A 115,343-nucleotide genomic window follows, 5' to 3' on the forward strand; every position below is an offset into this window, starting at 1 on the left:
CCTGATACATGGCGACATACATCATGTCCCAATCATCCGCCAGAGAAACCGCGCCGTGGTCAAGCACACGCCACATGGAGCCATCGTTGTTAATGCTGCCGCCCTGCGGTACGCCTTTACCATTGGAGGTCATGGCATCGGTCGCGTATTGCAGCACAAACTTGTTGTAGCCTTTCAGGATGCTCTGGGTGTGTTCAGCGGTGAACATCCAGCCATCTTTAGACGCACCCGGTTGCAGGTAGTAGTCGTCAGGAATGTTCGTGTGGCCATAGTCCACGCCCAGCTCCAGCGTACCGCCTGGGTTGGTTTCCATTTGCGCTAAACGCACGTCGAATACGTCGTTCGGTACCAGATGATCGTAAACACGGTCGCCAGTCAGCGGATCGCGGTCTGCATAAGTTGCCGAGCCACCGGATTCAGAAGAACGGGTCGCTGCCAGAGAGAGTTTACCGAAGCCCAGATCAATGTTTTCAATACCGGCGCCCGGACCGGAGATATCCCAGTAGTAGAAGTCGATCATGTGAACGTCATGACGCTGATAGAAGCGCTTACCTGCCCACAGCGTGGAGCCCGGCAGCCAGTCAATCAGGTTTTTACCCTGTACGTTCACCTCACGGAAAGCGGGGTTAGTGGATTCCCAGTCGTTCTGTTGCGATACCGAGTAAGCGACGTTGGTGTCAAAGTAGAAGCTCTTATCACCTTCTTTCCAGACTTCCTGGCCCAGTTTCAATTCGGCGTAAGTTTCACATTCGTTACCAAGACGGTATTTACTTTGGGCGCCGGTAGCCTGGAAACACTGCTGTTCGCCGCCGCTGCCGGTCCAGCCAATACCAGAACGAGCATAACCGTGGAAATCGACAGCCAGCGCCTGAGCAGACATTACGCCTGCTGCGACGGCGACCGCCAGTGGAAGTTTGCGCAGAGTAATCATCATTCTATCTCCTGAGATCATTGCTTTTCTTTGCACGCTTCGCCGGTGTACCGCCAGCCGGGTTCGCGCCTTTTTTTAATGGGAAGCCTTACACGCCCGGCTCTTTATGCAGCCGACGACAAGCGGTGCCATCCTCACGGAATAAGTGGCAACGTTCTGGCGGCAAACCGATGGCGAATGTGGCTCCCTCTTCTACCAACACCACGTCGTTCTGGCGGTAAACCAGGTTCTGACGGATGGCGGGGATCTGGATATGAATTTGCGTTTCGTGGCCGAGCTGTTCGACGACCTGGACCTCGCCTTCGAGGGTTACATCGGCGATATCGCTGGGCAGTAAATGCTCCGGACGGATACCTAAGGACATGTTGGAGCCCGCCTGCACGTTGGCGCTGTCCACTGGCAGCCAGATTTGCTGACGGTTCGGCAGTTCAACCTGTACCTGATCGATAGCCGTCGCGGTGACTTTGACCGGCAGGAAGTTCATCTTCGGTGAACCAATGAAGCCAGCAACGAAGCGGTCAGCCGGATAGTGATAGAGCTCCAGCGGTTTCCCAACCTGCGCCACACGGCCAGCGTCGAGGACCACGATCTTGTCGGCGAGGGTCATCGCTTCCACCTGATCGTGAGTCACATAGATCATGGTGCGGCCCAGTCGCTTATGCAGACGAGAGATCTCGATACGCATCTGAACGCGCAGCGCGGCATCGAGGTTGGAAAGCGGCTCATCCAGCAGGAAGACGCTTGGCTCTGCCACCAGCGTACGACCAATCGCCACGCGCTGGCGCTGACCGCCGGAGAGGGCCTTCGGTTTACGCTCCAGCAGATGGGCCAGCTGCAGTACTTCCGCAACCTGGGTTACCCGCTGGTTAATCAGATCTTTTTTCGCGCCGGCCAGCTTCAGGCCAAACGACATATTTTCCGCAACGGAAAGGTGGGGATAGAGCGCATAAGACTGGAATACCATCCCAACGCCGCGTTCTGCCGGTGGGATCTCGTTCATGCGGGTGTCACCGATAAACAGGTCCCCGCTGGTAATAGTTTCTAACCCGGCAATCATACGCAGCAGGGTAGATTTGCCGCAGCCCGATGGCCCGACAAACACGACGAATTCCCCTTCGTGGATATCGAGATTGATATCTTTCGATACCACCACGTCACCCCAGGCTTTCGTTACATTTCGCAGCTGTACGCTCGCCATGCCCTTCTCCCTTCGTTACAACCTGTCACTAACAGTCACATTCAAGATGGGTCGACTATGCGGCATTCATTACGCGGACAAATCCTCCACCCCCCGGCTTTTTTATGGGGGAGGAGATGGGAGGATGAGAGATTGGCTCTCGCCGCGGGGGATGGCGGATGGCGGGTGATTTCGTGATGGAGGCAACAAAATTGGGCACTTTTTTCTGTGCTCCAGGACGCAATACGGCCGTTTTTGCAATGGAGATCACACAACCAGCGGGTGGGGCGTAGACCCGGGGAGGATGGAAAGGGGTTGTTAAAAAAGGAAACTCATCATCGTTAAGCCACCGAAGTGTATCCACGAGTACATCACCAAAAAGGACGGGTATATGAAAATCAAAACTGGCGCTCGCATCCTCGCGCTGTCGGCACTGACCACGATGATGTTTTCCGCCTCTGCCCTCGCGAAAATTGAAGAAGGTAAGCTGGTTATCTGGATTAACGGCGATAAAGGCTACAACGGCCTCGCTGAAGTGGGTAAAAAGTTTGAGAAAGACACCGGCATTAAAGTTTCCGTAGAACACCCGGACAAGCTGGAAGAAAAATTCCCGCAGGTTGCGGCAACCGGCGACGGCCCGGACATCATCTTCTGGGCACATGACCGTTTCGGCGGCTACGCACAGTCCGGCCTGCTGGCGGAAATCACCCCGGACAAAGCGTTCCAGGACAAACTCTACCCGTTCACCTGGGATGCGGTTCGCTATAACGGCAAACTGATCGCCTACCCGATCGCGGTCGAAGCCCTGTCCCTGATTTACAACAAAGACCTGGTGCCGAACCCACCGAAGACCTGGGAAGAGATCCCGGCGCTGGATAAAGAACTGAAAGCGAAAGGTAAGAGCGCGCTGATGTTCAACCTGCAGGAACCGTACTTCACCTGGCCACTGATCGCTGCCGACGGTGGATACGCGTTCAAGTTTGAAAACGGCAAGTACGACGTGAAAGACGTCGGCGTGGACAGCGCAGGCGCGAAAGCGGGCCTGACTTTCCTGGTTGACCTGATCAAGAACAAGCACATGAATGCCGACACCGACTACTCCATCGCGGAAGCGGCCTTCAACAAAGGCGAAACTGCGATGACCATCAACGGTCCGTGGGCGTGGTCTAACATCGATAAGAGCAAGGTTAACTACGGCGTGACCCTGCTGCCAACCTTTAAAGGCAAACCATCTAAACCGTTCGTTGGCGTGCTGAGCGCAGGGATCAACGCCGCCAGCCCGAACAAAGAGCTGGCTAAAGAGTTCCTCGAAAACTACCTGATGACCGATCAGGGTCTGGAAGCCGTTAACAACGACAAACCACTGGGTGCCGTGGCGCTGAAATCCTTCCAGGAAAAACTGGAGAAAGACCCGCGCATCGCTGCCACCATGGCGAACGCCCAGAAAGGCGAAATCATGCCTAACATCCCGCAGATGTCTGCCTTCTGGTATGCCGTTCGTACCGCGGTTATCAACGCCGCCAGCGGTCGCCAGACTGTCGATGCTGCACTGAAAGATGCACAGAGCCGTATCACTAAGTAAGAAAACGGCGGGTGGCGCGTGCGCCTACCCGCCCTACCACTACGGCTCGGACCGTAGGTCAGGTAAGCGAAGCGCCACCTGACAAATAAGTTTTCACCGCTGTAGAGGATGATCCCCATGGATGCCGTTAAAAAGAGACACTGGTGGCAAAGTCCGCAACTCACATGGTCTGTGATTGGCTTACTGTGCCTGCTGGTGGGTTACCTTGTTGTTTTGATGTACGCCCAGGGGGAGTACCTGTTCGCCATCATGACGCTGATTTTAAGCTCAGTTGGCCTGTATATTTTCGCTAATCGCAAGGCTTATGCCTGGCGCTATGTTTATCCCGGCCTTGCCGGCATGGGCCTGTTTGTCCTGTTTCCGCTGATCTGCACTATCGCTATCGCGTTTACCAACTACAGCAGCACCAACCAGCTGACCTTTGAGCGTGCGCAGCAGGTGCTGATGGATCGTTCCTTCCAGGCCGGCAAAGCTTATAATTTCACGCTGATCCCGGCGGGTGACGAGTGGAAGCTGGCGCTGACCGACGGCGAAAGCGGTAAAAACTACCTTTCTGACGCCTTTAAATTTGGCGGCGAGCAGAAACTGGCGTTAAAAGAAACCGACGCCCTGCCGGAAGGTGAGCGCGCCAACCTGCGCGTGATTACCCAGAATCGCACCGCGCTGAACCAGCTGACCGCTGTGCTGCCGGATGACAGCAAAGTCATCATGAGCTCGCTGCGCCAGTTCTCCGGTACCCAGCCTCTGTATACCCTCGGCGAAGACGGGGTACTGACCAACAATCAGACCCATGTTAAATACCGCCCGAACAACGACGTCGGCTTCTACCAGTCAATTAACGCCGACGGCAGCTGGGGCAATGAGAAGCTGAGCCCTGGCTACACTGTGACTATCGGCTGGGACAACTTTACCCGCGTCTTCCACGATGAAGGCATTCAGAAACCGTTCTTCGCAATCTTTGTCTGGACGGTAGTGTTCTCGGTACTGACCGTAGTGCTGACCGTCGCGGTGGGAATGATCCTCGCCTGCCTGGTGCAGTGGGAAGCGCTGAAAGGCAAAGCGATTTATCGCGTCCTGCTGATTCTGCCGTACGCCGTACCGTCGTTTATTTCGATTCTGATTTTCAAAGGGCTGTTCAACCAGAGCTTTGGTGAAATCAACATGATGCTCAGCACGCTGTTCGGCATTAAGCCGGCCTGGTTTAGCGACCCGACCACCGCGCGCACCATGATCATCATCGTCAACACCTGGCTGGGCTACCCGTACATGATGATCCTATGCATGGGGCTGCTGAAGGCGATTCCGGACGATCTGTACGAAGCGTCGGCAATGGATGGCGCCGGCCCGTTCCAGAACTTCTTTAAAATTACCTTCCCGCTGCTGATTAAGCCGCTGACGCCGCTGATGATCGCCAGCTTCGCCTTTAACTTTAACAACTTCGTGCTGATTCAGCTGTTGACCAACGGTGGCCCGGACCGTCTCGGCACCACCACCCCGGCTGGTTATACCGACCTGCTGGTGAGCTACACCTATCGCATCGCCTTTGAAGGCGGCGGCGGTCAGGACTTCGGCCTGGCGGCGGCTATCGCAACGCTTATCTTCCTGCTGGTTGGCGCGTTAGCGATTGTGAATCTGAAAGCCACGCGCATGAAGTTTGATTAAGGGAGATAACGACAATGGCTATGGTCCAACCCAAATCGCAGAAGCTACGTTTATTTACCACGCATCTCCTGCTACTGATTTTTATCGCCGCGATTATGTTTCCGCTGCTGATGGTTATCGCTATCTCGCTGCGCGAAGGCAACTTCGCCACCGGCAGCCTGATCCCGGAGACCATCTCCTGGGAGCACTGGCGCCTGGCGTTAGGCTTCAGCGTGGAGCATGCGGATGGCCGCGTCACGCCGCCGCCGTTCCCGGTGCTACTGTGGCTGTGGAACTCGATTAAGGTCGCCGGGATCACCGCGATCGGTATCGTCGCCCTCTCCACCACCTGCGCTTACGCTTTCGCCCGTATGCGCTTCCCGGGGAAAGCGACCCTGCTGAAAGGGATGCTGATTTTCCAGATGTTCCCGGCGGTGCTGTCGCTGGTAGCCCTGTACGCGTTGTTTGACCGTCTGGGCCAGTACATCCCGTTCGTCGGCCTCAACACCCACGGCGGCGTCATCTTCGCGTATATGGGCGGTATCGCGCTGCACGTCTGGACGATTAAAGGCTACTTCGAAACCATCGATGGTTCACTGGAAGAAGCGGCGGCGCTGGATGGCGCGACGCCATGGCAGGCTTTCCGTCTGGTGCTGTTGCCGCTGTCGGTGCCGATTCTGGCAGTCGTGTTTATTCTGTCGTTCATCGCGGCCATCACCGAAGTGCCCGTCGCCTCGCTGCTGCTGCGCGATGTGAACAGCTATACCCTGGCGGTAGGTATGCAACAGTATCTCAACCCGCAGAACTATCTGTGGGGCGACTTCGCCGCCGCGGCGGTGCTCTCCGCCATTCCGATCACGGTTGTCTTCCTGCTGGCGCAGCGCTGGTTGGTTAACGGCCTGACGGCGGGTGGGGTGAAAGGTTAAGTTTTTTTGTAACACCGGCCCCAAATTTCAGATGAGGGCCGACGGTCTAGCCGCAATACACGACCCCAACCGGGTATTGTCGCCGTCGCCCTCAGCTGAAAAAGTAAGGTCAATGCCACTGCTATCCTCAACTGGACCCTACATAAATTTTATTTGTGACTGTTGGTCAGCGGCCCTGGAGGCCGCTTTTTTTTTATTCGCGTTTCAGGCGATTGGAGTTACACAGCCAGAGCGTAATCACCAGGATCAGGATCGCCGCGGAGTAAATGAGCACCGCCAGCGGCGATTCATGATCGATGATGATCAGACGCACAATCGCGGTGATACCGATATAGACGAAATAGCGCAGCGGGAAGTGGAACCCCGACTGAAAATACTTGACGATCAGCGCGATAAACTCGAAGTAGAGGAAGTAAACCACCAGACCTTCCACCAGCCGGTATTTACTGGTTGGCTCCGGGGTAAAGAGGACATCGGCCAGATGCAGCGTCTCTTTCCCGAGGAAGACGATCAAAATAATCCCCAGACACAACAGCCCAAGATTTAAAACCGTTTGCATCGCAGTGGCGATAAAATTCACCAGAGGGCGATAAACCGACGACATACATTCACCTCATCATTATGATTCTTTGAGACCTGTATAACGCAAAAATGTGATCCAGATCGATATTATTCGCTAACTTTTTGCCACCCTCGGCCAGGATGTAACAATCACAGGCCAGACGGACGGGGTAAAAAGGAAACAACCATGCTAAAAATTCGTACCGCACTGGCAGAGGATGCGGCTTTGCTCAACGAAATGGGTAATGCCAGCTATCGCCATCACTTTGCTCACCACTGGCATAACGCCAATGAACTGGCGCATTACCTGCAACAAGAGTATTCCCTGGCCTCGCTGCAACGTAGCCTGACCGATTCGCAGTGCTGTTGGTTGATTGCTGAAGCCCCCCACCCTGTCGGCTTTGCTAAGTACACCTGTTGTCAGGCGTTGAGTGCCGAAGGTCCGTCCGGCACGCTGCTGCACAAGCTCTATCTGCTGCCGGGTGAGACCGGCCACCGCTACGGCGAGCAGATATTTCACGCCGTCGAGACGCGAGCAAAAACGGCCGGTGAAAGCTGGCTGTGGCTGGAGGTACTCGCTGATAATCCCGCCGCGCGCCGTTTTTACGAACGCCAAGGGATGCAGCACGTGAAAGATGTCACCTTTCATTCCGCCAGCCAGCGAAGCACCTTACATATTCTGGCCAAACCAATCTGAGAGGCAGTATGCATATCCTTCGGGAAACGGCGATCCGCAACGTCACCAGCGGCGAAAACGTGGTGATCTACCAGCCCGCCAACCTCTACGACTGTATCCTTGGCGATAACGTGTTCGTCGGGCCATTCGTTGAGATCCAGGGCAATACCCGCATCGGTGCGAACAGTAAAATTCAGTCCCACACCTTTATCTGCGAGTACGTCACCATCGGCCAGCGCTGCTTTATCGGTCACGGCGTGATGTTTGCCAACGATCTGTTTCGCGAGGGTAAACCAAACGCCGACCGCGCCAGCTGGGGGCGGATCGAGATTGGCGATGACGTGTCGATCGGCAGCGGCGCCACGATTCTGGCCGTCAGCATCTGCGACGGTGTGGTGATTGGCGCGGGCAGCGTGGTGACGAAGTCCATCACCGAGAAAGGCGTGTGGGCGGGGAATCCAGCCCGCCTGCTGCGGCGGCTGTAAAAAAATGCCGACCATAAGGTCGGCATTCCGTCTTAGCTGCGCAAGCGTTAGGCGCGCCAGGCTTTATAACGGTTAATCAGACCGTTAGTGGAGCTGTCGTGGCTGCTGACTTCGCTGCCGTCTTTCAGTTCCGGCAGGATGCGGTTAGCCAGCTGTTTGCCCAGCTCAACGCCCCACTGGTCGAAAGTGAAGATGTTAAGGATGGCACCCTGGGTGAAGATTTTGTGCTCGTACAGAGCAATCAGCGCCCCGAGGCTGAACGGGGTGATCTCACGCAGCAGGATGGAGTTAGTCGGGCGGTTGCCTTCGAACACTTTGAACGGCACCACGTGCTCCAGAGTCGCCGGATCTTTACCCTGATCGCGATATTCCTGCTCTACCACTTCACGGGATTTACCGAAAGCCAGGGCCTCGGTCTGGGCGAAGAAGTTGGACAGCAGCTTCGGATGATGGTCGGACAGCGGGTTGTGAGTGATAGCCGGAGCGATGAAATCGCACGGTACCATTTTGGTGCCCTGGTGGATCAGCTGGTAGAACGCGTGCTGGCCGTTGGTGCCCGGCTCGCCCCAGATAATCGGGCCAGTCTGGTAGTCCACCGCGTGGCCGTTACGATCAACATACTTACCGTTGGACTCCATGTTGCCCTGCTGGAAGTAAGCGGCAAAGCGGTGCATGTACTGGTCGTACGGCAGAATCGCTTCGGTTTCTGCACCAAAGAAGTTGTTGTACCAGATACCGATCAGCGCCAGCAGCACCGGCAGGTTTTTCTCCGCCGGAGTGGTGGAGAAGTGCTTATCCATCGCATGCGCGCCGGACAGCAGCTCAACAAAGTTGTCGAAGCCCACGGAGAGAATGATGGACAGACCAATCGCTGACCACAGGGAGTAACGGCCGCCCACCCAGTCCCAGAATTCGAACATGTTGGCGGTGTCGATACCGAATTCGCCAACCGCTTTCGCATTGGTGGAGAGCGCCGCGAAGTGTTTGGCCACGTGCTTGTCGTCGCCCGCGGTCGCCAGGAACCAGTCGCGCGCGCTGTGGGCGTTGGTCATGGTCTCCTGAGTGGTGAAAGTCTTGGACGCCACCAGGAACAGGGTGGTTTCCGGGTTGACGTTCTTCAGCACTTCGGCGATGTGGGTGCCATCGACGTTAGAGACAAAATGCATGTTGAGGTGGTTTTTGTACGGACGCAGCGCTTCGGTCACCATGAACGGACCAAGATCGGAGCCGCCGATGCCGATGTTAACCACATCGGTGATCGGTTTGCCGGTGTAGCCTTTCCAGCTGCCAGAGATAATCGCTTCGGAGAACGTTTTCATTTTCTCCAGCACAGCGTTCACTTCCGGCATCACATCTTTGCCATCAACCACAATCGGCGTATTGCTGCGGTTGCGCAGCGCGACGTGCAGTACCGCGCGATCTTCCGTACGGTTGATCTTCTCGCCAGAGAACATCGATTTAATGGCGCCTGCCAGGTCAGTCTCTTTCGCCAGGTCCTGCAGTTTAGCCAGCGTCTCTTCGGTGATGCGGTTTTTGGAGAAGTCCACCAGCATCAGATCGTCGAACGTCGCGGAAAACTTGGAAAAACGGTCGCTATCTTTGGCGAATAGCTCGCTGATAGTGACATCTTTCATTTCGTCGAAGTGTTTCTGTAATGCCTGCCAGGCAGAGGTCTGCGTTGGGTTGATGTTTTTCATTAGCAATACTCTTCTGATTTGAGATTGTGACTTCGGTCGATTGTAGCGCCGGTGGCGGAAAATTGTGATGATTTTTGTGACTTGTCCCTGACCCGGGTCAGGAATCGGTTCAAAACGGAGTAAAAAAGCCCCATTAGTATAGCTATCATAAGGCTTTTTTCTGTTAGCCGCAGGGGCATGAAAAATCCGCATAACCGCAGCGTTGACATAGCTGGTGTTAAGCCTTTATATATCCGCAGTGCTTACGTATTGGTAGGTATCTATTGCTCGCGCATTTCACGCTACAGCGAAAGGGTATTCGTGGGGGATATAATGTCCCGGCTCCCCCGGCCAGGTGAAAGACGTCGGTAATTGCCAGAAGAGGTGCGTTGCCCAGGTAACCGTATTGGAGGAACCAGTCCGGGGAAAATACGTGAGGGGGAGCAACGCCGAGGTGAAAGAGCGTCTGGTCGCGCTCCTCACCGGCCACAGGGGCTGAATCCCCTGGGTTGTCACCAGAAACGTTCGCAGTCGGGCGTTTCATACCCGAACACCTCAGCGCCCAAAGCGGTGAGTCGGGTCTACAAGGTGGAGCACTTCTGGGTGACATCGTAGTTGTTTATCACTCTGCGCCACCCTGTTTATCGCTCTTCCCTTGTGCCATGGCTGAATAATTTGGCCTGGCTTATTAAGACATTTTGTTGCGATCCGGCGGCGTCCAGCCCCTGCCAGGATCGGTGGTCAGGAATCGTTTTAATAAGTCAGGCCCCCTGACACGAGGTTGTTATGACAGATCTAGTCGTCGCCAAATTCGGCGGCACCAGCGTTGCTGATTTTGACGCTATGAACCGCAGCATCGATGTAGCGCTGCTCGATGCCAATACCCGTATTGTTGTGCTCTCCGCCTCTGCCGGCGTGACCAACATTCTGGTGGCCTTAGCGGGAGGGCTGGAACCTACCGAACGTTTTTCCCAGCTGGATGCCCTGCGCCAGATCCAGTTCAATATTCTGGAGCGTTTGCGCTATCCCAACGTGATCCGCGAAGAGATTGAGCGCCTGCTGGAAAATATCACCACGCTGGCGGAAGCCGCCGCGCTCGCCTCCTCCACCGCCCTGACCGACGAACTGGTCAGCCATGGCGAACTGATGTCTACCCTGCTGTTTGTGGAAATTCTGCGTGAGCGTGGGATTCAGGCGCAGTGGTTTGACGCCCGTAAGGTGCTGCGTACCAACGATCGTTTTGGCCGCGCCGAACCGGATATCGCCGCCGTCGCCGAACTGACTCAGCTGCAGCTGGCGCCGCGCCTGGCGGAAGGCCTGGTGGTGACCCAGGGCTTTATCGGCAGCGAAGCAAAAGGCCGCACCACCACCCTCGGCCGCGGCGGCAGTGATTATACCGCCGCACTGCTCGGCGAAGCGCTGAATGCCACCCGCGTCGATATCTGGACCGATGTCCCGGGGATCTATACCACCGATCCTCGCGTGGCGCCGGCGGCGAAACGCATCGACGTCATCGCCTTTGAAGAGGCGGCGGAAATGGCCACCTTTGGTGCCAAGGTACTGCATCCGGCGACCCTGCTGCCTGCCGTGCGCAGCGATATCCCGGTGTTTGTCGGCTCCAGTAAAGAGCCGAAAGCGGGCGGTACCCTGGTGTGTAAAACCACTGAGAACCCGCCGCTGTTCCGCGCGCTGGCGCTGCGTCGTCGTCAGACGCTGCTGACGCTGCACAGCCTGAATATGCTGCACTCCCGCGGCTTCCTCGCCGAAGTGTTCGGTATTCTGGCGCGCCATAATATCTCCGTCGATTTGATCACCACCTCCGAAGTGAGCGTGGCCCTGACGATGGACACCACCGGCTCGACCTCTGCAGGGGACACCCTGCTGACTCAGGCGCTGCTGACCGAGCTCTCTTCGCTGTGTCGCGTGGAAGTGGAGGAAGACCTGGCGTTGGTGGCCCTGATTGGCAATGCGCTGTCGAAAGCCTGCGGCGTCGGCAAAGAGGTCTTTGGCGTCCTCGAGCCGTTTAACATTCGCATGATTTGCTATGGCGCCTCCAGCCATAACCTCTGCTTCCTGGTGCCTGGCGCCGATGCGGAGAAGGTTGTGCAGAAGCTGCATCATAATTTGTTTGAATAAAATTCATTAGCACGATAAACAATACCTATAGCCGGGCTCGAACCCGGCTTTTTTATAACAACATCAACACAACCAGCTGACCTGCTCGCCGCCCCATCGGGATGGCGCGGCCCGGTTCGCGTATCGCAAGGAACACAACATGCTCGCAACTCTGACGCGGCTGTTCCCGTTATGGGCACTGCTGCTCTCCGTTCTGGCTTATTACACCCCCACCACCTTCACCCCAATTGGCCCATGGGTGACCACCCTGCTGATGCTGATCATGTTCGGTATGGGCGTACATCTGAAGCTGGAGGATTTCAAACGCGTCCTGTCGCGACCAGCGCCGGTCGCTGCGGGGATCTTTCTCCATTATCTGGTGATGCCGCTCGCCGCCTGGCTGCTGGCGCTGCTGTTTCACATGCCGCCTGAGCTTTCCGCCGGGATGGTGCTGGTCGGCAGCGTCGCCAGCGGGACTGCCTCCAATGTGATGATCTTTCTTGCCAAAGGGGATGTGGCGCTGTCGGTGACCATCTCCTCGGTCTCCACCCTCGTCGGCGTCGTAGCGACACCGCTGCTCACCCGTCTGTACGTCGACGCCCATATTCAGGTCGACGTCATGGGCATGTTGCTGAGCATTCTGCAAATTGTGGTCATTCCCATCGCGCTGGGACTGATTGTCCATCATCTGCTGCCGAAGGTGGTGAAAGCGGTAGAGCCGTTCCTGCCCGCCTTCTCGATGGTGTGCATTCTGGCGATCATCAGCGCGGTGGTGGCGGGTTCCGCCGCCCATATCGCCTCCGTCGGCCTGGTGGTGATTATCGCGGTGATCCTGCATAACACTATTGGCCTGCTTGGCGGCTACTGGGGCGGACGTCTGTTTGGTTTTGATGAATCCACCTGCCGTACGCTGGCGATCGAGGTGGGAATGCAGAACTCCGGCCTGGCGGCCGCGCTGGGTAAAATTTACTTCGGCCCGCTGGCGGCACTGCCGGGCGCGCTGTTCTCCGTCTGGCATAACCTGTCCGGTTCGCTGCTGGCCGGGTACTGGTCAGGGAAACCTATCGCCAGAAAAACCGACAAACGCTAAGCGTGATACGTCCGGGCGCAGGCCCGGACGTGTGCGTTATCCAATCTGCAAACGTACTGGTTTACCTAACTTCATTAACATCATGACTAACGCATCCAGGGTAAACTTACTGGTTTTCTGGTTGACCACATCTGAAATACGCGGGCGCGAAATGCTCAACTTCGCGGCAGCATCGGCCTGCTTCAATTGATGTTCATCTATCCACTCAGCGATTTCCTGCATTAACTGTCGTTTAAGCGCTATCAACTGCTCAACTTCTTTTTCCGCTTGTCCCCGAAGCTGCTCTGCGTCAGCATCATCAAAGCCCAGTTCACTGAATATATTGCTCTCTTCAGAGGTCACATGACGGATACCATCCACACTCTTACGATTCATTTATGACTCCTGTGTTCCTGCTGTATAACCTGCAAACGGCTTCTGACAATCTGTTTTTCGTGTTCGGCGGTACGTCGCGTCTTTTTGTTAAAACAGTGCAGGACATATATCGCCTCTGCAAAACGGGCCAGATAAATTACCCGATATGTACCGGAAAAGTGGCGCAGGCGGATTTCTTCAACGCCCCGCCCCAGTTGAGGCATCGCTTTCCAGTCCGCAGCCTCTAAACCCGACTGTAAACGATAAAGCTGGAATCCGGCATCTCTGCGGACGTCCTCAGGAAACTGGCGCAGATCGTCAAAGGAAGAGCCCATCCAGACGATACGCCTTAATCTCTGTTGCTGATTGAGCATACCACATCCTTGTATAAAATTTTATACATCACCCACCCAAAATATGTCGTCGTTGGACGGAAGACGTGCCATTACCCTAAGCCAGACCCGCTCACTGGTCACGAACGAGGGAAATATTCTGCGAGGCGCTTTCCGGATGCGTTCTATTTTGCGCTGATTGCCTTACACTGGGTGCTCTGGTCTGACTGAGGGCACCACCATGGCACTCCCCCGTATTACACAAAAAGAGATGACCGAGCGCGAACAGCGCGAATTGAAAACGCTGCTTGACCGCGCGCGTATTGCGCATGGCCGCCCGCTGAGCAATGCGGAAACGAACAGCGTGAAAAAGGAATATATCGATAAGCTGATGGCGCAGCGTGAAGCGGAAGCGAAGAAAGCCCGCCAGCTGAGAAAACAGCAGGCGTATAAAACGGATAAGGAAGCGACCTTTTCCTGGTCGGCGAATACGCCGACCCGCGGCAGGCGTTAACGCCCTTTCTTTTTACGTCCCGGCTGGGTGAAACGTTTCCCGTTACCAGCCGGGCGACTCTTATCGTTGCTATTTTCCATCTTCACCACCGGGCGCTTAATCCCGGGAGTCGCCGCTTTGGCCTTCGGCCTGGCTTTCGGCTTCGCTTCGGAAGAAGAATTTTCAATCAGTTTGAACAGGTCGATCAGCTCGTCATCGGTCAGATCGCGCCACTCTCCCAGCGGGATCCCCGTCAGGCTGACATTCATAATCCGCGTACGCTCAAGCTTCGTCACTTCATAGCCAAAGTGCTCGCACATACGACGGATCTGGCGATTCAGCCCCTGCACCAGAGTGATGCGGAAAACGAACGGCGCCTCTTTCTTCACTTTACATTTTTTCGTCACCGTCCCGAGAATCGGCACCCCCGCGCCCATCCCGCGAATGAACTCATCGGTCACCGGCTTATCGACCGTCACCAGATACTCTTTTTCATGGTCGTTGCCGGCGCGCAGGATTTTGTTTACCAGATCGCCGTGGTTGGTGAGGAAGATCAGCCCCTGAGAATCTTTATCCAGACGGCCGATAGGGAAGATACGCTTGCTGTGGTTGACGAAATCCACAATGTTGTCGCGTTCGCCATCTTCGGTGGTGCTCACAATACCGACCGGCTTATTCAGCGCAATCAGCACCAGATCATCCGCTTCACGCGGCTCAATCAACCGTCCGTTAACTTTGACTAAATCACCAGGCTTCACCTGATCGCCAATGGTGGCGCGCTTGCCATTAATAAAGACGTTGCCTTGTTCAATAAAGCGGTCCGCTTCGCGACGCGAGCAGATGCCGCTTTCACTGATGTATTTATTTAATCGGGTTGATGAGTCGGGCAGCATAGATTCTCCTGTAAAAGCGAAATATACCCTACCTTGTGGGCGAGAAAAAAGATGTGCCTTTGCGCCCGCCGGCGCAAGGTGTGATCGACTACGCCTTTTTTCACAAAAGTGTCCCGCTCAACGCCTGGCAACTTTGCATGATGAAATATCACAGAATCAGCGATTTAGCGTGCAATGCACAAAGGTGCCAACAACCCGCTATTGATAACGCAAATGTGCAAGATTATTCGCCAGATTAGGGTGATGAAATAAAAGAAAATCCCTTTAAACGGCGGCTCTAATAGGGTTATATCAGATCAACAGCACAAACCCGCGATTTGCACAAATGTGCAGGAGCCAGCAGATGACTATGGAAAACAGCGATGATATCCGGTTGATTGTTAAAATCGCCCAGCTCTATTACGAGCAGGATATGACCCAGGCGCAAATCGCTCGCGAGCTGGGGATCTATCGCACCACCATTAGTCGCCTGCTGAAGCGCGGCCGTGAGCAGGGCATTGTCACCATCGCCATCAACTATGACTACAACGAAAACCTGTGGCTCGAACAACAGCTCAAGCAAAAATTTGGTCTGAAAGAGGCGGTGGTTGCCAGTAGCGATGGGCTGCAGGAAGAAGAACAGCTGAGCGCGATGGGCCAGCATGGCGCCCAGCTTGTCGATCGGTTGCTGGAACCCGGCGATATCATCGGTTTTTCATGGGGCCGCGCCGTACGTTCGCTGGTGGAGAACCTGCCGCAGGCCAGCCAGTCACGCCAGGTGATCTGCGTCCCCATCATCGGCGGGCCTTCCGGTAAACTGGAGAGCCGCTACCATGTGAACACGTTAACCTACGGCGCGGCAGCCAGGCTGAAAGCGGAATCCCACCTTGCCGATTTTCCAGCCCTGCTGGATAACCCGTTGATCCGCAACGGCATCATGCAGTCCCAGCACTTTAAAACCATCTCATCCTACTGGGACAGCCTGGATGTCGCGCTGGTGGGTATTGGTTCACCGGCCATTCGCGACGGCGCAAACTGGCACGCCTTCTACGGCAGCGAAGAGAGCGACGATCTCAACGCCCGCCACGTCGCCGGGGATATCTGCTCGCGTTTCTACGATATTAACGGCGGGTTAGTCGATACCAATATGAGCGAAAAAACGCTGTCGATCGAAATGGCGAAGCTACGCCAGGCTCGTTATTCCATCGGCATCGCCATGGGGCAAGAGAAATACTCGGGCATTCTTGGCGCATTGCATGGACGCTATATTAATTGTCTGGTGACAAACAGAGAAACGGCTGAATTATTACTGAAATAACACACAGGATATGATTTCACGCAGCACGCGCTGCGGGGGATCCCTTTATCTAAAGAAATGGGAGAGCATAATGAACACTTGGTTAAATTTAAAAGATAACGTCATTATCGTAACCGGTGGCGCCTCAGGAATTGGGCTGGCTATTGTCGATGAATTATTATCCCAAGGCGCACATGTCCAGATGATTGATATTCATGGCGGCGATCGCCATCACAATGGCGATAATTATCATTTCTGGCCGACGGATATTTCCAGCGCGACAGAGGTACAGCAGACTATCGATGCCATTATTCAGCGCTGGTCGCGTATTGATGGCCTGGTCAATAACGCCGGCGTGAATTTTCCACGTTTATTAGTCGACGAAAAAGCACCGGCCGGCCGCTATGAATTAAACGAAGCCGCTTTTGAAAAAATGGTCAATATCAACCAGAAAGGGGTGTTTTTCATGTCGCAGGCGGTGGCGCGTCAAATGGTCAAACAGCGTGCCGGGGTGATAGTAAATGTTTCTTCGGAGAGCGGCCTGGAAGGCTCTGAAGGTCAAAGTTGCTACGCCGCGACCAAGGCCGCGCTCAATAGCTTTACCCGCTCCTGGTCCAAAGAATTGGGTAAATATGGGATCCGCGTGGTCGGCGTTGCGCCGGGGATCCTCGAAAAAACCGGCCTGCGGACGCCGGAATATGAAGAAGCGCTGGCCTGGACGCGCAATATCACCGTCGAGCAACTTCGCGAGGGATATACCAAAAACGCCATTCCCATCGGACGGGCAGGAAAGCTCTCGGAAGTGGCTGATTTTGTTTGCTATCTCTTGTCAGCGCGCGCCAGCTACATCACCGGAGTCACCACTAACATTGCCGGCGGAAAAACGCGCGGTTAAGGAGGAAGTATGGTTCACGCTATCTTCTGCGCCCACGGCCAGCTGGCCGGGGCCATGCTTGATTCGGTACGCATGGTCTATGGCGAGGTTAACGTCAGCGCCGTCGCGTTTGTCCCCGGTGAAAACGCGGCGGATATCGCCGTTAACCTGGAAAAGTTAGTAAGCGCCCACACCGATGAGGAGTGGGTAATCGCGGTAGATTTACAGTGCGGAAGCCCATGGAATGCCGCAGCCGGTCTGGCAATGCGTCACCCGCAGATCCGGGTGATTAGCGGCCTGTCGCTGCCGCTGGCGCTTGAGCTGGTGGATAACCAGCATACCCTGAGCGCCGATGACTTATGTCAGCATCTGCAAACCATTGCCAGCCAGTGCTGTGTGGTCTGGCAGCAGCCAGAAACCGTTGAGGAGGAGTTCTGATGCATATTACGCTCGCCCGTATTGATGACCGACTCATTCATGGCCAGGTCACCACCGTCTGGTCAAAAGTCGCTAACGCCCAGCGGATAATTATCTGCAATGATGAGGTATTTAACGATGAGGTTCGCCGGACCTTGTTGCGCCAGGCGGCCCCGCCAGGCATGAAGGTAAATGTTGTCAGTTTGGAAAAAGCGGTAGCGGTCTATCATAACCCGCAATATCAGGATGAGACCGTCTTTTATTTATTTACCAATCCACACGATGTTTTAACGATGGTGCGCCAGGGCGTGCAGATCGCCACGTTAAATATTGGTGGCATGGCCTGGCGACCCGGAAAAAAACAGCTAACCAAAGCCGTTTCTTTGGATCCGCAGGATATTCAGGCATTCCGTGAACTCGATAAACTGGGCGTAAAACTTGATTTACGCGTGGTCGCATCAGACCCGTCAGTCAATATTCTCGACAAAATTAACGAAACGACTTTCTGCGAATAAAAAATAGCGCCTGTTGTGATATGCCGTAGCAGGCAGGTTAACTCACACCTTAAAGGTCAAAATTATGGAAATTAGTACCCTACAGATAATAGCCATATTTATTTTTTCCTGTATTGCCGGAATGGGCAGCGTGCTGGACGAATTTCAGACCCATCGACCCCTTATCGCCTGTACCGTGGTTGGCCTCATCCTGGGTGATTTAAAAACCGGGGTTATGCTTGGCGGCACGCTGGAGCTGATCGCCCTCGGCTGGATGAACGTGGGGGCAGCGCAGTCGCCAGATTCGGCGCTGGCCAGCATTATCTCCGCCATTCTGGTGATTGTGGGCCACCAGAGTATTGCCACCGGCATCGCCATTGCCCTGCCGGTGGCCGCCGCCGGGCAGGTGCTGACCGTTTTCGCCCGCACCATTACCGTGGTGTTCCAGCACGCCGCGGACAAAGCGGCCGAGGAGGCGCGCTTTCGCACCATCGACCTGCTGCATGTCTCCGCGCTGGGGGTGCAGGCGCTGCGCGTGGCGATCCCGGCACTGGTGGTTTCGCTGTTCGTTAGCGCGGACATGGTCAGCAGTATGCTTAGCGCGATCCCGGAATTCGTCACTCACGGTCTGCAGATCGCCGGCGGTTTTATTGTCGTCGTGGGCTACGCGATGGTGCTGCGAATGATGGGCGTGAAGTACCTGATGCCCTTCTTTTTCCTCGGTTTTCTCGCTGGCGGTTATCTCGACTTCAGCCTGCTGGCTTTCGGCGGCGTGGGCGTCATCATCGCGCTGATCTACCTCCAGCTCAATCCACAGTGGCGTAAGGCTGAACCCGCCGCCTCCACCGCCCCCTCTGCACCCGCCCTTGACCAGCTTGACGACTAACGGAGCCGAAAATGGAACAGAAAAAAATCACGCAAGGCGACCTGGTAAGCATGTTTCTCCGCTCCAACCTTCAGCAGGCCTCCTTTAATTTCGAACGTATTCATGGCCTGGGATTTTGCTACGACATGATCCCAGCGATCAAACGCCTGTATCCGCTCAAAGCCGATCAGGTCGCGGCGCTGAAGCGTCATCTGGTGTTCTTTAATACCACGCCGGCGGTGTGTGGCCCGGTGATCGGCGTCACCGCCGCCATGGAGGAGGCCCGGGCCAACGGCGCGGCCATTGACGATGGCGCTATCAACGGCATCAAAGTGGGTCTGATGGGCCCGCTGGCCGGCGTCGGCGACCCGCTGGTCTGGGGCACGCTGCGGCCGATTACCGCGGCCCTCGGCGCCTCGCTGGCCCTCTCCGGCAATATTCTGGGGCCTTTGTTATTTTTCTTTATTTTCAACGCAGTGCGATTGGCAATGAAGTGGTATGGCCTGCAGCTGGGCTTCCGTAAGGGGGTCAATATCGTCAGCGATATGGGCGGTAACCTGCTGCAGAAGCTGACCGAAGGCGCCTCCATTCTCGGCCTGTTTGTCATGGGGGTGCTGGTGACCAAATGGACCACCATCAATGTGCCGTTGGTGGTGTCCCAAACGCCCGGTGCAGACGGCGCCACCGTCACCATGACCGTCCAGAACATCCTCGATCAGCTCTGCCCCGGCCTGCTGGCGCTGGGCCTGACGCTACTGATGGTGCGTCTGCTGAATAAGAAAGTGAATCCAGTCTGGCTGATTTTCGCCCTGTTCGGCTTAGGCATTATCGGCAACGCGCTCGGCTTTCTATCCTGATTATTCCGCCCCGGCGATGCCGGGGTGACGTCAACAACATAGCCCCGAAAGATGAAGGGGATGAGGTGGTTTATGCAAACAACAACGGCTCTGCGCCTGTATGGCAAACGTGACCTGCGCCTGGAAACCTTTACCCTCCCGGCGATGCAGGACGATGAGATCCTCGCTCGGGTGGTCACTGACAGCCTGTGCCTTTCTTCATGGAAAGAGGCCAATCAGGGTGCCGATCATAAAAAGGTGCCAGATGATGTGGCCACCAGGCCTATTATTATCGGTCATGAATTCTGCGGCGAAATCCTTGCCGTCGGTAAAAAGTGGCAGCATAAGTTTCAGCCAGGGCAGCGCTACGTGATCCAGGCCAACCTACAGTTGCCCGACCGGCCCGACTGTCCCGGCTACTCGTTCCCATGGATCGGTGGTGAAGCCACCCATGTGGTGATCCCCAACGAGGTGATGGCGCAGGACTGTCTGCTCACCTGGGAGGGGGATACCTGGTTTGAAGGATCGCTGGTCGAGCCGCTCTCCTGCGTCATTGGCGCTTTCAACGCCAACTATCATCTGCAGGAGGGGAGTTACAACCACGTGATGGGGATCCGTCCGCAGGGACGCACCCTGATCCTGGGCGGGACGGGGCCGATGGGGCTGCTGGCCATCGACTATGCGCTACACGGCCCCATCAATCCTTCACTACTGGTAGTGACCGATACCAATAAGCCGAAGCTCAGCTACGCCCGCCGTCATTACCCCTCTGAGCCGCAGACGCTGATCCACTACCTCGACGGCCATGAGGCCAGTCGCGATACGCTGCTGGCGCTCAGCGGCGGCCATGGCTTCGACGATATCTTCGTGTTTGTGCCAAACGAACAGCTGATCACCCTGGCCTCCTCGTTGCTGGCCCCGGACGGCTGCCTGAATTTCTTTGCTGGCCCCCAGGATAAGCAATTCAGCGCCCCAATCAACTTCTATGACGTGCACTACGCCTTTACCCACTACGTCGGCACCTCCGGCGGCAATACTGACGATATGCGCGCCGCGGTGGCGCTGATGCAGGCGAAAAAGGTCCAGACGGCGAAAGTGGTCACCCATATTCTCGGCCTGAATGCCGCGGGCGAAACCACCCTCGATCTGCCTGCCGTCGGCGGGGGGAAAAAGCTGGTGTATACCGGAAAAGCTTTCCCGCTCACGCCGCTGGGCGAGATCGCCGATCCCGAACTGGCAGCGATTGTGGCGCGTCACCATGGGATCTGGTCCCAGGAGGCTGAGGCGTATCTGCTGGCCCACGCAGAGGATATTACGCATGATTAACCGCGATACGCTGCTGTGTATCTCTCTGGCGGGTCGCCCCGGCAACTTCGGCACCCGCTTTCATAACTATCTGTATGACAAGCTGGGGTTGAACTACCTCTACAAAGCCTTTACGACAACGGATATTGAGGCGGCGGTAAAAGGGGTTCGCGCGTTGGGTATCCGCGGATGTGCAGTCTCCATGCCGTTTAAAGAGAGCTGCATACCGTTTCTTGACGCGATCGATCCGTCGGCAAAAGCCATCGACTCCGTCAACACCATTGTCAATGACGACGGGAAGTTAACCGGGCTAAACACCGATTACATCGCGGTTAAAAGCCTGATCGCCAGCCATCGGCTCGATACCAACGCCAGAGTAATGATTCAGGGTAGCGGCGGTATGGGGAAAGCCGTCATAGCTGCCTTCCGTGATGCCGGTTTTCGCGACGTGATCATTGCGGCCCGCAATCGCCAGCGCGGCCTGGCGCTGGCAAAACAGTATGGTTTCCAGTGGCAGCCCCTGCCGGAAGGGATCGCAGCTGAGATTCTGGTCAATGTCACACCGCTGGGCATGGCGGGGGGAGAGGAAAGCACCACGCTGGCATTCAGTCCGGCCATGGTGGCCCAGGCCAGCGTCGTGTTTGACGTGGTCGCATTGCCGGCAGAAACTCCGCTGATTCGCCTGGCGCAGCAACGGGGTAAGCAGACCATTAGCGGCGCGGAAGTCATTGCCCTGCAAGCTGTCGAGCAGTTCGCCCTTTATACCGGCGTACGGCCGGATAATGCGCTGGTGGCAGAAGCCTCGGCGTTTGCCAGAAGCTAGTATATCCCTCCCGGGAAAGACGTCAGCCACCTCCCGGGAGGGCTATCGCGCCACAAAAGAAGCGACAAAAACGGGGAAAATAATCCGTCTCAGTAGTCATCCCGTTCGTCGTCTTCATCCGGCTGCTCCATCACGCTGTAGGCCACTGAACAAAACAGGCTGTTCAGGCGCTTCATATCCCCCAGCAGCGCCAGGTGCAGCGTACTGGTTTCGATACTCTGCACGTTCTGCTGATGCAGACGGTCAACGTGCGCATGTGAGTAGCGGCGGTTAAGAATGCGGAACCGGTGTTTGCTGCGTCGCAGGCGACGGGCGCTGGGCACATCGCTGGAGAAGAAGACCGACATCGCCAGCTGCAAATTGCTGAGCAGCAGATCGTACAGCGCATCCAGCTCCTTTAACCCTTCCACCGAGAAAGCGCGTCGCGCCGCCAGCGATTTATCGGCGATCTCGCTGCCCATCCGCTCGACGATATCGGAGGCCTGCTCGAGGTTTAGCGACATCTCAATAATTTCCGCCCAGCGCCGGGATTCCTCTTCCGCCAGCTCATCCTTTGGCATCCGAGCCAGATAGAGCTTAATGGCGGTGTAGAGGACGTTGATATCGTCCGCCATGCGGCGCAGCTCTTTCTCCTGACGCGGTTCGCCATGCATCACCTTATGCAGGCTCTCCAGCATCTGCTCCATCGCATCACCAATGCGCAGCGTCTCGCGCGCGGCATTGGCCAGCGCCAGCGCCGGGGTATCCAGCGCCGACGGGTCGAGATGCTTGGGTTTGAGATGGTTATCCAGCTCGGGCTCATCGCGGATCAGACGCTGGCACAGCTTCGCCATCGGCCCGGCGAAGGGCACCATCGCGATGCAGCGCAGCAGGTTGTAAAAGACGTGGAAGTAGATAACCAACTCGGACTCCGCCAACGGCAGCTTGTGCATCACCGCGGCCAGCGGATGGACGAACGGCAGAATAATCAGGCTCCCCACCAGCTTAAACAGCAGGCTGCCCAACGCCACCCGGCGCGCTGCCGCGTTGGCCGCGCTGTTGTTGAGCATCGCTAACAGCCCCGATCCCAGGTTGGCGCCAATCACCAGACACAGCGCCACCGGGAAAGAGATCGCTCCCGCCGCAGTCAGCGTCGCGGTCAGCAACACCGCCGCCAGGCTGGAGTAGCTGATGATCGCAAATACGGCGCCAATCAAGGCATCCAGCATGATATCTCCGGTCAGCGAGGCAAAAATCACCTGCACGCCGTTGGCCTGGGTTATGGGATGTACGGCCTGGACAATCAGCTCCAGGGCCAACAGGATCAGCCCCAGACCGATCCCCACTCGCCCCAGCTGCCCGGCGCGGGTCTGCTTGCGGCCAAGGAAGAAAATTACCCCGATAAATATCAGCAGCGGCGACAGCCACGACAGGTCGAAGGTCAGTACCCTCGCCATCAGCGCCGTCCCGACGTCGGCCCCCAGCACCATCACCAGCGCTGGCGTCAGGCCCACCAGATCCTGGGCGACAAACGAGGTCACCAGCATGGTGGTGGCATTGCTGCTTTGCACCAGCGCAGTGACGCCAAGACCCGCGCAGAAGGCGAGCGGCTTTTTCTCTACGCTGCTACTGAGAACGGTACGCAGGCGAGCGCCATAGACGCGCATCACCCCGGTACGCACGATATGCGTGCCCCACACCAGCAGAGCAACCGCGGACAACAGGTGTAGCAGAGTTAACACGGAATCAGCTTCTCCTTATCGTTATAGGTTTTCCGAAGATCAGGAACCTCTCTCAGTATAAGGGGTTAACCTCAATAAAGAGACAAGGCGCTCACAGAGCGCCTTGTTTGTTGTAAGGAAAGGTGACGATTTAGTCGGCATCATAGCCCAGATTAGGCGCTAACCAGCGTTCGACTTCCGCCGGCGTCATTCCTTTACGCAGCGCGTAGTCTTCGACCTGGTCGCGCTGGATCTGCGCCACGGCGAAGTACTTGCTGTCCGGATGGCTGAAGTACCAGCCGGAAACCGATGCGCCCGGCCACATGGCGAACGATTCGGTGAGCTTCATGCCGGTATGGGCTTCCACGTCCAAAAGCTGCCAGATGGTCCCTTTTTCGGTGTGCTCCGGACAGGCCGGATACCCCGGCGCTGGACGGATCCCTTGGTAGTTCTCGCGAATAAGTTCCTCATTGCTGAGGTTCTCATTGGCCGCATATCCCCAGTAGACCTTGCGCACTTTCTCGTGCAGATACTCGGCGAAGGCTTCCGCCAGACGATCGGCGATGGCTTTGATCATGATCTTGTTATAGTCGTCGTGCTGCGCTTCATAGGCGTCCGCCAGCGCGTCCTCTTCCAGGCCGCCGGTGACGGCGAAGGCACCGATGTAGTCCGCTTTGCCGCTCAGCTTCGGCGCGACAAAATCGGCAAGGCAGTAGTTGGCAAAGCCGACCTTCTCCGTCTGCTGGCGCAGGTGATGGCTCACCGTCAGTACGTGGGTGCGGGTTTCATCGCGATAGATTTCAATATCGTCGCCCACGCGGTTGGCCGGGAACAGACCCACCACGCCGCGCGGGTTCAGGGTTTTCTCTGCGCTCAGCTTATCCAGCAGCTCGTTAGCGTCTTTGAACAGGCGCTGCGCCTCTTCCCCTACCACTTCATCTTCCAGAATGCGCGGATATTTACCCGCCAGCGACCAGGTCATGAAGAACGGCGTCCAGTCGATGTAGTTGCGCAGGGTCTCGATACTGGCTTCCACCGTCTGTACCCCCAGACGATGAGCCACCGGCGGTGTGTAGCTCTCCCAGTCAAAGGCCAGATCGTTTTCCCGTGCGGCGGCCAGGGTCACCGGCGGCGTGCGCGGTTTTTTACGTCCATGCTGGATACGCACGGTCTCATACTCTTTGCGCGTGCGGGCGACAAACTCATCGCGCTGCGTATCCGAGAGCAGCGCAGCCACCACCCCGACGGTGCGCGAGGCGTTCTGTACGTAAACGGTCGGGCCGCTGTAGTTCTGCTCGATTTTCACCGCCGTATGCGCTTTCGAGGTAGTCGCGCCGCCTATCAGCAGCGGGATGGTAAAGCCCTGGCGCTCCATCTCTTTCGCCACGTTAACCATCTCGTCCAGTGACGGGGTAATCAGCCCGGAAAGACCGATCAGATCCGCGTTCACCTCTTTGGCGGTTTTGAGAATTTTGTCCGCCGGGACCATCACGCCAAGATCGATGATTTCGTAGTTATTACACTGCAGCACCACGCCGACGATGTTTTTGCCGATGTCGTGAACGTCACCTTTTACCGTGGCAATCACCATTTTGCCGTTACTGGAGCCCTGCTCTTTACTGGCTTCAATAAACGGCTCAAGGTAGGCCACCGCCTGTTTCATTACGCGGGCGGATTTCACCACCTGAGGCAGGAACATTTTGCCTTCGCCGAACAGATCGCCGACCACGTTCATGCCGTCCATCAGCGGCCCTTCAATCACCTCAATCGGGCGGGCAGCCTGCTGACGCGCTTCTTCGGTGTCCTGTTCGATAAATTCGGTAATGCCCTTCACCAGCGAATATTCGAGACGCTTTTTCACGTCCCAACTGCGCCATTCCGCCTGCTGAGCATTCGCGCCGTCGTCAACTTTGCTGCCGCGATATTTTTCCGCCAGCTCAAGTAACCGTTCGGTACTGTCATCGCGGCGGTTGAGGATCACGTCTTCGACCGCGTCGCGCAGCTCGCCCGGGAGGTCATCATAGATGGCCAGCTGACCGGCGTTGACGATCCCCATGTCCATGCCGTTGCGGATCGCATAGTAGAGGAACACGGCGTGGATCGCCTCACGTACCGGGTCGTTACCGCGGAACGAGAACGACACGTTGGAGACACCGCCGGAAATCAGCGCATGCGGCAGCTCGCGTTTGATGTCTTCGCAGGCGCCGATAAAGTCCTGCGCATAGTTGTTATGCTCTTCGATACCGGTCGCTACCGCAAAGATATTGGGGTCAAAGATGATATCTTCTGGCGGGAAGCCGACCTCTTCGGTGAGAATTTTGTAAGCGCGACGGCAGATCTCAATTTTGCGTTCGCGGGTGTCGGCCTGGCCCACTTCGTCAAAGGCCATCACCACTACCGCGGCGCCATAACGGCGCACCAGCTTCGCATGGTGGATAAAGGGTTCGACGCCCTCTTTCATCGAAATCGAGTTAACGATGCCTTTGCCCTGAATACATTTCAGGCCCTTTTCAATGACTTCCCACTTGGAGGAGTCAATCATGATCGGCACGCGGGCAATGTCCGGCTCGCCAGCAATCAGGTTGAGGAAGCGCACCATCGCCGCTTCCGCGTCGAGCATCCCCTCGTCCATGTTGATATCGATAATCTGCGCGCCGCTTTCCACCTGCTGACGGGCAACGTCCAGCGCTTCGCTGTACTTCTCTTCTTTGATCAAGCGTTTAAATTTCGCCGAGCCGGTGACGTTGGTACGTTCACCGACGTTAACGAACAGGCTGTCGTCGCCGATGTTCAGCGGCTCCAGACCGGCGAGGCGGCAGGCCACCGGAATTTCCGGCAACTGACGCGGCGGCAGGCCCGCTACCGCCCGGCTCATGGCGGCGATATGCTCCGGAGTCGTACCGCAGCAGCCGCCGACGATATTGAGGAAACCGGCTTCCGCCCATTCGCGGATCTGCGCCGCCATAGTGTCGGCGTCCAGATCGTATTCGCCGAAGGCGTTGGGCAAACCGGCGTTCGGGTGCGCGGTGACGTAGCATTCGGCGATGCGCGACAGCTCCTGAACGTACTGGCGCAGTTCATCCGGCCCAAGGGCGCAGTTAAGACCAAACGATAAAGCTTCGGCGTGGCGCAGCGAGTTATAGAAAGCTTCGGTGGTCTGCCCGGAAAGCGTGCGGCCAGAGGCATCGGTAATGGTGCCGGAGATCATTAGCGGCAGGTCAACGCCCAGCGCCTCCAGCTCCTCTTTCACCGCATAGATAGCCGCTTTGGCGTTCAGGGTGTCAAATACCGTTTCAATCAGGATCAGATCCACACCACCTTCCACCAGCGCCCGGGTGGATTCGCGATAGGCGGCCACCAGCTGGTCAAAGGTAATATTACGGAACGCCGGATCGTTCACATCAGGCGAGATAGAGGCGGTACGGTTGGTCGGGCCAAGCACGCCCGCGACATAGCGCGGTTTGTCCGGCGTGCGGGCCGTCCAGGCGTCGGCGCTGGCGCGGGCCAGCTTCGCCGCCGCAAAGTTGATCTCCGCCGACAGGGATTCCATCTGGTAATCCGCCATCGCGATGGTCGTCGAGTTAAAGGTGTTGGTCTCGATGATATCCGCGCCGGCCTCGAAATAGGCGTCGTGGATCTCGCGGATCACCTCGGGCTTGCTGAGCACCAGCAGGTCGTTGTTGCCTTTCAGGTCGCACGGCCAGTCAGCAAAGCGCTCACCGCGAAAGTCCTGCTCACTCAGACGATAGCCCTGGATCATGGTGCCCATGCCCCCATCCAGAACCAGAATACGTTCTTTTAACTGCTGATGCAGTTGCTCAACTTTGCTGCTCACACTTGCTCCCGACAACGCTCAACTCAGGCCAAATAGCCAACGAACCATACTGGCACAAACCACCGGAGCGGAAAAGACAACAACGGGCAATATGAGACATGTTCAGCTTCACTCCTCCGATGAGTCTGGTTGTGATTGCATTCTCGCCAAATAAAACGAAAATTATTTCCACGATACAGAAAAAGGAGTCCGCGATGGCCACTACCCCCGTTCCCGCGAAACGCGGCAGAAAACCCGCGGCTGCCACTGCCCAGCAGGCTGGCGGTCAGGTTCAGTCGCTGACCCGCGGCCTGAAATTGCTCGAATGGATTGCCGAGTCCCACAGCAGCGTCGCGCTGACCGAACTGGCGCAGCAGGCCGGTCTGCCCAACTCCACCACTCACCGTCTGCTGACCACCATGCAACAGCTGGGCTTCGTCCGCCAGGTGGGCGAGCTGGGTCACTGGGCCGTCGGGGCACATGCTTTCGTAGTCGGCAGCAGCTTTCTACAAAGCCGCAATCTGCTGGCCATTGTCCACCCGATCCTGCGCCAGCTGATGGAAGATTCCGGTGAAACGGTGAATCTGGCGGTGCTCGACCAGAGCGACCACCAGGCGATCATTATCGACCAGGTGCAGTGCACCCAGCTAATGCGGATGTCGGCGCCGATCGGCGGTAAACTGCCGATGCACGCTTCCGGCGCCGGGAAGGCGTTCCTCTCGCAGTTGAGCGAAGAGCAGGTTACCAGCCTCCTGCACCGTAAAGGGCTGCATGCCTATACGCATGCCACGCTGGTCTCCCCGCTGCATCTGAAGGAAGATTTAGCCCAGACCCGCAAGCGGGGCTACTCTTTCGATGATGAGGAACACGCGCTCGGCCTGCGCTGTGTAGCCGCCTGCATTTACGATGAACACCGCGAACCGTTCGCGGCAATCTCCATCTCCGGTCCCATCTCACGCATGACCGATGACCGGGTGACCGAGCTGGGCGCGCTGGTGATCAAAGCGGCGAAGGAAGTGACGCTGGCGTATGGCGGGGTTAAATAAAGAAAATGCCCCACAGGGGCATTTTAAGTAGGCCTGATAAGCGTAGCGCCATCAGGCAGATCGGCGCCATAGCGCACGCTAAAGCGCTGCTTGCGCCGGTAGGCGTAGACATCTTCCACATGGCCGTTTTTAATCCGCGTCTGCAGTTCGCGCCAGTAGTCGGCGCGCAGCAGGTCGGCATGCATCTCCTCAAACAGCGGCCCAATGCGCGGGTCAGCGCACAGCCAGTGGCGGAACTCCTCCGGGAAAACATCGCCCGGCGAGACGCTATACCACGGCTCGCTGGCCAGCTCATCCTCCGGATAGCGCGGCGGCGGGATATGACGGAAATTCACTTCCGTCATATAGCAGATTTCATCATAGTCGTAGAACACCACCCGGCCATGGCGGGTGACGCCGAAGTTTTTAAACAACATATCGCCAGGAAAGATATTGGCGGCGGCCAGCTGGCGGATAGCATTGCCATACTCTTCTACCGCATCACGTAATGCCTGACCGTTAACCTGCTCCAGCCACAGGTTGAGCGGCACCATTCGCCGTTCAATATACAGATGGCTGATGACGATGCGGTCGCCAAGATCGGTGAGTTTGTTCCCCGCTTCCGCCTGCAGCAGCGCCAGCAGCGCTGGCGCGATTTGCCGTTTATCCAGCACGAAATTTTCAAACTCCTGGGTATCCGCCATCCGCCCGACGCGGTCATGTTCCTTTACCAGCTGATAGCAGGCGCGCACGTGGGCGGCGGTCATCTCTTTCTGCGGCGCGAAGCGGTCTTTGATCACCTTAAACACCCGGTCAAACCCCGGCAGGGTAAACACCAGCATCACCATCCCGCGAATGCCCGGCGCTTCAATAAACTGCTCATCGCAGCGAGTAATGTAGTGTAGATATTCGCGATAGCTTTCGGTTTTGGCATGCTTCTGACAGCCAATCGCCATATACAGCTCGGCCGTCGTTTTACCCGGCAAGATCTCGCGCAGCCATTCCACCAGGGCGCCGGGCAGTGGCGCATAAACCATAAAATAGGAACGCGCGAAGCCAAAAACGATACTCGCTTCGGCATGGGTTGTGAGGCAGGTATCGACAAACAGCTCGCCCTCGTCGCTGCGGTGGATCGGCAGCAAAAAAGGCAGCGTCGCCATCGGCATGACCAGTTTGCCCACCAGCCAGGCGGCTTTATTCCGGTAGAACAGCTCATTGGCGACCTGCAGATGACAGCTGGCGAGCAGTTCCTCCCCCAGCGCTTCCTGCAGACTGGCAATGATATAGCCGATATCCCGCGCTTTGTTCTGCCACGGCAGCCGCAGCGGCAGATCGGACAGTACTTTACCCAGCAGGTGCGACCAACCGCGTTCCGGAAAGAAATCTTTCGCCAGCGGTCGCGGAAGGGTACGAAAGGGTCGCTCGGGCTGCGAGCTGAAAATAAAGAGCCGTTCGGGGGTCAGCGAGCGGTGGTCAAACAGCCGGCAGTAGACTGAATTGAAAAAGCTCTCAGCAATTTCAAAACGAGGGTAATCCGGCAACAGTTGGGTGTATTGTTGTTTCACCCGCAAAAGAAAATCGACATCGGTGCTTTTCCCTTCGGTGATGCAGCGCAGCTGCTCTACTACCAGGCCCACGTGGTGGTCGTAGAGATGGATCCGCTGCTTCATCGCCTGCTGCACCGCGTGCCAGTCAGCCTGTTCAAAGCGCTGCTGCGCGCCGGAGGTCACCTCGAGGAAACGCCCGTACTGGGCGTCAAATCCCTGCAATATCGTTTGGGCAATCAGTAATTCCAGACCACGCGTCATCGCTCTCCCCCATCCGGCACCACGTCATGCCGGATGGCGCGCTCGCTTATCCGGCCTGCGTCCCTTCACAGGCCCGGTCAGCGTCGCGCCACCGGGCATGGCTTAAAACTGATCTTCTTCGGTCGAGCCGGTCAGCGCTGTTACCGACGAGGTGCCGCCCTGGATAATGGTGGTGACCTTGTCGAAGTAGCCGGTGCCCACCTCCTGCTGATGCGAGACGAAGGTGTAGCCTTCCGGCCCGGCGGCGAATTCCGGCTGCTGCACTTTCTCAACATAGTGGCGCATCCCCTCACCCTGAGCGTAGGCATGCGCGAGGTCGAACATGTTGAACCACATGCTGTGGATCCCGGCGAGGGTAATAAACTGGTATTTGTATCCCATGTCCGACAGCTGCTGCTGGAAGCTGGCGATGGTTTTATCATCGAGATTTTTCTTCCAGTTAAACGACGGGGAGCAGTTATAGGCCAGCAGTTTGCCCGGGAAACGCGCATGGATAGCCTCGGCAAAGCGGCGCGCCTGCTCAAGATCCGGTTTCGACGTTTCACACCACACCAGATCGGCATACGGCGCGTAGGCCAGCCCGCGGCTGATCGCCTGCTCGATCCCGGCGTGGGTGCGGAAGAACCCTTCGCTGGTGCGATCCCCGGTAATAAACTCACGATCGTACGGATCGCAGTCAGAGGTAATTAAATCGGCCGCGTCAGCATCGGTACGGGCGATCACCAGCGTCGGAACTCCCATCACGTCGGCCGCCAGACGCGCTGCCACCAGCTTCTGAATCGCCTCCTGGGTCGGGACCAGCACTTTACCGCCCATATGGCCGCACTTCTTCACCGATGCCAGCTGATCTTCGAAGTGAACAGCCGCTGCACCGGCTTCAATCATCGATTTCATCAGCTCAAAGGCATTAAGGACGCCGCCAAAACCGGCTTCCGCATCCGCCACGATCGGCAGGAAGTAGTCGATAAAGCGCGGATCGTTCGGCTCAATCCCGGCTGACCACTGGATCTGATCGGCGCGGCGGAAGGTATTGTTGATCCGATCCACCACCGCCGGTACCGAGTTGGCGGGATACAGCGATTGATCCGGATACATGCTGGACGCCAGGTTAGCATCCGCGGCAACCTGCCAGCCGGAGAGATAAATGGCTTCGATGCCGGCCTTCGCCTGCTGCAAGGCCTGGCCGCCGGTCAGCGCGCCGAGACTGTTGATGTACCCTTTCTTCGCCTCACCGTGCAGCAGACGCCACATTTTCGCCGCGCCAAGCTGCGCCAGCGTGCATTCCGGATTCACCGAGCCGCGTAACTTCACCACCTCTTCCGCGCTGTACGGGCGGGTAATACCTTCCCAGCGCGGGTTCGTCCACTCTTTGTTTAATTCTTCGATTTGTTGGGTACGGGTTTTCATGTGCAGATGCTCCATATAATTTCCTGGCTCCCCAGGCTCATTGGTGAAGGACTAAATGGCGAACAACACAATCTGGCGATTAGGCCAGCAGGCGGTAGCCCGGTAATGTCAGAAAATCAATCAGTTCGTCAGAGGTGGTGATCTGCTCCATCAGCCGCGCCGCATCGTCAAAGCGGCCATGGCTGAAGCGGTGCTCTCCCAGCTCCTCCTGAATCACCATCAGTTCTTCCGCCAGCCACTGGCGGAACAGCGCCTTAGTGACCGGGGTACCGTCGTTCAGGGTTTTCTGATGATGGATCCATTGCCAGATAGAGGTGCGCGAGATCTCGGCCGTCGCGGCGTCTTCCATCAGGCCATAAATCGGTACGCAGCCGTTGCCGGAGATCCAGGCTTCGATGTACTGCACCGCCACGCGAATGTTGGCGCGCATCCCGGCTTCAGTGCGCTCGCCCTCGCAGGGAGCCAGCAACTGTTCAGCGGTAATTGGCGCATCCTCGCTTCGGGTGACCGAGAGCTGATTCGGCTTATCGCCGAGCACGCGGTTAAACACCGCCATGGCGGTATCCGCCAGTCCCGGATGGGCGATCCAGGTGCCATCGTGACCGTTGTTGGCCTCCAGCTCTTTGTCGGCGGTGACTTTATTCAGCACCTGACGGTTACGTTCGGCCTCTTTGCTCGGGATAAAGGCCGCCATGCCGCCCATCGCAAATGCGCCGCGTTTGTGGCAGGTCTTAATCAACAAACGTGAGTAGGCGCTGAGGAACGGTTTATCCATCGTCACCACCTGGCGGTCAGGCAGGACGCGGTCTGGATGGTTTTTCAGCGTCTTGATATAGCTGAAGATGTAGTCCCAGCGGCCGCAGTTCAGGCCGACGATGTGATCGCGCAGCGCATGCAGGATCTCGTCCATCTGGAACACCGCCGGCAGCGTCTCAATCAGCAGCGTGGCCTTGATGGTGCCGCGCGGCAGATCAAAACGATCTTCCGTAAAGCTGAAGACATCGTTCCACCATGCCGCTTCCTGCCAGGCCTGAGTTTTTGGCAGATAGAAGTAGGGACCGCTCCCCTTCGCCAGCAGCGCCTGGTAGTTATGAAAGAAATAGAGCGCAAAATCGAACAGGCTGCCGGGGATGGCCTCATTACGCCATGTCACATGCTTTTCCGGCAGGTGCAGGCCGCGCACACGGCATACCAGCACAGCGGGATTGGGCTGCAACTGATAGATTTTGCCGGCCTCGTTGGTGTAGCTGATGGTCCCGTTTACGGCATCGCGCAGGTTGATTTGACCATCAATGACTTTGCGCCAGTCAGGCGCCAGCGAATCCTCAAAGTCCGCCATAAAGACTTTGACGTTGGCATTCAGCGCGTTAATGACCATCTTGCGCTCGACGGGGCCGGTGATTTCAACGCGGCGATCCTGCAAATCAGCCGGGATACCGCGAATAGTCCAGTCACCATTTCTAATGGAAGCAGTTTCCGAAATAAAATCCGGAAGCTGCCCATCGTCAATAGCCTGCTGTTGCTGCAAACGCGCGGCCAGCAGCTTATTGCGCGCCGGCGTAAAGCGGCTCACCAGTTCCGTCAGAAATTCTACCGCCTCAGGCGTTAAGATCTGCTTCTCCTGCTCGCCATAGGGCTGACTAAAGGCCAGTTCATCGGTGATTGTCGCCTGCTGCGTCATTATGCTGCTCCTCTTGGTTGATCCGCTGGAAGCGAGCGAAAGATCGTTGTGCAGTTTTCGCTCAGCACAATTAAGACTACTCAATTAATTTTCAAAATCAAAAACAATTTCCATTTTAATTTTAAATTATCATTAACACATTGATAACAATGAAATTAAAGTTATCATCGTGCATGAAGTGAATTTCGGAAATAAAAAAGGCACCCGAAGGTGCCAGAGGCAAAATGCTGAAACGCTTTAGGATCGTCTCACATAGAGTATTATTCCAGCGTCGGATTCATATGACGCAGATCGTATGGCGTAATCTGGTAGACGTAATAGTTAAGCCAGTTAGCGAACAACAGATTGCCGTGGCTGCGCCAGGTGGCGCGCGGTTTGTTCTGCGGGTCGTTTTGCGGGAAATAATTATGAGGTACCTCAGGATTCAAACCGGCTTCCACATCGCGGAAATATTCACTTGCCAGGGTATTGGCATCGTACTCCGGGTGGCCGGTGACAAAGGCGATACGCTTATCTTTACTGGCGAACAGATACGCATCGCCCTCTTCCGTCTCCGCGAGGATCTCGAGATCGGTATAGTCACGGATAAGCCCTGCCGGAAAGTCAGCATAGCGTGAGTGTGGGGCGAGGAAAGAGTCGTCAAAACCACGGGTCAGTAAGGCGTGCGGATGAAGAATATGGTGTTCATAAACGCCGGAAATCTTTTCGGCGCGGGTCTGCTTGGGAATGCCGTACAGAATGTTCAGCGCGGCCTGAACCGCCCAACAGACGAACAGCGTCGAAGTGACGTGATCCTTGGCCCACTCAAGCACCTGTTTGATCTGCGGCCAGTAAGCAACATCGTTAAACTCAACCAGACCTAAGGGAGCGCCAGTGACGATCAGTCCGTCAAAGTTCTGATCGCAGATCTCATCGAAATTACAGTAAAAGTTATTCAGATGCTCCGCTGGGGTATTACGTGACTCGCGCGCATCGATACGTAATAACTGGATATCCACCTGCAGCGGAGAGTTCGACAGCAGACGCAGGAACTGATTCTCCGTCTCGATTTTCTTCGGCATCAGGTTGAGGATTAACACCTTCAGGGGGCGGATTTCCTGAGTCGTTGCACGTGTTGTCGTCATCACAAAGACGTTTTCATTGCGCAAGAAATTGACGGCTGGCAGCTCGTCCTGCACCCGAATTGGCATAACTCTATTACCTCATAGCATACGTATAAACGTTTAGACATCCAGATAGCTGAAGATAACCAGGAATCGGGTGAATGTCGAGTCTGCATGTTCACGGTGAGAAAATTTCACGGCGCACATTGAGTTAGAATATAAGAATGAATAAAAGGAGAAAATATGGTTATTAGCATCCGCCGTTCCCGGCCTGATGAAGGGGATAAACTGATTGCGATATGGTGTCGATCGGTCGACGCCACCCACGACTTTCTGTCAAAAGCGTATCGAAAGGAGCTGGAGGAGATGGTACGCGCATTTTTACCGGAGGCTCCGCTGTGGGTGGCGGTTAATACGGAAGACCAGCCGATCGCCTTTATGCTGCTGACGGGAGATCATATGGATGCGCTGTTCGTCGATCCAGATGTCCGCGGCTGCGGCGTGGGGAAATTGCTGATTGAGCATGCGCTGTCGTTAACGCCGAAGCTGACGACCAACGTAAATGAGCAGAATGAGCAAGCGGTCGGGTTTTATCAGAAGATGGGTTTTAGGGTGACAGGACGCTCTGAAACGGACGATCTGGGGCAACCGTATCCGTTATTGAATTTGATACACGAGCAGCAGGCTGAAGCAGACTAAGATTGACGTCGCAACTGCTGCCCCTTAGACAGGGGCCTCCCCGGAGGCGGTGCTGCGCACCTTGTCCGGGCTACGGTTTTGTAGCCCCGGTAAGCGCAGCGCCACCGGGGGAGGCATGCCGGCACGCTGGCCGGACGACAGAAACGCAAAAAGCCCATCCGGCAGGATGGGCTCTTCACTTGTTTGATGCCTGGCAGTTCCCTACTCTCACATGGGGAGACCCCACACTACCATCGGCGCTACGGCGTTTCACTTCTGAGTTCGGCATGGGGTCAGGTGGGACCACCGCGCTAGTGCCGCCAGGCAAATTCTGTTTTATCAGCCCGTCTTTAAGACGTACTGATTAATCTGTATCAGAGCTGAAAATTCTCTCAAATCCGCCAAAACATCTTCGGCGTTGTAAGGTTAAGCCTCACGGTTCATTAGTACCGGTTAGCTCAACGCATCGCTGCGCTTACACACCCGGCCTATCAACGTCGTCGTCTTCAACGTTCCTTCAGGAGACTCAAAGTCTCAGGGAGAACTCATCTCGGGGCAAGTTTCGTGCTTAGATGCTTTCAGCACTTATCTCTTCCGCATTTAGCTACCGGGCAGTGCCATTGGCATGACAACCCGAACACCAGTGATGCGTCCACTCCGGTCCTCTCGTACTAGGAGCAGCCCCCCTCAATTCTCCAGCGCCCACGGCAGATAGGGACCGAACTGTCTCACGACGTTCTAAACCCAGCTCGCGTACCACTTTAAATGGCGAACAGCCATACCCTTGGGACCTACTTCAGCCCCAGGATGTGATGAGCCGACATCGAGGTGCCAAACACCGCCGTCGATATGAACTCTTGGGCGGTATCAGCCTGTTATCCCCGGAGTACCTTTTATCCGTTGAGCGATGGCCCTTCCATTCAGAACCACCGGATCACTATGACCTGCTTTCGCACCTGCTCGCGCCGTCACGCTCGCAGTCAAGCTAGCTTATGCCATTGCACTAACCTCCTGATGTCCGACCAGGATTAGCTAACCTTCGTGCTCCTCCGTTACGCTTTGGGAGGAGACCGCCCCAGTCAAACTACCCACCAGACACTGTCCGCAACCCGGATTACGGGTCGACGTTAGAACATCAAACATTAAAGGGTGGTATTTCAAGGTTGGCTCCACGCAGACTGGCGTCCACGCTTCAAAGCCTCCCACCTATCCTACACATCAAGGCTCAATGTTCAGTGTCAAGCTATAGTAAAGGTTCACGGGGTCTTTCCGTCTTGCCGCGGGTACACTGCATCTTCACAGCGAGTTCAATTTCACTGAGTCTCGGGTGGAGACAGCCTGGCCATCATTACGCCATTCGTGCAGGTCGGAACTTACCCGACAAGGAATTTCGCTACCTTAGGACCGTTATAGTTACGGCCGCCGTTTACCGGGGCTTCGATCAAGAGCTTCTCCTTACGGATAACCCCATCAATTAACCTTCCGGCACCGGGCAGGCGTCACACCGTATACGTCCACTTTCGTGTTTGCACAGTGCTGTGTTTTTAATAAACAGTTGCAGCCAGCTGGTATCTTCGACTGGTCTCAGCTCCGTCCGCAGGGACTTCACCTACACACCAGCGTGCCTTCTCCCGAAGTTACGGCACCATTTTGCCTAGTTCCTTCACCCGAGTTCTCTCAAGCGCCTTGGTATTCTCTACCTGACCACCTGTGTCGGTTTGGGGTACGATTTAATGTTACCTGATGCTTAGAGGCTTTTCCTGGAAGCAGGGCATCTGTCACTTCAGTACCGTGGTACCTCGTCATCACACCTCAGCCTTGATTATCCGGATTTGCCTGGATAACCAGCCTACATGCTTAAACCGGGACAACCGTCGCCCGGATGACATAGCCTTCTCCGTCCCCCCTTCGCAGTAACACCAAGTACAGGAATATTAACCTGTTTCCCATCGACTACGCCTTTCGGCCTCGCCTTAGGGGTCGACTCACCCTGCCCCGATTAACGTTGGACAGGAACCCTTGGTCTTCCGGCGAGCGGGCTTTTCACCCGCTTTATCGTTACTTATGTCAGCATTCGCACTTCTGATACCTCCAGCAACCCTCACAGGTCACCTTCGCAGGCTTACAGAACGCTCCCCTACCCAACAACACATAGTGTCGCTGCCGCAGCTTCGGTGCATGGTTTAGCCCCGTTACATCTTCCGCGCAGGCCGACTCGACCAGTGAGCTATTACGCTTTCTTTAAATGATGGCTGCTTCTAAGCCAACATCCTGGCTGTCTGGGCCTTCCCACATCGTTTCCCACTTAACCATGACTTTGGGACCTTAGCTGGCGGTCTGGGTTGTTTCCCTCTTCACGACGGACGTTAGCACCCGCCGTGTGTCTCCCGTGATAACATTCTTCGGTATTCGTAGTTTGCATCGGGTTGGTAAGTCGGGATGACCCCCTAGCCGAAACAGTGCTCTACCCCCGAAGATGAATTCACGAGGCGCTACCTAAATAGCTTTCGGGGAGAACCAGCTATCTCCCGGTTTGATTGGCCTTTCACCCCCAGCCACAAGTCATCCGCTAATTTTTCAACATTAGTCGGTTCGGTCCTCCAGTTAGTGTTACCCAACCTTCAACCTGCCCATGGCTAGATCACCGGGTTTCGGGTCTATACCCTGCAACTTAACGCCCAGTTAAGACTCGGTTTCCCTGCGGCTCCCCTATACGGTTAACCTTGCTACAGAATATAAGTCGCTGACCCATTATACAAAAGGTACGCAGTCACACCCGAAGGTGCTCCCACTGCTTGTACGTACACGGTTTCAGGTTCTTTTTCACTCCCCTCGCCGGGGTTCTTTTCGCCTTTCCCTCACGGTACTGGTTCACTATCGGTCAGTCAGGAGTATTTAGCCTTGGAGGATGGTCCCCCCATATTCAGACAGGATACCACGTGTCCCGCCCTACTCTTCGAGTTCACAACCTGTGCATTTTGGTGTACGGGACTATCACCCTGTACCGTCGGACTTTCCAGACCGTTCCACTAACACACAAGCTGATTCAGACTCTGGGCTGCTCCCCGTTCGCTCGCCGCTACTGGGGGAATCTCGGTTGATTTCTTTTCCTCGGGGTACTTAGATGTTTCAGTTCCCCCGGTTCGCCTCGTTAACCTATGTATTCAGTTAACGATAGTGCAACGAATTGCACTGGGTTTCCCCATTCGGACATCGCCGGTTATAACGGTTCATATCACCTTACCGACGCTTTTCGCAGATTAGCACGTCCTTCATCGCCTCTGACTGCCAGGGCATCCACCGTGTACGCTTAGTCGCTTAACCTCACAACCCGAAGATGTTTCACTTCTGATTGCGAAAATTTGAGAGACTCGAACACACTTAAACAGTGTGTCGTTTCAATTTTCAGCTTGATCCAGATTTTTAAAGAGCAAATATCTCAAACATCACCCAAAGATGAGTTTTGAGATATATCGGCACGCGTCTTTCACTCACGAACCAGCAAGTGGCGTCCCCTAGGGGATTCGAACCCCTGTTACCGCCGTGAAAGGGCGGTGTCCTGGGCCTCTAGACGAAGGGGACACTGAAGTCTCAATCGCAAGACGCCTTGCTTCTTTACGTTCATCAGACAATCTGTGTGAGCACTACAAAGGCAGGTTCTTTAAGGTAAGGAGGTGATCCAACCGCAGGTTCCCCTACGGTTACCTTGTTACGACTTCACCCCAGTCATGAATCACAAAGTGGTAAGCGCCCTCCCGAAGGTTAAGCTACCTACTTCTTTTGCAACCCACTCCCATGGTGTGACGGGCGGTGTGTACAAGGCCCGGGAACGTATTCACCGTAGCATTCTGATCTACGATTACTAGCGATTCCGACTTCATGGAGTCGAGTTGCAGACTCCAATCCGGACTACGACATACTTTATGAGGTCCGCTTGCTCTCGCGAGGTCGCTTCTCTTTGTATATGCCATTGTAGCACGTGTGTAGCCCTGGTCGTAAGGGCCATGATGACTTGACGTCATCCCCACCTTCCTCCAGTTTATCACTGGCAGTCTCCTTTGAGTTCCCGGCCGGACCGCTGGCAACAAAGGATAAGGGTTGCGCTCGTTGCGGGACTTAACCCAACATTTCACAACACGAGCTGACGACAGCCATGCAGCACCTGTCTCACAGTTCCCGAAGGCACCAAAGCATCTCTGCTAAGTTCTGTGGATGTCAAGACCAGGTAAGGTTCTTCGCGTTGCATCGAATTAAACCACATGCTCCACCGCTTGTGCGGGCCCCCGTCAATTCATTTGAGTTTTAACCTTGCGGCCGTACTCCCCAGGCGGTCGATTTAACGCGTTAGCTCCGGAAGCCACGCCTCAAGGGCACAACCTCCAAATCGACATCGTTTACGGCGTGGACTACCAGGGTATCTAATCCTGTTTGCTCCCCACGCTTTCGCACCTGAGCGTCAGTCTTTGTCCAGGGGGCCGCCTTCGCCACCGGTATTCCTCCAGATCTCTACGCATTTCACCGCTACACCTGGAATTCTACCCCCCTCTACAAGACTCTAGCCTGCCAGTTTCGAATGCAGTTCCCAGGTTGAGCCCGGGGATTTCACATCCGACTTGACAGACCGCCTGCGTGCGCTTTACGCCCAGTAATTCCGATTAACGCTTGCACCCTCCGTATTACCGCGGCTGCTGGCACGGAGTTAGCCGGTGCTTCTTCTGCGGGTAACGTCAATCAACAAGGTTATTAACCTTATTGCCTTCCTCCCCGCTGAAAGTGCTTTACAACCCGAAGGCCTTCTTCACACACGCGGCATGGCTGCATCAGGCTTGCGCCCATTGTGCAATATTCCCCACTGCTGCCTCCCGTAGGAGTCTGGACCGTGTCTCAGTTCCAGTGTGGCTGGTCATCCTCTCAGACCAGCTAGGGATCGTCGCCTAGGTGAGCCGTTACCCCACCTACTAGCTAATCCCATCTGGGCACATCTGATGGCATGAGGCCCGAAGGTCCCCCACTTTGGTCTTGCGACGTTATGCGGTATTAGCTACCGTTTCCAGTAGTTATCCCCCTCCATCAGGCAGTTTCCCAGACATTACTCACCCGTCCGCCGCTCGTCACCCGAGAGCAAGCTCTCTGTGCTACCGCTCGACTTGCATGTGTTAGGCCTGCCGCCAGCGTTCAATCTGAGCCATGATCAAACTCTTCAATTTAAGTTTGATGCTCGTGAATTAAACTTCGTAATGAATTACGTATGTTCACTCAGAGACTTGGTATTCATTTTTCGTCCGAGGACGTTAAGAATCCATGTCACTTTGAGTGCCCACACAGATTGTCTGATAAATTGTTAAAGAGCAGTTGCGACGCGCTTTAGCGCTCTGTCGCGAGGTGGCGTATATTACGCTTTCCTCTTTCAGAGTCAACCCTGAATTTCAGGATTTTTCTCTTCAACCGAACCGGCTGTTTGTGTGAAGTGATTCACATCCGCCGTGTCGATGGAGGCGCATTATAGGGAGTTCTCGAGCGTCCGCAATAGAAAAATGGCAGAAAAATGACTGACTGCTGCATTCCCCAGCAAAACCCCGCTTTATACCTCGTTACACACAGAATTATCCACAGGAGAGCGTAAAAACATGACCGCTAGCCCCGTGGATCGCCAGCTATATAGAAGGAGAATCACCGGCCTGGAGAGAAACATAAAAATTCGCGAGCGTTGCGCAAACGTTTTCGTTACAATGCCGCGCTATGACACGGATGCCCGGTTGGGTGCGTTAGGTGAGTTTTTAGGCAAAAACTCACCTAACGCTCTCTGTAATGTTCAAATCCTGGGGATTTAATACCATGCAACAACGTCGTCCAGTCCGCCGCGCTCTGCTCAGTGTTTCTGACAAGGCCGGTATCGTCGAATTCGCGCAGGCGCTTTCCGCTCGTGGTGTCGAGCTGCTGTCCACCGGCGGCACCGCTCGCCTGCTGGCAGATAAAGGTCTGCCGGTAACCGAAGTCTCTGACTACACCGGTTTCCCGGAAATGATGGATGGACGCGTGAAGACCCTGCATCCGAAAGTGCACGGCGGCATCCTCGGTCGTCGCGGTCAGGATGACGGCATCATGCAGCAGCACGGGATCGCGCCTATCGATATGGTGGTCGTTAACCTCTACCCGTTTGCCCAAACCGTCGCTCGCGAAGGCTGCTCACTGGAAGACGCGGTGGAAAACATCGATATCGGCGGCCCGACCATGGTCCGCTCCGCAGCGAAGAACCATAAAGATGTCGCTATCGTAGTGAAGAGCAGCGACTACGAGTCCATCATTAATGAGATGGACGCTAACGAAGGTTCCCTCACGCTGGAAACCCGCTTCGATCTCGCCATTAAAGCCTTCGAACACACCGCCGCGTATGACAGCATGATCGCTAACTACTTCGGCAGCATGGTTCCGGCCTATCACGGCGAAAGCAAAGAAGCCGCTGGCCGCTTCCCACGCACCCTGAATCTGAATTTCATTAAGAAGCAGGATATGCGCTACGGCGAAAACAGCCACCAGCAGGCTGCCTTCTATATAGAAGAGAATGTCAAAGAAGCCTCCGTGGCGACCGCCACTCAGCTGCAGGGCAAAGCGCTCTCCTATAACAACATTGCCGATACCGATGCGGCGCTGGAGTGCGTGAAAGAGTTCAACGAACCGGCCTGCGTTATCGTTAAGCATGCCAACCCATGCGGCGTGGCCGTCAGCGACTCGATCCTCGACGCCTACGATCGCGCTTACAAAACCGACCCAACCTCCGCGTTCGGCGGCATCATTGCCTTTAACCGCGAGCTGGATGCTGAAACCGCGCAGGCGATCATCTCTCGCCAGTTCGTCGAAGTGATCATCGCGCCATCCGCCAGCGAAGAAGCGCTGAAAATCACCGCCGCGAAGCAGAACGTTCGCGTACTGACCTGCGGCCAGTGGGATACTCGCGTTGCTGGCCTCGATTTCAAACGCGTTAATGGCGGTCTGCTGGTTCAGGACCGCGATCTCGGCATGGTCACCGCAGGTGAACTGCGCGTGGTCAGCAAACGTCAGCCAACCGAGCAGGAACTGCGCGATGCGCTGTTCTGCTGGAAAGTGGCGAAATTCGTCAAATCCAACGCCATTGTGTATGCCAAAGATAATATGACCATCGGCATAGGCGCCGGCCAGATGAGCCGCGTCTACTCGGCGAAAATTGCCGGGATTAAAGCCGGTGACGAAGGTCTGGAAGTGAAAGGTTCCGCCATGGCCTCTGACGCTTTCTTCCCGTTCCGCGACGGCATCGATGCCGCAGCCGCAGTGGGCATCACCTGTGTTATCCAGCCGGGTGGGTCTATCCGTGACGACGAAGTGATTGCCGCCGCTGACGAACACGGCATCGCCATGATCTTCACCGACATGCGCCACTTCCGCCATTAATTCATGGAGCAGCAGATGAAAGTATTAGTAATCGGCAACGGCGGGCGTGAGCACGCCCTGGCCTGGAAAGCGGCCCAGTCGCCGCTGGTTGATACCGTCTACGTCGCGCCGGGCAACGCTGGTACCGCCCTGGAGCCGTCGCTGCAAAACGTCGCCATCGGCGTTACCGATATTCCGGCCCTGCTTCGCTTCGCCCAGGATGAGAACATCGATCTGACCATCGTTGGCCCGGAAGCGCCGTTGGTCATTGGCGTGGTCGACGCGTTTCGTGCCGCAGGGCTGACCATCTTCGGGCCAACCGAAGGCGCCGCGCAGCTGGAAGGTTCAAAAGCCTTCACCAAAGATTTCCTCGCTCGTCATCATATCCCGACGGCGGAATACCAGAACTTCACCGAGGTCGAGCCTGCGCTGGCTTATCTGCGCGAGAAAGGCGCGCCGATCGTCATCAAAGCCGACGGTCTGGCGGCGGGTAAAGGCGTTATCGTGGCGATGACCCTTGAGGAAGCCGAAGCGGCGGTTAAAGATATGCTGGCCGGCAACGCCTTTGGCGACGCAGGCCACCGCATCGTCATTGAAGAGTTCCTCGATGGCGAAGAGGCTAGCTTTATTGTGATGGTCGACGGCGAGCACGTCCTGCCGATGGCCACCAGCCAGGATCACAAGCGCGTCGGCAACGGCGATACCGGCCCGAACACCGGCGGGATGGGGGCGTACTCCCCGGCGCCGGTGGTTACTGATGAAGTCCACCAGCGAACCATGGAGCGGATTATCTGGCCAACCGTGAAAGGCATGGCTGCTGAAGGCAACACCTATACCGGTTTCCTGTATGCCGGTCTGATGATCGACAAGCAGGGCAATCCGAAGGTGATTGAGTTCAACTGCCGCTTTGGCGACCCGGAAACCCAGCCGATCATGCTGCGCATGAAATCCGACCTGGTCGAGCTGTGCCTCGCCGCCTGCGCGGGCAAGCTGGACGAGAAAACCTCCGAGTGGGATGACCGCGCGTCGCTGGGCGTGGTGGTTGCCGCCGGCGGCTATCCGGGCAGCTACAATACGGGCGATGAGATCCACGGCCTGCCGCAGCAGGAAGCCGTAGACGGTAAAGTCTTCCACGCCGGCACCAAACTGTCTGACGACCAGCGCGTGGTCACCAACGGCGGGCGCGTACTGTGCGTCACCGCGCTGGGCGATACCGTGGCGCAGGCGCAGCAGCGCGCCTATCAACTGCTGACCGATATTCGCTGGGACGGCAGCTTTAGCCGTAGCGATATCGGCTGGCGCGCCATCGAACGTGAAAAGGCTAACGGCTAAGTTTTGCCAGCAGCGTTTTGCGCGTAATGCCTAATTGACGGGCGGCTTCGGTTTTGTTGCCGCCCGTTTTTTCCAGTGCCGCCAGAATCACCTCTTTCTCCACTTCCACTAACGGCTGAATCCCCCCTTCCTCGCTCCCGCCTGATGGCAGCGGCGTACCGGCGATCGCCAGCGGCAGTTCTCGCTCGGAAATATAGTCTCCGGTCAACAGCACCACCGCCCGCTCCACCGCGTTTTCCAGCTCGCGAATATTGCCCGGCCAGGCATAGTGGATCAACAGGTCCATCGCCTGCGGCGTGAACCCCTTTACCGTCTTGCGATTGCGATCGGCATAGCGTTTGAGAAAGTGCTGCGCCAGTTGCGGAATATCTTCCCGTCGCTGGCGCAGCGGCGGCATCTCGATGGTCACGACGTTGAGTCGGTAATAGAGATCCTGGCGAAAGCGCCCGGCACTCACCTCTTCGACGAGGTTGCGGTGGGTGGCGGCGATCAGCCGCACATCAACGGCAAGCGTCTGGTTGCTGCCGACCCGCTGCACCTCCCGCTCCTGAATCGCCCGTAGCAAGCGGACCTGCATCAATGGCGAGATATCGCCAATCTCATCAAGAAACAGCGTGCCGCCATCCGCTTCGACAAAGCGCCCTTCCCGCCGCCGATCCGCGCCGGTAAACGCCCCTTTTTCATGGCCAAAGAGTTCCGATTCCAGCAGTGATTCATTCAGCGCCGCGCAGTTCAGCGTGACCAACGGCTTGTCACAACGCTCGCTGCAGGCGTGGATGGCGCGCGCTACCAGCTCCTTACCGGTTCCCGACTCCCCATAAATCAGTACCGTCGCGTCCGAAGGGGCCACCAGCGTAATATCGTTAAGAAGCGCCTGCATCGCCGGGCTGTCGCCAATCATGCCCCACCGTGAATCCGTCGCAACGCTGGAGTCGCTCTCGCTCTGCCGGGTATGCGCCAATGCCTGAACCAGCGTCTGCTGTAGAGTGTCAAAATCCAGCGGCTTGACCAGATAATCCAGCGCCCCGGACTTAATAGCCTCAACCGCCGTGCCGACGCTGGAAAATGCCGTCATGATCAGCACCGGTATCGCCGGGTTATAGGCCTTAATCTCTTTTAACGTCGCGATACCGTCCATCTCCGCCATGCGGATATCGCATAGCACCAGGTCGAAGACCTGGTGATGGATCTGTTCCAGCGCCTGCAGGCCGTTGTGGGCTAATGCCACCTGATAGCCCCAGCCGCGCAGCAGCGCCTGCAGGATTGTGCAGTGGCTGACGTCATCATCAACAACCAGAATCTGTACTTTATCGCTGCTCATCTTCCCTCCGTTGAGCATCCACCGGTAACCAAAGCGTGAATATCGCTCCAGCTCCCGGCTGACTTTCGGCGCGGATCGTCCCGCCATGTTGCTCGATAATATTCTGCACTACGGCCAGCCCCAGCCCTGTGCCGTCCGCCTTGGTGGTGAAATACGGCGTGAAGATAGCCTGCAGCTCTTCATCGCTCATCCCCTTACCGCTATCCGTGACGACGATTTTCACTCGCTGACGATCGGCTTCGCTTGCTGATACGCGAATGACGCCATCACGGCCAATCGCCTGCATTGCATTCAGGTACAGATTCAACAGCACCTGATTCAGGCGATCGGGGTCGACGCTGATCGTGGTTAACTCAGGTCGCGGAGTAAATTGCAGCGCGATCCCGCGGCTCTGCGCATCCTGGCTTACCAACTGCAATGAGTGGTGGATAAGTGCGTTGATATCCACCGGCTGGTAATTTAAATGCGCGGGCCGGACCAGCTCCAGCAGCTCGCTGACCACCCGGTTCAGACGGTCAGCCTCTTTGGCCATCACCTGGGCTAACTGATGCGACTCGCCGCCAGGGGGCGTGCGCTCGGCAAAATACTTCGCCAGCCCTTTAATCGACGAGAGCGGGTTGCGGATCTCATGCGCGACCCCTGCCGCCAGATGGCCAAGCGCCACCAGCTTTTCTTTGCGGGCCATCGCCTCCAGCAGCTGTTTCCGCGAGCGACGATAGCGGCGGAACCAGAACTGAGCGAGGATCGTCGCCGCTATCACCAGCGCGGCGGCACCCAGCATGATGACTATATTCCGCTGCCCGCGGGCCTGCGCGGCATCCAGCTCGCGGCTATCAAAGGCGATAAAAATCACCTGCGGGACGGTGGCCTGAGCCAGGGCGCTATTGCCGCGGTTCATCATACTCATATGATGGCCGCGGGCCGGATTGAGCGGGCGAAACTGGCGATAGATCTCCAACGCCGGCTGCGGCTCGCTAAGCCGCCGCCAGCGGGCCTGTTCGCTAACCGCCAGCGCACGCATCTGCGCGGGGCTGTAGAGCGTTTGACCCACCTGCTGCGGATCGCTGTGGGCGATGATTTTACCGTTTTCATCGGTCACCGCGAACCACAGAACGCCCGGTTGCCAGGCCATCTCTTCCAGCAGGGCCTGCAGCTGCGCATGATGCATTCTCATCCCCATCCCGACGCGCGTGCCGGATTCCAGCGCGCGGATCAGCACGCTCCCCTTCTCCTCAATGGTTTGTCGGGCGGCGGTCGTTTCACGACCATAGTCGCGGACGATCATCGCGGAAAACAGCATGACCAGCAGCACAACCGTGCCGGTCAGCAGCCAGCTCAGCGCGCCTGCGGCGGCGTCCCGGGAGAGAGGTTTAATCTTCATCGGCGAGTCCTTGTCATCTCTTTTTCACTACCTGCAGGCTCCTTCAGCAGAAATCATGCCATGTTTCCGCGCGGCCAAACCTGCTCTCAAACATATCGCCTACGCTTTAGCGAGTAAAAATGACTCGCCGGCCCCTGGCGGAACGGGTCATTTTTACTCGCTCTTCTCGGCAACCGCTTCGGCAGGCCCACACAGACGGGCTTTTTCTGACTGGCATGGAAGATGCAATACCGAGGGAAACCACACAGGAGAAAATGCCATGAAACGGAACCGTACCTTACCTCTCGCCCTCGTCACCTTTGCCGCGCTGACCTTCGCCAGCAACGCGGCCTGGGCCAACCACCACTGGGGCAACAATACCGGGATGGGCTACCAGGGCTACAGTCAGCTGACCCAGGAGCAGCAGGCTACCGCGCAAAAGCTGCATAACGATTACTATGCGCAAACCAGCGCCCTGCGCCAGCAGCTGCAGTCCAAACGCTATGAGTACAATGCGCTGCTCACGGCGCAAAAGCCGGACAGCGGCAAGATTGAAGCTGTCGCTCAGGAGATGGAAGGCTTACGCCAGAAGCTGGATCAACAGCGGGTGAAGTTTGATGTCGCCCTGGCTGAGGCAGGCGTTCCCCGCGGCGCAGGGATGGGATACAGCGGCTGCCGCGGTAACGGCGGTGGTCATATGGGTATGAACCACTGGTAATCGTTAGAAGCTTTTTTCCGTCGGCTGCCAGGTGCAGAAGTTTTCATTGGCGACCAGCAGCAGTTGAGAGCCTTCCGGCGCCTCCAGCCAGGCAATGCTCACTGCGGCGGAAGCGTGGCTCTGGCGGCGTTCAATATGCGCCAGGGCCCGGCTATCGAGATCGGGCGTAACCGTCTGCCCTTCACAGGTCAGCACGGTATGCGCGGCAGCGTTCCAGCGTCCCTGCCGCAGGACGACCCGTCCCTGGCGGAGGGCGTCGCTGGTCTGGCGGATCTGTTCGGCGCGATAACGGTACAGCGCGACCTGATCGCTGGAGAGCTGCTGCTTCTGCCCGTCCACTTCCCGTTGCATAAAGCTCAGATCGCCCTGCGCGTCGAAGCGGGCGCGAATATGTTCCGGTGGCTTGCCGTAGACATTGAGTTCGATAAGCGTCAATTGATCGCCCTGCCAGCGATATTCGCTGGTCGAGGTATCCCCATGACGCCACGGGCTGAAGGCGGCGAGAAGATGGACTTCATCGCCAGAATCTTTACGCCAGATGCGCATCGCCCCCTGGTTGTCCGCATAACCGCTGGCGGTAAACGGGGGTAACGACGCATTATGGCTGCAGGCAGTCAGCAACAGGATGCCCGCCAGCGCCAGAGGCCGGCGCCAGACAGACAAAAGGGGCTTAATAGCCCCTTCGATAAAACTGTTCACTGCCACGCGGTCTTACTTAACTGCGTCTTTCAGTGCTTTGCCAGAAACAAATGCCGGCACGTTAGCTGCAGCGATTTTGATCTCTTTACCGGTCTGCGGGTTGCGGCCAGTACGCTCAGCGCGGTGGTTCACTTTGAAGGTACCGAAACCAACCAGTTGAACAGCATCACCTTCTTTCAGAGACTCAGTAATTGCAGCCAGGGTAGATTCCAGGGCAGCTTTAGCCTGTGCTTTGGACAGGTCAGCTTTGTCCGCAATTACATCAATCAGTTGAGTCTTGTTCATAAGTTATCCTTACAATGTGTTTATCGCTTGCTAAGCATCGAGTGCGACGGAAATGCCAAAAAAGCACCCTCCTGCATACACGCACCGATAGCCACTTTTTTTCGCCCTCCAAATGTAGACCAGACGGGGGGCGGAATGGAAGCCTTCAGACGCTACAATTCAGGCGGTAAATCACGTTTTCTGGTCTCACTGCTGAAAATTTATACCAATATTGCTCTCGCCAGCCTCGCGCAGGTCCGCGCGCAGGCCTTTTATCAGCTCAAGGTCACGCTCTTCGCAGTCGGCCAGCAGGCGGAAAATTTCCCACTGAATGTCCCATTCCTGCTCTACCGCCGGGTTCGCTTTAAGCTCGTCGTCGGTCATTTCGCGACCTTCCTGGGTCATTTCCAACATCGCCACGGTGGTGATGGAAGTCTTGCTCACCTCGATCGCGTGCTCAAGCGTTTCGCCGCTCAGGCGCGAATGGATCAGTTCGCTCAACGCCACGCAGGCGTCTATGGCCGGATAAACACCGTACAGGTCGAAATCATCTGCCGCCGGGATCGCCTCTTCCAGTTTCTCCAGCTGACTGTCGAAATTCACCTTTGCATCTTTGACCGTCAGCGTTTCCCAGATCAGATCCAGGATACGACGGTACAGCTGGCCGTCGCCAAACTCGGTTTGCTTGCAGAACATCGCGTAGTTAGGGTACATACGCTCGCACAGGCAGGCCATAAAAGTGACATGCTGCCAGCTTTCCAGCTTCTCCAGGCGCAGGTGAATCGGGTTTTGTAACATGATGAATTCTCGAAGTCAGAAATTAGGCGCAGTGTACCTGAATCAGCTGTGATTTGCTTGCCAACGCACAAACGACGGACGGCGGGACGCCACCGCATCGGCCCAGCGCGTCGGCTCGGGTAGACGGTAGCCTCGCATGCAGCGCTCAACCCACATTAAGGCGCTGTCCATGCCCACCCGGTGGCCGGTGCTAATAAACAACGGGTTGCAGCGTACTTTGCTGCGCCAGACCCAGGCCAGTTGCTCATTTTTATCCATCAGCGGGGCCAGCGCGCCGGGTTCATCACCCAGTTCGCCGATTTTGCCGCACAGGCGTTTCTTCGCCACCCCGATGGTCGGTACATCAATCATCAGACCAAAATGGCTGGCGACGCCAAGCCGCCGGGGATGGGAAATGCCGTGGCCGTCAACGAAGAGCAGGTCCGGCTTTTGCGAAAGCTGCTCCCACGCCGCCAGCAGCGCAGGCGTTTCACGAAATGAGAGAAAGCCGGGAATATACGGCATAGAGGTGGCGACGCGCGCCACCTGATACTCCACCAGCTCAAGTTCAGGCCAGGTCAGCACTACCATGGCGGCCCGGGTGACCTCCCCTTCCTGCTCAAACCCGACATCCGCGCCGCCGATCAACGCCGGCGGGTCGCGATCCAGTCGATCCGCACGCTCGACCGACGCGGCTAATTGATGCTGTTGGGTACGGAGTGCGGCTAAATCCATAGGGCTTATCTCCTACTGGTGATAGGGTGCGGAAAGACGATGCACAGCCTCAACAAAAACGCCCGCATGTTCGGGGTCAACATCCTGATGAATACCGTGACCAAGGTTAAAGACGTGGCCTTCACCCTGGCCAAATCCAGCGAGAATGGTCGCCACTTCCTCTTCAATACGCGGAGCGGGCGCATAGAGCATCGACGGGTCCATATTGCCCTGGAGCGCCACTTTGTGACCTACGCGACGGCGAGCGTCGGCGATATCGGTGGTCCAGTCGAGACCCAGCGCGTCACAGCCGGTCTCCGCCATCGCTTCCAGCCACTGACCACCGCCTTTGGTGAACAGAGTCACCGGCACGCGGCGGCCTTCGTTTTCCCGCAGCAGGCCGTCGACGATTTTATGCATGTAGTAGAGGGAGAACTGCTGGTAATCGCGGCCGGTCAGCACCCCACCCCAGGTGTCGAAAATCATCACCGACTGCGCACCGGCTTTGATCTGCGCGTTGAGATACAGGGTGACGCTTTTCGCCAGCTTCTCCAGCAGCGCATGCAGCGCCTGCGGTTCGGCATACATCATCTTTTTGATCACGGTGAACGCTTTGCTGCTGCCGCCTTCGACCATGTAGGTCGCCAGCGTCCATGGGCTGCCGGAGAAGCCGATCAGCGGCACTTCGCCTTTCAGTTCGCGGCGAATGGTACGCACGGCGTTCATTACATAGCCCAGTTCCTGCTCGGGATCCGGGATCGGCAGCTTGTCGACATCGGCTTTGCTTTTTACCGGCGAGGTGAAGCGCGGACCTTCCCCTGCCTCAAAGTACAGCCCCAGGCCCATGGCGTCCGGGATGGTCAGGATGTCCGAAAAGAGGATCGCCGCGTCCAGCGGGTAACGGCGCAGCGGCTGGAGCGTCACTTCGCAGGCCAGCTCGGCATTTTTACACAGCGACATAAAGTCGCCCGCTTGCGCACGGGTGGCTTTGTACTCTGGTAAATAGCGGCCCGCCTGGCGCATCATCCACACCGGGGTGACATCAACCGGCTGACGCAGCAGCGCGCGCAGGTAACGATCGTTCTTCAGTTCGGTCATTTTTACATTCCTTTAGCGTTGATACGCCCAGTGTAACATGTCACTCGAACTCTGCCCGACACATCGCGACGGTATCTTCGATAAGCCGGCGCGCCACCGTCCCCGGCGGCGGCAGGAGCGGCAGATTGTCATAGCGATACCAGTCCGCGGTCAGCAGCTCTTTTTTGTCGACCACGATATCGCCATCCGCATAATCCGCCATAAAGGCGGTCATCAGCGACTGCGGGAACGGCCACGGCTGAGAGGTCACATAGCGCAGATTTTTCACCTTGATGCCGCTCTCTTCCATCACCTCGCGGGCCACCGCCTGCTCAAGGGTTTCGCCAACTTCGACAAATCCGGCCAACACCGTATGGACACCATTACGATGGCGGGTATGCTGCGCCAGCAGGATCGAATCGTCGCGACGAATGGCGACGATAATGCAGGGGGCAATTTGCGGATAGTAGCGTTCACGGCAGTGGCTGCACAGCATCGCCCATTCGCTTTTGCTGGCATGCATCGGGTGGCCGCAGTAGCCGCAAAATTTATGCGATCGATAAAATTCGGCAAGCTGGATCCCTCGCCCCGCCAGTTGGAAGAGGCCCGGATCCTGATCCAGCACCTGGCGCAACGATCCCATGTCATGGCGGCGATCCTGGCGCACCATCCATACCGATTCGCCCTGCCATTCGCCAATATGCAGCGCATGCTGGCCGACAAGATCGAAATTAACCGCTTCGCCATGTGGTAATTCTCCACCAGGCAACCATAATTTTTGTTCGTGACTGACAACCCACCAGCCGCGATCTAATTTTTCAATAATACGATCCATATCTATTGCACTACCTTTGCTTCACTGGCATGTTGTTAACATTATATTTACATTATGGTGAGCAGATTTAAATCAAAACTAGCGGAGTCAATCATGCTAAACCAGCTGGAAAATCTGACGGAGCGCGTTGGCGGTAGTAATGAACTGGTCGATCGCTGGCTACAAGTGCGTAAGCATCTGCTCGTGGCTTACTACAATCTGGTTGGCCTGAAACCGGGCAAAGAGTCATTTATGCGGCTAAACGAAAAGGCGCTGGATGACTTTTGCCAAAGTCTGGTGGATTACCTCTCATCCGGTCATTTTAGTATTTATGAACGCATTATTGGCGAAATGGAAGGCGATACCCCACTTTTAGCCGCCACCCGGCTTTATCCGCAGTTGGAAGCCAATACCCAGCAGATGATGGATTACTACGATACCTGCCTCGAAAACGCTATCGATCACGATAACTACCTCGAATTTCAGCAGGCGCTGTCGGATATCGGCGAGTCGCTTGAGGCGCGTTTCGCGCTGGAAGATAAACTGATCGCCCTCGCCGTCGCCCATAATCTGAGCAATGACGTGCACGATAATATTGCGCCGACCGCTTGAGTTGTGAACCGTTAACGAGTAATTTACGTACATTATCCCTCTGCGGAGGGATTTCATCTTGTCGGAGTGCCTATTTTCCATGTGCAGGCTAACGTGGAAAAGGCTGAGACCGTTAATTCGGGATCCGCGGAACCTGATCAGGCTAATACCTGCGAAGGGAACAAGAGTTAACTGCTGGTCGCACCTGTCCGTTCTGGACTGGTCGCATCTGTTACTCCATCCGTCGTCTGACAAGCCATCTCCTTTTTTAACTGGAATGCGCTATGTCTACTACCAAACTAACCCGTCGGGAACAACGCGAGCACGCGCAGCGATTCATTGATACGCTGGCAGGTACCGCTTTTCCCAATTCACGCCGCATCTATGTTCACGGCTCACAAGCTGATATCCGCGTCCCGATGCGTGAAATTCAGCTCAGCCCGACCCTTGTCGGCGGCGATAAAAATAATCCCCGGTACGAAACCAACGAACCGATCCCGGTATATGACACCTCCGGCCCGTATGGCGACCCGGATATTAGCATTGATGTCCGCCAGGGGCTGGCAAAGCTGCGCCAGCCGTGGATCGACGCGCGTAACGACTGCGCGCCGCTCAGCGAACGTAGCTCGGCCTATACCAAAGCGCGGCTGGCCGACGATGGCCTTGATGAACTGCGCTTCGGCGGCCTGCTGACCCCCAAACGCGCCGTCGCCGGGAAATGTGTGACGCAACTACACTATGCCCGTCAGGGGATCGTCACTCCGGAGATGGAATTCATCGCCATTCGCGAAAACATGGGGCGCGAACGTATCCGCAGCGAGATTCTGCGCCAGCAGCATGCCGGAGAAGGCTTCGGTGCCCGCCTGCCGGAAAACATTACCCCCGAGTTTGTCCGCGATGAAGTGGCCGCCGGGCGCGCCATCATCCCCGCCAACATCAACCATCCGGAGTCTGAGCCGATGATTATCGGCCGCAATTTCCTGGTGAAAGTGAATGCCAATATCGGCAACTCGGCGGTGACCTCTTCCATCGAAGAGGAGGTGGAAAAACTGGTCTGGTCAACCCGCTGGGGCGCCGACACGGTGATGGACCTCTCCACCGGCCGCTATATCCACGAAACCCGAGAGTGGATCCTGCGCAACAGCCCGGTGCCGATTGGTACCGTCCCGATTTACCAGGCGCTGGAGAAGGTCAACGGCATCGCCGAGAACCTCACCTGGGAAGCCTTCCGCGATACCCTGCTGGAACAGGCCGAGCAAGGCGTCGACTACTTCACGATTCACGCCGGCGTGCTGCTGCGCTACGTGCCGATGACGGCGAAGCGCCTGACAGGTATCGTTTCGCGCGGCGGCTCAATCATGGCTAAGTGGTGCCTGTCGCATCATCAGGAAAACTTCCTCTACCAGCACTTCCGCGAAATCTGCGAAATCTGCGCCGCTTATGACGTTTCGCTGTCGCTGGGCGATGGCCTGCGCCCCGGTTCGATTCAGGATGCCAACGACGAGGCGCAGTTCGCCGAGCTGCATACCCTCGGCGAACTGACGAAAATCGCCTGGGAATATGACGTGCAGGTGATGATTGAAGGCCCCGGCCACGTGCCAATGCAGATGATCCGCCGCAATATGACCGAAGAGCTGGAGCACTGCCACGAAGCGCCATTCTACACTTTAGGCCCGCTCACCACCGATATCGCACCGGGCTACGACCATTTCACCTCCGGTATCGGCGCGGCAATGATTGGCTGGTTTGGCTGCGCGATGCTGTGCTACGTCACGCCGAAAGAGCATCTCGGTCTGCCCAACAAAGAGGATGTCAAACAGGGGCTGATTACCTACAAAATCGCCGCCCACGCCGCCGACCTCGCGAAAGGCCACCCCGGGGCGCAGATCCGCGACAACGCGATGTCAAAAGCGCGTTTTGAATTCCGCTGGGAAGACCAGTTTAACCTCGCGCTCGACCCGTTCACCGCGCGGGCCTATCACGATGAAACCCTGCCGCAGGAGTCCGGCAAAGTCGCCCACTTCTGCTCCATGTGCGGGCCGAAATTCTGTTCGATGAAAATCACTCAGGAGGTCCGCGACTACGCCGCGAAGCAAAGTATCGAAGCCGGCATGGCCGATATGTCGAATAACTTCCGCGCCCGCGGCGGCGAAATCTACCTGAAACAGGAGGAAGCCTGATGTATCAACCTGATTTTCCACCCGTCCCGTTTCGTCTCGGACTCTACCCGGTGGTGGACAGCGTGGCGTGGATTGAACGCCTGCTTGAAGCTGGGATACGTACCCTTCAGTTGCGGATCAAGGACCGGCGCGACAGCGAAGTGGAGGATGACGTCATCGCCGCCATCGCCCTTGGTCGCCGCTATCACGCCCGACTGTTCATTAACGATTACTGGCAGCTGGCGATTAAGCACCAGGCCTACGGCGTCCATCTCGGACAAGAGGATCTGGAAACCACCGATCTGAGCGCCATCCGCCAGGCCGGGCTGCGCCTTGGCGTCTCTACTCACGATGATATGGAAATTGATGTCGCCCTTGCGGCGCGTCCCTCTTACATCGCGCTGGGTCACGTCTTCCCGACGCAAACCAAACAGATGCCTTCCGCGCCGCAGGGCCTCGAGCAGCTTGCCAGACATATTCAACGCCTGGCGGATTACCCCACCGTGGCGATCGGCGGAATTAGCCTGGAAAAGGCGCCGGAGGTACTGGCGACCGGCGTCGGCAGCATCGCGGTGGTCAGCGCCATCACCCAGGCGGCGGACTGGCGGGCAGCGACCGACCAGCTGCTGGCGCTGGCGGGAGCGGGCGATGAATGATCATGACTTCATGCGCTATAGCCGCCAGCTGCTGCTGGAGGATATTGCCATCGAGGGGCAGCAGAAGCTGTTAGCCAGTCGGGTGCTGATCATCGGCCTTGGCGGGCTGGGCTCCCCGGCGGCGCTCTATCTGGCCGGAGCGGGCGTCGGGACGCTGATCCTGGCCGATGACGACGCGGTGCATCTCAGCAACCTGCAGCGGCAGATCCTGTTCACCAGCGAGGATATCGACCAGCCAAAAGCCGCGGCGGCTCAGACCCGGCTCAGTCAGCTAAACCCGCGGATCAACCTCGTTGCGCTGCCGCAGCGTCTAAGCGGCGAGGCGCTGCGCGCTGAGGTGGCGAAGGCGGACGTGGTGCTGGACTGCACCGATAATATGGTCACCCGCCAGGCGATCAATGCCGCCTGCGTGGCCCTCGATACCCCATTAGTGACCGCCAGCGCCGTCGGCTTCGGCGGTCAGCTGATGGTGCTCACCCCACCCTGGACGCAGGGCTGCTATCGCTGCCTGTGGCCGGAAAGCGACGAACCGCAGCGCAACTGCCGCACCGCGGGGATCGTCGGCCCGGTGGTCGGCATAATGGGGACGCTGCAGGCGCTGGAGGCCATAAAGCTCCTTAGCGGCATGGCGACGCCGCGCAACACCCTGCGGCTGTTTGACGCCCGCACCAGCAACTGGCGCAACCTTGCGCTGCAAAAGGCTCAGAGCTGCCCGGTATGCGGAGGCCATGATGCAAATCTGGTTTAACGACGAGCCGCTGGAGTGCGCGGACAATCTCAGCGTCAGCGCCCTACTCAGCCAACTGGAACAGCGCCAGCCGGGCGTTGCGCTGGCGCTCAATCAACACATCCTGCCGCGCGACCGGTGGGAAGATCATCTCTTGCAGGAAGGCGATCGGATCCTGCTTTTTCAGGTTATCGCTGGAGGCTGACATGTTACGTATTGCAGACAAAACGTTTGAATCCCATCTTTTTACCGGTACCGGCAAATTCGCCGCCCCGGAGGTGATGGTCGAGGCGATTCGCGCCTCTGGCAGCCAGCTGGTCACCCTGGCAATGAAGCGCGTCGATTTACGTCAGCACAATGACGCGATTCTCGCCCCGCTGCTGGCGGCGGGGGTTAACCTGCTGCCGAATACCTCAGGCGCCAAGACGGCGGAAGAGGCGGTGTTTGCCGCCCGCCTGGCGCGGGAAGCTTTGGGTACCCACTGGCTGAAGCTGGAGATCCACCCGGACGCCCGCTGGCTGCTGCCCGACCCGATTGAAACCCTGAAAGCGGCGGAGCTACTGGTCCGCGAAGGGTTCATCGTCCTGCCCTACTGCGGCGCCGATCCGGTGCTGTGTAAACGGCTGGAAGAGGTGGGTTGTGCGGCGGTGATGCCGCTGGGCGCGCCGATCGGCTCCAATCAGGGACTGGAAACTAAAGCCATGCTGGAGATTATTATCGAACAGGCGACGGTCCCGGTGGTGGTCGACGCCGGGATCGGCGTGCCGAGCCATGCAGCGCAAGCACTGGAGATGGGCGCGGATGCGGTGCTGGTCAATACCGCCATTGCCGTCGCCGACGACCCCGTGGCTATGGCCCGCGCCTTTCGTATGGCAGTCGATGCCGGTTTACTGGCACGTCAGGCCGGACCGGGGACACGCAGTACGCAGGCGCAGGCCACCAGCCCGCTGACCGGATTCCTGGAGGCGCTGGCATGAAAACCTTCAGCGATCGCTGGCGGCAGCTGGAGTGGGACGACATCCGCCTGCGCATCAACAGCAAAACTGCCGCCGATGTCGAACGGGCGCTGGCGGCCAAACAGCTCACCCGCGACGACATGATGGCCCTGCTTTCGCCGGCGGCGGCCGATTATCTTGAACCGCTGGCCCAGCGCGCGCAGCGCCTCACCCGCCAGCGCTTCGGCAATACCGTCAGCTTCTACGTGCCGCTGTATCTCTCCAACCTGTGTGCCAATGATTGCACCTACTGCGGCTTCTCGATGAGCAACCGCATCAAGCGCAAGACGCTGGATGCCGCCGAGATTGCCCGCGAGTGCGCCGCGATCCGCAGCCTGGGCTTTGAGCATCTGCTACTGGTCACCGGCGAGCATCAGGGCAAGGTAGGAATGGATTATTTCCGCCAGCATCTGCCAGCTATCCGTAGCCAGTTTGCCTCGCTGCATATGGAGGTACAGCCGCTGGCGACCGAAGAGTATGCGGAGCTGAAAACCCTGGGGCTCGACGGGGTGATGGTCTATCAGGAGACCTATCATGAAAGTATGTACGCCCAGCACCATCTGAAAGGGAAAAAGCAGGATTTCTTCTGGCGGCTGGATACGCCGGATCGCTTAGGCGCGGCGGGGATCGATAAGATCGGTCTTGGCGCGCTCATCGGCCTTTCCGACAGCTGGCGGGTGGACTGCTTTATGGTCGCTGAGCACCTGCTGTGGCTGCAGCAGCGCTACTGGCGTAGCCGCTATTCGGTCTCCTTCCCGCGCCTGCGTCCCTGCGCTGGCGGCATTGAACCGGCCTCGCTAATGGATGAGCGCCAGCTGGTGCAGACCATCTGCGCCTTCCGCCTGCTGGCGCCGGAGGTTGAGCTGTCGTTATCGACCCGCGAATCACCCTGGTTCCGCGACCGGGTGATCCCGCTGGCGATCAATAACGTCAGCGCCTTCTCTAAAACCCAGCCCGGCGGCTACGCCGACGATCATCCGGAGCTCGAGCAATTTGCCCCGCACGACGATCGCCGCCCTGAAGAGGTCGCCAGCGCGCTGGCCGCTCGCGGCCTGCAGCCGGTATGGAAAGATTGGGATAGCTGGCTGGGACGCGCTTCGCAAACCTCATGATGCACAGTGTAAGCGCCTGATAATTTTGCGTGCCTGCACGAGAGATGAAAAACGGAGGCTCGCCGAACTGCCGCCGTTTTTCTATTCTGCCCGGGTCAGCAGCGGACGCTGACCAGGGCGAACCTTTTCTTCCTCATTTTCGCCCTGCCTCTCCGCGCTGCACGAGCTCAATTCATCATCCACAAATATAAATCACGATAGATGAAAGTCTCAGAGTTATAATTAAGCGATAGTTAACTGATTCGATCGGCAGGCGTCGTAGACGCAATCTGCGTTCGGACCCTTGGTTTATACATCCGGGACGATTAACGATTCATGGCGCTACACAACAGAAAGCTCTCTTTTACGACACCGATCGTCGTAGGGTTTGCCGGAATTTTACTCAGTTTTATGCTGATTGCTATTTTTGTCACCCTGGCGCAGCAAAAAGATTTTCTCGAAGATTATCACGATATTAACCGCAACTTTACCCATAACCTGGCGATCAACTATACGGAAACCCTGCTGCGGGAAAACGATTTTATTCTCGGGCGCGCAGCCATCTTCTTTGCCCGTAATGACGAACTGAATCGCGCGGTAAATGTAGAGCCGGAGAAAGGGTTAACCACCCTGATGCAGTTACAGAACATGATGCCAAGCGTCTCTTCCATTTCGCTGGCAGATACCGAGGGCCACTATCTGCGCGCCCCGGAGGTGCTGGAAAATGAAGATAGCCGGGCTTTCGATCCTAAAACACGTCCCTGGTTTATCAAACAGGCGGAAGCTAGCACCTTTAGCCATTACACCAGCCCATATATGGACTATTTCACCCACCATCCGACAATTACCATTTTCAAACCTGTCATCACCCCGGAGGGGAAACTCAAGGGCAGTCTGGCGTTTCATCTCGATCTCACCTCCATGGGGTTCGCGCTCCGGCAGATGGTGGCGCCCGTGCAGGGGGAATTCTTTGTGGTGCAGCGGGATGGCAAAGTGGTCCTGCACTCCGACCCGGGCGCGTTGTTTAAACCCTTCGTCAGCGACGAGCTGATGGATAAAATGACCAGCGGCGAGGGGCAGCTTTATGATCCCAGGAGCGACACCTGGTATTATTACTACTCCTTTACCAATCCCGACTGGTTCGTGATTTTCCGTGTCGATAACGCCACCCTGGTCAATCTGACGCGCCATGAAACCAATTTAGTGATTGGCGGTTTCACCCTCGCAGCGATCATCATCATCCTGTTCGGTCTTTATCTGCGTCATGCCTCCCGTACTGTACTAATAAATATCATCAATGCGATTAAAACCGGTGACGTCAAACGCGCCCCGCGCCTTGAGGCAATGCTGAGTAAAGCGATTGAAACCAATAAACAGCGCGAACTGACCTACGTCCGCCAGGCGACCATCGACGCCCTCACCGGCTGCAAAAACCGCCGCGCCTTCGACAGCGATATTGCCGCCCTGATGAACGATCACCAGCCATTCGCCCTCGCGCTGGTCGATATCGATAACTTTAAATCGATCAACGACACCTGGGGCCACCTCAATGGCGATATCGTCCTGCGTAACGTCGCCCGCGAAGGGCTACAGGTGCTCCAGCCGCTTGAGATTTCCCTTTATCGCTACGGCGGTGAAGAGTTCGCGGTGGTCTTTCCTGCCGAACATATCGATAACGCCCGAACGTTACTGGAAACATGGCGGATAAATGTCGAGCGGCGTACCTGGCGCGAAGATGGCTTGACGGTCACCTTTAGCGCCGGGCTGGGGGAATGGAACATGGAGCCGCTGGATAAGCTGGTGGTGAGCGTCGATGAAGCGCTGTACAAAGCCAAACAGCAGGGTAAAAACCGCATCCTGCGCGCGTAGGCGTTCAGGGCCACAACCGCCCACATCAGTGGGCTTTTTTATTTTTCCCGGCAAAAATGAAACCGGTTTCAAGTATTGTGTGATGCCTTACACACAATCACGGTAAAGCGGTTGTCGCATCGCCGGGGCCGCGATAAAGATAAGACATCACGGAACACAAGGGCCACTGACTATGAAGAATATCGTTTTGTGCTGTGCCGCCGGTATGTCTACCAGCATGCTGGTTCAACGTATGCAAGATGCCGCGCAGAAGAAGGGTGTTGAGGTCTCAATCAAGGCCGTACCGGTCGCTGAATTTAAAGATAATCTGGCCGCTGCCGACATTATTCTGCTCGGCCCGCAGGTGAAATATGAGCAGGCGAAGCTGCAGGCGCTGGCCGACCCGTTCGGCAAGAAGGTCGCCGTGATCGATATGATGGACTACGGCATGATGAAAGGTGATGCCGTCCTGGATAAAGCCCTTAAGATGCTGGAGTAATCGATGGAAGATTTAGAAACGATCATCATGGAGCTGTTAGTTAATGCCGGTTCCGCACGTAGCGCGGCGCTCACCGCACTCCAGCTGGCGCGGAAAGGCGATTTTGCCGCAGCCGAACAGGCCATGACCGAGTCCCATGAGTTCGTCAAGCATGCGCATAAAATTCAGACCCAGCTTATTGGCCTGGATGAAGGCAGCGGTAAGCTACCGGTCAACCTGATCACCGTGCATTCTCAGGACCACCTGATGAACGCCATGGTCATCCAGGATCTGGCGACCGATATGATTGAACTCTATCGTCGTCTGCCCCTCGCGCAATAATCTCTCGGATTTAACGGGCGTCGCTGCCGGCGCCCGTCCCCGCTTACAGAAAGCCGTACATCGCAGCGAATACCCAGCCAAACACGCAGGAGACGCCGACGCCGATGAGCCCGGGCAGGATAAAGCTGTGGTTAATCACAAAGCGGCCGATATGGGTGGTTCCTGAGCGGTCAAACTGGATCGCCGCCAAATCGCTTGGGTAAGTCGGCAGAATATAGTAGCCGTAGCAAGCCGGCGCAGAAGCCACGATATAGGCCGGATCGACGCCGATGGCCAGGGCTACTGGCACAATCGCCGCCAGCGCTGCCGCCTGGGAGTTCACAAACTTCGACACCAGCAGCAGCACGATGGCATAAGCCCACGGATACTCTTTTACCATCTCTCCGAGCACGCCTTTAATCTCGGCCATGTGCGCGCCGAACATGGTCTCCGCCATCCACGCAATGCCGTACACCGCGACGATAGCGATCATTCCCGAACGAAAGACCTCATTTTTGGAAATCGACGCCGGGTTAGTTTTAGTGATGATAATGATCAGCGCTCCGGAAAGCAGCATGAACATCTGGATCACCAGCACCATCGACAGCGGCTTACCGTTAAATTCCGGGCGCAGTTCGGAAAAGGCGCCGAGCAGAGCAACCACGGCGATGGAAGCCAGAAAAATCCACATCGCAATCCAGTTACTGGTGGGCAGCTTTTTATCCAGCAGCGTCGCCGTATCGCCATAGACGTAATGGCGGTTCTCCGGTACCGCAATAAACGCCTGGAAGGCTTCATCCTTATCCAGATCTTTGCCACGGAACCAGCTGAAGATACCGATGGCTAAAATGCCCAGCAGTGTGGACGGGATGGTTATCGCCAGCAGATCGAGAAACTCCAGGTGTTTCCCGTTAAAGGTAAAATTCCCCAGCATCGCCACCAGCGAGACCACCGCCACCGAAACCGGGCTGGCGATGATCCCCATCTGGGCACCAATGGAGCTGGCGGCCATCGGCCGCTCCGGACGAATGTTATTCTTAATTGCCACATCGTAGATAATCGGCAGGATGGTATACACCACGTGGCCGGTACCGCAGAGGATGGTCAGCGTACAGGTGACAAAAGGCGCCACAATAGAGACATATTTCGGGTTACGCCGCAGCAGCTTCTCGGCAATCTGTAGCATCACGTCTAAACCGCCGGATGCCTGCAGCGTCGCAGAAGCCGCCACCACCGCAATGATCACCAGCATCACATCAACCGGCGGCTTACCCGGCTGGAGATGAAAAACAAAGACGAGGATCACCAAACCGATCCCGCCCAGCAGCCCCAGCGCAATACCGCCTTTTCGGGCACCATAAAACAGACAAATTAAGATAATAATGAGTTGTAACGCGAATTCCATGCAGCCCCCAGAGCCTGTCCGCTCAGACCTAAAAATGATCCCTACCTGCCTGTCGGGATTATTTGTGCGCCTTGTTGGGGGAAGCATGAGATGCAGCTCTCCCTCTCCAGAGCCGTCGCGCCGAAGATAAAGCAGCAAAAGTAATCCCATGATTCATCAGGTATTTTGAATATATCCCCTTTGAATTGATTATTATTTGATATGAGTAGAAGTTTTACCCATATATAAACAAAGGTTTTAGGAATAGGCTTTTAATTGATCTTTTGTATGAATTAATTGCTAAGAAAATGAAGATTTAATATGACGTGAATGTAATCATGGCAGATAAGGCGGCGGACAACAGACAATAAAAAAGCCGGTCAGGAAACCTGACCGGCTTTTTAGCAGTGCATCAACGATTAATCGTTGTCAGAACCGCCCAGACCTGCGTTCAGCAGCTCTGCCAGGTTGGCAGATGCTTCTTCCACGCTCACCTGCGGTGCCGCCGGCAGTTCGCCAGCAGCGCGACGGCGCATACGATCCTGGTGGTACGCATAACCGGTACCGGCCGGGATCAGACGACCCACGATGACGTTCTCTTTCAGACCGCGCAGTTCGTCGCGTTTGCCCGCAACGGCGGCTTCGGTCAGCACGCGAGTGGTCTCCTGGAACGATGCCGCGGAGATGAAGGACTCGGTGGCCAGAGACGCTTTGGTGATACCCAGCAGATCGCGGGAGAACGTTGCGCCCACTTTGCCGTTCGCTTCCAGTTCGCGGTTCGCGATCTTGACGCGGGAGTATTCCACCTGCTCGCCTTCGAGGAAGTCGGAGCTGCCTGCGCTTTCGATGGTGGCTTTACGCAGCATCTGACGAACGATAACTTCGATGTGTTTATCGTTAATCTTAACACCCTGCAGACGGTATACGTCCTGGACTTCGTTAACAATGTAACGAGTCACAGCATGTACGCCACGCAGACGCAGAATGTCGTGCGGTGCTTCCGGACCGTCGGAAACCACGTCACCACGTTCTACACGTTCACCTTCGAACACGTTGAGCTGACGCCATTTCGGGATCATCTCTTCGTACGGCTCGCTACCGTCTACCGGGGTGATAACCAGGCGACGTTTCCCTTTGGTTTCTTTACCGAAGGAAATGATACCGCTGATTTCAGCCAGGATAGCCGGCTCTTTCGGACGACGTGCTTCGAACAGGTCCGCAACGCGCGGCAGACCACCGGTGATATCCTTGGTACCGCCGGATTCCTGCGGAATACGCGCCAGGGTGTCACCAGAGCTGATCTGTACGCCATCTTCCAGCTGAACAATCGCTTTACCCGGCAGGAAGTACTGAGCAGGCATATCGGTACCTGGGATCAGAACGTCGTTGCCCTGAGCATCAACAATTTTCAGCGCCGGACGCAGATCTTTACCACCTGCGGTACGTTCTGCAGAATCCAGAACCACCAGCGAAGACAGACCGGTCAGTTCGTCGGTCTGACGAGTAATGGTCTGGCCGTCGATCATGTCAGTGAAGCGAATGAAGCCGCTAACTTCGGTGATGACCGGCATGGTGTGCGGATCCCAGTTTGCGACGGTTTCACCGCCGGCAACCTGCTCACCGTCGCCTTTCGCCATAACCGCACCGTAAGGCACTTTATAGCTCTCTTTGGTACGACCGAATTCGTCGATCAGCTTCAGCTCGGTGTTACGGGAAGTGATAACCAGTTTACCGCTGGAGTTCACAACCGACTTCGCGTTGCTGAGCTTGATGCTACCTTTGTTTTTCACCTGGATGCTGGATTCAGCAGCCGCACGAGATGCCGCACCACCGATGTGGAACGTACGCATCGTCAGCTGTGTACCCGGCTCACCGATGGACTGTGCCGCGATAACGCCGATAGCCTCACCTTTGTTGATGATGTGACCACGTGCCAGGTCACGACCATAGCAGTGCGCACATACACCAAAGTCGGTGTCACAGGATACAACGGAACGCACTTTGACGGAGTCAACGGAGTTCGCTTCCAGCAGGTCACACCAGTGCTCGTGCAGCAGCGTGTTGCGTGGAACCAGAATATCCGCAGTACCCGGCTTCAGAACGTCTTCCGCAGTCACACGACCCAGTACGCGATCGCGCAGCGGCTCTTTAACGTCGCCACCTTCGATAACCGGCGTCATGGTGATGCCTTCCAGGGTGCCACAGTCGTCTTCAGTGACGACCAGGTCCTGGGCAACGTCAACCAGACGACGAGTCAGGTAACCGGAGTTCGCTGTTTTCAGTGCGGTATCCGCCAGACCTTTACGCGCACCGTGGGTGGAGATGAAGTACTGGAGTACGTTCAGACCTTCACGGAAGTTCGCGGTGATCGGCGTTTCGATGATGGAGCCATCCGGCTTCGCCATCAGACCACGCATACCGGCCAGCTGACGAATCTGTGCAGCAGAACCACGCGCACCGGAGTCGGCCATCATGTAGATGCTGTTGAAGGAAACCTGCTGCTCTTCCTGACCGTCACGGTTAATCACGGTTTCGGTTTGCAGGTTATCCATCATCGCTTTGGATACACGATCGTTCGCCGCAGCCCAGATATCGATAACTTTGTTGTAGCGTTCGCCCGCGGTCACCAGACCGGACTGGAACTGTTCCTGAATCTCAGCAACTTCCGCTTCCGCTTCGCTGATGATTTCGTATTTTTTCTCCGGGATGACCATGTCATCGATACCAACGGACGCACCTGAACGCGCTGCATAAGCAAAGCCGGTGTACATCGTCTGGTCCGCGAAAATAACGGTCGGTTTCAGGCCCAGAATACGGTAACAGGTGTTCAGCATCTTGGAGATCGCTTTCTTACCGAGCGCCTGGTTCACGATAGAGAACGGCAGACCTTTCGGTACGATCATCCACAGAATGGCACGGCCAACGGTCGTGTCTTTCAGGCTGGTTTTCGCGACAAACTCACCATTGTCGTCTTTTTCGTATTCAGTGATACGCACTTTAACGCGCGCATGCAGAGAGGCCAGGCCGGCGCGATAGATACGCTCAGCTTCTTTCGGGCCAGTCAGCACCATGCCTTCGCCTTTGGCGTTAACACTGTCACGGGTCATGTAGTACAGACCCAGTACAACGTCCTGAGACGGAACGATGATTGGTTCGCCGTTCGCCGGGGACAGGATGTTGTTGGTAGACATCATCAGCGCACGCGCTTCCAGCTGGGCTTCCAGCGTCAGCGGTACGTGAACAGCCATCTGGTCACCATCGAAGTCGGCGTTGTATGCCGCACAAACCAGCGGGTGCAGCTGGATGGCTTTACCTTCGATCAGAACCGGTTCGAATGCCTGAATACCCAGACGGTGCAGGGTCGGCGCACGGTTCAGCAGGACCGGGTGTTCGCGGATAACTTCGTCCAGGATATCCCAAACGACAGCTTCTTCGCGCTCAACCATCTTCTTAGCGGCTTTGATGGTGGTGGCCAGGCCACGCAGTTCCAGCTTGCCGTAGATGAACGGTTTGAACAGCTCCAGCGCCATTTTCTTCGGCAGACCGCACTGATGCAGACGCAGGTATGGACCTACGGTGATAACAGAACGACCGGAGTAGTCAACACGCTTACCGAGCAGGTTCTGACGGAAACGACCCTGTTTACCTTTGATCATATCGGCCAAAGATTTCAGAGGACGTTTGTTAGAACCGGTGATCGCACGACCGCGACGACCGTTATCCAGCAGGGCGTCAACCGCTTCCTGCAGCATACGTTTTTCGTTGCGTACGATGATGTCCGGCGCAGCCAGATCCAGCAGACGTTTCAGACGGTTGTTACGGTTGATCACGCGACGATACAGATCGTTGAGGTCAGACGTCGCGAAACGACCACCATCCAGCGGAACCAGCGGACGCAGATCTGGCGGCAGTACCGGCAGAACGGTCAGGATCATCCACTCCGGCTTGTTGCCAGACTGTACGAATGCTTCCAGCAGCTTGATGCGCTTGGTCAGCTTTTTACGCTTGGTTTCGGAGTTGGTTTCGTTCAGCTCTTCACGCAGCTGCTCGCATTCCTGCTCCAGATCCATATTGCGCAGCAGCGCCTGGATCGCTTCCGCACCCATCTTCGCGTCGAATTCGTCACCGAACTCTTCCAGCGCGTCCAGGTACTGTTCTTCCGTCAGAATCTGGTTGCGTTCGAGGTTGGTCATGCCACCTTCGATAACCACATAGGATTCAAAGTACAGTACACGTTCGATATCGCGCAGCGGCATATCCAGCAGCAGGCCGATACGGGACGGCAGGGATTTCAGGAACCAGATGTGCGCAGTCGGACATGCCAGCTCGATGTGGCCCATGCGCTCACGACGCACTTTAGTCTGGGTCACTTCAACGCCGCACTTCTCACAGATCACACCGCGGTGTTTCAGGCGCTTGTACTTACCGCACAGGCACTCATAGTCTTTTACCGGCCCAAAGATACGGGCGCAGAAAAGGCCGTCACGCTCAGGCTTGAACGTACGGTAGTTAATGGTTTCCGGCTTTTTAACTTCACCGAAAGACCATGAACGGATCATGTCTGGCGAAGCCAGAGCAATTTTGATCGCATCAAACTCTTCGGTTTTAGTTTGCGCTTTCAGAAACTTTAATAAGTCTTTCACGGATTTGCTCCCGTCGGAGTTAGCACATTCCGCTGCCGGGCGTTAACCCGGCAGCAGTGACCTGTTTGAGCGAGAATTACTCGTCTTCCAGTTCGATGTTGATGCCCAGCGAGCGAATTTCTTTCAACAGTACGTTGAAGGATTCCGGCATGCCCGGTTCCATCTGGTGATTGCCGTCCACGATGTTTTTATACATCTTGGTACGACCGTTCACGTCATCAGACTTAACGGTGAGCATTTCCTGCAGGGTGTAGGCCGCGCCGTATGCTTCCAGCGCCCACACTTCCATCTCACCGAAGCGCTGACCACCGAACTGTGCCTTACCACCCAGCGGCTGCTGAGTAACCAGGCTGTAAGAACCGGTGGAACGCGCGTGCATTTTGTCGTCGACCAGGTGGTTCAGTTTCAGCATGTACATGTAACCTACGGTTACCGGACGCTCGAACTGTTCACCGGTACGGCCGTCAAACAGGGTGATCTGACCGGAAGTCGGCAGGTCGCCCAGCTGCAGCAGCGCTTTAATTTCCGCTTCTTTCGCACCGTCGAACACCGGCGTTGCGATCGGCATACCTTTACGCAGGTTTTCAGCCAGACGCAGAACTTCTTCATCGCTGAAGGTATTCAGGTCAACTTTCTGACGAACGTCAGCGCCCAGATCGTAGGCACGCTGGATGAATTCGCGCAGTTTCGCGACTTCCTGCTGCTGTTTCAGCATAGCGTTGATCTTATCGCCGATGCCTTTTGCAGCCATACCCAGGTGCGTTTCCAGGATCTGACCGATGTTCATACGAGACGGTACGCCCAGCGGGTTCAGGACGATATCTACCGGCGTACCGTTAGCATCGTGCGGCATATCTTCGATCGGGTTGATCTTAGAGATAACACCCTTGTTACCGTGACGACCTGCCATCTTGTCACCAGGCTGGATACGGCGTTTAACGGCCAGGTATACCTTAACAATCTTCAGCACGCCCGGTGCCAGATCGTCGCCTTGAGTGATTTTGCGGCGTTTCGCTTCGAGTTTTTTCTCGAACTCGTGTTTCAGTTCGTCGTACTGCTCAGCCAGCTGTTCCAGCTGATTTTGTTTCTCTTCGTCGGTCAGGCCCAGTTCCAGCCAGCGATCGCGCGGCAGTTTGTCGAGCTTCTCAGCTTCAACGCCACCGGAGACCAGTACCGCGTAGATACGACTGAACAGACCAGCTTCGAGGATCTGCAGTTCTTCAGACAGGTCTTTTTTGGCCTGCTTCAGCTGCATCTCTTCGATTTCCAGCGCACGTTTGTCTTTTTCTACGCCGTCACGGGTAAAGACCTGAACGTCGATAACGGTACCAGAGACACCGTTCGGTACGCGCAGAGAAGAGTCTTTAACGTCAGACGCTTTCTCACCGAAGATCGCACGCAGCAGTTTCTCTTCCGGCGTCAGCTGGGTTTCACCTTTCGGCGTGACCTTACCAACCAGAATGTCGCCGCCGGTCACTTCCGCACCGATATAAACGATACCGGACTCATCCAGTTTGGAGAGCGCAGCTTCACCCACGTTCGGGATATCAGCGGTGATCTCTTCCGGCCCCAGCTTGGTGTCACGAGACACGCATGCCAGTTCCTGAATGTGGATAGTGGTGAAACGGTCTTCCTGGACAACACGCTCGGATACGAGGATGGAGTCTTCGAAGTTGTAGCCGTTCCACGGCATGAACGCTACGCGCATGTTCTGACCCAGCGCCAGTTCACCGAGGTCGGTGGACGGGCCGTCTGCCAGCACGTCGCCGCGTTCAATTGGTTCGCCCAGGGACACGCAAGGCATCTGGTTGATGCAGGTGTTCTGGTTAGAACGGGTGTACTTGGTCAGGTTATAGATGTCGATACCTGCTTCGCCCGGGTACATCTCGTCTTCGTTAACTTTGATAACGATACGGGAAGCATCCACGTACTGAACGGTACCGCCACGTTTAGCCACCGCAGTAACACCGGAGTCAACGGCAACAGCACGCTCCATACCGGTACCAACCAGCGGCTTATCAGCGCGCAGAGTCGGAACCGCCTGACGTTGCATGTTCGCACCCATCAATGCACGGTTGGCGTCATCGTGTTCCAGGAACGGGATCAGGGACGCACCGACGGATACCACCTGCTGGGTGGATACGTCCATGTAGTCAACCTGATCACGGCTGAACAAGCTGGATTCGCCTTTACTACGGCAGGTAACCAGATCTTCTACAAAGTGGCCGTTTTCATCCAGGTTGGAGTTCGCCTGAGCGATAACGTAGTTGCCTTCTTCGATAGCAGACAGGTAGTGAATTTCGTCGGTAACCACACCGTCGGTCACTTTACGATACGGAGTCTCAAGGAAGCCGTATTCGTTAGTCTGTGCGTACACGGACAGGGAGTTGATCAGACCGATGTTCGGACCTTCAGGCGTTTCGATTGGACATACGCGACCGTAGTGGGTCGGGTGTACGTCTCGAACTTCGAAGCCTGCGCGCTCACGGGTCAGACCGCCTGGGCCGAGTGCAGAGATACGACGTTTGTGCGTAATCTCAGACAGCGGGTTGTTCTGGTCCATAAACTGAGACAGCTGGCTGGAACCAAAGAACTCTTTCACTGCTGCGGAAATCGGTTTGGCGTTGATCATATCCTGAGGCATCAGGGTATCCAGATCGCCCAGAGACAGACGCTCTTTAACCGCGCGCTCTACACGCACCAGGCCAACGCGGAACTGGTTTTCCGCCATTTCGCCAACGGAACGGATACGACGGTTGCCAAGGTGGTCGATATCATCGACTTCGCCTTTACCGTTACGGATATCGATGAGCTTCTTCATCACTTCGATGATGTCGTCTTTGCTCAGGATACCGGAACCTTCGATTTCGTCGCGCAGCAGAGAACGGTTGAACTTCATACGACCAACCGCGGACAGATCGTAGCGGTCTTCGGAGAAGAACAGGTTCTCGAACAGGCTTTCAGCGGCTTCGCGAGTCGGCGGCTCACCAGGGCGCATCATGCGGTAGATTTCTACCAGCGCGCTCAGACGATCGTTAGTCGGGTCGACGCGTACCGTTTCAGAGATGTACGGGCCGTGGTCCAGATCGTTGGTGAACAGCGTTTCGATACGCTTGTGGCCAGACTGGCTCAGCTTAGCCAGCAGATCCAGGCTCAGCTCCATGTTCGCCGGGCAGATCAGTTCGCCAGTCGCTTCATCGATATAGTCTTTAGCCGCCACTTTGCCCGCGATGTATTCAACCGGCACTTCGATATGCTTGATATCGTCTTTTTCCAGCTGACGGATGTGACGAGCCGTGATACGACGGCCTTTCTCAACGTACACTTTACCGTTGGCTTCGATATCGAAGGAGGCGGTTTCACCGCGCAGACGCTCCGGAATCAGCTCCATCTGCAGCTTGTTGTCGCGAATTTCAAAGACCACTTTTTCGAAGAACAGGTCAAGGATCTGCTCAGTGGTGTAATTCAGCGCGCGCAGGATGATGGTAGCCGGCAGCTTACGACGACGGTCGATACGAACGAACAGGTTGTCTTTCGGGTCGAATTCGAAGTCCAGCCAGGAACCGCGGTAAGGGATAATACGTGCGTTATACAGAACCTTACCGGAGGAGTGGGTCTTACCTTTGTCACTGTCAAAGAAGACGCCCGGGCTACGGTGCAGCTGAGAAACGATAACACGCTCGGTACCGTTAATGACAAAGGTACCGTTGTCGGTCATGAGCGGAATTTCGCCCATGTAGACTTCTTGTTCTTTAATGTCTTTGACGGTGCCTTCCGGCGCTTCGCGCTCGTAGATCACCAGACGCAGTTTTACGCGCAGCGGTGCAGAATAAGTCACGCCACGGATCTGACATTCTTTAACGTCAAAAACCGGTTCGCCCAGACGGTAGCTGACGTATTGCAGCTCGGAATTACCGCTGTAGCTCTGAATCGGGAATACGGAACGGAAAGCAGCTTCCAGACCATACTGCCCTTCAGGATCTTGCTCGATAAACTTCTGGAACGAGTCAAGCTGGATAGAAAGGAGATATGGAACATCCAGAACTTGTGGACGTTTACCAAAATCCTTACGAATACGTTTTTTCTCGGTATAGGAGTAAACCATAGGGTTCCTCAGCTCGCTGACAAGTCGACCCATCTGCCCGCAGAGGGCAGTTTTTTATGCAACACTATTTTGTTGACCGGAAAATGGAACACTTTCCGCAATGCCTGTTGCTATCACGCTTAAACCATTTCATTGCGATTTACACAGCCCAGGAACCCTAACCTGTCGCAGTATATTAAGTCGTCGATAGAAACAAGCATTGAGAGGCAAACCAGTAGTCAAACAGCGTGAAACGCTACTGGCGCCTTACAGCGCAAAAAGGCTGGTGACCAAAAAGTCACCAGCCTCAGCCTGATTTCTCAGGCTGCAACCGGAAGGGTTGGCTTATTTAACTTCAACTTCAGCGCCAGCTTCTTCCAGAGATTTTTTCAGAGCTTCAGCGTCGTCTTTGCTGATGCCTTCTTTCAGTGCAGCCGGAGCAGATTCTACCAGGTCTTTAGCTTCTTTCAGACCCAGGCCAGTTGCGCCACGTACTGCTTTGATAACAGCAACTTTGTTAGCGCCAGCAGCTTTCAGAATTACGTCGAATTCAGTTTTTTCTTCAGCAGCTTCAACCGGGCCAGCAGCTACAGCTACAGCAGCAGCAGCGGAAACACCGAATTTTTCTTCCATTGCAGAGATCAGCTCAACAACGTCCATTACGGACATAGCGGATACTGCTTCAATGATTTGATCTTTAGTGATAGACATTTAAATTGTTCCTGAATATCAGAATAAGTTTATACGTAAGCGAATGCTTTACAAAGATAACTGCGATTAAGCAGCTTCTTTCGCATCGCGTACAGCAGCCAGAGTACGAACCAGTTTGCCAGCCGAAGCTTCTTTCATGGTTGCCATCAGGCGTGCAATTGCTTCTTCGTAGGTCGGCAGAGTTGCCAGGCGGTCGATCTGCGACGCCGGGATCAGCTCACCTTCAAAGGCAGCGGCTTTGACCTCAAATTTTGCATTCGCTTTCGCGAACTCTTTGAACAGACGAGCAGCAGCGCCCGGGTGTTCCATAGAGTATGCAATCAGGGTCGGACCAACAAACGTGTCTTTCAGGCACTCGAACTGAGTACCTTCAACGACGCGGCGCAGCAGGGTGTTACGAACAACACGCATGTATACGCCAGCTTCACGACCTGCTTTACGCAGTTCAGTCATTTTATCTACAGTTACGCCACGGGAATCCGCAACTACTGCAGACAGCGCGCCTTTGGCTACTTCGCTGACTTCAGCAACAATCGCTTGTTTGTCTTGAAGATTTAAAGCCATTAGCTTTGCTCCTGGATGTTTGCCAGAGCCTATGCTCTGGAACTCACTTCACTCAATTCAACGAAAAGAGCGTCTAAATACGGTGAGCAGAAACAAGCCAGAATATCCAAAAATAATCTTAGCGTTCTGTCACCGTCTACGCAGGGGATTAAGTTTCTTGCGAAACACCTGCGGTCTTCGACGGAGGCCTGGATAGGCCAGGCTCCAACGAACAAATTCTTCCTATGACTTCGTCCTTCGAACCGCAGCGGCGTTATCTGCTCTCGTTCACACCGGTCATGTAGTTAACTACACTCCCGGTGATTCACTCGATTACTGCCTTGCTGCAATTCAAATGACTCGCATAGCGTCTGTCTTATTGACAGAATCGTGGGGGTAAGATTGTAGACAAAATCACCGCCCACGTAAAGGCATTAGTTTGCAGAAGCGTTCAGGCCAGCCTGATCTACTGCAACACCTGCACCCATGGTGGTGGAGATGCTAACTTTCTTGATGTACACGCCTTTCGCCTGAGTCGGTTTTGCTTTTTTCAGCGCAACCAGCAGAGCTTCCAGGTTTTCTTTCAGTTTGTCAGCGTCAAAGTCCACTTTACCGATGGTGGTGTGGATGATGCCGTTTTTGTCGTTACGGTAACGAACCTGACCTGCTTTCGCGTTTTTAACCGCTTCAGCAACGTTCGGCGTTACGGTACCTACTTTCGGGTTCGGCATCAGGCCACGCGGACCCAGAACCTGACCCAGCTGGCCAACAACGCGCATTGCATCCGGGGAAGCAATAACAACGTCAAAGTTCATTTCGCCTTTTTTGATCTGCTCAGCCAGATCTTCCATACCTACCAGCTCAGCGCCTGCAGCTTTAGCAGCTTCAGCGTTTGCGCCCTGGGTAAATACGGCTACGCGAACGGAACGGCCAGTACCGTGCGGCAGTACAGTTGCGCCACGGACGTTCTGGTCAGATTTACGCGCGTCGATGCCGAGGTTAACGGCAACGTCTACGCTTTCGGTAAATTTAGCGGTGGCCAGCTCTTTCAGCAGAGCGATGGCTTCGTTGATGTCGTACTGTTTAGTTGCATCAACTTTCTCACGGATCACGCGCATGCGCTTGGTCAGTTTAGCCATTTCTTAGTCCTCCACTACCAGGCCCATGGAACGTGCAGTACCTTCGATGGAGCGAGTCATCGCTTCAATGTCGGCACCAGTCATGTCGGCAGCTTTGGTCTGCGCGATTTCCTGCAGCTGAGCGCGGGAGATTTTACCCACTTTATCTTTGTTCGGCTTACCGGAACCAGACTTGATGCCTGCAGCTTTCTTCAGCAGAACAGCAGCCGGCGGAGTCTTGGTAACAAAGGTAAAGGAACGGTCAGCGTAAACGGTGATAACAACCGGGATCGGCAGACCTTTCTCCAGGGAATCAGTTTTGGCGTTGAACGCTTTGCAGAATTCCATGATGTTCACGCCCTGCTGACCCAGTGCTGGGCCGACCGGCGGGCTCGGGTTCGCCATACCAGCTGCAACCTGCAGCTTGACGTAGGCTTGGACTTTCTTAGCCATTCTTAAATCCTCAAATTGGGTATTAACGCTTCAGAGAAGCTCCCCGTGATTAAACATCGTTTTACGGGCCGGGCCCATAAAAACAAAAGGCGCGAAATTGTATGCCAATTTCGCGCCCTATGCAACGATTAAATCGCTGCTTTTTTGATCGCCGGCTTACGCCTTCTCAACCTGGCTGAAGTCCAGTTCTACCGGGGTCGCGCGACCGAAGATAGAAACGGAAACTTTCAGGCGAGACTTCTCGTAGTCCACTTCTTCAACCACGCCGTTAAAGTCAGCGAACGGACCGTCGTTAACACGAACCATTTCACCCGGTTCAAACAGCGTTTTCGGACGCGGCTTATCGCCAACCTGCTGCAGGCGGTTCATGATAGCGTCGACTTCTTTGTCGCTGATCGGCGCCGGACGGTCAGAGGTGCCGCCGATGAAGCCCATCACGCGCGGTACGCTGCGCACCAGGTGCCAGCTTGCGTCGTTCATGACCATCTGAACAAGGACATAGCCCGGGAAGAATTTACGTTCGCTTTTGCGACGCTGGCCGCCACGGATCTCAACCACTTCTTCGGTCGGAACCATGACTTCGCCAAACAACTCTTCCATGTTGTGTAATTTGATATGTTCACGCAGCGACGTGGCTACGCGACCTTCAAAACCGGAAAACGCCTGAACGACGTACCAGCGCTTTTTAGGAGCTTCAGACATCTCAGAACCTCAGGCCAGTGATAAAGGAGACCAGGCGAACCAGAATACCATCCAGTCCCCACAGGATCAGTGACATTACTGCAGTCACGGCAGCAACAATCAGCGTAGTATGCAGCGTTTCCTGGCGAGTCGGCCAAATCACTTTACGAACTTCGGTTCTCGCTTCGCGAGCAAAAGCAACGGTCGCCTTACCTTTCGTCGTCAACAGCGCGACGCCACCGGCAGCAGCAATAAGAATAACCACGGCCAGCGCACGCACCGCCAGCATAATGTCGCGATAAAGGAAGTTGCCCACGATCGCCACGATCAGCAGCACGGCAACGATAATCCACTTCATCGCTTCCAGGCCGCGCCCGCTCCCTTGAGCTTCGGTATTCGCACTCATAAACCAACCTGTCAGAAGTATTCTACAAACAATTTCACCCCGCGGGGGCGAGGCGATCCAAACCGAAATTAAGTTTCGGATTATACACTTAACTATTCAAATTGCTTCAATGTTGACGGTCGTGTCACCCCTGCCCTGCTGTTGCAAAAAAGGAGTTGATTGGCCGTCGCCCTGACGCTCGAATGGTTTGGTGTATAAACGCCCTCTTCAGAGCCTGTCTCAGCAATGATTATGACAAATAAAATCACTGATGAGCCAGGTTCTGGTGTGAAAGCGTGCAAAAAGGGCATCAAATGATGCCCTTTTATTGCGCATTGCGTCAAATGTTATCAGCAATTAGCCGAGAACTTTAGCAACCACGCCCGCGCCAACGGTACGACCGCCTTCACGGATTGCGAAACGCAGACCATCGTCCATCGCGATCGGGTGGATCAGGGTAACAACCATTTTGATGTTGTCGCCCGGCATTACCATCTCTACGCCTTCCGGCAGTTCGATGGTGCCAGTCACGTCAGTAGTACGGAAGTAGAACTGCGGACGGTAGCCTTTGAAGAACGGAGTATGACGGCCGCCTTCGTCTTTGGACAGGATGTACACTTCAGATTCGAACTTGGTGTGCGGGTTGATGGTGCCCGGCTTAGCCAGTACCTGACCACGTTCGATTTCTTCACGTTTGATACCACGCAGCAGAACACCTACGTTCTCACCAGCACGGCCTTCGTCCAGCAGTTTGCGGAACATTTCAACGCCAGTACAGGTGGTTTTCGCGGTTTCTTTGATACCAACGATTTCAACTTCTTCACCTACTTTGATGATACCGCGCTCTACACGACCGGTAACAACGGTACCACGACCGGAGATGGAGAATACGTCTTCGATCGGCAGCAGGAACGGCTTGTCAATCGCACGCTCTGGTTCCGGGATATAGGTATCCAGGTGGCCAGCCAGTTCGATGATTTTCGCTTCCCACTCTGCGTCGCCTTCCAGCGCTTTCAGAGCAGAACCACGAACGATCGGAGTGTCGTCGCCCGGGAAATCGTACTGAGACAGCAGTTCACGAACTTCCATCTCAACCAGTTCCAGCAGCTCTTCGTCATCAACCATGTCGCATTTGTTCAGGAACACGATGATGTACGGAACGCCTACCTGACGACCCAGCAGGATGTGCTCACGAGTCTGCGGCATCGGGCCGTCAGTCGCAGCAACAACCAGGATCGCGCCATCCATCTGCGCAGCACCGGTGATCATGTTTTTAACATAGTCGGCGTGGCCCGGGCAGTCTACGTGTGCGTAGTGGCGAGTCGGGGTGTCATATTCAACGTGAGAGGTGTTGATGGTGATACCACGAGCTTTTTCTTCCGGCGCGTTATCGATCTGGTCGAATGCGCGAGCGGAACCACCGTAGGTTTTAGCCAGAACGGTAGTGATGGCAGCGGTCAGCGTTGTTTTACCATGGTCAACGTGGCCGATAGTACCGACGTTAACGTGCGGTTTTGTACGTTCAAACTTTTCTTTAGACATCGATTGTCCCTCTAAGACACGGATAAATCGGTGATATCACCACATCAACCAGGCAACATGCCCGACTTGTTGAATGAAAATAACAGAAGAGAAACAGGGAAGGAGAGAAAAGAAGTGGTGCTGATACCCAGAGTCGAACTGGGGACCTCACCCTTACCAAGGGTGCGCTCTACCAACTGAGCCATATCAGCACGTCTGGAGCGGGCAGCGGGAATCGAACCCGCATCATCAGCTTGGAAGGCTGAGGTAATAGCCATTATACGATGCCCGCATCCTGAAACTCGGCTACCCAGTTCTTTCTGTAATACTAAAGAGACTGCTCTCCTTAGTATTGAGCTGATTAGTTTACCCAACCAACTCCGGCTACGCAAAGCGTCGCCAGAAAGTGGTGGTGGGGGAAGGATTCGAACCTTCGAAGTCGATGACGGCAGATTTACAGTCTGCTCCCTTTGGCCGCTCGGGAACCCCACCCAAATTGTTATGGTGCCGACTACCGGAATCGAACTGGTGACCTACTGATTACAAGTCAGTTGCTCTACCTACTGAGCTAAGTCGGCATCAAGTAGCGCGCATTCTAGGGAGAGGAGCGCATTCATGCAACTAAAAATTTGCATAAAACGTTCTCTTGCTCACATTTTGTGCTCTTACGCGAAAAAACGGTGTAATTTCAAACAGAGGAGTGCAAATATTCGCCAGCAACCCGGCTCATCGGAGTGGGTTTCGGTCATCCGCGATCACCCTGGATACATCTGACGGCTGATAGAAAGGTAACAGGCCATGAGCACCGTCCAGCGAGCAAAGGACATTTTTGCAATGAATAACAAACTTATTCCTCTCTTGTGATGCTGGCGCGAGAAAGCAGCATTCGATGAGTTTTTTTCTTATTATTCCCGGCAATCTGGTGTTACCCTCCTGCCCATTGTCCTGATTAACTCGTGTGAAGCATCGCCGTTTCAACGTATTCGGTGATGGTAAGAACATGCTTATGAGCCAAAAAGAGCAGACGTTAATGACACCGTACCTACAATTTAACCGCCACCAATGGGCTGCACTTCGTGATTCTGTCCCGATGACATTAACCGAGGAAGAAATCACGCGGTTAAAAGGCATCAACGAAGATCTCTCTCTGGAAGAGGTTGCCGAGATCTATTTGCCGCTGTCGCGTTTGCTCAACTTCTATATCAGTTCTAATCTGCGTCGTCAGGCTGTCCTCGAACAATTTCTTGGCACTAACGGTCAACGAATTCCCTATATTATTAGTATCGCCGGCAGCGTTGCGGTAGGAAAAAGCACCACCGCTCGTGTACTGCAGGCCTTGCTTAGCCGCTGGCCAGAGCATCGCCATGTCGAACTCATTACCACTGACGGATTCTTGCACCCTAACTCGGTTTTGAAAGAACGTGGGTTAATGAAGAAGAAAGGCTTTCCGCAGTCCTATGATATGCATCGACTGGTCAAGTTTGTCTCCGATCTCAAATCAGGGGTACCACAGGCAACCGCCCCGGTTTATTCCCATCTGATTTATGATGTTATTCCCGATGGCGACAAAACCGTCGCACAACCGGATATTTTAATTCTTGAAGGACTCAATGTTCTGCAAAGTGGAATGGATTATCCACATGATCCCCATCATGTATTTGTGTCCGATTTTGTCGACTTTTCTATTTATGTCGACGCCCCGGAAGAATTATTGAAAACCTGGTATATCAACCGTTTCCTCAAATTCCGGGAAGGGGCCTTTACCGATCCAGATTCGTATTTTCACAATTACGCCAAGCTATCTAAGGAAGAAGCAGTGGATATTGCCACTTCGCTATGGAATGAGATTAACTTACTAAATCTAAAAGAAAATATCCTGCCAACACGGGAGCGAGCCAGCCTGATTATGACCAAGAGTGCCAATCACTCAGTGAATCAGGTACGCTTACGTAAATAACGAAAAGGGAGCCGAAGCTCCCTTTTTTATTCTGCACTGCGCAATGATATTTCACCACCCACCCAGGCTTTTATTACACCATCCTGCTCCAGCAATAGTGCGCCCTGGGCGTCAATGCCACGCGAAATTCCGTAAATTTCTTTATCACCGATAATCAATTTTACAGGGCGATGAATAAAGTTATCCAGTTTTTCCCAGCGCGGTAGATAAGGAGCCAACCCTTCCTGCTCGAACAGCTCCAGTCCCAGGCGCAGCTCTTTAATCAGGCGCGCGGCGAGGAGGTTACGGTCGATGACCACCCCCGCTTCCTGAAGGCTGATCCATCCCTGATTGACGACATCAGACTCCACGCGACGCATCACAAGGTTGATACCCGCGCCGCTGACGATTTGTGCGGCATCGCCCGTTTTCCCCGTCAGTTCCACGAGGATCCCTGACAGCTTACGATCCTGCAGGTAAATATCGTTTGGCCATTTCACGCGAACCTGTTCGGCCCCAAGCTGCTGCAGAACTTCAGCGATCACAATACCGATCACCAGGCTTAGGCCAATAGCCGCCGCCGGCCCCTGCTCCAGACGCCAGTACATTGAGAGATAGAGATTCGCGCCAAAGGGAGAAAACCATTTTCGGCCTCGCCGGCCTCGGCCTGCCTGCTGATATTCAGCCACACAGGCATCGCCGGATGTCAGCTCATCCAGCCTGTCCAGTAAATATTGATTAGTGGAGTCAATCACGGGGAGGACTGTCACTCGGCCATGTTCAATCTGTTGGGAAATCTTTTTCTCATCCAACAGGTGAATTGGCTCTGGTAGACTGTAACCCTTGCCTGGCACAGTAAACACATCGACTCCCCAGTCGCGTAGGGTCTGGATATGCTTATTAATCGCCGCCCGGCTCATGCCTAACTGCTCGCCAAGCTGTTCGCCAGAGTGAAACTCACCATCAGCAAGGATAGAAATTAGCGTTAAAGGGATAGTATGGTCTTTCACGCAATGCTCTCCTCTGCGTTGACTTCACCATGCGTGCCAATGAAGCGCACCTCCGGCTGAAGCCATACATTGAATTTCGCACCCACCTGCTGGCGAACGTAATGGGCAAGCTTTATCACATCCTCGCTGGTCGCTTGATCTTCATTAATCAGTACCAGCGCTTGCTGTCGATGGACGGCCGCGCCGCCGATGCGTTGTCCTTTGAGCTCACATTGATCGATTAGCCAGCCAGCGGCCAGCTTAACGCTGCCATTTGGCTGCGGATAGTGCGGTGCAAGAGGGAATTGGGTCAGCAGTGCTTCAGCAACCTGAGCGCTGACGATCGGGTTCTTAAAGAAGCTTCCGGCATTACCGTTAATCCTTGGATCCGGCAATTTAGTCATTCGCATATGACAGACCGCATCGAATACCTGCTGTGGGGTGACAGTCTGCGGATCGAGACGCGTTAAATCACCGTAACTCAGTACAGGCTGCCATGCTTTCGCTAACGTTAAGCCAATCGCGACGATGGCGTAGCGATCCTGGTATTCATGTTTGAAGATACTATCGCGATAGCCAAAACGGCATTCCGCCGCTGAAAGACGTTGCTTACGCCCGGTTTCCAGCTCAACGCAGTCAACATATTCGCAAACCCGCTGTAGCTCAACACCGTAAGCGCCAATATTCTGGATCGGCGATGATCCTGCGCATCCAGGGATTAATGCCAGATTTTCCAGACCTGGCATCGCATGCTGTAGTGTGAACTGCACCAGTTGATGCCAGTTTTCGCCGGCACCGACGTGCAAGCGCCAGGCTTCTGGCGTTTCGCTCACCTCGATCCCCATAATCCGGTTGAGGATCACCGTACCGGCATAGTCATTCAGAAACAGGACATTACTACCTTCCCCAAGGATCAGCGTGGGTTCGCCTGCCGCGACAGCGGTTTGCCAGGCGCTTAGCAACTGTTGCTCAGTTTCGGCGCGTACTATCGTCTTAGCGGAGCGCTCAATGCCAAAGGTATTCCAGGGTTTGAGGGAGTGGTTCATAGTGGCTTCCTGATGCAAAATCGGCGTTAGTTTACCGTATCTGGCGGGGGAAGGCTTGCCTGATTGCAGGGGCAATAACATTGCGGGGCGTTAGCGGTGATGATGTGGTGTACCGGTGCGTGCTACAGAACGCGACAGGCCCGTAGCCCCGGTAAGCGCAGCGCCACCGGGGAGGCATACCGGCACGCTGGCCGGACGACAGAAACGCAAAAAGCCCATCCGGCAGGATGGGCTCTTCACTTGTTTGATGCCTGGCAGTTCCCTACTCTCACATGGGGAGACCCCACACTACCATCGGCGCTACGGCGTTTCACTTCTGAGTTCGGCATGGGGTCAGGTGGGACCACCGCGCTAGTGCCGCCAGGCAAATTCTATTTTATCAACACGTCTCACGGACGCATCGATTAATCTGTATCAGAGCTGAAAATTCTCTCAATCCGCCAAAACATCTTCGGCGTTGTAAGGTTAAGCCTCACGGTTCATTAGTACCGGTTAGCTCAACGCATCGCTGCGCTTACACACCCGGCCTATCAACGTCGTCGTCTTCAACGTTCCTTCAGGAGACTTATAGTCTCAGGGAGAACTCATCTCGGGGCAAGTTTCGTGCTTAGATGCTTTCAGCACTTATCTCTTCCGCATTTAGCTACCGGGCAGTGCCATTGGCATGACAACCCGAACACCAGTGATGCGTCCACTCCGGTCCTCTCGTACTAGGAGCAGCCCCCCTCAATTCTCCAGCGCCCACGGCAGATAGGGACCGAACTGTCTCACGACGTTCTAAACCCAGCTCGCGTACCACTTTAAATGGCGAACAGCCATACCCTTGGGACCTACTTCAGCCCCAGGATGTGATGAGCCGACATCGAGGTGCCAAACACCGCCGTCGATATGAACTCTTGGGCGGTATCAGCCTGTTATCCCCGGAGTACCTTTTATCCGTTGAGCGATGGCCCTTCCATTCAGAACCACCGGATCACTATGACCTGCTTTCGCACCTGCTCGCGCCGTCACGCTCGCAGTCAAGCTAGCTTATGCCATTGCACTAACCTCCTGATGTCCGACCAGGATTAGCTAACCTTCGTGCTCCTCCGTTACGCTTTGGGAGGAGACCGCCCCAGTCAAACTACCCACCAGACACTGTCCGCAACCCGGATTACGGGTCGACGTTAGAACATCAAACATTAAAGGGTGGTATTTCAAGGTTGGCTCCACGCAGACTGGCGTCCACGCTTCAAAGCCTCCCACCTATCCTACACATCAAGGCTCAATGTTCAGTGTCAAGCTATAGTAAAGGTTCACGGGGTCTTTCCGTCTTGCCGCGGGTACACTGCATCTTCACAGCGAGTTCAATTTCACTGAGTCTCGGGTGGAGACAGCCTGGCCATCATTACGCCATTCGTGCAGGTCGGAACTTACCCGACAAGGAATTTCGCTACCTTAGGACCGTTATAGTTACGGCCGCCGTTTACCGGGGCTTCGATCAAGAGCTTCTCCTTACGGATAACCCCATCAATTAACCTTCCGGCACCGGGCAGGCGTCACACCGTATACGTCCACTTTCGTGTTTGCACAGTGCTGTGTTTTTAATAAACAGTTGCAGCCAGCTGGTATCTTCGACTGGTCTCAGCTCCGTCCGCAGGGACTTCACCTACACACCAGCGTGCCTTCTCCCGAAGTTACGGCACCATTTTGCCTAGTTCCTTCACCCGAGTTCTCTCAAGCGCCTTGGTATTCTCTACCTGACCACCTGTGTCGGTTTGGGGTACGATTTAATGTTACCTGATGCTTAGAGGCTTTTCCTGGAAGCAGGGCATCTGTCACTTCAGTACCGTGGTACCTCGTCATCACACCTCAGCCTTGATTATCCGGATTTGCCTGGATAACCAGCCTACATGCTTAAACCGGGACAACCGTCGCCCGGATGACATAGCCTTCTCCGTCCCCCCTTCGCAGTAACACCAAGTACAGGAATATTAACCTGTTTCCCATCGACTACGCCTTTCGGCCTCGCCTTAGGGGTCGACTCACCCTGCCCCGATTAACGTTGGACAGGAACCCTTGGTCTTCCGGCGAGCGGGCTTTTCACCCGCTTTATCGTTACTTATGTCAGCATTCGCACTTCTGATACCTCCAGCAACCCTCACAGGTCACCTTCGCAGGCTTACAGAACGCTCCCCTACCCAACAACACATAGTGTCGCTGCCGCAGCTTCGGTGCATGGTTTAGCCCCGTTACATCTTCCGCGCAGGCCGACTCGACCAGTGAGCTATTACGCTTTCTTTAAATGATGGCTGCTTCTAAGCCAACATCCTGGCTGTCTGGGCCTTCCCACATCGTTTCCCACTTAACCATGACTTTGGGACCTTAGCTGGCGGTCTGGGTTGTTTCCCTCTTCACGACGGACGTTAGCACCCGCCGTGTGTCTCCCGTGATAACATTCTTCGGTATTCGTAGTTTGCATCGGGTTGGTAAGTCGGGATGACCCCCTAGCCGAAACAGTGCTCTACCCCCGAAGATGAATTCACGAGGCGCTACCTAAATAGCTTTCGGGGAGAACCAGCTATCTCCCGGTTTGATTGGCCTTTCACCCCCAGCCACAAGTCATCCGCTAATTTTTCAACATTAGTCGGTTCGGTCCTCCAGTTAGTGTTACCCAACCTTCAACCTGCCCATGGCTAGATCACCGGGTTTCGGGTCTATACCCTGCAACTTAACGCCCAGTTAAGACTCGGTTTCCCTGCGGCTCCCCTATACGGTTAACCTTGCTACAGAATATAAGTCGCTGACCCATTATACAAAAGGTACGCAGTCACACCCGAAGGTGCTCCCACTGCTTGTACGTACACGGTTTCAGGTTCTTTTTCACTCCCCTCGCCGGGGTTCTTTTCGCCTTTCCCTCACGGTACTGGTTCACTATCGGTCAGTCAGGAGTATTTAGCCTTGGAGGATGGTCCCCCCATATTCAGACAGGATACCACGTGTCCCGCCCTACTCTTCGAGTTCACAACCTGTGCATTTTGGTGTACGGGACTATCACCCTGTACCGTCGGACTTTCCAGACCGTTCCACTAACACACAAGCTGATTCAGACTCTGGGCTGCTCCCCGTTCGCTCGCCGCTACTGGGGGAATCTCGGTTGATTTCTTTTCCTCGGGGTACTTAGATGTTTCAGTTCCCCCGGTTCGCCTCGTTAACCTATGTATTCAGTTAACGATAGTGTGACGGATCACACTGGGTTTCCCCATTCGGACATCGCCGGTTATAACGGTTCATATCACCTTACCGACGCTTTTCGCAGATTAGCACGTCCTTCATCGCCTCTGACTGCCAGGGCATCCACCGTGTACGCTTAGTCGCTTAACCTCACAACCCGAAGATGTCTTCAGATTGCGAAAATTTGAGAGACTCGAACACACTTAAACAGTGTGTCGTTTCAATTTTCAGCTTGATCCAGATTTTTAAAGAGCAAAACTTCGCAGTGCACCTTTTCAGGTTCACTCTGAAGTTTTCTTGTGTTCGCAGTAAAGATGGTGGAGCTATGCGGGATCGAACCGCAGACCTCCTGCGTGCAAAGCAGGCGCTCTCCCAGCTGAGCTATAGCCCCATCGAATGAATCTCTTTAACCTTAATTCGTTTTCGGGCGCGGCGTGGTGAAGCGAAGCATACTGAAGTATGCGAGCTTTGCCACAACAAAGCACGAGAGCGAATTTGGTAGGCCTGAGTGGACTTGAACCACCGACCTCACCCTTATCAGGGGTGCGCTCTAACCACCTGAGCTACAAGCCTGCAGAGATTACTTACTGCTCTATTTTCATCAGACAATCTGTGTGAGCACTACAAAGGCAGGTTCTTTAAGGTAAGGAGGTGATCCAACCGCAGGTTCCCCTACGGTTACCTTGTTACGACTTCACCCCAGTCATGAATCACAAAGTGGTAAGCGCCCTCCCGAAGGTTAAGCTACCTACTTCTTTTGCAACCCACTCCCATGGTGTGACGGGCGGTGTGTACAAGGCCCGGGAACGTATTCACCGTAGCATTCTGATCTACGATTACTAGCGATTCCGACTTCATGGAGTCGAGTTGCAGACTCCAATCCGGACTACGACATACTTTATGAGGTCCGCTTGCTCTCGCGAGGTCGCTTCTCTTTGTATATGCCATTGTAGCACGTGTGTAGCCCTGGTCGTAAGGGCCATGATGACTTGACGTCATCCCCACCTTCCTCCAGTTTATCACTGGCAGTCTCCTTTGAGTTCCCGGCCGGACCGCTGGCAACAAAGGATAAGGGTTGCGCTCGTTGCGGGACTTAACCCAACATTTCACAACACGAGCTGACGACAGCCATGCAGCACCTGTCTCACAGTTCCCGAAGGCACCAAAGCATCTCTGCTAAGTTCTGTGGATGTCAAGACCAGGTAAGGTTCTTCGCGTTGCATCGAATTAAACCACATGCTCCACCGCTTGTGCGGGCCCCCGTCAATTCATTTGAGTTTTAACCTTGCGGCCGTACTCCCCAGGCGGTCGATTTAACGCGTTAGCTCCGGAAGCCACGCCTCAAGGGCACAACCTCCAAATCGACATCGTTTACGGCGTGGACTACCAGGGTATCTAATCCTGTTTGCTCCCCACGCTTTCGCACCTGAGCGTCAGTCTTTGTCCAGGGGGCCGCCTTCGCCACCGGTATTCCTCCAGATCTCTACGCATTTCACCGCTACACCTGGAATTCTACCCCCCTCTACAAGACTCTAGCCTGCCAGTTTCGAATGCAGTTCCCAGGTTGAGCCCGGGGATTTCACATCCGACTTGACAGACCGCCTGCGTGCGCTTTACGCCCAGTAATTCCGATTAACGCTTGCACCCTCCGTATTACCGCGGCTGCTGGCACGGAGTTAGCCGGTGCTTCTTCTGCGGGTAACGTCAATCAACAAGGTTATTAACCTTATTGCCTTCCTCCCCGCTGAAAGTGCTTTACAACCCGAAGGCCTTCTTCACACACGCGGCATGGCTGCATCAGGCTTGCGCCCATTGTGCAATATTCCCCACTGCTGCCTCCCGTAGGAGTCTGGACCGTGTCTCAGTTCCAGTGTGGCTGGTCATCCTCTCAGACCAGCTAGGGATCGTCGCCTAGGTGAGCCGTTACCCCACCTACTAGCTAATCCCATCTGGGCACATCTGATGGCATGAGGCCCGAAGGTCCCCCACTTTGGTCTTGCGACGTTATGCGGTATTAGCTACCGTTTCCAGTAGTTATCCCCCTCCATCAGGCAGTTTCCCAGACATTACTCACCCGTCCGCCGCTCGTCACCCGAGAGCAAGCTCTCTGTGCTACCGCTCGACTTGCATGTGTTAGGCCTGCCGCCAGCGTTCAATCTGAGCCATGATCAAACTCTTCAATTTAAGTTTGATGCTCGTGAATTAAACTTCGTAATGAATTACGTATGTTCACTCAGAGACTTGGTATTCATTTTTCGTCCGAGGACGTTAAGAATCCATGTCACTTTGAGTGCCCACACAGATTGTCTGATAAATTGTTAAAGAGCAGTGCCGCTTCGTTTTTCGCTGCGGCGCGGGGTGTGCATATTACGCTTTCCCGCTGCAGAGTCAAGCATTTATTTTTGCTTTTCTCTGTGAGGTTCTCACCGTAACCCCGCTGACCCGGCGGCTTGTTTGCCGTTGTTCCGTGTCAGTGGAGGCGCATTATAGGGAGTAATTCTGAGGTGACAAGGGGAAATTCAAAAAAACTTTTCGTTCGCTCGCTTTTCCATCAAGACGCTGTTTAAACGCCCTGTTTGCCGATCATTTGTGCGATTTCCCGAGCAAATCGGGATACCTGTTGCCAGTCGGTATAGACCACTTCTTTACGGGTATCCGTTTCCCCCCCAGTCATTTTCATAATCAAACGGATCATAAACCGATCGTACCAACTGTAGCGCGGGTAGCGCAGCGCGCCGGCAAACACCGCGCAGCTCTGTGGCTGCCACGGCGAGTTCAGCAGAAACTTACGCGTATAGCTGTTGGTCTGCGGCGTGCGCTTCTCGGGTTTACGCGCCACCAGGTTAACTGAAAAGAATGCCCCCGGTAGCGCCTGCAATGATGCCAGATGCTTTTTCACAAAGCGGTCCACCGCCGGATGAAAGTGCCCGTAGCGAATCGACGCGCCAATGACCACCCGATCGTAGTGATGCCATTCAACGACATCGGTACGGTTCAGGTTCAAGGTATCCGCGTCGATGCCCAGCTCTTTCAGCTCGGAGGCGAGAAAAGAAGCGATTTCACGGGTCTGCCCGTCGCGGGTGGAGAAAAGAATTAAAGTTTTCACGAGCACTCCTGTTATTCGCGCCAGAAAGTGGGGGTAAAGAGCACCAGTAAGGTGAACACTTCCAGACGACCAAACAGCATATTAGCAATCAGGATCCATTTCGCGACCGGATTCATGGTGGCAAAGTTGTCCGCGACAACGCCGAGCCCAGGCCCGAGGTTGTTCAATGTCGCTACCACGGAGGCGAAAGCAGAGAAGTCATCCACCCCAGTGGCGATAATAGCCAGCATGCTAATGATAAAGACCAGCGCATAGGCGGAGAAAAATCCCCATACCGCTTCCAGAATACGTTCCGGCAGCGCGCGGTTACCTAATTTAATGCTATACACCGCATTCGGGTGAACCAGCCGCTTTAGCTCACGGTTGCCCTGCTTGAACAGCAACAGGATACGGATCACTTTTAATCCACCACCCGTGGAACCGGCGCAGCCGCCGATAAATGCAGAGCACAGCAGTAGCACCGGCAGGAACAGCGGCCAGCGCGCTATGCTATCGGTGGTGAATCCTGCGGTGGTCGCCATTGACACTACCTGGAAAAACGCCTGGTTCAGCGTCGTCAACACCGAGCCGTACACGTTATGAAGCCATAGCACCAGCGTACAGACGATGACCAGCGTCAACTGGACACCAATGAACATGCGAAACTCAGGATCACGCCAGTACACTTTCAGGCTGCGACCGCTCAACAACGAAAAATGCAGACCGTAGTTACAGCCGGAGATCAGCAAGAAGATGGCAATGATGGAGTTGATCATCGGGCTGTTGAAATAGCCGACGCTGGCATCATGCGTCGAGAAACCGCCGATGGCGATAGTAGCGAAGCTGTGCCCGATCGCATCGAACGCCGGCATACCGGCAAACCAAAGTGCTAATGCGCAGGCGATCGTGAGTAACACATAGATGAGCCATAATGTCTTCGCCGTCTCGGCGATACGCGGACGCATCTTGTTATCCTTCAGCGGGCCGGGCATTTCCGCGCGATAGAGCTGCATCCCCCCGACGCCGAGGATAGGCAGAATCGCGACCGCCAGCACAATGATCCCCATGCCGCCGAACCATTGCAGCATCTGCCGGTAAAAGAGGATTGCATGGGGTAACGAATCCAGCCCCACCAGGGTGGTCGCCCCGGTTGTCGTCAGGCCGGAAAATGACTCGAAGAAGGCATCGGTCACCGTCAGGTTCGGCTGTTCGGCGAAAATAAAGGGCAAGGCCCCCACGCTCCCCAGCACGGTCCAGAACAGCACCACGATCAGAAACCCTTCACGGGATTTCAGCTCGCCTTTTTGTTTACGATTCGGCCACCACAGCATGGAGCCGATCGCCAGAGCGACAAAGAAGGTTTGAGTGAAGGCCCGTCCCGCACCATCGCGATATATCAGGGCCACTAATCCCGGGACGATCATCGTCCCCGAAAACAAGATGACCAGCAGTCCAACGATTCGGGTTATGGCGCGAAAATGCATCTCTGGCGCTTCCTTTGATAGGCAAAAAAACAGAGGGGATTATTCGTCAATCTTCAGTAATTGCAATGAACCACGACTAAAATCAGCCAGTTTTGCTGAAAAAGCCGCCACTTCAGCCTGGGGAAGCGCCACGCGCAGCCGAACCGACGCCAGATATTCGCTTTCGACTACGCGCCCGGAAAATTGGGCGAGCAGCGCTTCGACACCGGCCAGTTGCCCATACTCACATTGCAAAGTATATGCCGTTAACGGCGTCTTGCGCTGCGTCGTCAACTGCGCCAGCGCCTGATGAACCCCGCCGCCATAGGCCTTCACCAGACCGCCGGTGCCCAGCAGGATACCACCGTAGTAACGCACGACGACAGCGGTTATCTCGCCGACGCCGCACCCCATCAGTTGCGCCAGCATCGGTTTACCCGCCGTCCCCGCCGGTTCGCCATCGTCAGAAAACCCCAGCTGTTGCGAATCATCAGGCGGCCCGGCGACCCACGCCACGCAGTGGTGGCGGGCATCAGGGTGATCCGCTCTGACGGACTCGACAAAAGCTTTTGCCGCCGCCACGCCGTCGGTATGCGCCAACAGCGTGATAAAACGGCTTTTTTTAATCTCCTCAACGACGGTAACCGGCGCCGCCGGGATTAACCAGCTCTCCATCAGGCCAGCTTCAGATCGCGCGTCATATTTTCGATACTGTTTTCGTGAATCACCACGTTATCTTCGATACGGATCCCGCCGAACGGCTTCAAGGCGTCAATTTTTTGCCAGTTGAAGTGCTTGCTGAACGGGCCTTCACGCCACGGCGCCAGTAACGACTCGATGAAGTAAATGCCGGGTTCAATGGTTAGCACCATCCGCGGCTCGATAATACGAGTGCAGCGCAGATAGGGGTATTTCGACGGCGCTGCCAGATGCGTGCCGGTGTCATCCTGCATAAAGCCTGCAACATCATGCACCTGCAGACCCAGCGGATGACCAATCCCGTGCGGCATAAATGGCCCGGTCAGATCATTCTCCACCATCGCCTCTTCGCTCATGTCAGTGATTAACTGGTGTTTACGTAACAGCTTCGCAATGCGCTGATGGAACTGAATATGATAATCAACGTAGCGCGTCCCGGCTTTCATGGTGCTAATCAGCGCCAGCTGCTCGTCGTTAACGTCTTTAATCAGATGGGCAAAGTCGTTGTCGCCGTGTGCCGCCCAGGTCCGGGTCAGATCCGCGGCATAGCCGTTATATTCTGCGCCAGCGTCGAGCAGGAAGCTGCGCATCTCCACCGGGGCGCGATGATCCAGTTTGGTGTAGTGCAGGACGGAGGCATGCTCATTCAGCGCGACAATGTTGCTGTAAGGCACGTCGGTGTCACGATGGCCGGTGGCGGTAAGATAGGCCTGGTTGATATCGAATTCGCTCATTCCGGACTGGAAAGCTTCGTAGGCCGCACGATGGCCATTGACCGCTGACTTCTGCGCTTCACGCATGCAGGCCAGCTCGTAATCCGTTTTGTAAGCCCGGTAGTAATGCAGATAATCGATAACCCCTTTCGGGTTGATCTTATCCGCGGCGATACCCAGGCCCAGCGCGCGCTCCGCTACCGGCCCAATATAGCCAATATTACCGCGAGCGGCAGGTAACTGGCTGCCGATACCATCGGCCTTCGGCAGCGCAATGACGTCAATCTCTTCGGTCCAGAACGAGGTTGGCAGCGGCTCGACGTTATGCCAGTAATCGACCGGCAGATAGAACCACAGCTTCGGTTTGTTGACGCCATCCACCAGCAGCCAGCAGTTAGGCACCTGGGTCACCGGCACCCAGGCTTTAAACTGCGGATTGACCTTGAACGGGTACGGATGGTCATCGAGGAAGACGTTAACCAATTCACCGGAGTGAATCAGCAGAGCATCCATCTGAAAACGGGCCAGGACGTCGCGGGTACGTTCTTGTAGGGTAACAATATGATTTTTATAGAGCGCGGCCAGGGATTCCATCTTTTGTCCTTTGCTTTTATGGGATCGTGATACACCGCATCTTAGCACATCGCCCTGCGTGCGGGTGATTTCCGCCGGATGTGATCCGACCAGCAATTATTTAAAGAGTCATTTGCAATTCTTTAACATAAATTCCACACTCCGTTTCATCTGGTATGACCAGATCATATTGCTGGATTCAGGAGACTGACATGCTCTACAAAGGCGACACCCTGTACCTCGACTGGCTGGAAGATGGCATCGCCGAACTGGTGTTCGATGCCCCAGGTTCGGTCAACAAGCTTGATACCGCAACCGTAGCCAGCCTCGGTCATGCGCTGGACGTACTGGAAAAACAAAGCGATCTCAAAGGTCTGCTGCTGCGCTCTGAAAAAGCGGCGTTTATCGTCGGCGCGGATATCACCGAATTCCTCTCGCTGTTCCTGGTCCCTGAGGAGCAGTTAAGCCAGTGGCTGCATTTTGCTAACAGTGTCTTCAATCGTCTGGAAGATCTCCCCGTCCCCACTATCTCTGCCGTCAATGGCTACGCGCTGGGCGGTGGTTGCGAATGTGTGCTGGCGACCGATTACCGCCTGGCGACGCCGGACCTGCGCATTGGGCTGCCGGAAACCAAGCTCGGCATTATGCCCGGGTTTGGCGGCTCAGTCCGTCTGCCACGCCTGCTCGGCGCCGATAGCGCGCTGGAGATCATTGCTGCCGGGAAAGATGTCAGCGCCGATCAAGCCTTGAAAATCGGCCTGGTGGATGGCGTGGTCGCCGCGGAAAAACTGCACGACGGCGCGCTGGCGATCCTGCGTCAGGCCATGAATGGCGACCTGGACTGGAAAGCGAAACGTCAACCGAAGCTGGAGCCGCTGAAGCTCAGCAAAATTGAAGCCGCCATGAGCTTTACGATTGCCAAAGGCATGGTCGCGCAAACGGCCGGGAAGCATTACCCGGCGCCGATCACCGCGGTGAAAACTATTGAAGCCGCTGCACGTCTTGGTCGTGAAGAAGCCCTGGTGCTGGAAAATAAAAGCTTTGTCCCGCTGGCCCATACCAACGAGGCCCGCGCGCTGGTTGGTATCTTCCTGAACGACCAGTACGTCAAAGCGAAAGCGAAAAAGCTGACCAAAGATATCGAGACGCCGAAGCACGCTGCCGTATTAGGCGCCGGCATTATGGGTGGCGGCATTGCTTACCAGTCAGCCTGGAAGGGCGTGCCGGTGGTGATGAAAGACATTAACGACAAATCGCTGACCCTGGGCATGACCGAAGCGGCGAAACTACTGAATAAACAGCTGGAACGCGGCAAAATCGACGGTCTGAAGCTGGCAGGAGTGATAAGCACCATTCAGCCAACCCTGGAATACAGCGGTTTTGATCGCGTGGACGTGGTTGTTGAAGCGGTGGTCGAAAACCCGAAAGTGAAAAAAGCGGTACTGGCGGAAACCGAGGCAAAAGTACGTCCGGATACCGTGCTGGCCTCTAATACCTCAACGATTCCCATTAGCGAGCTGGCCAGCGTTCTGCAGCGCCCGGAAAACTTCTGCGGTATGCACTTCTTTAACCCGGTGCATCGCATGCCGCTGGTTGAAGTCATCCGTGGCGAAAAAACCTCGGATAAGACCATTGCCACAGTCGTGGCCTGGGCCAGCAAAATGGGCAAAACGCCGATCGTGGTCAACGACTGCCCCGGCTTCTTCGTCAACCGCGTGCTATTCCCTTACTTCGCCGGCTTTAGCCAGCTGCTGCGCGACGGGGCGGACTTCCGCAAAGTCGACAAAGTGATGGAGAAACAGTTTGGCTGGCCAATGGGCCCGGCTTATCTGCTGGACGTGGTCGGCATCGATACCGCGCACCATGCTCAGGCGGTCATGGCGGCGGGCTTCCCGCAGCGGATGCAGAAAGATTATCGCGACGCTATCGACGCCCTGTTTGACGCCAGCCGTTTCGGACAGAAGAACGGCCTCGGCTTCTGGCGCTATAAAGAAGACAACAAAGGCAAGCCGAAGAAAGAAGAAGATGCCGCAGTCGACAGCCTGCTGGCCGACGTTAGCCAGCCGAAGCGAGATTTCAGCGATGAAGAGATTATCGCCCGCATGATGATCCCGATGGTTAACGAAGTCGTCCGCTGCCTGGAAGAAGGTATTATCGCCAGCCCGGCGGAAGCGGATATGGCGCTGGTATACGGCCTGGGCTTCCCTCCGTTCCACGGCGGTGCCTTCCGCTGGCTGGACACCATCGGCAGCGCGAAGTATCTCGATATGGCACAGCAATACCAGCACCTTGGCCCGCTGTATGACGTGCCAGCCGGTCTGCGTGACAAAGCGCGCCATAACGAAGCGTATTATCCCCAGGTAGAGCCAGCCCGTCCGGTTGGCGCTCTGAAAACGGCTTAAGGAGTCACAATGGAACAGGTTGTCATTGTCGATGCAATTCGCACCCCGATGGGCCGTTCGAAGGGCGGCGCATTTCGCCACGTGCGCGCGGAAGACCTCTCCGCGCACCTGATGCGTAGCCTGCTGTCGCGCAACCCGTCGCTTGAGGCGAGCGCAATAGACGATATCTACTGGGGCTGCGTACAGCAAACCCTCGAGCAAGGTTTTAACATCGCCCGTAACGCGGCGCTGCTGGCGGAGATCCCGCATTCGGTACCGGCAAATACGGTTAACCGTCTGTGCGGTTCTTCCATGCAGGCGCTGCACGATGCCGCCCGTATGATCATGACCGGCGATGCCAGCGTCTGCCTGATTGGCGGCGTGGAGCACATGGGCCATGTGCCGATGAGCCACGGCGTCGATTTCCACCCGGGCCTGAGCCGCAACGTCGCAAAGGCGGCAGGAATGATGGGACTGACTGCGGAGATGCTGGCGCGTCTGCACGGTATTAGCCGCGAGATGCAGGATCAGTTCGCCGCGCGCTCTCACGCTCGTGCCTGGGCCGCGACCCAGTCCGGCGCTTTCAAAGCCGAGATTATCCCCACCGGCGGCCACGATGGCGATGGCGTACTCAAGTCCTTTAACTATGACGAAGTGATCCGCCCGGAAACCACCGTCGAAGCGCTGGCGGCGCTGAGACCGGCGTTTGACCCGGTGACCGGCACGGTAACGGCGGGCACCTCTTCTGCCCTTTCCGATGGCGCGGCGGCGATGCTGCTGATGAGCGAAAGCCGTGCCCGCGAGCTGGGGCTGAAGCCGCGCGCCCGCGTCCGTTCGATGGCAGTGGTCGGCTGCGACCCGTCCATTATGGGTTATGGCCCGGTTCCGGCCTCAAAACTGGCGCTGAAAAAAGCGGGCTTATCCACCAGCGATATCGACGTCTTTGAAATGAATGAAGCGTTTGCCGCGCAGATCCTGCCGTGCATTAAAGATCTGGGCCTGATGGAGCAGATCGATGAGAAGATCAACCTCAACGGCGGGGCGATCGCGCTCGGACATCCGCTGGGCTGCTCCGGGGCGCGTATTAGCACCACGTTGATTAATCAGATGGAGCGCAAAGACGCTCAGTTCGGTCTCGCCACCATGTGTATCGGTTTAGGTCAGGGTATTGCCACTGTGTTTGAGCGGATTTAATCGAAGGGTTATCTCAACGCCATTGCGACCAGAAACAGGCAGCAATGGCGAAGAGAGCAGGTTTAGTTGCCGTTCTTCCCGCCTGTCAGGGGCGGGTTTTTTATTTTCAGATAAAGGCAAACGCGTCGCCAAACAGGCGATCTTCGCGCGCGCCGCGTTCGTTGCAGAACAGGTCGCGGGCGATCTTGGCCATCTCAAAACGACCGGCAATGTAAATATCATGCTCGGCCAGCGTGCCGTAATCCTGCAGTACGGCAGTCAGTACCGTACCGGAACGCCCGCGCCATCCTTCTTCCGGTTGCTCGACCACCGGCTCAATGCGCAGATTCGGATGCTTGATGCTTAATGCTTCCAGCTCGGCCAAATCGTACAGGTGCTTGGTCTCACGACCGCCCCAGTAGATGGTAATATCGCGATCCGGATTACGCGCCAGCGCGGTTAACAGAATCGAACGCACATAAGAGAAGCCGGTACCGCCGGCAATTAAAATCAGCGGACGGTCTTCATCTTCACGCAGCCAGGCTTCACCGTGTGGGATATCAACCTCAATTTCGCGCTCTTTCAGAATGCGATCCATGACCGCCATCGCGTACAGATTGAGCTCCGAGGCGCCGATATGCAGCTCGATAAATTCCTGTTCCGCCGGCGTGGAAGCCATAGAGAATGGGCGCTTGTCGCGCTCATCCATTACCACCATCAGATACTGGCCGGCACGGAAGGAAAATGCCGCTTCCGGCACTAATCGAACACGATATACGGTATCGGTAATCGCCTCCACCGAGGTCACTTTACAGCTTAAGGTTGTCATGCGTCCCCTCTGTCGGGTCAATAGAGCAAAACAGCGGCGTTAGCCCCGCTTACTGTTATTTAAAGATGGCCAGTTCATCCCAGATGGCGTCGATGCGCGCCGTCACCTCAGGATCTTTTTTGATTGGACGACCCCATTCACGCTGGGTTTCGCCAGGCCATTTATTGGTGGCATCCAGCCCCATTTTTGAACCCAGGCCGGAAACCGGCGAGGCAAAATCCAGATAATCAATTGGCGTATTCTCTACCAGTACCGTATCACGAGCCGGGTCCATACGGGTAGTGATCGCCCAAATCACATCGTTCCAGTCGCGTGCGTTGACGTCGTCATCGCATACGATCACGAATTTGGTATACATGAACTGGCGCAGGAACGACCAGACCCCCATCATCACGCGCTTGGCATGGCCCGCGTACTGTTTTTTCATGGTCACCACCGCCAGGCGATAGGAACACCCTTCCGGCGGCAGATAAAAGTCGACGATTTCCGGGAACTGTTTTTGCAGAATCGGCACAAAGACTTCGTTCAGCGCCACGCCCAGCACCGCTGGCTCATCGGGCGGTCGGCCGGTATAGGTCGAATGATAAATCGCGTCTTCGCGCTGGGTAATATGGGTCACCGTAAATACCGGGAAGCTGTCCACTTCATTGTAGTAACCAGTATGATCGCCATACGGGCCTTCCGGCGCCATCTCCCCGGCCTCAATGTAACCTTCAAGCACAATTTCCGCGCTGGCCGGGACTTCAAGGTCATTGGAAACGCACTTCACCACTTCGGTCTTGGTGCCGCGCAGCAGGCCTGCGAAAGCATATTCCGACAGGGTATCGGGCACCGGCGTCACTGCGCCAAGAATGGTTGCCGGATCGGCGCCGAGCGCCACGGAAACCGGGAAGCGTTCGCCGGGATGCGCCGCGCACCACTCCTGGAAATCCAGCGCGCCGCCGCGATGAGACAGCCAGCGCATAATCAGTTTGTTTTTGCCAATCAGCTGCTGGCGATAAATCCCCAGATTCTGCCGCTCTTTGTGCGGCCCGCGGGTCACCGTCAGCCCCCAGGTAATCAGCGGCGCGGCATCTTCCGGCCAGCAGGTCATGATCGGGATTTTATTCAGGTCGACGTCATCGCCCTGGATGATTTTTTGCTGGCAGGGCGCACCGCGCAGGCGTTTGGTCGGCATATTCAGCACTTGCTTGAACTGCGGCAGCTTATCAAACAGATCGCGGAAGCCTTTGGGCGGCTCCGGCTCTTTCAGGAAGGCTAAAAGCTTACCCACCTCGCGCAGCGAACTGACATCCTCCTGGCCCATCCCCAGCGCCACGCGCCGCGGCGTACCGAACAGGTTGCATAGCACCGGCATGCTGTAGCCTTTTGGATTCTCAAACAGCAGCGCCGGGCCGCCGGCGCGCAGAGTCCGGTCGGCAATTTCGGTGATTTCCAGATGAGGATCGACCGGCAGAGTGATACGTTTCAGTTCGCCCTGTTGTTCCAGCAGTGTCAGAAAGTCGCGAAGATCGTGGTATTTCATGAAAGTGTTATTGACCTCTCTACAGGCGGCTAATTATACGGTGTTCAACGGCGCGATGCTGTAATTTTGTTAAATTAGCGTGAAAGAACGCTGAAAATTGGATTTCAATTATAATGGCTTTCGCGATTGCCCAAGCCATTTGTTATGCTTGCCGTTATTGGAAGTGGAATGAGTCATTATGCAAGCCTGGTACTTACTGTATTGCAAACGTGGGCAGCTACAACGAGCCCAGGAACATCTGGAACGTCAGTCAGTGAACTGCCTGATGCCGACGATTGCGCTGGAAAAAATCATTCGCGGTAAACGCACCATGGTCAGCGAACCGCTGTTCCCAAACTACCTGTTTATTGAGTTCGATCCAGAGGTGATTCATACCACCACCATCAGCGCCACACGCGGGGTTAACAACTTTGTGCGCTTTGGCGCCCTACCCGCTGTCGTTCCCTCGGCGGTGATTCATCAGCTCTCTATCTATAAACCAGAAGGTATCACCGACCCGGAAACGCCGCATGAGGGCGATAGCGTACTGATCACCGACGGCGCGTTTGAAGGCCTGCAGGCGATTTTCACCGAGCCTGACGGCGAAGCGCGCTCTATGTTGCTGTTAAACCTGCTGAATAAGCAAGTCCTGCAGAGCGTTAAAAATACCGACTTCCAGAAAATCTAAACGCCGTTAACGTCGATGCCAAACAGCGTCCTGACGTTTGCATCCGTTTGTGCCTCCAGCCATTGCGCCTCTTCGCCGCGCCAGGTCGCGACGCTTGCCAGGATATGCGGCAAATACGCGGGCTCGTTACGCCGCGAGGCCGGCTTTGGCTTGAGGTCGCGCGGCAGCAGATAAGGCGCATCGGTCTCCAGCAGCAGACGATCTGCCGGGATCGCCGGCAGCAGCTCGCGCAGCTCCAGACCCCGCCGCTCATCGCATACCCAACCGGTAATACCGATAAACAGACCCAGCTCCAGGCATTCCTGCACCTCGCTGCGGCTGCCGGTAAAGCAGTGCAGCACCGCGCCCGGGATCTTCTCAAGCCAGGGTTTAAGCAGCGCCAGAAACCGGCCGTGGGCGTCGCGGCAGTGTAAAAACACCGGCATCGACAGCTCAGCGGCCAGCGCTAGCTGGGCGCTGAACGCTGCCTCCTGCTCCTGCGGCGTGGAGAAATTACGGTTGAAATCCAGACCGCACTCACCTATCGCCACCACCTGCGGCTCGCGGGCAAGGGTATAAATCGCCTCGGCGACCGCTGGCGTCCAACTGCTACCGTCATGGGGATGAACCCCCGCCGTGGACCAGCAGCCGGAATAGCGGCTCGCCATTTTTTGGGCCTGCTGGCTCTCCGCCAAATTTGTGCCGGTCAGCAGCATACCGTGAACCCCCGCCGCCCGAGCGCGCGCCACTACCTCATCCTGGTCGCGGGAAAATTGCGAACTGGTTAGATTAACGCCGATATCAAACATGATCGCTCCCATATGACAACCGCCCTGACGGGCGGTTGGCGGTATTACTCTTCTCTGTGCTCTGCGGCTTCAGCTTCGGCCGCAGCGTCGTCATCGCGCGTCAGGCGCTTCCCGGTGTAGAAGCGGGCGAAGAACACCCCGACTTCAAACAGACAGTACATCGGAATAGCCAGCAGCGTCTGCGAAAACACGTCCGGCGGCGTCAGCAGCATGCCCACCACGAAGGCACCCACCAGCACGTACGGCCGTTTTTTGCGCAACTCTTCCGGCGTGGTAACGCCCATCCAGCAGAGCAGCACAATAGCGACCGGTACCTCAAAGGAGACCCCGAAAGCCATAAACAGCGCCATCACGAAGTCGAGATAGCTGCGGATATCGGTCGAGACCAGCACCCCTTCCGGCGCCGCATGGGTCAGGAAGCCGAACGCCAGCGGAAACACGACAAAATACGCGAAAGCCATGCCGATATAGAACAGCAAGGTACTGGATACCAGTAAAGGCACTACCAGCCGGCGTTCGTGCTTATACAACGCCGGCGCGACGAAGGCCCATACCTGGTAAAGAATAATCGGCACCGACAGGATCACCGACACCATGAAGGTCAACTTTATCGGCGTAAAGAAAGGTGAAGCCACATCGGTGGCGATCATCGTCGCGCCCACCGGCATCTTGCTGATAAGCGGGGCCGAGACCAGCTGGTAGATATCATTGGCGAAATAGACCAGCGCCAGGAAGATCACCAGAATAGCAATGATGCTGTTGAGCAGACGCTTGCGCAGCTCAATCAGATGCGAAATTAGCGGTTGTGTATCGTCTACGCCCATGTTTACGGTTTATCACTCGATGCGGGGGAAGAATGGGGGGCTGCCGCCGTAGCGGATGTTTTCTCTGCCTGAAGGTCAGCCGGTGGCGCGGGTGGCTCATCGACAACCGGATCCGGCGCATGAGCCGGAGCGCTGGCCTGATGTTCTGCCGTCGCCGGCGTGACGTCCTGGCGTTGCGCTTCGCTGCCTTTGACCACCGGATTATGGATGGTATTGGCTTCGTCGCTGGCCTTTTCGGGATCGTGGGCGCTATAGGAGCGCTTCATCGACTCCGCGGCCTCGCGCAGTTCATCCATCGAGGCTTTCAACTCCGGAGTCAGGTTATTCAGGCTAGCCTTTTCCACCTTCTTCAGGCTCTCCTGGAACTCCTGCAGTTTTAGCTCCTGGGCCAGCTCATTTTGTACCGTGGTCGCCAGCGAACGTAACGTACGGATCCAGCCAACTACCGTTTTAACCGCTACGGGAAGCCGCTGTGGCCCCAGAACAATGAGGCCAATCACAAACACCAGCAGTAGTTCACTAAAACCAATATCGAACACGAGTTACACCTGCTCTTTGTCGTGGCGTTTTGTCTCGTCTTTTTTTGCATCATCCTGTTTATCGGCGATGGTTTTCGCCGTGAAATCTGCGTCTGGCGCCGACTTTTCGGGTTTATCATCATCACTCATGGCTTTTTTAAAGCCTTTGATAGATGCCCCTAAGTCAGACCCCAGTGAGCTCAGCTTCTTCGTCCCGAAAAGCAGAACTACGATGACGACAACAATTAATAACTGCCAAATACTGATACCACCCATACACGTTCCCCTATGACAGATGATGAATTGTGTGGACGCATTATACACGCCATCCTGCGAGCTGCCTCTTCGTCAGGCCACCGACATGATTTTGCGCAAATAAGCCTGCGTCATGAAGAGCGAACCGATCAGTGGGTTTTCCGCCAGCCAATAAGCCAGGTCACCACACCGCCGGCCATCAGCCAGCCGGGCATCATTCCCCACTCAGGACGATGGATAAAGAGCAGCGTACCACTGAGCAATAAAACCGCGCCTATACCAAACAGGTAACGGGACTGCCCCTGGCGGACATGACGCACATGCATATCCCGCACGATAGTATCGACGCTGGTCTGCAGCTGTTTGCTCTGCTGCAGGCTCTGATACACCAGCTCAGGTATTTCAGGCATTCTTTCGATCCAGAACGGCGCTTTATCTTTAAACGCGCGCACCAGCGCCGGAATGCCGACCTGATCTTTGATCCACGACTCGAGGAAAGGCTTCGCCGTTTTCCACAAGTCTAACTGAGGATAGAGCTGCCGGCCTACCCCTTCTACGTAAAGTAATGTCTTCTGTAGTAAAACGAGCTGCGGCTGGACTTCCATATTGAAACGCCGCGCGGTATTGAACAGATTAAGCAGCACATGGCCGAAGGAGATCTCCGCCAGCGGCTTCTCAAAGATCGGCTCGCAGACCGTGCGGATCGCGAACTCAAACTCTTCGACATTCGTATCGGGTGGTACCCAACCGGAATCGACGTGCAGCTCAGCCACCTTACGATAATCGCGGTTAAAGAAGGCGATAAAGTTTTCCGCCAGATAGCGTTTATCTTCTTTGTTCAGCGAGCCGACAATACCGCAGTCGATGCCGATATACTGCGGATCTTCCGGATGCTCGTAGCTGACGAATATGTTGCCAGGGTGCATATCGGCATGGAAGAAGCTGTCGCGGAACACCTGGGTGAAGAAGACCTGCACACCCCGCTCCGCCAGCAGCTGCATGTTGGTGCCCTGGGCCTCCAGCGCCTCCACATCGGACACCGGGATACCGTAAATGCGCTCCATTACCATCATGCTTTCGCTACAGTAGTCGGGGTATACCTCCGGCACGTACAGCATCGGGCTGTCTTCGAAATTGCGCCGCAGCTGAATAGCGTTGGCGGATTCCCGCAGCAGGTTCAGCTCGTCCAGCAGCGTTTTTTCATATTCGCGGACTACCTCCTGCGGGCGCAGACGGCGGCCGTCAGGCAACAGACGCGGTACCCAGCGCGCCAGGCGATAGATGAGCTTCATGTCCGCTTTAATGATCGGCAAAATATCCGGGCGGATAACCTTGATCACCACCTCTTTGCCATTCTCTTTCAGACGCGCGGTATGCACCTGGGCGATGGACGCCGAGGCTAACGGCTCAACGGAAAAATCATCAAACCAGGCCTCTACCGGCAGGCCGCCCATCGCTTTCTCTATCTGCTGCTGCGCGAGCTTACCTTCAAAGGGCGCCACGCGGTCCTGCAACAGCGCCAGCTGATCGGCAATTTGTGGCGGAAAGAGATCCCGGCGGGTGGAAAGCATCTGGCCGAATTTTATCCACACCGGCCCCAGCTCCTGGAGCGCCAGCCGCAGACGGGCGCCAAGAGGCTGATCCTGATGTCGGTTTGGCATCCAGAACAGCATCCGCCGCCAGATACGCAGCGGCAGCGTGATCCGCATTTTGGGGATGAGCTCATCGAGCCCGTAGCTCAAAAAGGTGTGGATGATGAAATACAGGCGCCGTAATTCTCCTGGCGTCATTTGCCCTCCAGCGTTTCCAGCCGTTTTTCCAGTGCGGCCAGCGCGCGCTCAATAGCCGTTGTCTCTTCAGCAAACCAGGCCAGTTCCAGCGGCCCCGGCGCCAGCCGCCACTCTTCAGTGATCGCTTCCGCGACATAGCGCTGCTGGCGCTCTGCGCCCTTCAGCAGAAACTGAGCGCCGCCGCGCAGGACTTTACCGACGCCTTCGGCCACGATATCACCGGTATAGGGCGCCAGCAGTTCAGCAGGGTCGAACTCCGCCAGATCGCAAAGGGAGACCATGTTCTGCACCACCTGCAGATCGCCCTGCACTTCCAGATCTCCGCTGCGAATAAGCGCCGTGAGCTGCTGACGATTGCGCAGTTTTGGCAGCACGCTGAGCCGGGTAATCACGGTGCAATCGGCCTCTCCGTCCCAGGCGCTCAGGACGTCAACCTGGCGTTCGCTGAAAACCAGCACCACGGGCGTGGCGAAATCCTGCAGCTGGACCCGCAACACCTTGCCCAGCAGGCGCTGGCGAGCGGGTTTAAGCGCTTTGTCGCGCCAGAGGAAAGTATTCAGCGCTGTTTCAATGCCAGCGGTCACCAGGGGTGTGAAAGGCATAGCGTCCCTCCTGTCAGAACTTGTAACCGCGATGCAAAGCGACGATACCCGCCGTCAGGTTGTAGTAATCCACATTTTCGAAGCCCGCGTCCTGCATCATCCCTTTCAGGGTTTCCTGGTCTGGATGCATGCGAATAGATTCCGCCAGGTAACGATAGCTGTCGCCGTCTTTTGCCACCAGCTCGCCCACCTTCGGCAGGATATGGAAGGAGTAAGCATCGTAGGCTTTGCTCAGCGGTTCGATAATCGGTTTAGAAAACTCCAGCACCAGCAGGCGTCCGCCCGGTTTCAGTACGCGGTACATCGAACGCAGCGCTTTCTCTTTGTCGGTCACATTACGCAGACCGAAAGAGATGGTGATGCAGTCAAAGGTATTATCAGCAAAAGGCAGGGCTTCCGCGTTGGCCTGAACATACTCAACGTTGCCCACGATGCCGATATTGCGCAGCTTTTCGCGGCCCATTTTGAGCATAGAATCATTGATATCAGCAAGCATGACGCGGCCGGTTTCCCCTACCAGGCGGGAGAACTTGGCCGTCAAATCACCGGTACCGCCCGCCAGATCCAGCACGGTCTGCCCGCGACGTACGCCACTGCAGTCGATGGTGAAACGCTTCCACAAACGATGGATCCCAAACGACATCAAGTCGTTCATCACATCATACTTTGCGGCGACAGAATGGAATACATGCGCCACCATATCTGCTTTCTGCTCTTTAGCGACCGTCTGAAAGCCAAAGTGCGTCGTTTCTTGTGAATCCTCAACCATCTCTATGCCTGCTTGCTTTTCAAGAAAATGTTCACTGAGTGTATCAGACTCAGCGCATTTCCCATACGTTTCAGCGTGGCGGAGCCGCCTCCCGGCTACGCACCGTCTCGGCAGAGTCGGGTGAAAATGCGTCATATTCCGGCAGGTTATCCTCATCTTCGAGGCGATATTGCTCGTCCTGAGCCGTAGCTTGTTCGACTAAATCAGGATTAATCCCGCGCTTGACCTCCACGCCCAGGCCGCGAAAGGCCTCCGCCTGAGCCAGCAGATTACCACGCCCGGAAGCGAGCTTTTTCATCGCCTGGCGATAGCTCTCTTGCGCCTTATCCAGGCTCTGGCCGATGGCGGACATGTCATCCACAAACAGGCGCATTTTGTCGTAAAGGCGCCCCGCCCGCTCGGCGATCTTCTGCGCGTTACGACTCTGGTGCTCATAGCGCCACAGATTGGCGATAGTGCGCAGAGCCACCAGCAGCGTCGTCGGGCTGACCAGCATAATATTATTTTGCAACGCCTCGCTGATGAGTTCGGGTTGGCGATCGATGGCCAGCAGGAACGCCGGCTCAACGGGAATAAACATCAGCACATAGTCGAGCGAACGCAGGCCAGGCAGCTGTTGATAATCCTTGCGTCCCAGCAGGCGAATATGGTTTCGCACCGAGGCAAGGTGTTCCTGCAGCGCAACTTCGCGGGTGTAGTCGTCTTCGGCGTTGAAATAGCGCTCATAGGCGACCAGGGTCATTTTGGCGTCGATCACCACGTCCTTACCCTGCGGCAGACGCACGATGACGTCCGGCTGCATCCGCGAGCGGTTGTCGGTCTCAATACTGACCTGAGTCTGGTACTCATAGCCTTCGCGCAGGCCCGAGGCCTCCAGCACGCGGGTTAAGACCACTTCCCCCCAGTTGCCCTGGGTTTTGTTATCCCCCTTCAGCGCTTTGGTCAGGTTCAGCGCCTCCTGTGCCATCTGCGCGTTCAACTGCTGCAGATTGCGGATCTCATGCGCCAGGGTATGTCTTTCCCGCGCCTCCTGGCCAAAGCTCTCCTGCACCTGGCGGCGGAAGCCGTCCAGCTGTTCGCGTAGCGGGGTCAGCAGGCCATGCAGGCTCTGGCGGTTTTGCTCATCGACGCGCCGGTTACTGTGTTCGAAAATGCGGTTGGCGAGGTTTTCAAACTGCTCGCTCAGGCGCTGCTCGCTGTTCACCATCTGGCGGATCTTATCTTCCGCATGCAGCTGGGTGGATTCGAGCCGGGTGGTGACCTCACGCAGATCGGCTTCCAGCGAGGTATTGATATCCCGCAGGCTGCGCAGCTCGTTGTTCAGCAGCTCACACTCCTCACGCCAATGGGCCTCCTGCGCCAGTTGCTGGCGGGCGGCGCTCAGCTCAATATCCAGCTCTCGCCGTTCCTCGATCAAATCGGCCCGAATTTGATCGGCGCGCGCTTTGGTCGCCAGCCAGCCGACAATTAACCCGGCAGCCAGTGCGATAACCGCGCTGATAATAATGGAGAGATCCACGACGCCCCCTGCGATAACCTGATGACACAAAATAGAATTGTGCTGTACAAACGTCCAGTTTAAAAGGAATTTCCTGCGAGGAGCAACGCAAAAAAGAAAGGCCGGAGGACCCGGCCTGACAGGGACAGTGTTGAATTACAGCAGACGGCGCGCTGCTTCCACGACGATTTTCACCGCATGGCTTTCGGTTTGCTTCATGGTTTCTGCGTTAGGGATCTCTTGCTGGGTACGGTTTACGATAACCCCGGCTACCATCCCGGCGCGCAGGCCCTGGCTGGCGCACATGGTCAGCAGCGTGGCGGATTCCATTTCATAGTTCATCACGCCCATTGCCTGCCACTCTTCCATCGAGCCCTTGAAGCGGCTCACCACGCGGCCGGAGAAGGTGTCGTAACGCTCCTGGCCCGGGTAGAAGGTATCCGAGGAGGCGGTCACGCCGATATGGGTGGTGGCGCCAATAGATTTCGCCGCTTCCACCAGCGCGGTGGTGCAGGCGAAGTCTGCGACGGCCGGGAACTCCATCGGTGCGAAGTGCAGGCTGGCGCCGTCCAGACGAACGGAGGCGGTAGTCACCAGCACATCGCCAACGTTAATGTGCGGTTGAATCGCGCCGGTGGTGCCGATACGCAGGAAGGTACGCACCCCCAGCTGCGCCAGCTCTTCCACGGCGATAGAAGTTGACGGGCCGCCGATGCCGGTAGAGCAGACGATCACTGGTTTGCCGTCCAGCTCCGCGCGCCAGGAGGTAAATTCGCGGTGAGATGCCAGCTTAACCGGCTTATCCATCAGCGCGGCGATCTTTTCCACACGCTCCGGATCGCCAGGGACGATAGCCAGCGTAGCCCCTTGTAAATCGTTCTTGGTGAGGCCGAGATGAAAAACATCAGACTTGGACATAAAAAACTCCTCTGTGGGTCGAATTATCAGCAGAAGCAAAACGGTACTGTACAGAAGCCCCAGGCAACATTTTGTGATGATAGTCACCAAGACCGATAATGATTGCAGTTGTTTTTCAGTAAATAGTGATATACATCACATTAACAAGTTATATTCATCGTCACAGAACAAAAGATAGCCGCTTTCAGGCACTGTGCTTTATTACCGCCCGAACTAAAGGTAAAGGGTCTATAGTTACTGATGCGCTAATAAATAAGGGTACGGAGAATACCATGACCACCACCAAGCAACCTGGATTCGCACCTGCAGCTTCACCACACGCCGCCACCGCCGTTCATACGCCGGAAGAGCATATTATCGCCGGAGAGACGTCTATTCCCTCTCAGGGTGAAAACATGCCGGCCTACCACGCCCGCCCGAAAAACATCGATGGCCCACTGCCGATTGTTATTGTGGTACAGGAAATTTTCGGCGTGCATGAGCATATTCGCGATCTTTGTCGCCGCCTGGCGCAGGAAGGTTATCTGGCTATTGCGCCTGAATTGTACTTCCGTCAGGGCGATCCGAATGAGTACCACGATATCCCGACCCTGTTCAAAGAGCTGGTTACCAAGGTGCCGGACGCGCAGGTGCTGGCAGATCTCGACCATGTCGCCAGTTGGGCGGCACGTCACGGCGGCGATGCCCATCGTCTGCTGATCACCGGCTTCTGCTGGGGCGGACGCATTACCTGGCTGTATGCCGCGCATAACCCGCAGCTGAAGGCAGGCGTGGCCTGGTACGGTAAGCTGGTGGGAGAAAAATCACTGAATTCGCCGAAGCACCCGGTAGATATCGCCGTCGATCTCAACGCCCCGGTGCTTGGTCTGTACGGGGCTAAAGACGCCAGCATTCCGCAGGACACCGTCGAGACTATGCGTCAGGCGCTGCGGGCAGCCAACGCCACGGCGGAAATCGTGGTCTATCCCGAAGCCGATCATGCCTTTAACGCCGACTATCGCGCCAGCTATCATGAAGAGTCAGCCAAAGATGGCTGGCAGCGAATGCTCGCGTGGTTTGCGCAGTATGGCGGTAAAAAAGGGTAATCGCCCTAAGCATGAAAAAAGGAGGCAAATGCCTCCTTTTTGATTTTTCGCGTGACGATCAGGCGGACTGGCGCAGATTTCGCGCCGCTTGCACCATATTCGCCAGCGCGGCGCGGGTTTCCGGCCAGCCGCGAGTTTTCAGGCCGCAGTCCGGGTTAACCCACAGCCGCTCCACCGGGATACGCTGCGCGGCTTTCTTCAGCAGCGCTTCGATCCACTCCACGCTCGGCACGTTTGGCGAGTGAATATCATATACTCCCGGCCCGATCTCATTGGGGTACTCGAACGCTTCGAACGACTCCAGCAGCTCCATATCGGACCGCGAGGTTTCAATGGTGATCACGTCAGCGTCCAGCGCGGCAATGGAGTCCATGATGTCATTGAACTCGCAATAGCACATGTGAGTATGGATCTGCGTGTCGTCTTTGGCGACCGCAGCATTAAGGCGGAAGGCTTCCACACCCCACTGCAGATAGGCATCCCAGTCGCTGCGCTTCAGCGGTAACCCTTCGCGCAGCGCCGGCTCATCAATCTGGATGATGCCGATCCCCGCCGCCTCCAGATCCGCCACTTCATCACGCAGGGCCAGCGCAATCTGTTTCGCGATGGTTTCACGGCTGACATCTTCCCGCGGGAAGGACCAGCACAGAATGGTCACCGGTCCAGTGAGCATCCCTTTCACCGGCTTGTCGGTCAGCGACTGCGCGTACTTCGCCCAGTCGACGGTGATCGCCTGCGGACGGCTGACGTCGCCGATCACCACCGGCGGCTTCACGCAGCGGGAACCATAGCTCTGCACCCAGCCGTTTTGCGTGAAGATAAAACCGTCCAGATATTCGCCGAAGTATTCCACCATGTCGTTCCGCTCGGCTTCCCCGTGCACCAGTACGTCTAAACCTAACCGCTCCTGCTCGACGATCGCCTGCTTAATATGTTCCGCAATCCCCGTCCGATAATGACTGGCGTCAAGGTTACCCTTTTTGAAGTCCAGGCGCAGGCCGCGGATCTCGGTCGTCTGCGGGAATGACCCGATGGTGGTGGTCGGCCATTTCGGCAGGTTAAAGCGCTGGCGCTGTGCCTGCGCGCGAGCCTCATAGGGGCTGGCGCGCTGGCTGTCCTGAGCAGTGATCGCCGCCAGCCGTTTTTCCACCTCCGCGTTGTGCACGCGGGTCGAATGGCGACGGGCCTGGATTGGCGCGCTCCACTCGGTAATCGCCGCCGTATCGCCGCTGTTCAGCGCATCGCGCAGCAGCGCCAGCTCACCGCATTTCTGCAGCGCGAAGGCAAACCAGCTCTTCACTTCCGCATCAAGGCGCGTCTCCACGCTCAGATCGATCGGGCTATGCAGCAGAGAGCAGGATGACGCGACCCATAGCTCGCGCTTACCGACGAGGTCTAGAATTTGCGCATACTTTTCAGTGAGATCGGCGCGCCAGACGTTACGCCCATTGATCAAGCCTGCGGACAGCAGCCAGTCGGCCGGCAGGCGATTATGCAGTTCGGCGACATCATCTTTGCCGTGCACCAGATCGACGTGCAGCCCCTGGACCGGTAGCGCAGCAATGGTCGCGAGATTGTCGCTAATTCCTTCAAAATAGGTGGTCAGCAGCAGCTTCACCTGGCCCTGCAGGGCGTCATAAGCCGGTTTAAAGGCCTCCAGCCACGCTGGCGGCAGCTCCAGCACCAGCGCCGGTTCATCAATCTGCACCCACTCGATGCCGCGCTTCGCCAGTTCGGCCAGCACCTGCTGGTAAACCGGCAGGATGGCATTCAGCAGGCTCAGACGATCAAACGGTTCGCCTTTCACTTTGCCCAGCCACAGATAAGTCACCGGCCCCAGCAGCACGGGCTTGATCTTGTGGCCCAGCGCCAGCGCTTCGTCCACTTCATCCAGCAGTTGGGTCCAGCTCAGTGTGAACTGCTGGCCCTTCACAAACTCCGGCACCATATAGTGATAGTTGGTGTTGAACCATTTGGTCATTTCCGCAGCGGCGGCCGGTTCGCCAGTCGGCGCGCGGCCGCGCCCAATGCGGAACAGGGTATCGATGTCAATGGATCCGTCTTTGTTCTGATGACGAGCCGGCACGTTGCCAAGCAGCAGGCTGGTAGTCAGAACATGGTCGTACCAGGCGAAATCCCCCACCGGCAGCAGATCAATGCCCGCCTGTTTCTGCTGCTCCCAGTGACGGGCGCGCAGCTCACGGCCTACCGCCAGCAGTTCCTCGCGAGTGGCGTTGCCCGCCCAGTAGCTCTCTTGCGCTTTTTTCAGCTCGCGGCGCAGGCCAACGCGAGGAAAACCGAGGGTGTGGTTAAGAATTGTCATTTTTTGAGCCTCATAATTGCAATCCGAAAGATTTCGGATTTAGGGAAGGCGGCAAACTTGCTCATCCCCAGGAGCTTACTGAAGTAAGTGACTGGGGTGAGGAAGTGCAGCCAACGCACCATAAATTCGAAAGATAAAGGATTTAGCCGTCCAGATGTTTACACATCCATAATTGGCAGTTACTGTATATTCCTCAAGCGCAAATTGCTCATGGCGAAGTGAAGGACTTTCATGATCGAAATTAAACATCTGAAAACGCTGCAAGCGTTGCGGAACAGCGGTTCACTGGCGGGCGCAGCAGCGGCCCTGCACCAGACCCAATCCGCTTTGTCTCACCAGTTCAGCGATCTGGAACAGCGCCTTGGCTTTCGTCTGTTTGTGCGTAAGAGCCAACCGCTGCGTTTTACCCCTCAGGGGGAGATCCTCTTACAGCTGGCCAACCAGGTACTGCCGCAGATCGCCCGCGCCCTGCAGGACTGTAACGAACCGCAGCAGACCAAACTGCGCCTGGCTATCGAATGTCACAGCTGTATTCAGTGGCTGACGCCGGCGCTGGAGAATTTCCGCGCCCGCTGGCCACATGTGGAGGTCGACTTCCATTCCGGGGTGACCTTCGACCCGCAGCCAGCGCTGCAGCAGGGCGAACTGGATCTGGTGATGACCTCCGATATCCTGCCGCGCAGCGGTCTGCACTACTCGCCAATGTTTGATTATGAGGTGCGTCTGGTACTGGCGCCCGAGCATCCGTTAGCCATGAAGACGCTGGTTACCCCGGAGGATCTGGCCGCGGAAACGCTGTTGATTTATCCCGTGCAGCGCGGGCGCCTCGATATCTGGCGCCACTTCCTGCAGCCGGCCGGCATCAGCCCGCAGCTGAAAAGCGTCGATAACACGCTGTTGCTGATCCAGATGGTGGCTGCCCGGATGGGCATTGCCGCACTGCCGCACTGGGTGGTGGAAAGCTTTGAACGCCAGGGCCTGGTGGTCACCAAAACCCTGGGCGAGGGATTATGGAGCCGGTTGTACGCGGCCGTTCGCGATGGCGAACAACGTCAACCGGTCACCGAAGCGTTTATTCGCTCTGCGCGGAACCATGCCTGCGATCATCTGCCGTTTGTCCGGAGTGCGGAGCGACCCAGCGGCGATGGACCCACAGCGAGGCCAGGATCACCAACGCTCCGCTAATAAAGCTCGGCCAGTGCGGCTGCTCTTGCCAGATGGCAAGGTTAACCAGCAGCCCGGCGGGGACATGGACGTTATTCATGATCCCCAGCGTGCCGGCATCCACCTGCGTGGCGCCATAGTTCCACATAAAGTAACCCAGCCCGGAGGCCACCACGCCGAGCCACACCAGCACGCTCCACTGCAGCGTGGTGGTCGGCAGCTTCTGTGGGTTGCCGAGCATAAACCATGCCGCAACCGCCACGATAAAAGCCCCGACATAGAACCAGGCAAAGGCATTGTGCTGCGGCATCGGACGCACCTCCATCAGGCGCTTATACCCCACCATGCCGATGGCGAAGCAGAGATTTGACAGCTGCACCAGTAACAGCCCGGTCCAGAAATGATCGCTGACTTTGTCATAGCGGATAATCGCCGCCCCCAGCACCGCCAGCGCGGCGCTCAGCAGATAGCCCCAGCGCAGCTTACGTCCGCTAAGCAAGTCGTAGATCAGCGTGATATACAGGGGAGTAAACACGGTAAACAGCAGAAATTCCGAGACCGTCAGATAGAGATAGGCGCGGAAAGCCAGCAGGTACATGATGCCTAGCTGCATCGCGCCCACCAGCATATAGAGCACGATCGTGCGCGGAGACTGGCCGCGCGTGCGCAGGAAAGGCAGGAACACCAGCGCCGCCAGGCCCACGCGCATCAGCACCGAAAAATAGCTGTCGACGCTACCGGCCAAGTATTCGCCAATCAGGCTAAAAGAAAAGGCCCACAGGATAGTGGTGATAATTAACAGCGCCACAATGGTCGTCTCGTTGGATAAAGAACAGGCATTGTAGCGAAGAGTCAGGTTGACGACTGGACAGTTATTCGCCAGTCGTCAATCTTTTTCAGTCGAGGTATAGCTTACGCAGGTAGTGCGGAACCGCATCGTCGGCGTTGCTGCCGATCACTTCCAGCTCCGGATGCAGATCCTTTAGCCGCTGGTGGGCGTTGGCCATGATGCAGCCTTTGCCGGCCATCGACAGCATCTCGGCGTCGTTCATACCGTCGCCGAAAGCGATGCAATCTGACAGACTGTAGCCGAGCATTTTCGCTACCGCCTCCAGCGCATGCCCCTTCGATACCCCACCCGCCATGACTTCCAGGCAGGTTAAGGTGGAGAAGCTGACGTTCACCCGATCGCCCCAGCGGGCGTTCATCGCCTGCTCCAGCGGCAGGAGGTGCTCGTGATCCTCGCAGGTAAAGAAGACCTTGCTGATCCCCTGCGGATCCAGTTCGCCCGGCTCATACAGCTTGTAGTTAAACACCGCCTCCTTGAAGAAGCGCATCTCTTCCGGACGATGGCGGTTCATATACCACTCGTCTTCCCGATAGACGTTAGTGACGATTTTCGGGTCGTTACGCACGATCTCAAACAGGTCGGCGGCAATATCGCGGTCGAGGTTATGGGCGAAGATTTGCTGGCCATCGCTATCGTGAACCCGGGCGCCGTTAGAGGTGATCATGTACGACCGGATGCCGAGATTATCGCGGATCTGCCCGACGTCGATGTAGTGACGGCCGGTGGCGAAGACGAAATTGATCCCTCGGGCGGTCAGCAGCTTCAGCGTCTCTTTGGCATACGGGGTCAGGAAATGGCCGGGGGAAAGCAGCGTGCCGTCTAAATCAGACGCAACAACCTGGTACATAAAAAAGTTAACCTCTAAGCAGGGCGACGAGCGTTATCGTCGGATTAAGTATGTCGATTGAAAAACTCGACGATGGCATTGAGCGCGACTGAGCGCATAGCGTCCTTTTCAAAAAGGATCTCATGATATGCCCCTTCAATGACGAGCGGCTTACCGCCCTCACAGGGATGGCCGGCAGCGGCCCGTAATTCACAATAGCGGTCGTGCATCAGATTATCGACCACCCGCTCCTCTTCCGCCTGTAAAAGCAGCGTCGGGGCGGTATCTTTTTCCACATTCGCCAGCACTTCGTCTCCAGCCAGCATGCCCTCACGCACCCAGTGCCAGGTCGGGCCGCCGACCTGCAGCCGCGGCTCATCGGCATAGAAGCGCAGGTTGCGACGATAGCGTTGTCGACTGTGCGTCAGCACGTTAACGGCAAAAGGCAATGCCCGCCAGCGCCCGGTGCCGATGGCATACTCTTCGCGAATGCGCTGATGGCCCTCAGCCCAGTCGAGAATATGGCGCACCATCCAGTCCGGCAGCCGAATAATAATCCCGAACATCGGCGCGCAGAGCGCTATTGCATCGCAATGCGCCTGGTAACGTTGCAGAAAAAGCGTGGCAATCGCTCCGCCCATAGAATGGGCAAGGATAAACCGTTTTCGCCAGTGTCCAGGAACCACCTGCTGCTGCCAGAGCGCGGCCAGGTCATCAACATAGTCGCTGAAATTAACCACATGTCCGCGGTGGGTATCTGACAGCAGGCGGCCCGAGCGTCCCTGCCCGCGATGGTCAATGATCATCACGTCAAAGCCGCTGTGAAAGAGATCGTAGGCCACTTCAGCATACTTCACGTAGCTTTCAATGCGCCCGGGGCAAATCAACACCAGACGATCGTTATGTTGCGCGCAAAAGCGGACAAAGCGTACCGGTACATCGTCGACGCCTTTAAATTCAGCTTCTTCGCGCTGTCGCCAGAAATCCGTCAGCGGCCCCATGCTAAAGGCCGCAAACGCGTTTTCTCGTGTTTCCCAGTCCTTTTTCTGCCCAAACATCGGGTTTACACCCCTGTTAACCGCTGAAAATCGTTTTTTTACCGTGTATCACACAATGCTGACACAATAGCGTATTGTGGCATAAAAACAGACAATCAGGGAGTTTCTCATGACCATTGAGTGGTGGTTCGCCTACCTGCTGACATCAATTATTCTCAGCCTGTCGCCGGGTTCCGGAGCGATTAATACCATGACCACCTCCATTAACCACGGTTACCGCGGCGCGGCGGCGTCGATTGCCGGTTTGCAGACTGGGCTGGCCATTCATATCGTGCTGGTTGGCGTTGGTCTCGGCACCCTCTTCTCCCGCTCGGTACTGGCCTTTGAAGTGCTGAAATGGGCCGGCGCGGCTTATCTTATCTGGCTGGGTATTCAGCAATGGCGGGCGGCAGGGGCCATCGACCTGAATACGCTGGCGAAGGCGCAGACGCGCGGCAAACTGTTCCAGCGCGCGGTGTTCGTAAATCTCACCAATCCCAAAAGCATTGTGTTTCTGGCCGCCCTGTTTCCGCAGTTTATCCTGCCGCACCAGCCGCAGGTGATGCAGTATCTTGTTCTGGGCGTCACCACCATTGTCGTCGATATCATTGTGATGATTGGCTATGCGACCCTGGCGCAGCGCATTTCAGCATGGATTAAAGGGCCAAAGCAGATGAAGGCGCTGAACAAAGTCTTTGGTTCGCTGTTTATGCTGGTCGGAGCGCTGCTCGCCTCCGCCCGTCACGCCTGAATCATGGAATCTCGCTCGCAAAGAGAGGTTCGCCAGGTGAACGACGCTTTCTCTCTACACGAGCCGACACGCAAAGCGGGTAATTAATTTTTTTACCCGCTGTCGGCGTTGAACCTACCGTGTCAGGATGCCGCCAGATACGTGATTCACGGATGAACGGCGATGGCGGAAACGGCGACTCCTCATGATGCAGTATTTAAAAGTTTTCTCTCGCGAGTAGAGACGGCGCGCGATTTTATCGAGCTCCACCTGCCTTCGTCGTTAATACAGATCTGCAAACTGGATACCCTGCGTCTGAAATCCGGCAGCTTTCTCGAAGACGATCTCAGGCCTTACTACAGCGATATCCTTTATTCGCTGGAAACCACCCGCGGTGCGGGCTATGTCCATGTTCTGATCGAGCACCAGAGCGCACCTGATAAGCTGATGGCCTTTCGCTTAATGCGCTATGCTGTCGCCGCCATGCAACGGCACCTGGAGAGCGGCCATAAAACGCTGCCTCTGGTTATCCCTATTCTCTTTTATCAGGGACGACGCAGCCCCTATCCCTGGTCGATGCGCTGGCTGGATAATTTTGCCGATCCTGAAACCGCCCGCCAGCTCTATAGCGGGGCGTTTCCGCTGGTCGATATCACGGTGATCCCCGATGACGACATCATGCAGCACCGCAGCATGGCAGCCCTGACGCTGGTGCAAAAGCACATCCGCCAGCGCGATATGGCGCAATTGCTGGATAAGTTGACCCACCTCTTAATGCTGGAGCAGATGAGCGGACAACAAATCACCGTATTGGTAAACTATATGGCTCAGGCAGGGGATGCCGAAGATACTCGGACACTCTTGTACGGGCTGGCACAGCGCGTGCCGCAGCATGGAGGATTACTGATGACGCTGGCGGAAACATGGCTTGCAGAAGGTATGGAGAAAGGCGTACAGCAAGGCATAAAAGAAGGTAAACACCAGGCTCTGGTGCAGGTTGCCGAAGCGATGCGCAATCGCGGTATTGATGACCAGGCGATTATGGAAATGACCGGTCTGGCTGAGGATGAGCTGCAGCGGCTTCGCCACTGATACTTTCCCACCCGGAAACAACCGGGTGGGGACACAGCATGCCGGTTAACGCGAGATAATCAGGTGGATGCCAAAGCCCGCAAACAGCGTACCGGCGATACCATCGATCCACTTCGCCATCCGCTGATAGCCGCGGCGCATCCCCGGCAGGGCGAACAGGCTGGCAACCACCATAAACCAGGCCAGCGTCTCGACGATAATCAGCAGGAAAATACCCCAGCGCGCGCCGGCGCCAACGCTATCACCGACGAACAACGAGAACACCGAGCCGAAGTAGATGATTGCTTTCGGATTCGCCAGATTGGTCAACAATCCCTTCACGAAGCTGCGTCCGCTACGGGCCAGCTCCACCTGCGGCTCCGCCGGGGCCACCGCCTCTTTTTTCAGCGCGCCACGCAGCATCTGGTAGCCCATCCAGCACAGATACAGGCCGCCACCGACCATAATGATGTTATGCAGCCACGCCATCTGCGCAAGGATCAGGTTCAGGCCGAGCAGAGCAACCCCCGCCCAGATCATCACGCCGCAGGTGATCCCCAGCACACCCATCATCGCCTCTCTGCGCGAGCGGCTGATGGCCGTTTGTGAGACAAAGAAAAAGTCCGGCCCCGGGCTCATCAGCGCAATGATATGCACCAGCGCCACGGTGAGGAAAAGCATCAGCATAGTTAACTCGCAGGAAAATAATGAAGAGAGAAACTATTCTGGCACTTTTTCAGCCAGCTGACTACTCATCGTCGCCATCAACATGCGCCCGGATCAGCGCCATAAACGGCTTCCCAAAACGCTCGAGCTTGCGTGTCCCCACGCCGTTGACGCTGAGCATCTCGCCGGCGGTCAGCGGCGATTGTTCGGCCATCTCGATAAGCGTCGCGTCGTTGAAGACCACGTATGGCGGGATATTCTCTTCGTCAGCGATCGCTTTACGCAATTTGCGCAGCTTGGCAAACAGTTTACGGTCATAATTGCCGCCAAAGGATTTCTGCATCGCCTTCGGCTTCAGCGCCACGATACGCGGCACGGCGAGCTGCAGCGGCACGTCGCCACGCAGCACCGGTCGCGCAGCTTCGGTCAGCTGCAGCGCGGAGTGCTGGGCGATATTCTGCGTCACCAGCCCAAGGTGAATCAGCTGGCGGATCACGCTCACCCAGTGCTCGTGACTTTGCTCCCGGCCGATACCGTAAACCGGCAGCTTATCGTGGCCCATCTCTCGGATGCGCTGATTGTTGGCCCCGCGCAGAACCTCCACCACGTAACCCATCCCGAAGCGTTGATTCACCCGGTAAATCGTTGAAAGCGCCTTGCGGGCGTCCATTAAGCCATCGTACTGCTTTGGCGGATCAAGACAAATATCGCAGTTGCCGCACGGCTCCTGGCGTCCTTCGCCAAAGTAGTTCAGCAGCACCAGACGACGACAGGTCTGGGCTTCAGCAAACGCCCCCATCGCGTTCAGCTTATGCCGTTCGATATCCTGCAGCGGCCCGGCGGGCTTCTCTTCCAGACAGCGGCGCAACCACGCCATGTCCGCCGGATCGTAAAACAGCATCGCTTCCGCCGGCAGGCCGTCACGCCCGGCGCGGCCGGTCTCCTGATAGTAGGATTCAATATTGCGCGGGATATCAAAATGCACCACAAAGCGGACGTTCGGCTTGTTGATACCCATCCCGAAGGCCACCGTCGCCACCACGATCTGCAGATCGTCGCGCTGGAATTTCTCCTGCACGTCGGCGCGCACATCGTTTTCCAGACCGGCATGGTAAGCCGCCGCGCTAATACCGCGGCTTTGCAGCCTGGCGGCGGTATCTTCCACTTTTGAACGGCTGTTGCAGTAGATAATGCCTGATTTGCCGCGCTGATCCTGTACATAGCGCATCAGCTGGTCGAGCGGCTTGAATTTCTCCATCAGCATATAGCGGATGTTCGGCCGGTCGAAGCTGCTGACCTGAATCAGCGGATCGTTAAGCCCCAGCAGGCGGACAATATCGCGGCGGGTGGTGTCATCGGCGGTGGCGGTCAACGCCATAAACGGGATCTGCGGCATCCGCTGACGCAGCTGGCCCAGCGCGGCATATTCC

At 56.0% G+C, this 115,343-nt stretch carries 93 protein-coding genes, 7 tRNA genes, 6 rRNA genes and 2 riboswitches (2 of these 108 only partly in view); of the genes, 39 read left to right on the top strand and 67 right to left on the bottom strand.

All coding sequences use genetic code 11. The features are described from left to right. Both LGL98_RS23555 and malK read right to left on the bottom strand, forming a co-directional pair. Positions 1–934, bottom strand: partial view of a maltoporin gene (locus LGL98_RS23555; RefSeq protein WP_019725465.1) — the 5' portion only. Its footprint begins 365 nt before the window's first position; 934 of the gene's 1,299 nt are visible here — the first part of the coding sequence; it begins with the start codon at positions 932–934; the stop codon falls past the left edge of the window. 85 nt (positions 935–1,019) lie between these two features. Beyond that, positions 1,020–2,129, bottom strand: coding sequence for a maltose/maltodextrin ABC transporter ATP-binding protein MalK (malK, locus tag LGL98_RS23560; protein WP_136029722.1), 1,110 nt, complete (start codon positions 2,127–2,129; stop codon positions 1,020–1,022). Between the two features lie 370 nt (positions 2,130–2,499). Between malK and malE the strand changes: the two genes are divergently transcribed. The 3 genes from malE to malG all read left to right on the top strand — a co-directional run bounded on the left by malE (position 2,500) and on the right by malG (position 6,257). Beyond that, positions 2,500–3,690 carry a maltose/maltodextrin ABC transporter substrate-binding protein MalE gene (gene malE / locus LGL98_RS23565; RefSeq protein ID WP_002884740.1) on the top strand — a complete coding sequence of 397 codons (1,191 nt, stop codon included), beginning with the start codon at positions 2,500–2,502 and terminating at the stop codon, positions 3,688–3,690. 117 nt (positions 3,691–3,807) lie between these two features. Further along, positions 3,808–5,352 carry a maltose ABC transporter permease MalF gene (gene malF, locus LGL98_RS23570; protein ID WP_002884726.1) on the top strand — a complete coding sequence of 515 codons (1,545 nt, stop codon included), beginning with the start codon at positions 3,808–3,810 and terminating at the stop codon, positions 5,350–5,352. Positions 5,353–5,366: 14 nt separating this feature from the next. Then, a complete protein-coding gene (malG, locus tag LGL98_RS23575; RefSeq protein WP_025713350.1) occupies positions 5,367–6,257 on the top strand; it encodes a maltose ABC transporter permease MalG in 891 nt (296 codons plus the stop codon). Between the two features lie 193 nt (positions 6,258–6,450). On the opposite strand, the gene psiE is transcribed toward malG, so the two are convergent. Then, positions 6,451–6,861, bottom strand: a complete 411-nt coding sequence (gene psiE / locus LGL98_RS23580; RefSeq protein WP_025713351.1) for a phosphate-starvation-inducible protein PsiE — start codon at positions 6,859–6,861, stop codon at positions 6,451–6,453. Positions 6,862–7,005: 144 nt separating this feature from the next. On the opposite strand from psiE, the gene LGL98_RS23585 reads away from it, so the two are divergent. Both LGL98_RS23585 and LGL98_RS23590 read left to right on the top strand, forming a co-directional pair. Continuing rightward, a complete protein-coding gene (locus LGL98_RS23585; protein WP_136029718.1) occupies positions 7,006–7,515 on the top strand; it encodes a GNAT family N-acetyltransferase in 510 nt (169 codons plus the stop codon). Positions 7,516–7,523: 8 nt separating this feature from the next. Beyond that, positions 7,524–7,979, top strand: coding sequence for an acyltransferase (locus LGL98_RS23590; RefSeq protein ID WP_136029716.1), 456 nt, complete (start codon positions 7,524–7,526; stop codon positions 7,977–7,979). Between the two features lie 47 nt (positions 7,980–8,026). On the opposite strand, the gene pgi is transcribed toward LGL98_RS23590, so the two are convergent. Beyond that, positions 8,027–9,676, bottom strand: coding sequence for a glucose-6-phosphate isomerase (gene pgi, locus LGL98_RS23595; protein ID WP_012543196.1), 1,650 nt, complete (start codon positions 9,674–9,676; stop codon positions 8,027–8,029). 350 nt (positions 9,677–10,026) lie between these two features. After that, positions 10,027–10,262, top strand: a riboswitch (Lysine riboswitch). A 179-nt stretch (positions 10,263–10,441) separates the two neighbouring features. Here pgi and lysC point away from each other — a divergent pair. Beyond that, positions 10,442–11,791, top strand: a complete 1,350-nt coding sequence (gene lysC / locus LGL98_RS23600) for a lysine-sensitive aspartokinase 3 (protein ID WP_136029714.1) — start codon at positions 10,442–10,444, stop codon at positions 11,789–11,791. 139 nt (positions 11,792–11,930) lie between these two features. Next, positions 11,931–12,860: a ketopantoate/pantoate/pantothenate transporter PanS gene (gene panS / locus LGL98_RS23605; RefSeq protein ID WP_136029712.1), complete on the top strand. Its 930-nt coding sequence runs from the start codon at positions 11,931–11,933 to the stop codon at positions 12,858–12,860. Positions 12,861–12,896: 36 nt separating this feature from the next. Here panS and LGL98_RS23610 read toward each other — a convergent pair whose 3' ends face one another. Then, positions 12,897–13,235, bottom strand: a complete 339-nt coding sequence (locus LGL98_RS23610) for a helix-turn-helix domain-containing protein (protein WP_025713355.1) — start codon at positions 13,233–13,235, stop codon at positions 12,897–12,899. Beyond that, positions 13,232–13,588, bottom strand: a complete 357-nt coding sequence (locus LGL98_RS23615; RefSeq protein WP_136029710.1) for a type II toxin-antitoxin system RelE/ParE family toxin — start codon at positions 13,586–13,588, stop codon at positions 13,232–13,234. The genes LGL98_RS23610 and LGL98_RS23615 overlap by 4 nt, the downstream gene beginning before the upstream one ends. 199 nt (positions 13,589–13,787) lie before the next feature. Here LGL98_RS23615 and LGL98_RS23620 point away from each other — a divergent pair, with 199 nt between their 5' ends. Continuing rightward, positions 13,788–14,060 carry a YjbD family protein gene (locus LGL98_RS23620; RefSeq protein WP_136029709.1) on the top strand — a complete coding sequence of 91 codons (273 nt, stop codon included), beginning with the start codon at positions 13,788–13,790 and terminating at the stop codon, positions 14,058–14,060. On the opposite strand, the gene rluF is transcribed toward LGL98_RS23620, so the two are convergent. Next, positions 14,057–14,932 (bottom strand): 23S rRNA pseudouridine(2604) synthase RluF, encoded by an 876-nt coding sequence (gene rluF, locus LGL98_RS23625; RefSeq protein ID WP_136029707.1) that lies wholly within the window; start codon positions 14,930–14,932, stop codon positions 14,057–14,059. The two genes, LGL98_RS23620 and rluF, sit on opposite strands and share 4 nt — an antisense overlap. Before the next feature lie 349 nt (positions 14,933–15,281). On the opposite strand from rluF, the gene LGL98_RS23630 reads away from it, so the two are divergent. From LGL98_RS23630 to LGL98_RS23665, 8 genes are all read left to right on the top strand, one after another. Next, positions 15,282–16,229, top strand: a complete 948-nt coding sequence (locus LGL98_RS23630; RefSeq protein ID WP_168435219.1) for a sugar-binding transcriptional regulator — start codon at positions 15,282–15,284, stop codon at positions 16,227–16,229. Positions 16,230–16,299: 70 nt separating this feature from the next. Further along, on the top strand, positions 16,300–17,103 hold the full coding sequence (locus tag LGL98_RS23635) for an SDR family oxidoreductase (RefSeq protein ID WP_002884614.1): 804 nt from the start codon (positions 16,300–16,302) through the stop codon (positions 17,101–17,103). A gap of 9 nt (positions 17,104–17,112) precedes the next feature. Next, on the top strand, positions 17,113–17,520 hold the full coding sequence (locus LGL98_RS23640) for a mannose/fructose/sorbose PTS transporter subunit IIA (protein ID WP_136029703.1): 408 nt from the start codon (positions 17,113–17,115) through the stop codon (positions 17,518–17,520). Next, positions 17,520–18,014, top strand: a complete 495-nt coding sequence (locus LGL98_RS23645) for a PTS sugar transporter subunit IIB (RefSeq protein ID WP_025713360.1) — start codon at positions 17,520–17,522, stop codon at positions 18,012–18,014. Before LGL98_RS23640 ends, LGL98_RS23645 begins: the two co-directional genes overlap by 1 nt. Positions 18,015–18,078: 64 nt before the next feature. Beyond that, the gene (locus LGL98_RS23650) at positions 18,079–18,879 is read left to right on the top strand and encodes a PTS mannose/fructose/sorbose transporter subunit IIC (RefSeq protein ID WP_136029701.1); all 801 of its coding nucleotides are present in this window, start codon (positions 18,079–18,081) and stop codon (positions 18,877–18,879) included. An 11-nt stretch (positions 18,880–18,890) separates the two neighbouring features. Further along, on the top strand, positions 18,891–19,715 hold the full coding sequence (locus LGL98_RS23655) for a PTS system mannose/fructose/sorbose family transporter subunit IID (protein WP_002884590.1): 825 nt from the start codon (positions 18,891–18,893) through the stop codon (positions 19,713–19,715). Positions 19,716–19,787: 72 nt separating this feature from the next. Further along, on the top strand, positions 19,788–21,020 hold the full coding sequence (sorE, locus tag LGL98_RS23660) for an L-sorbose 1-phosphate reductase (RefSeq protein ID WP_008807323.1): 1,233 nt from the start codon (positions 19,788–19,790) through the stop codon (positions 21,018–21,020). Beyond that, positions 21,013–21,822, top strand: a complete 810-nt coding sequence (locus LGL98_RS23665; protein ID WP_136029699.1) for a shikimate 5-dehydrogenase — start codon at positions 21,013–21,015, stop codon at positions 21,820–21,822. The genes sorE and LGL98_RS23665 overlap by 8 nt, the downstream gene beginning before the upstream one ends. 89 nt (positions 21,823–21,911) lie before the next feature. On the opposite strand, the gene LGL98_RS23670 is transcribed toward LGL98_RS23665, so the two are convergent. Further along, a complete protein-coding gene (locus LGL98_RS23670; RefSeq protein WP_136029697.1) occupies positions 21,912–23,543 on the bottom strand; it encodes a Na/Pi cotransporter family protein in 1,632 nt (543 codons plus the stop codon). A gap of 130 nt (positions 23,544–23,673) precedes the next feature. Beyond that, complete coding sequence (metH, locus tag LGL98_RS23675) at positions 23,674–27,357, bottom strand: methionine synthase (protein WP_136029695.1); 3,684 nt, start codon at positions 27,355–27,357, stop codon at positions 23,674–23,676. Between the two features lie 194 nt (positions 27,358–27,551). Here metH and iclR point away from each other — a divergent pair, with 194 nt between their 5' ends. Further along, positions 27,552–28,382: a glyoxylate bypass operon transcriptional repressor IclR gene (gene iclR / locus LGL98_RS23680; protein ID WP_004206826.1), complete on the top strand. Its 831-nt coding sequence runs from the start codon at positions 27,552–27,554 to the stop codon at positions 28,380–28,382. 23 nt (positions 28,383–28,405) lie between these two features. Here the strand turns inward: iclR and aceK are convergent, their stop codons facing one another. The 4 genes from aceK to metA all read right to left on the bottom strand — a co-directional run bounded on the left by aceK (position 28,406) and on the right by metA (position 34,447). Next, on the bottom strand, positions 28,406–30,169 hold the full coding sequence (aceK, locus tag LGL98_RS23685) for a bifunctional isocitrate dehydrogenase kinase/phosphatase (protein ID WP_136029693.1): 1,764 nt from the start codon (positions 30,167–30,169) through the stop codon (positions 28,406–28,408). Between the two features lie 102 nt (positions 30,170–30,271). After that, complete coding sequence (aceA, locus tag LGL98_RS23690) at positions 30,272–31,576, bottom strand: isocitrate lyase (protein WP_136029902.1); 1,305 nt, start codon at positions 31,574–31,576, stop codon at positions 30,272–30,274. A gap of 79 nt (positions 31,577–31,655) precedes the next feature. Continuing rightward, a complete protein-coding gene (gene aceB, locus LGL98_RS23695; protein ID WP_023291609.1) occupies positions 31,656–33,257 on the bottom strand; it encodes a malate synthase A in 1,602 nt (533 codons plus the stop codon). Positions 33,258–33,517: 260 nt separating this feature from the next. Continuing rightward, the gene (gene metA, locus LGL98_RS23700) at positions 33,518–34,447 is read right to left on the bottom strand and encodes a homoserine O-acetyltransferase MetA (RefSeq protein ID WP_004206830.1); all 930 of its coding nucleotides are present in this window, start codon (positions 34,445–34,447) and stop codon (positions 33,518–33,520) included. A gap of 156 nt (positions 34,448–34,603) precedes the next feature. Between metA and LGL98_RS23705 the strand changes: the two genes are divergently transcribed. After that, a complete protein-coding gene (locus LGL98_RS23705; protein ID WP_136029692.1) occupies positions 34,604–35,059 on the top strand; it encodes an acetyltransferase in 456 nt (151 codons plus the stop codon). A gap of 188 nt (positions 35,060–35,247) precedes the next feature. Here the strand turns inward: LGL98_RS23705 and rrf (LGL98_RS23710) are convergent. From rrf (LGL98_RS23710) to LGL98_RS23725, 4 genes are all read right to left on the bottom strand, one after another. Then, positions 35,248–35,363 (bottom strand): 5S ribosomal RNA (gene rrf, locus LGL98_RS23710). 97 nt (positions 35,364–35,460) lie between these two features. Further along, a 23S ribosomal RNA gene (locus LGL98_RS23715) occupies positions 35,461–38,362 on the bottom strand. A 182-nt stretch (positions 38,363–38,544) separates the two neighbouring features. After that, positions 38,545–38,620: transfer RNA gene (locus tag LGL98_RS23720), tRNA-Glu, on the bottom strand. An 85-nt stretch (positions 38,621–38,705) separates the two neighbouring features. After that, positions 38,706–40,245, bottom strand: a 16S ribosomal RNA gene (locus tag LGL98_RS23725). The 16S, 23S and 5S rRNA genes sit together here with 1 tRNA gene alongside, the layout of an rRNA operon. Before the next feature lie 628 nt (positions 40,246–40,873). On the opposite strand from LGL98_RS23725, the gene purH reads away from it, so the two are divergent. Beyond that, positions 40,874–42,463: a bifunctional phosphoribosylaminoimidazolecarboxamide formyltransferase/IMP cyclohydrolase gene (gene purH, locus LGL98_RS23730; RefSeq protein ID WP_136033043.1), complete on the top strand. Its 1,590-nt coding sequence runs from the start codon at positions 40,874–40,876 to the stop codon at positions 42,461–42,463. Positions 42,464–42,478: 15 nt separating this feature from the next. Beyond that, positions 42,479–43,774, top strand: coding sequence for a phosphoribosylamine--glycine ligase (purD, locus tag LGL98_RS23735; protein ID WP_136033045.1), 1,296 nt, complete (start codon positions 42,479–42,481; stop codon positions 43,772–43,774). On the opposite strand, the gene zraR is transcribed toward purD, so the two are convergent. Both zraR and zraS read right to left on the bottom strand, forming a co-directional pair. Beyond that, complete coding sequence (gene zraR / locus LGL98_RS23740) at positions 43,764–45,095, bottom strand: sigma-54-dependent response regulator transcription factor ZraR (RefSeq protein WP_136033046.1); 1,332 nt, start codon at positions 45,093–45,095, stop codon at positions 43,764–43,766. The two genes, purD and zraR, sit on opposite strands and share 11 nt — an antisense overlap. After that, entirely contained in the window at positions 45,082–46,476 is a 1,395-nt protein-coding gene (zraS, locus tag LGL98_RS23745; RefSeq protein ID WP_136033048.1) for a two-component system sensor histidine kinase ZraS, read from the bottom strand. Before zraS ends, zraR begins: the two co-directional genes overlap by 14 nt. A 259-nt stretch (positions 46,477–46,735) precedes the next feature. Between zraS and zraP the strand changes: the two genes are divergently transcribed. Next, positions 46,736–47,173: a zinc resistance sensor/chaperone ZraP gene (gene zraP / locus LGL98_RS23750; protein WP_136033070.1), complete on the top strand. Its 438-nt coding sequence runs from the start codon at positions 46,736–46,738 to the stop codon at positions 47,171–47,173. 3 nt (positions 47,174–47,176) lie between these two features. Here the strand turns inward: zraP and LGL98_RS23755 are convergent, their stop codons facing one another. The 6 genes from LGL98_RS23755 to nudC form a co-directional block, all read right to left on the bottom strand. Continuing rightward, a complete protein-coding gene (locus LGL98_RS23755) occupies positions 47,177–47,872 on the bottom strand; it encodes a DUF1481 domain-containing protein (protein WP_023319466.1) in 696 nt (231 codons plus the stop codon). Between the two features lie 12 nt (positions 47,873–47,884). Next, positions 47,885–48,157, bottom strand: coding sequence for a nucleoid-associated protein HU-alpha (hupA, locus tag LGL98_RS23760; protein ID WP_002884342.1), 273 nt, complete (start codon positions 48,155–48,157; stop codon positions 47,885–47,887). Between the two features lie 186 nt (positions 48,158–48,343). Beyond that, complete coding sequence (locus tag LGL98_RS23765; RefSeq protein ID WP_025713273.1) at positions 48,344–48,934, bottom strand: YjaG family protein; 591 nt, start codon at positions 48,932–48,934, stop codon at positions 48,344–48,346. Between the two features lie 42 nt (positions 48,935–48,976). Then, positions 48,977–49,648, bottom strand: coding sequence for a deoxyribonuclease V (nfi, locus tag LGL98_RS23770; RefSeq protein ID WP_136033050.1), 672 nt, complete (start codon positions 49,646–49,648; stop codon positions 48,977–48,979). Between the two features lie 12 nt (positions 49,649–49,660). After that, the gene (gene hemE / locus LGL98_RS23775) at positions 49,661–50,725 is read right to left on the bottom strand and encodes a uroporphyrinogen decarboxylase (RefSeq protein ID WP_136033051.1); all 1,065 of its coding nucleotides are present in this window, start codon (positions 50,723–50,725) and stop codon (positions 49,661–49,663) included. Positions 50,726–50,765: 40 nt separating this feature from the next. Next, a complete protein-coding gene (gene nudC / locus LGL98_RS23780) occupies positions 50,766–51,539 on the bottom strand; it encodes an NAD(+) diphosphatase (RefSeq protein ID WP_008807994.1) in 774 nt (257 codons plus the stop codon). Positions 51,540–51,632: 93 nt separating this feature from the next. Here nudC and rsd point away from each other — a divergent pair, with 93 nt between their 5' ends. From rsd to LGL98_RS23830, 10 genes are all read left to right on the top strand, one after another. Beyond that, positions 51,633–52,130: a sigma D regulator gene (gene rsd / locus LGL98_RS23785; RefSeq protein WP_136033053.1), complete on the top strand. Its 498-nt coding sequence runs from the start codon at positions 51,633–51,635 to the stop codon at positions 52,128–52,130. A 52-nt stretch (positions 52,131–52,182) separates the two neighbouring features. After that, a riboswitch (TPP riboswitch) is annotated at positions 52,183–52,307 on the top strand. An 86-nt stretch (positions 52,308–52,393) separates the two neighbouring features. Next, on the top strand, positions 52,394–54,289 hold the full coding sequence (gene thiC, locus LGL98_RS23790; RefSeq protein WP_136033055.1) for a phosphomethylpyrimidine synthase ThiC: 1,896 nt from the start codon (positions 52,394–52,396) through the stop codon (positions 54,287–54,289). Next, entirely contained in the window at positions 54,289–54,924 is a 636-nt protein-coding gene (thiE, locus tag LGL98_RS23795) for a thiamine phosphate synthase (RefSeq protein ID WP_136033057.1), read from the top strand. The genes thiC and thiE overlap by 1 nt, the downstream gene beginning before the upstream one ends. Then, positions 54,917–55,672 carry a HesA/MoeB/ThiF family protein gene (locus tag LGL98_RS23800; RefSeq protein ID WP_136033059.1) on the top strand — a complete coding sequence of 252 codons (756 nt, stop codon included), beginning with the start codon at positions 54,917–54,919 and terminating at the stop codon, positions 55,670–55,672. Before thiE ends, LGL98_RS23800 begins: the two co-directional genes overlap by 8 nt. Continuing rightward, on the top strand, positions 55,656–55,856 hold the full coding sequence (gene thiS / locus LGL98_RS23805; RefSeq protein WP_136033072.1) for a sulfur carrier protein ThiS: 201 nt from the start codon (positions 55,656–55,658) through the stop codon (positions 55,854–55,856). The genes LGL98_RS23800 and thiS overlap by 17 nt, the downstream gene beginning before the upstream one ends. Position 55,857: 1 nt before the next feature. Further along, on the top strand, positions 55,858–56,628 hold the full coding sequence (gene thiG / locus LGL98_RS23810; protein ID WP_136033061.1) for a thiazole synthase: 771 nt from the start codon (positions 55,858–55,860) through the stop codon (positions 56,626–56,628). Then, the gene (gene thiH, locus LGL98_RS23815) at positions 56,625–57,758 is read left to right on the top strand and encodes a 2-iminoacetate synthase ThiH (RefSeq protein ID WP_136033063.1); all 1,134 of its coding nucleotides are present in this window, start codon (positions 56,625–56,627) and stop codon (positions 57,756–57,758) included. The genes thiG and thiH overlap by 4 nt, the downstream gene beginning before the upstream one ends. A 315-nt stretch (positions 57,759–58,073) precedes the next feature. After that, a complete protein-coding gene (locus tag LGL98_RS23820; RefSeq protein ID WP_136033065.1) occupies positions 58,074–59,606 on the top strand; it encodes a sensor domain-containing diguanylate cyclase in 1,533 nt (510 codons plus the stop codon). 217 nt (positions 59,607–59,823) lie between these two features. After that, positions 59,824–60,084, top strand: coding sequence for a PTS sugar transporter subunit IIB (locus tag LGL98_RS23825; protein WP_004198931.1), 261 nt, complete (start codon positions 59,824–59,826; stop codon positions 60,082–60,084). A 3-nt stretch (positions 60,085–60,087) separates the two neighbouring features. Further along, positions 60,088–60,405 (top strand): PTS lactose/cellobiose transporter subunit IIA, encoded by a 318-nt coding sequence (locus LGL98_RS23830; protein ID WP_136033067.1) that lies wholly within the window; start codon positions 60,088–60,090, stop codon positions 60,403–60,405. A 43-nt stretch (positions 60,406–60,448) separates the two neighbouring features. Here LGL98_RS23830 and dcuB read toward each other — a convergent pair whose 3' ends face one another. The 14 genes from dcuB to LGL98_RS23900 all read right to left on the bottom strand — a co-directional run bounded on the left by dcuB (position 60,449) and on the right by LGL98_RS23900 (position 76,485). Next, positions 60,449–61,789, bottom strand: a complete 1,341-nt coding sequence (gene dcuB / locus LGL98_RS23835) for an anaerobic C4-dicarboxylate transporter DcuB (RefSeq protein WP_136033068.1) — start codon at positions 61,787–61,789, stop codon at positions 60,449–60,451. A 398-nt stretch (positions 61,790–62,187) separates the two neighbouring features. After that, positions 62,188–66,411 (bottom strand): DNA-directed RNA polymerase subunit beta', encoded by a 4,224-nt coding sequence (rpoC, locus tag LGL98_RS23840; RefSeq protein WP_023291591.1) that lies wholly within the window; start codon positions 66,409–66,411, stop codon positions 62,188–62,190. Between the two features lie 76 nt (positions 66,412–66,487). Continuing rightward, complete coding sequence (rpoB, locus tag LGL98_RS23845) at positions 66,488–70,516, bottom strand: DNA-directed RNA polymerase subunit beta (RefSeq protein WP_004206758.1); 4,029 nt, start codon at positions 70,514–70,516, stop codon at positions 66,488–66,490. Positions 70,517–70,840: 324 nt separating this feature from the next. Beyond that, positions 70,841–71,206, bottom strand: a complete 366-nt coding sequence (gene rplL, locus LGL98_RS23850; RefSeq protein ID WP_002884142.1) for a 50S ribosomal protein L7/L12 — start codon at positions 71,204–71,206, stop codon at positions 70,841–70,843. A 66-nt stretch (positions 71,207–71,272) separates the two neighbouring features. Next, positions 71,273–71,770: a 50S ribosomal protein L10 gene (gene rplJ / locus LGL98_RS23855; RefSeq protein ID WP_001207203.1), complete on the bottom strand. Its 498-nt coding sequence runs from the start codon at positions 71,768–71,770 to the stop codon at positions 71,273–71,275. A gap of 413 nt (positions 71,771–72,183) precedes the next feature. Beyond that, on the bottom strand, positions 72,184–72,888 hold the full coding sequence (gene rplA / locus LGL98_RS23860) for a 50S ribosomal protein L1 (protein ID WP_002884036.1): 705 nt from the start codon (positions 72,886–72,888) through the stop codon (positions 72,184–72,186). A 3-nt stretch (positions 72,889–72,891) separates the two neighbouring features. Beyond that, positions 72,892–73,320 (bottom strand): 50S ribosomal protein L11, encoded by a 429-nt coding sequence (gene rplK / locus LGL98_RS23865; protein WP_002884034.1) that lies wholly within the window; start codon positions 73,318–73,320, stop codon positions 72,892–72,894. A 156-nt stretch (positions 73,321–73,476) separates the two neighbouring features. After that, the gene (nusG, locus tag LGL98_RS23870; RefSeq protein ID WP_001287521.1) at positions 73,477–74,022 is read right to left on the bottom strand and encodes a transcription termination/antitermination protein NusG; all 546 of its coding nucleotides are present in this window, start codon (positions 74,020–74,022) and stop codon (positions 73,477–73,479) included. A gap of 1 nt (position 74,023) precedes the next feature. After that, positions 74,024–74,407 (bottom strand): preprotein translocase subunit SecE, encoded by a 384-nt coding sequence (gene secE, locus LGL98_RS23875; RefSeq protein ID WP_002883772.1) that lies wholly within the window; start codon positions 74,405–74,407, stop codon positions 74,024–74,026. Positions 74,408–74,743: 336 nt separating this feature from the next. Beyond that, positions 74,744–75,928, bottom strand: a complete 1,185-nt coding sequence (gene tuf, locus LGL98_RS23880; RefSeq protein ID WP_004174069.1) for an elongation factor Tu — start codon at positions 75,926–75,928, stop codon at positions 74,744–74,746. Positions 75,929–76,043: 115 nt separating this feature from the next. Continuing rightward, a tRNA-Thr gene (locus LGL98_RS23885) sits at positions 76,044–76,119 on the bottom strand. Positions 76,120–76,124: 5 nt separating this feature from the next. Next, positions 76,125–76,199, bottom strand: a tRNA-Gly gene (locus LGL98_RS23890). A 115-nt stretch (positions 76,200–76,314) separates the two neighbouring features. Then, positions 76,315–76,399, bottom strand: a tRNA-Tyr gene (locus tag LGL98_RS23895). A 10-nt stretch (positions 76,400–76,409) separates the two neighbouring features. After that, positions 76,410–76,485: transfer RNA gene (locus LGL98_RS23900), tRNA-Thr, on the bottom strand. 428 nt (positions 76,486–76,913) lie between these two features. Here LGL98_RS23900 and coaA point away from each other — a divergent pair. After that, on the top strand, positions 76,914–77,864 hold the full coding sequence (gene coaA / locus LGL98_RS23905; RefSeq protein WP_136031224.1) for a type I pantothenate kinase: 951 nt from the start codon (positions 76,914–76,916) through the stop codon (positions 77,862–77,864). Between the two features lie 26 nt (positions 77,865–77,890). Here the strand turns inward: coaA and birA are convergent, their stop codons facing one another. The 11 genes from birA to pepQ all read right to left on the bottom strand — a co-directional run bounded on the left by birA (position 77,891) and on the right by pepQ (position 89,645). After that, on the bottom strand, positions 77,891–78,853 hold the full coding sequence (gene birA / locus LGL98_RS23910; protein WP_004206834.1) for a bifunctional biotin--[acetyl-CoA-carboxylase] ligase/biotin operon repressor BirA: 963 nt from the start codon (positions 78,851–78,853) through the stop codon (positions 77,891–77,893). Further along, positions 78,850–79,878, bottom strand: coding sequence for a UDP-N-acetylmuramate dehydrogenase (murB, locus tag LGL98_RS23915; RefSeq protein ID WP_136030994.1), 1,029 nt, complete (start codon positions 79,876–79,878; stop codon positions 78,850–78,852). Before murB ends, birA begins: the two co-directional genes overlap by 4 nt. Positions 79,879–80,127: 249 nt before the next feature. Further along, a 5S ribosomal RNA gene (rrf, locus tag LGL98_RS23920) occupies positions 80,128–80,243 on the bottom strand. Between the two features lie 96 nt (positions 80,244–80,339). Next, positions 80,340–83,241: ribosomal RNA gene (locus LGL98_RS23925) — 23S ribosomal RNA — on the bottom strand. Between the two features lie 165 nt (positions 83,242–83,406). Then, positions 83,407–83,482: transfer RNA gene (locus LGL98_RS23930), tRNA-Ala, on the bottom strand. Between the two features lie 105 nt (positions 83,483–83,587). Then, a tRNA-Ile gene (locus LGL98_RS23935) sits at positions 83,588–83,664 on the bottom strand. A 71-nt stretch (positions 83,665–83,735) separates the two neighbouring features. Further along, positions 83,736–85,275, bottom strand: a 16S ribosomal RNA gene (locus tag LGL98_RS23940). 379 nt (positions 85,276–85,654) lie between these two features. Next, positions 85,655–86,197: a menaquinone-dependent protoporphyrinogen IX dehydrogenase gene (gene hemG, locus LGL98_RS23945; protein ID WP_136031835.1), complete on the bottom strand. Its 543-nt coding sequence runs from the start codon at positions 86,195–86,197 to the stop codon at positions 85,655–85,657. Positions 86,198–86,208: 11 nt separating this feature from the next. Then, a complete protein-coding gene (trkH, locus tag LGL98_RS23950) occupies positions 86,209–87,660 on the bottom strand; it encodes a Trk system potassium transporter TrkH (protein ID WP_025711194.1) in 1,452 nt (483 codons plus the stop codon). Between the two features lie 39 nt (positions 87,661–87,699). Next, positions 87,700–88,314, bottom strand: a complete 615-nt coding sequence (locus LGL98_RS23955; protein ID WP_136031837.1) for an IMPACT family protein — start codon at positions 88,312–88,314, stop codon at positions 87,700–87,702. Next, entirely contained in the window at positions 88,314–89,645 is a 1,332-nt protein-coding gene (gene pepQ / locus LGL98_RS23960; RefSeq protein WP_136031839.1) for a Xaa-Pro dipeptidase, read from the bottom strand. Before pepQ ends, LGL98_RS23955 begins: the two co-directional genes overlap by 1 nt. Before the next feature lie 191 nt (positions 89,646–89,836). On the opposite strand from pepQ, the gene fadB reads away from it, so the two are divergent. Both fadB and fadA read left to right on the top strand, forming a co-directional pair. After that, positions 89,837–92,026: a fatty acid oxidation complex subunit alpha FadB gene (gene fadB / locus LGL98_RS23965; protein WP_136031842.1), complete on the top strand. Its 2,190-nt coding sequence runs from the start codon at positions 89,837–89,839 to the stop codon at positions 92,024–92,026. A 9-nt stretch (positions 92,027–92,035) separates the two neighbouring features. Beyond that, positions 92,036–93,199: an acetyl-CoA C-acyltransferase FadA gene (gene fadA / locus LGL98_RS23970; RefSeq protein WP_136031844.1), complete on the top strand. Its 1,164-nt coding sequence runs from the start codon at positions 92,036–92,038 to the stop codon at positions 93,197–93,199. A 106-nt stretch (positions 93,200–93,305) separates the two neighbouring features. On the opposite strand, the gene fre is transcribed toward fadA, so the two are convergent. Together fre and ubiD are read right to left on the bottom strand one after the other, a co-directional pair. Continuing rightward, on the bottom strand, positions 93,306–94,007 hold the full coding sequence (gene fre / locus LGL98_RS23975; protein ID WP_136031846.1) for an NAD(P)H-flavin reductase: 702 nt from the start codon (positions 94,005–94,007) through the stop codon (positions 93,306–93,308). 55 nt (positions 94,008–94,062) lie between these two features. Further along, the gene (gene ubiD, locus LGL98_RS23980; RefSeq protein WP_015368839.1) at positions 94,063–95,532 is read right to left on the bottom strand and encodes a 4-hydroxy-3-polyprenylbenzoate decarboxylase; all 1,470 of its coding nucleotides are present in this window, start codon (positions 95,530–95,532) and stop codon (positions 94,063–94,065) included. A 178-nt stretch (positions 95,533–95,710) separates the two neighbouring features. Between ubiD and rfaH the strand changes: the two genes are divergently transcribed. Further along, positions 95,711–96,199, top strand: a complete 489-nt coding sequence (gene rfaH, locus LGL98_RS23985) for a transcription/translation regulatory transformer protein RfaH (protein ID WP_008807930.1) — start codon at positions 95,711–95,713, stop codon at positions 96,197–96,199. Here the strand turns inward: rfaH and tatD are convergent. From tatD to udp, 9 genes are all read right to left on the bottom strand, one after another. Further along, a complete protein-coding gene (tatD, locus tag LGL98_RS23990) occupies positions 96,196–96,999 on the bottom strand; it encodes a 3'-5' ssDNA/RNA exonuclease TatD (protein WP_168435306.1) in 804 nt (267 codons plus the stop codon). The genes rfaH and tatD overlap by 4 nt on opposite strands. A gap of 32 nt (positions 97,000–97,031) precedes the next feature. Continuing rightward, the gene (gene tatC / locus LGL98_RS23995) at positions 97,032–97,811 is read right to left on the bottom strand and encodes a Sec-independent protein translocase subunit TatC (RefSeq protein ID WP_004886745.1); all 780 of its coding nucleotides are present in this window, start codon (positions 97,809–97,811) and stop codon (positions 97,032–97,034) included. Positions 97,812–97,813: 2 nt separating this feature from the next. Continuing rightward, the gene (tatB, locus tag LGL98_RS24000; RefSeq protein ID WP_136031849.1) at positions 97,814–98,350 is read right to left on the bottom strand and encodes a Sec-independent protein translocase protein TatB; all 537 of its coding nucleotides are present in this window, start codon (positions 98,348–98,350) and stop codon (positions 97,814–97,816) included. Positions 98,351–98,353: 3 nt separating this feature from the next. Further along, positions 98,354–98,605, bottom strand: a complete 252-nt coding sequence (gene tatA / locus LGL98_RS24005) for a Sec-independent protein translocase subunit TatA (protein WP_002883425.1) — start codon at positions 98,603–98,605, stop codon at positions 98,354–98,356. A gap of 128 nt (positions 98,606–98,733) precedes the next feature. Then, positions 98,734–100,374, bottom strand: a complete 1,641-nt coding sequence (gene ubiB, locus LGL98_RS24010; RefSeq protein WP_039102707.1) for a ubiquinone biosynthesis regulatory protein kinase UbiB — start codon at positions 100,372–100,374, stop codon at positions 98,734–98,736. After that, a complete protein-coding gene (gene ubiJ / locus LGL98_RS24015) occupies positions 100,371–100,976 on the bottom strand; it encodes a ubiquinone biosynthesis protein UbiJ (RefSeq protein WP_002883422.1) in 606 nt (201 codons plus the stop codon). The genes ubiB and ubiJ overlap by 4 nt, the downstream gene beginning before the upstream one ends. A gap of 13 nt (positions 100,977–100,989) precedes the next feature. Next, positions 100,990–101,745 carry a bifunctional demethylmenaquinone methyltransferase/2-methoxy-6-polyprenyl-1,4-benzoquinol methylase UbiE gene (gene ubiE, locus LGL98_RS24020; RefSeq protein ID WP_002883421.1) on the bottom strand — a complete coding sequence of 252 codons (756 nt, stop codon included), beginning with the start codon at positions 101,743–101,745 and terminating at the stop codon, positions 100,990–100,992. A gap of 70 nt (positions 101,746–101,815) precedes the next feature. After that, positions 101,816–103,264 carry a DNA recombination protein RmuC gene (rmuC, locus tag LGL98_RS24025; RefSeq protein ID WP_136031851.1) on the bottom strand — a complete coding sequence of 483 codons (1,449 nt, stop codon included), beginning with the start codon at positions 103,262–103,264 and terminating at the stop codon, positions 101,816–101,818. Between the two features lie 135 nt (positions 103,265–103,399). Continuing rightward, positions 103,400–104,161 (bottom strand): uridine phosphorylase, encoded by a 762-nt coding sequence (udp, locus tag LGL98_RS24030; protein ID WP_002883419.1) that lies wholly within the window; start codon positions 104,159–104,161, stop codon positions 103,400–103,402. Between the two features lie 272 nt (positions 104,162–104,433). On the opposite strand from udp, the gene LGL98_RS24035 reads away from it, so the two are divergent. Beyond that, a complete protein-coding gene (locus tag LGL98_RS24035; RefSeq protein WP_136031853.1) occupies positions 104,434–105,246 on the top strand; it encodes a dienelactone hydrolase family protein in 813 nt (270 codons plus the stop codon). 58 nt (positions 105,247–105,304) lie between these two features. Here the strand turns inward: LGL98_RS24035 and metE are convergent, their stop codons facing one another. Beyond that, positions 105,305–107,569: a 5-methyltetrahydropteroyltriglutamate--homocysteine S-methyltransferase gene (gene metE, locus LGL98_RS24040; RefSeq protein ID WP_136031855.1), complete on the bottom strand. Its 2,265-nt coding sequence runs from the start codon at positions 107,567–107,569 to the stop codon at positions 105,305–105,307. Positions 107,570–107,800: 231 nt separating this feature from the next. On the opposite strand from metE, the gene metR reads away from it, so the two are divergent. Then, positions 107,801–108,754: an HTH-type transcriptional regulator MetR gene (gene metR, locus LGL98_RS24045; protein WP_136031857.1), complete on the top strand. Its 954-nt coding sequence runs from the start codon at positions 107,801–107,803 to the stop codon at positions 108,752–108,754. Here the strand turns inward: metR and LGL98_RS24050 are convergent. The 3 genes from LGL98_RS24050 to pldB all read right to left on the bottom strand — a co-directional run bounded on the left by LGL98_RS24050 (position 108,642) and on the right by pldB (position 111,467). After that, positions 108,642–109,541 carry a carboxylate/amino acid/amine transporter gene (locus LGL98_RS24050; RefSeq protein ID WP_136031859.1) on the bottom strand — a complete coding sequence of 300 codons (900 nt, stop codon included), beginning with the start codon at positions 109,539–109,541 and terminating at the stop codon, positions 108,642–108,644. The two genes, metR and LGL98_RS24050, sit on opposite strands and share 113 nt — an antisense overlap. An 88-nt stretch (positions 109,542–109,629) precedes the next feature. Next, positions 109,630–110,430: a sugar/pyridoxal phosphate phosphatase YigL gene (gene yigL / locus LGL98_RS24055; RefSeq protein WP_136031861.1), complete on the bottom strand. Its 801-nt coding sequence runs from the start codon at positions 110,428–110,430 to the stop codon at positions 109,630–109,632. 44 nt (positions 110,431–110,474) lie between these two features. Continuing rightward, positions 110,475–111,467, bottom strand: coding sequence for a lysophospholipase L2 (gene pldB / locus LGL98_RS24060; protein WP_136031864.1), 993 nt, complete (start codon positions 111,465–111,467; stop codon positions 110,475–110,477). 109 nt (positions 111,468–111,576) lie between these two features. On the opposite strand from pldB, the gene rhtB reads away from it, so the two are divergent. Both rhtB and LGL98_RS24070 read left to right on the top strand, forming a co-directional pair. Further along, the gene (rhtB, locus tag LGL98_RS24065) at positions 111,577–112,197 is read left to right on the top strand and encodes a homoserine/homoserine lactone efflux protein (RefSeq protein WP_002883411.1); all 621 of its coding nucleotides are present in this window, start codon (positions 111,577–111,579) and stop codon (positions 112,195–112,197) included. 162 nt (positions 112,198–112,359) lie between these two features. Next, a complete protein-coding gene (locus LGL98_RS24070; protein WP_136031866.1) occupies positions 112,360–113,268 on the top strand; it encodes an Rpn family recombination-promoting nuclease/putative transposase in 909 nt (302 codons plus the stop codon). 45 nt (positions 113,269–113,313) lie between these two features. Here the strand turns inward: LGL98_RS24070 and rhtC are convergent, their stop codons facing one another. Continuing rightward, positions 113,314–113,934, bottom strand: coding sequence for a threonine export protein RhtC (gene rhtC / locus LGL98_RS24075; RefSeq protein WP_136031868.1), 621 nt, complete (start codon positions 113,932–113,934; stop codon positions 113,314–113,316). A gap of 61 nt (positions 113,935–113,995) precedes the next feature. Further along, positions 113,996–115,343: the 3' portion of an ATP-dependent DNA helicase RecQ gene (recQ, locus tag LGL98_RS24080; protein ID WP_136031870.1), read on the bottom strand. Its footprint extends 479 nt past the window's final position; 1,348 of the gene's 1,827 nt are visible here — the last part of the coding sequence; the start codon falls outside the window, past its right edge; its stop codon occupies positions 113,996–113,998.

Source organism: Klebsiella africana, assembly GCF_020526085.1.
GTDB classification, from domain to species: domain Bacteria; phylum Pseudomonadota; class Gammaproteobacteria; order Enterobacterales; family Enterobacteriaceae; genus Klebsiella; species Klebsiella africana.

What these genes read in the sequence shown, in the direction of transcription:
- LGL98_RS23800 (WP_136033059.1), top strand. Translation starts at nt 54,917, where the DNA reads ATGAATGATCATGACTTCATGCGCTATAGCCGCCAGCTGCTGCTGGAG.
- purH (WP_136033043.1), top strand. Translation starts at nt 40,874, where the DNA reads ATGCAACAACGTCGTCCAGTCCGCCGCGCTCTGCTCAGTGTTTCTGAC.
- LGL98_RS23610 (WP_025713355.1), bottom strand. Translation starts at nt 13,235, where the DNA reads ATGAATCGTAAGAGTGTGGATGGTATCCGTCATGTGACCTCTGAAGAG.
- LGL98_RS23825 (WP_004198931.1), top strand. Translation starts at nt 59,824, where the DNA reads ATGCTGGTTCAACGTATGCAAGATGCCGCGCAGAAGAAGGGTGTTGAG.
- tatC (WP_004886745.1), bottom strand. Translation starts at nt 97,811, where the DNA reads ATGGGCGTAGACGATACACAACCGCTAATTTCGCATCTGATTGAGCTG.
- fadB (WP_136031842.1), top strand. Translation starts at nt 89,837, where the DNA reads ATGCTCTACAAAGGCGACACCCTGTACCTCGACTGGCTGGAAGATGGC.
- tuf (WP_004174069.1), bottom strand. Translation starts at nt 75,928, where the DNA reads ATGTCTAAAGAAAAGTTTGAACGTACAAAACCGCACGTTAACGTCGGT.
- rplL (WP_002884142.1), bottom strand. Translation starts at nt 71,206, where the DNA reads ATGTCTATCACTAAAGATCAAATCATTGAAGCAGTATCCGCTATGTCC.
- thiE (WP_136033057.1), top strand. Translation starts at nt 54,289, where the DNA reads ATGTATCAACCTGATTTTCCACCCGTCCCGTTTCGTCTCGGACTCTAC.
- malK (WP_136029722.1), bottom strand. Translation starts at nt 2,129, where the DNA reads ATGGCGAGCGTACAGCTGCGAAATGTAACGAAAGCCTGGGGTGACGTG.
- ubiD (WP_015368839.1), bottom strand. Translation starts at nt 95,532, where the DNA reads ATGAAATACCACGATCTTCGCGACTTTCTGACACTGCTGGAACAACAG.
- thiS (WP_136033072.1), top strand. Translation starts at nt 55,656, where the DNA reads ATGCAAATCTGGTTTAACGACGAGCCGCTGGAGTGCGCGGACAATCTC.
- secE (WP_002883772.1), bottom strand. Translation starts at nt 74,407, where the DNA reads ATGAGTGCGAATACCGAAGCTCAAGGGAGCGGGCGCGGCCTGGAAGCG.
- purD (WP_136033045.1), top strand. Translation starts at nt 42,479, where the DNA reads ATGAAAGTATTAGTAATCGGCAACGGCGGGCGTGAGCACGCCCTGGCC.
- tatA (WP_002883425.1), bottom strand. Translation starts at nt 98,605, where the DNA reads ATGGGTGGTATCAGTATTTGGCAGTTATTAATTGTTGTCGTCATCGTA.
- zraP (WP_136033070.1), top strand. Translation starts at nt 46,736, where the DNA reads ATGAAACGGAACCGTACCTTACCTCTCGCCCTCGTCACCTTTGCCGCG.
- malE (WP_002884740.1), top strand. Translation starts at nt 2,500, where the DNA reads ATGAAAATCAAAACTGGCGCTCGCATCCTCGCGCTGTCGGCACTGACC.
- metR (WP_136031857.1), top strand. Translation starts at nt 107,801, where the DNA reads ATGATCGAAATTAAACATCTGAAAACGCTGCAAGCGTTGCGGAACAGC.
- LGL98_RS23645 (WP_025713360.1), top strand. Translation starts at nt 17,520, where the DNA reads ATGCATATTACGCTCGCCCGTATTGATGACCGACTCATTCATGGCCAG.
- thiC (WP_136033055.1), top strand. Translation starts at nt 52,394, where the DNA reads ATGTCTACTACCAAACTAACCCGTCGGGAACAACGCGAGCACGCGCAG.
- thiG (WP_136033061.1), top strand. Translation starts at nt 55,858, where the DNA reads ATGTTACGTATTGCAGACAAAACGTTTGAATCCCATCTTTTTACCGGT.
- rplK (WP_002884034.1), bottom strand. Translation starts at nt 73,320, where the DNA reads ATGGCTAAGAAAGTCCAAGCCTACGTCAAGCTGCAGGTTGCAGCTGGT.
- malF (WP_002884726.1), top strand. Translation starts at nt 3,808, where the DNA reads ATGGATGCCGTTAAAAAGAGACACTGGTGGCAAAGTCCGCAACTCACA.
- hupA (WP_002884342.1), bottom strand. Translation starts at nt 48,157, where the DNA reads ATGAACAAGACTCAACTGATTGATGTAATTGCGGACAAAGCTGACCTG.
- LGL98_RS23650 (WP_136029701.1), top strand. Translation starts at nt 18,079, where the DNA reads ATGGAAATTAGTACCCTACAGATAATAGCCATATTTATTTTTTCCTGT.
- rplJ (WP_001207203.1), bottom strand. Translation starts at nt 71,770, where the DNA reads ATGGCTTTAAATCTTCAAGACAAACAAGCGATTGTTGCTGAAGTCAGC.
- psiE (WP_025713351.1), bottom strand. Translation starts at nt 6,861, where the DNA reads ATGTCGTCGGTTTATCGCCCTCTGGTGAATTTTATCGCCACTGCGATG.
- LGL98_RS23635 (WP_002884614.1), top strand. Translation starts at nt 16,300, where the DNA reads ATGAACACTTGGTTAAATTTAAAAGATAACGTCATTATCGTAACCGGT.
- udp (WP_002883419.1), bottom strand. Translation starts at nt 104,161, where the DNA reads ATGTCCAAGTCTGATGTTTTTCATCTCGGCCTCACCAAGAACGATTTA.
- aceB (WP_023291609.1), bottom strand. Translation starts at nt 33,257, where the DNA reads ATGACGCAGCAGGCGACAATCACCGATGAACTGGCCTTTAGTCAGCCC.
- sorE (WP_008807323.1), top strand. Translation starts at nt 19,788, where the DNA reads ATGCAAACAACAACGGCTCTGCGCCTGTATGGCAAACGTGACCTGCGC.
- metA (WP_004206830.1), bottom strand. Translation starts at nt 34,447, where the DNA reads ATGCCAATTCGGGTGCAGGACGAGCTGCCAGCCGTCAATTTCTTGCGC.
- yigL (WP_136031861.1), bottom strand. Translation starts at nt 110,430, where the DNA reads ATGTACCAGGTTGTTGCGTCTGATTTAGACGGCACGCTGCTTTCCCCC.
- LGL98_RS23830 (WP_136033067.1), top strand. Translation starts at nt 60,088, where the DNA reads ATGGAAGATTTAGAAACGATCATCATGGAGCTGTTAGTTAATGCCGGT.
- pepQ (WP_136031839.1), bottom strand. Translation starts at nt 89,645, where the DNA reads ATGGAATCCCTGGCCGCGCTCTATAAAAATCATATTGTTACCCTACAA.
- malG (WP_025713350.1), top strand. Translation starts at nt 5,367, where the DNA reads ATGGCTATGGTCCAACCCAAATCGCAGAAGCTACGTTTATTTACCACG.
- LGL98_RS23655 (WP_002884590.1), top strand. Translation starts at nt 18,891, where the DNA reads ATGGAACAGAAAAAAATCACGCAAGGCGACCTGGTAAGCATGTTTCTC.
- rhtC (WP_136031868.1), bottom strand. Translation starts at nt 113,934, where the DNA reads ATGCTGATGCTTTTCCTCACCGTGGCGCTGGTGCATATCATTGCGCTG.
- ubiE (WP_002883421.1), bottom strand. Translation starts at nt 101,745, where the DNA reads ATGGTTGAGGATTCACAAGAAACGACGCACTTTGGCTTTCAGACGGTC.
- thiH (WP_136033063.1), top strand. Translation starts at nt 56,625, where the DNA reads ATGAAAACCTTCAGCGATCGCTGGCGGCAGCTGGAGTGGGACGACATC.
- aceA (WP_136029902.1), bottom strand. Translation starts at nt 31,576, where the DNA reads ATGAAAACCCGTACCCAACAAATCGAAGAATTAAACAAAGAGTGGACG.
- lysC (WP_136029714.1), top strand. Translation starts at nt 10,442, where the DNA reads ATGACAGATCTAGTCGTCGCCAAATTCGGCGGCACCAGCGTTGCTGAT.
- LGL98_RS23955 (WP_136031837.1), bottom strand. Translation starts at nt 88,314, where the DNA reads ATGGAGAGCTGGTTAATCCCGGCGGCGCCGGTTACCGTCGTTGAGGAG.
- coaA (WP_136031224.1), top strand. Translation starts at nt 76,914, where the DNA reads ATGAGCCAAAAAGAGCAGACGTTAATGACACCGTACCTACAATTTAAC.
- dcuB (WP_136033068.1), bottom strand. Translation starts at nt 61,789, where the DNA reads ATGGAATTCGCGTTACAACTCATTATTATCTTAATTTGTCTGTTTTAT.
- LGL98_RS23585 (WP_136029718.1), top strand. Translation starts at nt 7,006, where the DNA reads ATGCTAAAAATTCGTACCGCACTGGCAGAGGATGCGGCTTTGCTCAAC.
- pgi (WP_012543196.1), bottom strand. Translation starts at nt 9,676, where the DNA reads ATGAAAAACATCAACCCAACGCAGACCTCTGCCTGGCAGGCATTACAG.
- iclR (WP_004206826.1), top strand. Translation starts at nt 27,552, where the DNA reads ATGGCCACTACCCCCGTTCCCGCGAAACGCGGCAGAAAACCCGCGGCT.
- LGL98_RS23665 (WP_136029699.1), top strand. Translation starts at nt 21,013, where the DNA reads ATGATTAACCGCGATACGCTGCTGTGTATCTCTCTGGCGGGTCGCCCC.
- LGL98_RS23615 (WP_136029710.1), bottom strand. Translation starts at nt 13,588, where the DNA reads ATGCTCAATCAGCAACAGAGATTAAGGCGTATCGTCTGGATGGGCTCT.
- rluF (WP_136029707.1), bottom strand. Translation starts at nt 14,932, where the DNA reads ATGCTGCCCGACTCATCAACCCGATTAAATAAATACATCAGTGAAAGC.
- zraR (WP_136033046.1), bottom strand. Translation starts at nt 45,095, where the DNA reads ATGAGCAGCGATAAAGTACAGATTCTGGTTGTTGATGATGACGTCAGC.
- trkH (WP_025711194.1), bottom strand. Translation starts at nt 87,660, where the DNA reads ATGCATTTTCGCGCCATAACCCGAATCGTTGGACTGCTGGTCATCTTG.
- hemE (WP_136033051.1), bottom strand. Translation starts at nt 50,725, where the DNA reads ATGACCGAACTGAAGAACGATCGTTACCTGCGCGCGCTGCTGCGTCAG.
- nusG (WP_001287521.1), bottom strand. Translation starts at nt 74,022, where the DNA reads ATGTCTGAAGCTCCTAAAAAGCGCTGGTACGTCGTTCAGGCGTTTTCC.
- ubiB (WP_039102707.1), bottom strand. Translation starts at nt 100,374, where the DNA reads ATGACGCCAGGAGAATTACGGCGCCTGTATTTCATCATCCACACCTTT.
- LGL98_RS23590 (WP_136029716.1), top strand. Translation starts at nt 7,524, where the DNA reads ATGCATATCCTTCGGGAAACGGCGATCCGCAACGTCACCAGCGGCGAA.
- LGL98_RS24035 (WP_136031853.1), top strand. Translation starts at nt 104,434, where the DNA reads ATGACCACCACCAAGCAACCTGGATTCGCACCTGCAGCTTCACCACAC.
- LGL98_RS23640 (WP_136029703.1), top strand. Translation starts at nt 17,113, where the DNA reads ATGGTTCACGCTATCTTCTGCGCCCACGGCCAGCTGGCCGGGGCCATG.
- panS (WP_136029712.1), top strand. Translation starts at nt 11,931, where the DNA reads ATGCTCGCAACTCTGACGCGGCTGTTCCCGTTATGGGCACTGCTGCTC.
- LGL98_RS23620 (WP_136029709.1), top strand. Translation starts at nt 13,788, where the DNA reads ATGGCACTCCCCCGTATTACACAAAAAGAGATGACCGAGCGCGAACAG.
- aceK (WP_136029693.1), bottom strand. Translation starts at nt 30,169, where the DNA reads ATGACGCGTGGTCTGGAATTACTGATTGCCCAAACGATATTGCAGGGA.
- murB (WP_136030994.1), bottom strand. Translation starts at nt 79,878, where the DNA reads ATGAACCACTCCCTCAAACCCTGGAATACCTTTGGCATTGAGCGCTCC.
- LGL98_RS24070 (WP_136031866.1), top strand. Translation starts at nt 112,360, where the DNA reads ATGGCGGAAACGGCGACTCCTCATGATGCAGTATTTAAAAGTTTTCTC.
- fre (WP_136031846.1), bottom strand. Translation starts at nt 94,007, where the DNA reads ATGACAACCTTAAGCTGTAAAGTGACCTCGGTGGAGGCGATTACCGAT.
- pldB (WP_136031864.1), bottom strand. Translation starts at nt 111,467, where the DNA reads ATGTTTGGGCAGAAAAAGGACTGGGAAACACGAGAAAACGCGTTTGCG.
- nudC (WP_008807994.1), bottom strand. Translation starts at nt 51,539, where the DNA reads ATGGATCGTATTATTGAAAAATTAGATCGCGGCTGGTGGGTTGTCAGT.
- nfi (WP_136033050.1), bottom strand. Translation starts at nt 49,648, where the DNA reads ATGGATTTAGCCGCACTCCGTACCCAACAGCATCAATTAGCCGCGTCG.
- zraS (WP_136033048.1), bottom strand. Translation starts at nt 46,476, where the DNA reads ATGAAGATTAAACCTCTCTCCCGGGACGCCGCCGCAGGCGCGCTGAGC.
- ubiJ (WP_002883422.1), bottom strand. Translation starts at nt 100,976, where the DNA reads ATGCCTTTCACACCCCTGGTGACCGCTGGCATTGAAACAGCGCTGAAT.
- LGL98_RS23765 (WP_025713273.1), bottom strand. Translation starts at nt 48,934, where the DNA reads ATGTTACAAAACCCGATTCACCTGCGCCTGGAGAAGCTGGAAAGCTGG.
- rhtB (WP_002883411.1), top strand. Translation starts at nt 111,577, where the DNA reads ATGACCATTGAGTGGTGGTTCGCCTACCTGCTGACATCAATTATTCTC.
- metE (WP_136031855.1), bottom strand. Translation starts at nt 107,569, where the DNA reads ATGACAATTCTTAACCACACCCTCGGTTTTCCTCGCGTTGGCCTGCGC.
- rplA (WP_002884036.1), bottom strand. Translation starts at nt 72,888, where the DNA reads ATGGCTAAACTGACCAAGCGCATGCGCGTGATCCGTGAGAAAGTTGAT.
- rsd (WP_136033053.1), top strand. Translation starts at nt 51,633, where the DNA reads ATGCTAAACCAGCTGGAAAATCTGACGGAGCGCGTTGGCGGTAGTAAT.
- rpoB (WP_004206758.1), bottom strand. Translation starts at nt 70,516, where the DNA reads ATGGTTTACTCCTATACCGAGAAAAAACGTATTCGTAAGGATTTTGGT.
- LGL98_RS23630 (WP_168435219.1), top strand. Translation starts at nt 15,282, where the DNA reads ATGGAAAACAGCGATGATATCCGGTTGATTGTTAAAATCGCCCAGCTC.
- LGL98_RS23820 (WP_136033065.1), top strand. Translation starts at nt 58,074, where the DNA reads ATGGCGCTACACAACAGAAAGCTCTCTTTTACGACACCGATCGTCGTA.
- fadA (WP_136031844.1), top strand. Translation starts at nt 92,036, where the DNA reads ATGGAACAGGTTGTCATTGTCGATGCAATTCGCACCCCGATGGGCCGT.
- rfaH (WP_008807930.1), top strand. Translation starts at nt 95,711, where the DNA reads ATGCAAGCCTGGTACTTACTGTATTGCAAACGTGGGCAGCTACAACGA.
- tatD (WP_168435306.1), bottom strand. Translation starts at nt 96,999, where the DNA reads ATGGGAGCGATCATGTTTGATATCGGCGTTAATCTAACCAGTTCGCAA.
- LGL98_RS23705 (WP_136029692.1), top strand. Translation starts at nt 34,604, where the DNA reads ATGGTTATTAGCATCCGCCGTTCCCGGCCTGATGAAGGGGATAAACTG.